Source organism: Kitasatospora sp. NPDC001309 (assembly GCF_042896295.1).
Lineage (GTDB): Bacteria > Actinomycetota > Actinomycetes > Streptomycetales > Streptomycetaceae > Kitasatospora.
Map to the genome: position 1 here is coordinate 1 of NZ_JBIAXC010000018.1, position 114,153 is coordinate 114,153.

Annotated in this window: 95 protein-coding genes, 2 tRNA genes, 1 other RNA gene, 2 pseudogenes and 1 riboswitch (1 of these 101 only partly in view); of the genes and pseudogenes, 68 read left to right on the forward strand and 32 right to left on the reverse strand. The window is 73.2% G+C overall.

Annotation, left to right across the window (positions count from 1 at the left end; all coding sequences use genetic code 11):
* Positions 1–220 precede the first annotated feature (220 nt).
* Together ACFY2K_RS19390 and ACFY2K_RS19395 are read left to right on the forward strand one after the other, a co-directional pair.
* Complete coding sequence (locus ACFY2K_RS19390; protein ID WP_375882940.1) at positions 221–628, forward strand: YciI family protein; 408 nt, start codon at positions 221–223, stop codon at positions 626–628.
* A gap of 20 nt (positions 629–648) precedes the next feature.
* Positions 649–1,794, forward strand: coding sequence for an RNA polymerase sigma factor (locus ACFY2K_RS19395; RefSeq protein WP_380531548.1), 1,146 nt, complete (start codon positions 649–651; stop codon positions 1,792–1,794).
* A gap of 9 nt (positions 1,795–1,803) precedes the next feature.
* Here ACFY2K_RS19395 and ACFY2K_RS19400 read toward each other — a convergent pair whose 3' ends face one another.
* From ACFY2K_RS19400 to ACFY2K_RS19420, 5 genes are all read right to left on the reverse strand, one after another.
* Positions 1,804–3,129: a DUF58 domain-containing protein gene (locus ACFY2K_RS19400; RefSeq protein ID WP_387712746.1), complete on the reverse strand. Its 1,326-nt coding sequence runs from the start codon at positions 3,127–3,129 to the stop codon at positions 1,804–1,806.
* A 62-nt stretch (positions 3,130–3,191) separates the two neighbouring features.
* Positions 3,192–4,172, reverse strand: coding sequence for an AAA family ATPase (locus ACFY2K_RS19405; protein ID WP_380407819.1), 981 nt, complete (start codon positions 4,170–4,172; stop codon positions 3,192–3,194).
* Positions 4,173–4,198: 26 nt separating this feature from the next.
* Positions 4,199–5,437 carry a DUF4350 domain-containing protein gene (locus ACFY2K_RS19410; protein WP_387712748.1) on the reverse strand — a complete coding sequence of 413 codons (1,239 nt, stop codon included), beginning with the start codon at positions 5,435–5,437 and terminating at the stop codon, positions 4,199–4,201.
* Positions 5,434–6,141, reverse strand: coding sequence for a DUF4129 domain-containing protein (locus ACFY2K_RS19415; RefSeq protein ID WP_380531536.1), 708 nt, complete (start codon positions 6,139–6,141; stop codon positions 5,434–5,436). Before ACFY2K_RS19415 ends, ACFY2K_RS19410 begins: the two co-directional genes overlap by 4 nt.
* Positions 6,142–6,146: 5 nt before the next feature.
* On the reverse strand, positions 6,147–7,301 hold the full coding sequence (locus ACFY2K_RS19420) for a hypothetical protein (RefSeq protein ID WP_380531538.1): 1,155 nt from the start codon (positions 7,299–7,301) through the stop codon (positions 6,147–6,149).
* A 287-nt stretch (positions 7,302–7,588) separates the two neighbouring features.
* Here ACFY2K_RS19420 and mtrA point away from each other — a divergent pair, with 287 nt between their 5' ends.
* The 3 genes from mtrA to ACFY2K_RS19435 all read left to right on the forward strand — a co-directional run bounded on the left by mtrA (position 7,589) and on the right by ACFY2K_RS19435 (position 12,327).
* Positions 7,589–8,266 (forward strand): MtrAB system response regulator MtrA, encoded by a 678-nt coding sequence (gene mtrA / locus ACFY2K_RS19425; protein WP_030283937.1) that lies wholly within the window; start codon positions 7,589–7,591, stop codon positions 8,264–8,266.
* A gap of 124 nt (positions 8,267–8,390) precedes the next feature.
* Complete coding sequence (mtrB, locus tag ACFY2K_RS19430; RefSeq protein ID WP_375882951.1) at positions 8,391–10,373, forward strand: MtrAB system histidine kinase MtrB; 1,983 nt, start codon at positions 8,391–8,393, stop codon at positions 10,371–10,373.
* A gap of 76 nt (positions 10,374–10,449) precedes the next feature.
* Positions 10,450–12,327: an LpqB family beta-propeller domain-containing protein gene (locus ACFY2K_RS19435; protein ID WP_380589539.1), complete on the forward strand. Its 1,878-nt coding sequence runs from the start codon at positions 10,450–10,452 to the stop codon at positions 12,325–12,327.
* A 6-nt stretch (positions 12,328–12,333) separates the two neighbouring features.
* On the opposite strand, the gene ACFY2K_RS19440 is transcribed toward ACFY2K_RS19435, so the two are convergent.
* Positions 12,334–13,065, reverse strand: a complete 732-nt coding sequence (locus tag ACFY2K_RS19440) for a ComF family protein (RefSeq protein ID WP_387712753.1) — start codon at positions 13,063–13,065, stop codon at positions 12,334–12,336.
* A gap of 379 nt (positions 13,066–13,444) precedes the next feature.
* Here ACFY2K_RS19440 and hpf point away from each other — a divergent pair, with 379 nt between their 5' ends.
* A complete protein-coding gene (gene hpf / locus ACFY2K_RS19445) occupies positions 13,445–14,140 on the forward strand; it encodes a ribosome hibernation-promoting factor, HPF/YfiA family (RefSeq protein WP_360244504.1) in 696 nt (231 codons plus the stop codon).
* A gap of 240 nt (positions 14,141–14,380) precedes the next feature.
* Positions 14,381–15,139, forward strand: coding sequence for a response regulator (locus ACFY2K_RS19450; protein ID WP_375882957.1), 759 nt, complete (start codon positions 14,381–14,383; stop codon positions 15,137–15,139).
* A gap of 18 nt (positions 15,140–15,157) precedes the next feature.
* Here ACFY2K_RS19450 and ACFY2K_RS19455 read toward each other — a convergent pair whose 3' ends face one another.
* Together ACFY2K_RS19455 and ACFY2K_RS19460 are read right to left on the reverse strand one after the other, a co-directional pair.
* Positions 15,158–16,360 carry a winged helix-turn-helix domain-containing protein gene (locus tag ACFY2K_RS19455; protein ID WP_387712756.1) on the reverse strand — a complete coding sequence of 401 codons (1,203 nt, stop codon included), beginning with the start codon at positions 16,358–16,360 and terminating at the stop codon, positions 15,158–15,160.
* 81 nt (positions 16,361–16,441) lie between these two features.
* Positions 16,442–16,831: a GNAT family N-acetyltransferase gene (locus ACFY2K_RS19460; protein ID WP_387712759.1), complete on the reverse strand. Its 390-nt coding sequence runs from the start codon at positions 16,829–16,831 to the stop codon at positions 16,442–16,444.
* 435 nt (positions 16,832–17,266) lie between these two features.
* Here ACFY2K_RS19460 and secA point away from each other — a divergent pair, with 435 nt between their 5' ends.
* A complete protein-coding gene (gene secA / locus ACFY2K_RS19465; protein WP_380522500.1) occupies positions 17,267–20,029 on the forward strand; it encodes a preprotein translocase subunit SecA in 2,763 nt (920 codons plus the stop codon).
* A gap of 104 nt (positions 20,030–20,133) precedes the next feature.
* Here secA and ACFY2K_RS19470 read toward each other — a convergent pair whose 3' ends face one another.
* A complete protein-coding gene (locus ACFY2K_RS19470; RefSeq protein WP_387712763.1) occupies positions 20,134–20,679 on the reverse strand; it encodes an Rv3235 family protein in 546 nt (181 codons plus the stop codon).
* A 349-nt stretch (positions 20,680–21,028) separates the two neighbouring features.
* Between ACFY2K_RS19470 and ACFY2K_RS19475 the strand changes: the two genes are divergently transcribed.
* From ACFY2K_RS19475 to ACFY2K_RS19500, 6 genes are all read left to right on the forward strand, one after another.
* Positions 21,029–22,162, forward strand: a complete 1,134-nt coding sequence (locus tag ACFY2K_RS19475) for a patatin-like phospholipase family protein (protein WP_387712766.1) — start codon at positions 21,029–21,031, stop codon at positions 22,160–22,162.
* Between the two features lie 101 nt (positions 22,163–22,263).
* Positions 22,264–22,773: a DUF6912 family protein gene (locus ACFY2K_RS19480; RefSeq protein WP_375882972.1), complete on the forward strand. Its 510-nt coding sequence runs from the start codon at positions 22,264–22,266 to the stop codon at positions 22,771–22,773.
* Positions 22,774–22,868: 95 nt separating this feature from the next.
* A complete protein-coding gene (locus ACFY2K_RS19485) occupies positions 22,869–23,525 on the forward strand; it encodes an HAD family hydrolase (protein WP_375882973.1) in 657 nt (218 codons plus the stop codon).
* 156 nt (positions 23,526–23,681) lie between these two features.
* The gene (gene pruA, locus ACFY2K_RS19490) at positions 23,682–25,307 is read left to right on the forward strand and encodes an L-glutamate gamma-semialdehyde dehydrogenase (RefSeq protein WP_380640806.1); all 1,626 of its coding nucleotides are present in this window, start codon (positions 23,682–23,684) and stop codon (positions 25,305–25,307) included.
* Positions 25,308–25,593: 286 nt separating this feature from the next.
* Entirely contained in the window at positions 25,594–30,540 is a 4,947-nt protein-coding gene (locus ACFY2K_RS19495; RefSeq protein WP_387712769.1) for an NAD-glutamate dehydrogenase, read from the forward strand.
* A 137-nt stretch (positions 30,541–30,677) separates the two neighbouring features.
* Positions 30,678–31,508 (forward strand): hypothetical protein, encoded by an 831-nt coding sequence (locus ACFY2K_RS19500; protein WP_387712772.1) that lies wholly within the window; start codon positions 30,678–30,680, stop codon positions 31,506–31,508.
* Positions 31,509–31,694: 186 nt separating this feature from the next.
* Here ACFY2K_RS19500 and ACFY2K_RS19505 read toward each other — a convergent pair whose 3' ends face one another.
* Entirely contained in the window at positions 31,695–34,610 is a 2,916-nt protein-coding gene (locus ACFY2K_RS19505) for an FtsK/SpoIIIE domain-containing protein (protein WP_380522504.1), read from the reverse strand.
* A gap of 352 nt (positions 34,611–34,962) precedes the next feature.
* On the opposite strand from ACFY2K_RS19505, the gene ACFY2K_RS19510 reads away from it, so the two are divergent.
* The 3 genes from ACFY2K_RS19510 (at position 34,963) to prfB (ending at position 39,566) form a co-directional block, all read left to right on the forward strand.
* On the forward strand, positions 34,963–36,870 hold the full coding sequence (locus tag ACFY2K_RS19510; RefSeq protein ID WP_380589510.1) for a serine/threonine-protein kinase: 1,908 nt from the start codon (positions 34,963–34,965) through the stop codon (positions 36,868–36,870).
* Between the two features lie 258 nt (positions 36,871–37,128).
* On the forward strand, positions 37,129–38,382 hold the full coding sequence (locus tag ACFY2K_RS19515) for a serine/threonine-protein kinase (RefSeq protein ID WP_375882985.1): 1,254 nt from the start codon (positions 37,129–37,131) through the stop codon (positions 38,380–38,382).
* Positions 38,383–38,450: 68 nt separating this feature from the next.
* Positions 38,451–39,566 carry a peptide chain release factor 2 gene (gene prfB, locus ACFY2K_RS19520; protein WP_380589507.1) on the forward strand — a complete coding sequence of 372 codons (1,116 nt, stop codon included), beginning with the start codon at positions 38,451–38,453 and terminating at the stop codon, positions 39,564–39,566.
* 147 nt (positions 39,567–39,713) lie between these two features.
* Here prfB and ACFY2K_RS19525 read toward each other — a convergent pair whose 3' ends face one another.
* On the reverse strand, positions 39,714–39,908 hold the full coding sequence (locus tag ACFY2K_RS19525; protein WP_030059729.1) for a hypothetical protein: 195 nt from the start codon (positions 39,906–39,908) through the stop codon (positions 39,714–39,716).
* A gap of 367 nt (positions 39,909–40,275) precedes the next feature.
* Here ACFY2K_RS19525 and ftsE point away from each other — a divergent pair, with 367 nt between their 5' ends.
* From ftsE to ACFY2K_RS19565, 8 genes are all read left to right on the forward strand, one after another.
* Complete coding sequence (gene ftsE / locus ACFY2K_RS19530) at positions 40,276–40,965, forward strand: cell division ATP-binding protein FtsE (protein WP_030059730.1); 690 nt, start codon at positions 40,276–40,278, stop codon at positions 40,963–40,965.
* Positions 40,966–41,043: 78 nt separating this feature from the next.
* A complete protein-coding gene (gene ftsX, locus ACFY2K_RS19535) occupies positions 41,044–41,955 on the forward strand; it encodes a permease-like cell division protein FtsX (protein ID WP_350504738.1) in 912 nt (303 codons plus the stop codon).
* 113 nt (positions 41,956–42,068) lie between these two features.
* Complete coding sequence (locus tag ACFY2K_RS19540; RefSeq protein ID WP_375882990.1) at positions 42,069–43,205, forward strand: S41 family peptidase; 1,137 nt, start codon at positions 42,069–42,071, stop codon at positions 43,203–43,205.
* 63 nt (positions 43,206–43,268) lie between these two features.
* Positions 43,269–43,745: an SsrA-binding protein SmpB gene (gene smpB, locus ACFY2K_RS19545; protein ID WP_350504740.1), complete on the forward strand. Its 477-nt coding sequence runs from the start codon at positions 43,269–43,271 to the stop codon at positions 43,743–43,745.
* 86 nt (positions 43,746–43,831) lie between these two features.
* Positions 43,832–44,213: a transfer-messenger RNA gene (gene ssrA / locus ACFY2K_RS19550) on the forward strand.
* Positions 44,214–44,365: 152 nt separating this feature from the next.
* Complete coding sequence (locus ACFY2K_RS19555; protein WP_375882992.1) at positions 44,366–46,669, forward strand: HelD family protein; 2,304 nt, start codon at positions 44,366–44,368, stop codon at positions 46,667–46,669.
* Positions 46,670–47,017: 348 nt separating this feature from the next.
* On the forward strand, positions 47,018–48,490 hold the full coding sequence (locus ACFY2K_RS19560) for an NAD-dependent malic enzyme (RefSeq protein ID WP_375882994.1): 1,473 nt from the start codon (positions 47,018–47,020) through the stop codon (positions 48,488–48,490).
* 532 nt (positions 48,491–49,022) lie between these two features.
* Positions 49,023–49,304 (forward strand): HU family DNA-binding protein, encoded by a 282-nt coding sequence (locus ACFY2K_RS19565; protein ID WP_030059737.1) that lies wholly within the window; start codon positions 49,023–49,025, stop codon positions 49,302–49,304.
* A gap of 70 nt (positions 49,305–49,374) precedes the next feature.
* Here ACFY2K_RS19565 and murA read toward each other — a convergent pair whose 3' ends face one another.
* Entirely contained in the window at positions 49,375–50,715 is a 1,341-nt protein-coding gene (murA, locus tag ACFY2K_RS19570) for a UDP-N-acetylglucosamine 1-carboxyvinyltransferase (protein WP_375882997.1), read from the reverse strand.
* A gap of 299 nt (positions 50,716–51,014) precedes the next feature.
* On the opposite strand from murA, the gene ACFY2K_RS19575 reads away from it, so the two are divergent.
* The 6 genes from ACFY2K_RS19575 (at position 51,015) to ACFY2K_RS19600 (ending at position 58,421) form a co-directional block, all read left to right on the forward strand.
* A complete protein-coding gene (locus ACFY2K_RS19575) occupies positions 51,015–51,608 on the forward strand; it encodes a YqgE/AlgH family protein (RefSeq protein WP_375883000.1) in 594 nt (197 codons plus the stop codon).
* A gap of 109 nt (positions 51,609–51,717) precedes the next feature.
* Positions 51,718–52,002, forward strand: a complete 285-nt coding sequence (locus ACFY2K_RS19580) for a DUF3039 domain-containing protein (protein ID WP_360239079.1) — start codon at positions 51,718–51,720, stop codon at positions 52,000–52,002.
* Between the two features lie 91 nt (positions 52,003–52,093).
* On the forward strand, positions 52,094–53,704 hold the full coding sequence (locus ACFY2K_RS19585) for a beta-N-acetylhexosaminidase (RefSeq protein WP_387712783.1): 1,611 nt from the start codon (positions 52,094–52,096) through the stop codon (positions 53,702–53,704).
* Positions 53,705–54,028: 324 nt separating this feature from the next.
* The gene (locus tag ACFY2K_RS19590) at positions 54,029–54,895 is read left to right on the forward strand and encodes an FAD binding domain-containing protein (protein WP_375883450.1); all 867 of its coding nucleotides are present in this window, start codon (positions 54,029–54,031) and stop codon (positions 54,893–54,895) included.
* The gene (locus tag ACFY2K_RS19595; RefSeq protein ID WP_387712786.1) at positions 54,892–56,094 is read left to right on the forward strand and encodes a 2Fe-2S iron-sulfur cluster-binding protein; all 1,203 of its coding nucleotides are present in this window, start codon (positions 54,892–54,894) and stop codon (positions 56,092–56,094) included. Before ACFY2K_RS19590 ends, ACFY2K_RS19595 begins: the two co-directional genes overlap by 4 nt.
* Positions 56,091–58,421, forward strand: a complete 2,331-nt coding sequence (locus tag ACFY2K_RS19600; RefSeq protein WP_380522508.1) for a xanthine dehydrogenase family protein molybdopterin-binding subunit — start codon at positions 56,091–56,093, stop codon at positions 58,419–58,421. Before ACFY2K_RS19595 ends, ACFY2K_RS19600 begins: the two co-directional genes overlap by 4 nt.
* Before the next feature lie 156 nt (positions 58,422–58,577).
* Here ACFY2K_RS19600 and ACFY2K_RS19605 read toward each other — a convergent pair.
* Positions 58,578–58,649: transfer RNA gene (locus ACFY2K_RS19605), tRNA-Cys, on the reverse strand.
* 80 nt (positions 58,650–58,729) lie between these two features.
* A riboswitch (guanidine-III (ykkC-III) riboswitch) is annotated at positions 58,730–58,798 on the forward strand.
* Between the two features lie 44 nt (positions 58,799–58,842).
* Between ACFY2K_RS19605 and ACFY2K_RS19610 the strand changes: the two genes are divergently transcribed.
* Complete coding sequence (locus ACFY2K_RS19610) at positions 58,843–59,157, forward strand: DMT family transporter (protein WP_375883009.1); 315 nt, start codon at positions 58,843–58,845, stop codon at positions 59,155–59,157.
* 96 nt (positions 59,158–59,253) lie between these two features.
* A complete protein-coding gene (locus ACFY2K_RS19615) occupies positions 59,254–60,693 on the forward strand; it encodes an MFS transporter (RefSeq protein WP_375883011.1) in 1,440 nt (479 codons plus the stop codon).
* Between the two features lie 7 nt (positions 60,694–60,700).
* Here the strand turns inward: ACFY2K_RS19615 and ACFY2K_RS19620 are convergent, their stop codons facing one another.
* Positions 60,701–62,008, reverse strand: a complete 1,308-nt coding sequence (locus ACFY2K_RS19620; RefSeq protein WP_375883014.1) for a hypothetical protein — start codon at positions 62,006–62,008, stop codon at positions 60,701–60,703.
* Between the two features lie 443 nt (positions 62,009–62,451).
* On the opposite strand from ACFY2K_RS19620, the gene ACFY2K_RS19625 reads away from it, so the two are divergent.
* The 3 genes from ACFY2K_RS19625 to ACFY2K_RS19635 are packed head-to-tail and all read left to right on the forward strand — an operon-like array spanning position 62,452 to position 66,952.
* Positions 62,452–63,093: a class F sortase gene (locus ACFY2K_RS19625; protein WP_380522510.1), complete on the forward strand. Its 642-nt coding sequence runs from the start codon at positions 62,452–62,454 to the stop codon at positions 63,091–63,093.
* The gene (locus tag ACFY2K_RS19630) at positions 63,090–64,406 is read left to right on the forward strand and encodes an alpha/beta hydrolase (protein WP_387712791.1); all 1,317 of its coding nucleotides are present in this window, start codon (positions 63,090–63,092) and stop codon (positions 64,404–64,406) included. Before ACFY2K_RS19625 ends, ACFY2K_RS19630 begins: the two co-directional genes overlap by 4 nt.
* Positions 64,403–66,952, forward strand: a complete 2,550-nt coding sequence (locus tag ACFY2K_RS19635) for a rhomboid family intramembrane serine protease (protein ID WP_387712794.1) — start codon at positions 64,403–64,405, stop codon at positions 66,950–66,952. Before ACFY2K_RS19630 ends, ACFY2K_RS19635 begins: the two co-directional genes overlap by 4 nt.
* An 82-nt stretch (positions 66,953–67,034) precedes the next feature.
* Here the strand turns inward: ACFY2K_RS19635 and ACFY2K_RS19640 are convergent, their stop codons facing one another.
* Positions 67,035–67,463, reverse strand: coding sequence for an SsgA family sporulation/cell division regulator (locus ACFY2K_RS19640; RefSeq protein WP_375883023.1), 429 nt, complete (start codon positions 67,461–67,463; stop codon positions 67,035–67,037).
* A 310-nt stretch (positions 67,464–67,773) separates the two neighbouring features.
* Here ACFY2K_RS19640 and ACFY2K_RS19645 point away from each other — a divergent pair, with 310 nt between their 5' ends.
* From ACFY2K_RS19645 to ACFY2K_RS19655, 3 genes are all read left to right on the forward strand, one after another.
* Entirely contained in the window at positions 67,774–69,606 is a 1,833-nt protein-coding gene (locus ACFY2K_RS19645; RefSeq protein WP_375883453.1) for a DEAD/DEAH box helicase, read from the forward strand.
* 372 nt (positions 69,607–69,978) lie between these two features.
* On the forward strand, positions 69,979–70,629 hold the full coding sequence (locus ACFY2K_RS19650) for a helix-turn-helix domain-containing protein (RefSeq protein ID WP_350564128.1): 651 nt from the start codon (positions 69,979–69,981) through the stop codon (positions 70,627–70,629).
* A 69-nt stretch (positions 70,630–70,698) separates the two neighbouring features.
* Positions 70,699–71,505 (forward strand): S16 family serine protease, encoded by an 807-nt coding sequence (locus ACFY2K_RS19655; RefSeq protein ID WP_380640783.1) that lies wholly within the window; start codon positions 70,699–70,701, stop codon positions 71,503–71,505.
* A gap of 11 nt (positions 71,506–71,516) precedes the next feature.
* Here ACFY2K_RS19655 and ACFY2K_RS19660 read toward each other — a convergent pair whose 3' ends face one another.
* On the reverse strand, positions 71,517–71,978 hold the full coding sequence (locus ACFY2K_RS19660) for an Lrp/AsnC family transcriptional regulator (protein ID WP_375883456.1): 462 nt from the start codon (positions 71,976–71,978) through the stop codon (positions 71,517–71,519).
* A 321-nt stretch (positions 71,979–72,299) separates the two neighbouring features.
* Between ACFY2K_RS19660 and ACFY2K_RS19665 the strand changes: the two genes are divergently transcribed.
* Positions 72,300–72,842 (forward strand): VOC family protein, encoded by a 543-nt coding sequence (locus tag ACFY2K_RS19665; RefSeq protein WP_375883028.1) that lies wholly within the window; start codon positions 72,300–72,302, stop codon positions 72,840–72,842.
* Positions 72,843–72,909: 67 nt separating this feature from the next.
* Here the strand turns inward: ACFY2K_RS19665 and ACFY2K_RS19670 are convergent, their stop codons facing one another.
* Positions 72,910–73,449, reverse strand: a complete 540-nt coding sequence (locus ACFY2K_RS19670) for a hypothetical protein (protein ID WP_387712798.1) — start codon at positions 73,447–73,449, stop codon at positions 72,910–72,912.
* A gap of 145 nt (positions 73,450–73,594) precedes the next feature.
* Between ACFY2K_RS19670 and ACFY2K_RS19675 the strand changes: the two genes are divergently transcribed.
* The 4 genes from ACFY2K_RS19675 to ACFY2K_RS19690 all read left to right on the forward strand — a co-directional run bounded on the left by ACFY2K_RS19675 (position 73,595) and on the right by ACFY2K_RS19690 (position 79,362).
* Positions 73,595–74,317, forward strand: a complete 723-nt coding sequence (locus ACFY2K_RS19675; RefSeq protein WP_375883033.1) for a response regulator transcription factor — start codon at positions 73,595–73,597, stop codon at positions 74,315–74,317.
* A complete protein-coding gene (locus ACFY2K_RS19680) occupies positions 74,314–75,864 on the forward strand; it encodes a sensor histidine kinase (RefSeq protein WP_380522517.1) in 1,551 nt (516 codons plus the stop codon). The genes ACFY2K_RS19675 and ACFY2K_RS19680 overlap by 4 nt, the downstream gene beginning before the upstream one ends.
* Positions 75,865–76,147: 283 nt before the next feature.
* Positions 76,148–77,737 carry a cellulose binding domain-containing protein gene (locus ACFY2K_RS19685; protein WP_387712802.1) on the forward strand — a complete coding sequence of 530 codons (1,590 nt, stop codon included), beginning with the start codon at positions 76,148–76,150 and terminating at the stop codon, positions 77,735–77,737.
* A gap of 221 nt (positions 77,738–77,958) precedes the next feature.
* Entirely contained in the window at positions 77,959–79,362 is a 1,404-nt protein-coding gene (locus ACFY2K_RS19690; RefSeq protein ID WP_387712805.1) for a glycosyltransferase 87 family protein, read from the forward strand.
* A 107-nt stretch (positions 79,363–79,469) separates the two neighbouring features.
* Here ACFY2K_RS19690 and ACFY2K_RS19695 read toward each other — a convergent pair whose 3' ends face one another.
* Positions 79,470–79,886 carry an SsgA family sporulation/cell division regulator gene (locus ACFY2K_RS19695; protein ID WP_188307044.1) on the reverse strand — a complete coding sequence of 139 codons (417 nt, stop codon included), beginning with the start codon at positions 79,884–79,886 and terminating at the stop codon, positions 79,470–79,472.
* A gap of 421 nt (positions 79,887–80,307) precedes the next feature.
* On the opposite strand from ACFY2K_RS19695, the gene ACFY2K_RS19700 reads away from it, so the two are divergent.
* Both ACFY2K_RS19700 and ACFY2K_RS19705 read left to right on the forward strand, forming a co-directional pair.
* Positions 80,308–81,783 (forward strand): RDD family protein, encoded by a 1,476-nt coding sequence (locus tag ACFY2K_RS19700; protein ID WP_387712808.1) that lies wholly within the window; start codon positions 80,308–80,310, stop codon positions 81,781–81,783.
* 144 nt (positions 81,784–81,927) lie between these two features.
* Positions 81,928–82,650 (forward strand): RDD family protein, encoded by a 723-nt coding sequence (locus ACFY2K_RS19705; protein WP_380522521.1) that lies wholly within the window; start codon positions 81,928–81,930, stop codon positions 82,648–82,650.
* A 55-nt stretch (positions 82,651–82,705) separates the two neighbouring features.
* On the opposite strand, the gene ACFY2K_RS19710 is transcribed toward ACFY2K_RS19705, so the two are convergent.
* On the reverse strand, positions 82,706–82,954 hold the full coding sequence (locus tag ACFY2K_RS19710) for a hypothetical protein (RefSeq protein WP_380522522.1): 249 nt from the start codon (positions 82,952–82,954) through the stop codon (positions 82,706–82,708).
* A gap of 203 nt (positions 82,955–83,157) precedes the next feature.
* Here ACFY2K_RS19710 and ACFY2K_RS19715 point away from each other — a divergent pair, with 203 nt between their 5' ends.
* The 4 genes from ACFY2K_RS19715 (at position 83,158) to mycP (ending at position 87,142) form a co-directional block, all read left to right on the forward strand.
* Positions 83,158–83,856: an endonuclease V gene (locus ACFY2K_RS19715; RefSeq protein ID WP_387712811.1), complete on the forward strand. Its 699-nt coding sequence runs from the start codon at positions 83,158–83,160 to the stop codon at positions 83,854–83,856.
* A 96-nt stretch (positions 83,857–83,952) separates the two neighbouring features.
* A complete protein-coding gene (locus tag ACFY2K_RS19720) occupies positions 83,953–84,393 on the forward strand; it encodes a hypothetical protein (protein ID WP_380522524.1) in 441 nt (146 codons plus the stop codon).
* Between the two features lie 29 nt (positions 84,394–84,422).
* Positions 84,423–85,826, forward strand: coding sequence for a WXG100 family type VII secretion target (locus ACFY2K_RS19725; protein ID WP_380589463.1), 1,404 nt, complete (start codon positions 84,423–84,425; stop codon positions 85,824–85,826).
* 89 nt (positions 85,827–85,915) lie between these two features.
* The gene (mycP, locus tag ACFY2K_RS19730; RefSeq protein ID WP_380589460.1) at positions 85,916–87,142 is read left to right on the forward strand and encodes a type VII secretion-associated serine protease mycosin; all 1,227 of its coding nucleotides are present in this window, start codon (positions 85,916–85,918) and stop codon (positions 87,140–87,142) included.
* Here the strand turns inward: mycP and ACFY2K_RS19735 are convergent.
* On the reverse strand, positions 87,136–87,699 hold the full coding sequence (locus tag ACFY2K_RS19735) for a GNAT family N-acetyltransferase (protein ID WP_380522528.1): 564 nt from the start codon (positions 87,697–87,699) through the stop codon (positions 87,136–87,138). The genes mycP and ACFY2K_RS19735 overlap by 7 nt on opposite strands.
* Before the next feature lie 55 nt (positions 87,700–87,754).
* Positions 87,755–88,282 (reverse strand): annotated as a pseudogene (locus ACFY2K_RS19740) (NAD(P)-dependent oxidoreductase); the annotation flags it as partial.
* A 68-nt stretch (positions 88,283–88,350) separates the two neighbouring features.
* Between ACFY2K_RS19740 and ACFY2K_RS19745 the strand changes: the two are divergent.
* Positions 88,351–88,641, forward strand: a pseudogene (locus ACFY2K_RS19745) (winged helix-turn-helix transcriptional regulator); the annotation flags it as partial.
* Between the two features lie 151 nt (positions 88,642–88,792).
* Positions 88,793–89,422, forward strand: a complete 630-nt coding sequence (locus ACFY2K_RS19750) for a DinB family protein (RefSeq protein WP_387712816.1) — start codon at positions 88,793–88,795, stop codon at positions 89,420–89,422.
* Positions 89,423–89,438: 16 nt separating this feature from the next.
* Here ACFY2K_RS19750 and ACFY2K_RS19755 read toward each other — a convergent pair whose 3' ends face one another.
* Together ACFY2K_RS19755 and ACFY2K_RS19760 are read right to left on the reverse strand one after the other, a co-directional pair.
* Positions 89,439–89,879, reverse strand: coding sequence for a hypothetical protein (locus ACFY2K_RS19755; protein ID WP_375883069.1), 441 nt, complete (start codon positions 89,877–89,879; stop codon positions 89,439–89,441).
* A 523-nt stretch (positions 89,880–90,402) separates the two neighbouring features.
* On the reverse strand, positions 90,403–91,191 hold the full coding sequence (locus tag ACFY2K_RS19760; protein ID WP_387712819.1) for a hypothetical protein: 789 nt from the start codon (positions 91,189–91,191) through the stop codon (positions 90,403–90,405).
* Positions 91,192–91,485: 294 nt separating this feature from the next.
* Between ACFY2K_RS19760 and ACFY2K_RS19765 the strand changes: the two genes are divergently transcribed.
* The gene (locus ACFY2K_RS19765; RefSeq protein WP_387712822.1) at positions 91,486–92,499 is read left to right on the forward strand and encodes a hypothetical protein; all 1,014 of its coding nucleotides are present in this window, start codon (positions 91,486–91,488) and stop codon (positions 92,497–92,499) included.
* Positions 92,500–92,605: 106 nt separating this feature from the next.
* On the opposite strand, the gene ACFY2K_RS19770 is transcribed toward ACFY2K_RS19765, so the two are convergent.
* The gene (locus ACFY2K_RS19770) at positions 92,606–93,199 is read right to left on the reverse strand and encodes an isochorismatase family protein (RefSeq protein ID WP_375883075.1); all 594 of its coding nucleotides are present in this window, start codon (positions 93,197–93,199) and stop codon (positions 92,606–92,608) included.
* 301 nt (positions 93,200–93,500) lie between these two features.
* Positions 93,501–94,817, reverse strand: a complete 1,317-nt coding sequence (locus tag ACFY2K_RS19775) for a nicotinate phosphoribosyltransferase (RefSeq protein ID WP_380589448.1) — start codon at positions 94,815–94,817, stop codon at positions 93,501–93,503.
* A gap of 140 nt (positions 94,818–94,957) precedes the next feature.
* Between ACFY2K_RS19775 and clpS the strand changes: the two genes are divergently transcribed.
* From clpS to ACFY2K_RS19810, 7 genes are all read left to right on the forward strand, one after another.
* Positions 94,958–95,251, forward strand: coding sequence for an ATP-dependent Clp protease adapter ClpS (gene clpS / locus ACFY2K_RS19780; RefSeq protein WP_380522531.1), 294 nt, complete (start codon positions 94,958–94,960; stop codon positions 95,249–95,251).
* Between the two features lie 96 nt (positions 95,252–95,347).
* Positions 95,348–95,920, forward strand: coding sequence for a DUF2017 domain-containing protein (locus ACFY2K_RS19785; RefSeq protein ID WP_387712826.1), 573 nt, complete (start codon positions 95,348–95,350; stop codon positions 95,918–95,920).
* A 219-nt stretch (positions 95,921–96,139) separates the two neighbouring features.
* Positions 96,140–97,582: an amino acid permease gene (locus ACFY2K_RS19790; protein WP_375883083.1), complete on the forward strand. Its 1,443-nt coding sequence runs from the start codon at positions 96,140–96,142 to the stop codon at positions 97,580–97,582.
* A gap of 112 nt (positions 97,583–97,694) precedes the next feature.
* A complete protein-coding gene (locus tag ACFY2K_RS19795; RefSeq protein WP_375883086.1) occupies positions 97,695–98,126 on the forward strand; it encodes a Mov34/MPN/PAD-1 family protein in 432 nt (143 codons plus the stop codon).
* 150 nt (positions 98,127–98,276) lie between these two features.
* Complete coding sequence (locus ACFY2K_RS19800; protein WP_317621128.1) at positions 98,277–98,396, forward strand: putative leader peptide; 120 nt, start codon at positions 98,277–98,279, stop codon at positions 98,394–98,396.
* 122 nt (positions 98,397–98,518) lie between these two features.
* On the forward strand, positions 98,519–98,797 hold the full coding sequence (locus tag ACFY2K_RS19805) for a MoaD/ThiS family protein (RefSeq protein WP_097237732.1): 279 nt from the start codon (positions 98,519–98,521) through the stop codon (positions 98,795–98,797).
* A 107-nt stretch (positions 98,798–98,904) separates the two neighbouring features.
* The gene (locus ACFY2K_RS19810; protein WP_375883090.1) at positions 98,905–99,873 is read left to right on the forward strand and encodes a PLP-dependent cysteine synthase family protein; all 969 of its coding nucleotides are present in this window, start codon (positions 98,905–98,907) and stop codon (positions 99,871–99,873) included.
* Between the two features lie 4 nt (positions 99,874–99,877).
* Here ACFY2K_RS19810 and ACFY2K_RS19815 read toward each other — a convergent pair whose 3' ends face one another.
* The gene (locus ACFY2K_RS19815) at positions 99,878–100,339 is read right to left on the reverse strand and encodes a type II toxin-antitoxin system PemK/MazF family toxin (protein ID WP_387712831.1); all 462 of its coding nucleotides are present in this window, start codon (positions 100,337–100,339) and stop codon (positions 99,878–99,880) included.
* Between the two features lie 189 nt (positions 100,340–100,528).
* Here ACFY2K_RS19815 and ACFY2K_RS19820 point away from each other — a divergent pair, with 189 nt between their 5' ends.
* Together ACFY2K_RS19820 and ACFY2K_RS19825 are read left to right on the forward strand one after the other, a co-directional pair.
* Entirely contained in the window at positions 100,529–100,717 is a 189-nt protein-coding gene (locus tag ACFY2K_RS19820; RefSeq protein ID WP_380595355.1) for a MerR family transcriptional regulator, read from the forward strand.
* A 221-nt stretch (positions 100,718–100,938) separates the two neighbouring features.
* Positions 100,939–101,685: an MBL fold metallo-hydrolase gene (locus ACFY2K_RS19825; protein WP_375883099.1), complete on the forward strand. Its 747-nt coding sequence runs from the start codon at positions 100,939–100,941 to the stop codon at positions 101,683–101,685.
* 72 nt (positions 101,686–101,757) lie between these two features.
* Here ACFY2K_RS19825 and ACFY2K_RS19830 read toward each other — a convergent pair whose 3' ends face one another.
* From ACFY2K_RS19830 to ACFY2K_RS19845, 4 genes are all read right to left on the reverse strand, one after another.
* Entirely contained in the window at positions 101,758–103,044 is a 1,287-nt protein-coding gene (locus ACFY2K_RS19830; RefSeq protein ID WP_380522533.1) for an LLM class flavin-dependent oxidoreductase, read from the reverse strand.
* Complete coding sequence (locus ACFY2K_RS19835; protein ID WP_387712836.1) at positions 103,041–104,096, reverse strand: LLM class flavin-dependent oxidoreductase; 1,056 nt, start codon at positions 104,094–104,096, stop codon at positions 103,041–103,043. The genes ACFY2K_RS19830 and ACFY2K_RS19835 overlap by 4 nt, the downstream gene beginning before the upstream one ends.
* A gap of 418 nt (positions 104,097–104,514) precedes the next feature.
* On the reverse strand, positions 104,515–105,774 hold the full coding sequence (locus ACFY2K_RS19840) for a PTS transporter subunit EIIC (RefSeq protein WP_380522535.1): 1,260 nt from the start codon (positions 105,772–105,774) through the stop codon (positions 104,515–104,517).
* Positions 105,775–106,380: 606 nt separating this feature from the next.
* Entirely contained in the window at positions 106,381–107,682 is a 1,302-nt protein-coding gene (locus tag ACFY2K_RS19845; RefSeq protein WP_380522536.1) for a PTS transporter subunit EIIC, read from the reverse strand.
* 403 nt (positions 107,683–108,085) lie between these two features.
* On the opposite strand from ACFY2K_RS19845, the gene ACFY2K_RS19850 reads away from it, so the two are divergent.
* The 4 genes from ACFY2K_RS19850 (at position 108,086) to rdgB (ending at position 110,355) form a co-directional block, all read left to right on the forward strand.
* The gene (locus ACFY2K_RS19850) at positions 108,086–108,319 is read left to right on the forward strand and encodes a glucose PTS transporter subunit EIIB (RefSeq protein WP_030060521.1); all 234 of its coding nucleotides are present in this window, start codon (positions 108,086–108,088) and stop codon (positions 108,317–108,319) included.
* Between the two features lie 121 nt (positions 108,320–108,440).
* Entirely contained in the window at positions 108,441–109,166 is a 726-nt protein-coding gene (rph, locus tag ACFY2K_RS19855) for a ribonuclease PH (protein ID WP_387712841.1), read from the forward strand.
* A 157-nt stretch (positions 109,167–109,323) separates the two neighbouring features.
* Positions 109,324–109,716, forward strand: a complete 393-nt coding sequence (locus ACFY2K_RS19860) for a hypothetical protein (RefSeq protein ID WP_375883113.1) — start codon at positions 109,324–109,326, stop codon at positions 109,714–109,716.
* 33 nt (positions 109,717–109,749) lie between these two features.
* Positions 109,750–110,355 carry an RdgB/HAM1 family non-canonical purine NTP pyrophosphatase gene (gene rdgB, locus ACFY2K_RS19865; protein ID WP_380402746.1) on the forward strand — a complete coding sequence of 202 codons (606 nt, stop codon included), beginning with the start codon at positions 109,750–109,752 and terminating at the stop codon, positions 110,353–110,355.
* A 70-nt stretch (positions 110,356–110,425) separates the two neighbouring features.
* Here the strand turns inward: rdgB and ACFY2K_RS19870 are convergent.
* Positions 110,426–110,509 (reverse strand) — tRNA-Leu (locus tag ACFY2K_RS19870).
* 450 nt (positions 110,510–110,959) lie between these two features.
* Here ACFY2K_RS19870 and ACFY2K_RS19875 point away from each other — a divergent pair.
* Complete coding sequence (locus ACFY2K_RS19875; protein WP_380593158.1) at positions 110,960–113,317, forward strand: chitinase C-terminal domain-containing protein; 2,358 nt, start codon at positions 110,960–110,962, stop codon at positions 113,315–113,317.
* Positions 113,318–113,430: 113 nt separating this feature from the next.
* Here the strand turns inward: ACFY2K_RS19875 and bcp are convergent, their stop codons facing one another.
* On the reverse strand, positions 113,431–113,904 hold the full coding sequence (gene bcp / locus ACFY2K_RS19880; protein WP_375883119.1) for a thioredoxin-dependent thiol peroxidase: 474 nt from the start codon (positions 113,902–113,904) through the stop codon (positions 113,431–113,433).
* Between the two features lie 156 nt (positions 113,905–114,060).
* Here bcp and ACFY2K_RS19885 point away from each other — a divergent pair, with 156 nt between their 5' ends.
* Positions 114,061–114,153, forward strand: partial view of a DUF3618 domain-containing protein gene (locus ACFY2K_RS19885; protein ID WP_387712845.1) — the start only. It continues 249 nt past the right edge of the window; the window shows 93 of its 342 coding nt (coding positions 1–93); its start codon is at positions 114,061–114,063; the stop codon falls past the right edge of the window.

A 114,153-nucleotide genomic window follows, 5' to 3' on the forward strand; every position in this document is an offset into this window, starting at 1 on the left:
GGGGGGACCCTGTGGGAGAGTAGGACGCCGCCGAACAATCATTCAGAGAAGGCCCACCCGGGTGACCGGGTGGGCCTTTTCGCATTTCCGGGACAACCGGCGGACGACAGGACCACGGGCGAAAAAATCTTGGCCAGTCGTGTCGAGAACCCGTGGCCGGCTCCGTCCCAGGGGTGAGCGCGGCCACAATGGGTCGCACGAGCTCCGAAGGAGAAGCACGATGGCCAAGTACCTGCTGCTCAAGCACTACCGAGGCGCCCCGACTCCGGTCAACTGCGCGCCGATGGACCAGTGGACGCCGGAGGAGGTCACGGCGCACATCACGTACATGCAGGACTTCGCGGCCCGGCTGGAGCAGACCGGCGAGTTCGTCGACGCCCAGGCGCTCGCGCCCGAGGGGTCGTGGGTGCGGTACGACGGCGAGGGGCGGCCGCCGGTGACGGACGGTCCGTTCGCGGAGACCAAGGACCTCATCGCCGGCTGGATGGTGATCGACGTGGACAGCCACGAGCGCGCCCTGGAGCTGGCCGGTGAGCTGTCGGCGGCCCCGGGGGCCGGTGGGAAGCCGATCCACGAGTGGCTGGAGCTGCGTCCGTTCCTGGCGATGCCGCCGACCGTCACGGAGTGACCTCTCCCGTGACCTTCCCGATGAACGAGGCCCTGATCCGGGGCCTCACCCCGGGTGTGCTGGGTGTCCTCGTCCGCCGCGGAGCCGACTTCGCGGCGGCCGAGGACGCCGTGCAGGAGGCGCTGGTCGAGGCGGTCCGCGTCTGGGCGGGCGATCCGCCGCGGGATCCGAAGGGCTGGTTGGTCACCGTCGCCTGGCGGAAGTTCCTCGACGCGACCAGGGCGGACACCGCCCGCCGCCGCCGGGAGGACCTGGTCGACCAGGAGCCGGAGCCCGGTCCGGCGGCCTCGGTGGACGACACCCTGCAGCTCTACTTCCTGTGCGCCCACCCGTCGTTGACGCCGTCCTCCGCGGTCGCGCTCACCCTGCGTGCGCTCGGTGGGCTGACCACCCGGCAGATCGCCCAGGCCTATCTGGTGCCCGAGGCGACCATGGCGCAGCGGATCAGCCGGGCCAAGCGCACCGTCTCGGCGGTCCGCCTCGATCGGCCGGGCGACGTCGCGACCGTGCTGCGGGTGCTCTACCTGGTGTTCAACGAGGGCTACTCCGGGGACGTCGACCTCGCTGCCGAGGCGATCCGGCTGACCCGGCAGCTGGCGGCAGCGATCGACCACCCCGAGGTGGCGGGGCTGCTGGCGCTGATGCTGCTGCACCACGCCCGGCGGGCCGGCCGGACCGGTCCCGACGGAAGCCTGGTGCCGCTCGCGGAGCAGGACCGGCGGCTCTGGGACACCGGCGCGATCGCGGAGGGCGTCGGCATCCTGCAGACGGCCCTGGCCCGGGACCGGCTGGGGGAGTTCCAGGCCCAGGCGGCCATCGCGGCGCTGCACGCCGACGCGCCCACCGCCGGGGAGACCGACTGGGTGCAGATCGTCGAGTGGTACGACGAGTTGGTGCGGCTGACGGACAGTCCGGTGGTGCGGCTGAACCGTGCGGTGGCGGTCGGTGAGGCCGACGGGCCGCGGGCCGGCCTGGCGGCGCTCGGTGGACTGGACGAGGCGCTGCCCCGGTACGCGGCCGCCGCGGCGTACCTCCACGAGCGTGCCGGGGAGCCGGTGGTGGCGGCCCGGCTGTACGCCGAGGCGGCCCGCCGGGCGTCCAACCTCGCGGAGCGCGACCACCTCACGCGCCAGGCGGCCCGGCTCAACGCCGGCCGCCGCACCTGATCCGGTGCCTCAGAGCCGCCCGGCCGCCTTGAGCGCCAGGTAGGTGTCCGCCAGCGCCGGGGCGATCTGGGCCGGTGGGGCGTCGAGGACGGTGACCCCGCTGCGGGTGAGGCGGTCGGCGGTGTTCCGGCGGTCGGCGCGGGTCTGTTCGGCGGCGGCGGCGCCGTAGACGGCCTCCACGGTGCCGCGGCCGGCGGCCAGCACGTCCAGGTGCGGGTCGGCGACGGAGGCGAGGACGACCTCGTGGCGCTTGGTGAGCAGCGGCAGCAGTGGGCGCAGGCCGTCCTCGACGGAGGCCGCGTCCAGGCCGGTGAGCAGGACGACGAGCGAGCGGTGCGGCGCCATCGTGAGCGCGGTGGAGACCAGCGCGCGCATGTCGGTCTCGTGCAGCGCGGGTTCCAGCAGGGCCATCGCGTTGGTGAAGGAGGGCAGGATTTCGCTGGGGGAGCTGCCGATGACCGAGGCGCGCTTGCGGGCGTCGTGGGCGAGCAGGTCGACCCGGTCGCCGGCGCGGGTGGCGAGGGCGGTGAGCAGCAGGGCGGCGTCGAGGGCGGCGTCCAGGCGGGGGGCGTCGCCGACGCGGCCGGCCGAGGTGCGGCCGGTGTCGAGGACGATCAGGATGTGGCGGTCGCGTTCGGGGCGCCAGGTGCGGACGGCGACGGTGTTGCGGCGGGCGCTGGCGCGCCAGTCGATGGAGCGGACGTCGTCGCCGGGCAGGTACTCCCGCAGCGAGTCGAACTCGGTGCCCTGGCCCCGGGTCAGCACCGAGGTCCGGCCGTCGAGTTCGCGCAGCCGGGCGAGCCGGGAGGGCAGGTGCTTGCGGCTGTTGAACGGGGGGAGGGCGCGGACCGTCCAGGGGACGTGGTGGGAGCCCTGGCGGCCGGCCAGGCCGAGCGGGCCGAGCGAGCGGACCGTCACGCGGTGGGCGTGGTGGTCGCCGCGGCGGCCCGGGGTGAGCACGGTGACGGCGCGGCGCCGTTCGCCGCCGGGGACGGCGAGGGTGTGCCGGGAGGCGGTCTCGGAGGTGCCGGGGCGCCAGGCGGAGGGGGCCCAGGCGGAGGGGGCCCAGGCGTCGCGGACCAGGGCCCGCAGCGGCCGTCCGGAGGTGTTGCTGACGGTCAGTTCGACCGAGGCGGTGTCGCCGAGCCGGACGGTGGTGTCGCCGCCCCGGGCGATCCGCAGGCTGCGGACGGGGGCGGCGAGCACCAGGTCGACCAGGACGGCGAGCAGGACGGCGCCGGTGACGGCTCCGATCCCGGTCCAGGAGGGCAGCAGGAGGCCCACGAAGAGCGCGCCGAGCGCGGCGATCAGGGCGGTTCGCCCGGTGAGGGCCATGCGGGTGCGCTCCTTCGGAAGCCCGGTGTGTTCGAGGACCCGGTACGCCTACCGGTGGTGGATCAGCGGGGGGCGGGCGTCTGGGCGAGGACGGCCTGGATGACGGAGTCGGCGGTGACGCCCTCCATCTCGGCCTCGGCGCGCAGCGCGACGCGGTGCCGCAGGGTGGGCAGGGCGAGCGCCTTGACGTCGTCCGGGGTGACGTAGTCCCGCCCGGCCAGCCAGGCCCAGGCGCGCGAGGCGGCGAGCAGCGCGGTGGCACCGCGCGGGGAGACGCCGATCGACAGCGACGGGGACTGCCGGGTGGCCCGGCAGAGGTCGACGATGTACGCCAGGATCTCGGGCGAGACGGTGAGCTTCGCGATCTGCTCGCGAGCGGCGGCCAGGTGCTCGGGCCCGGCGACCGGGCGGACGCCGGCGGCGGCGAGGTCCTTGGGGTCGAAGCCGGAGGCGTGCCGGGACAGGACCTGGAACTCCTGGTCGCGGTCGGGCAGCGGGAGGATCAGCTTGAGCAGGAAGCGGTCCAGCTGGGCCTCGGGCAGCGGGTAGGTGCCCTCGTACTCGACCGGGTTCTGGGTCGCGGCGACCAGGAACGGGACGGGCAGCGCGCGCGGTTCGCCGTCGACGGTGACCTGCCGCTCCTCCATGGCCTCCAGCAGGGCGGCCTGGGTCTTGGGCGGGGTGCGGTTGATCTCGTCGGCGAGCAGCAGGTTGGTGAAGACCGGGCCGGGCTGGAAGGAGAACTCGGCGGTGCGGGCGTCGTAGACGAGCGAGCCGGTGACGTCGCCGGGCATCAGGTCGGGGGTGAACTGGATGCGCTTGGTCCCCAGGCTGAGCGCCGTGGACAGGGTGCGCACCAGCAGGGTCTTGGCGACGCCGGGGACGCCCTCCAGCAGCACGTGGCCGCCGCAGAGGAGGGCCACCACCAGGCCGGTGACGGCGGCGTCCTGGCCGACGACGGCCTTGCCGATCTCGGCGCGCAGGGCGGTCAGGGCCGCGCGCGGGTCGGTGACGGGGGTGGCGGGCGCCGTGCCGGGGGTGATGCGGAGCTGGGCGGTTGCCTGTTCGGTCACGGGTTCCGTACCTGCCTTTCGAGGGCGTCGAGGTCGTCGGCGAGCCGCAGCAGTGCGGCGTCGTCGGTCGGGGGCGGGCCGTACAGCAGGGCCCGGACGTCCCCGGCGGGTCGCGCGGGGAGGCGGTCGGCGACGGCCGCGCAGAGCGCCTCCGGCTCCGGTCCGCCGGCCTGGAGCGGGAGGCCCAGGGCGGGGGCGAGGCGGTGGGCGGTGGCGCGGCGCAGCGCCTCGGCGGCGCGGCCGTGGGCCTTGGCCCGCCGGTAGAGGCGGGCGCGGCCCTCGGTGGTCTCGGCGGCGCGGACCACCACGGGCAGGTTCTCGCTGACCACCGGGCCGAGTCGGCGGGCCCGCCAGAGGGCGGCGAGCACGGCGGCGACGGCCAGTTGGTAGAAGGCCCAGTGCCAGCCCTTCGGGATGTAGTCGCCGAAGCTCTTGCGCGGGGTGCCCTCGGCGACCGGCGCGGAGTAGTCGGGCAGGTGCCAGGTGAGGCGGGGCTGTGAGCCGAGCAGGCCGAGGGCGAGCGAGGCGTTGCCGTCGTCGGCGAGCCGGCGGTTCTGCAGGAACTCGCCGCTGCCGAGGACGATGACGTTGCCGCCGCCGTCGTCGGGGGTGCTGACCAGCGGGTAGCCGTGGTGGTACGGGTAGCAGCCGTCGCCTCGGCTGCCGCTGGTGTAGAGCGTGCCGCCCATCGCGGCGGCGCCGGCCCGTACGGCTTCGGGGAGGGCGCAGCCCGGGTGGGTGCTGCGGACGGACGTGAACGGGACGCCGCCGACCTCGTCGGAGGTGCGGATGCCGGGGGCGAGCGTGCTGAGGGCGGCCGGGCCGGGGTTGATCAGGACCAGCCGCCGGTGCCGGGCGGCGGCGACGGCGCGCAGCTCGGCCGGGCTCAGCAGGTCGGGTTCGGGCAGCACCAGGGTGTCGGCGCCGCCGGCGGGGGCCGTGGGGTCGGTGCGCAGTTCGGTCCGGACGCCCTGGCCCTGGAGCAGGGCGACCACGGCGTGGGTGCCGTCGGCGTCGTAGGAGCGGGGGTCGAGCGGCGGGTAGCGGTGGCCGGTGTTGAGGACGGCGAGGCCGACGGCGGCGACCAGCAGGACGGCGAGGGCGACCAGGTACCAGCGGGCGCGGCGGGCCAGGCCGCGCCCGGTGGGGGCGAGGCTGGTCGGTGCGGCGTCGGCGGCGGGTCGTTCGGCGGCGGGTCGTTCGGGGGTGGGGGGAGCCGGGGCGGTGCTGGTCATGCCGCTCCTCCCGGGGTCGGGGTCGGGGCCGGCGCCGGGGCGGTGGCCGCGGCGTGGGCGAGCACCGGGCGGCTGCGCTCCAGGGCCCGGTCGAGGTCCAGCAGCAGTTGGTAGGCGGCCTGGTCGGCGGTGCGCTCGCCGTAGGCGATGTCGTCGAAGGTGCGGGCGGCGGCGGTCAGTGCGGCGGCCTGGTCGGGCAGGGCCCGGCCGGCTTCGGCGGCGGCCTCGTCGGCGGTGCGGCCGGGGCGGGTGTCGAGCAGGGTGCGCTCCTCCAGGGCCCGGACCAGCGCGCGCATCTGCTCGCGGACGGCTTCGGTCCAGCGGCCGGCGGCGGCGTGCCCGGCGGCGTCGGCGCGGTACTGCGCGGCGGTGCGCGGGCCGGCGGCGCCGTACACGCCGTAGTCGGTGCGGGCGGCGCGCTTGGGCGCGCCGAGGCGCCACCAGAGGGCGGCGGCGATCACCGCGGCGACGACCAGGAAGAGCACCAGTCCGGTGGTGCCGTCGGTGCCCCCGCCGGAGATGCTGCCCATGGCGCGGTCGATGTGGTCCCAGATCCAGTCGATGACCCGTTCCAGGACGCTCGGGTCGTTCTTGTGGTACTCGGCCTTGAGCAGCTCGTCGCGGGCGGCGTCGCGGGCCGGGTCCCGTGGAACGGTGACCGGGGCGCCGCCGGCGGCGAGGAGCCTGTCCCCCCAGATAGGCATCCGGTTCAGTGCCTCGCGGTGGTCTGGTCGGCGTGGCCGCTCCAGCCGGTGCCGCCCTGTCCGGGCAGCCCGGCGGCGCGGGCGAGCTCGATGTCCAGGGCCTCGCGGCGGATCCGCTGGTCGATGTAGACCAGCACGCCGACGGCGGCCAGGAACGGGGTGGTCAGGGCGGAGGCGATGATCCCGGCGAGCGCGGTCAGCACCATCATGCCGACGGACTCGTGGGCGGTGTCGCCGAGCCGGTCCATGGAGCCGAGGCCGAGGACCAGGCCGAGGAAGCGGAACGGGATGGCGAGGGTCACTCCGACGATCCCGGCCAGCACCCGGCTCAGCAGGACGATGCCGAGGATCCGCCACCAGGAGCCGCGGGCCAGCCGGCGGGAGCGCGAGAGCGCGGTCACCACGCCCTGCTTCTCCAGCATCAGCGCGGGGGCGGCCATGCTGTAGCGGATCAGCAGCCAGAGGCCGACCGGGACGGTCAGCAGGCCGACCAGGAACAGCAGGGCCGCGGTGCCGGGCGTGTCCGAGCCGCCCGCGGTGTAGCCGATCAGCGGGGTGAAGCCGAGCAGCACCACGCCGACGCTCATCAGGGTGGTGAGCACGGTGAGCCCGAGCAGTTGCAGCAGCCGGGGGCGGGCGTCGCGCCAGGCGTCGCCGGCGGTCACCGGTCGGCCGAGGACGGCGCGGCTGACCACGATGGTGAGCAGGGCGACGGCCAGCGCGTCGAGCAGCAGCGACAGCGGCATGGTGGCGAGCAGGGTGAGCAGCTGGGTGGAGGCGCCGGTACGGCCCTTGACCAGCAGCTTGGCGACGAAGGCGCCGGCCTGGTCGACGACGGCGATGCCGAGCGAGAGGGTGAGCGCGGTGCGCCAGTTCCGGCGGACGGTGGTGACGGCGCCGTCGAGCAGTTCGCCGATGCTGAGCGGGCGCAGCGGGATGACGCCGGGCCGGGGGCTGCGCGCGCTCTCCCAGCCGTACGGGCCCTGGCCGGGGGGCTGGGTGCCGCGGTTCGGCTGTCCGTACTGGGCGCCCCAGGCGGGTGCGGCCTGAGGGGGTGCCGACGGCCCGGGCACGGCGGCGGGCGCGTCGGCCGGGGGCCGGGTGCCGTCGCGGGGTGGCTCGGACGAGCTGGGCGAGGCCCAGCCCGGAGTGTCGGTCATCACTGCTCCTCGGAGGGGCGTCCTGGGCGCGGCTCCGGGCGGATCTTTCGCCCGCGCGCAGCGCCCATCGTGCCATGGGGCCCGGAGACGCCCCAGGGGTATCCGGTTGCTGATCGACAACGGGGGCCGCCGGGGGGTCGGACGGCGGGTTCCGGTCAGTTCGGAGGCGCTCCGAGGAGGGCTATTCGCCCGGTATGGCCGGAATTCGACGGCGGTGGAGTTGGCCGTTGTGGAGCAATGGCACTGCTGTGCGGCAGGTCACAATCCGGTAATGAGAAGATGGACCCATGAAGGGACGCGTCCTCGTCGTTGATGACGACTCCGCACTGGCCGAGATGCTCGGCATCGTGTTGCGTGGTGAGGGTTTTGAGCCGTTTTTCGTCGCGGATGGGGACAAGGCGCTAGCCGCGTTCCGGGAGAGCAAGCCCGATCTGGTCCTGCTCGACCTGATGCTGCCCGGCCGGGACGGCATCGACGTGTGCCGGCAGATCCGGGCCGAGTCCGGCGTCCCGATCGTCATGCTGACCGCGAAGACCGACACGGTCGACGTCGTGGTGGGCCTGGAGTCCGGCGCCGACGACTACGTCACCAAGCCGTTCAAGCCCAAGGAGCTGGTGGCCCGGGTGCGCGCGCGGCTGCGCCGTGCCGAGGAGCCGACGCCCGAGCAGCTGACCATCGGCGACCTGGTGATCGACGTGGCCGGCCACTCGGTGAAGCGGGACGGGCGCAGCATCCCGCTGACCCCGCTGGAGTTCGACCTGCTGGTCGCGCTGGCCCGCAAGCCCTGGCAGGTGTTCACCCGCGAGGTGCTGCTGGAGCAGGTGTGGGGCTACCGCCACGCGGCGGACACCCGCCTGGTCAACGTCCACGTGCAGCGCCTCCGTTCCAAGATCGAGAAGGACCCGGAGCGCCCCGAGATCGTGGTGACCGTCCGCGGCGTCGGCTACAAGGCCGGACCCAGCTGACGTGACGGACCGGGCTGACGACACCCCGTCGGGTTCCGCGACCGACGGGGCGGGGGCCGTGCGCGGGGACGTGCTGAGTTCGACCACCCGCCGCCGTCGCGGCCCGTCCGGAGTGTTCGGTCTGATGAAGCGTCAGCTCAGGCGCCCGGCACGCCGGGTCACCACGCTGTACCGCCGGTCGATCCAGTTGCGCGTGGTTGCGGTGTCCCTGCTGGCCTCCATCGCGGTGGTCCTGGTGCTGGGCGTGGTCGTGGTGGCGCAGGTGCGCACCGGCCTGCTCGACACCAAGATCGACGCGGCCCGGGCGCAGGCCCGGATCGGCTTCCAGGTCGAGCAGAAGAAGATCGACGAGGCCCGGGACCAGGCGCTGCGCGGTGCCGTCGACCCGAGCACCGCGGAGACCGGCACCTGGCTGCTGCGCCAGGTCAACGACCTCGCCGCGAGCGGGCAGACGGTCTACTCGGTGATCGCGATGGCCCCCGGCACCGGGACGGTCGTGCCGGACAGCGCCGGCTTCGCGCCGCGCTACTCGGGCGACATCCAGCCCAGCAGCATCCCGGACAGCCTGCGCGCGAAGCTCTTCGAAGAGCCCGGCCAGATGTTCGACCAGCCGACCCGGATCCACCGCTCGCCCGAGGGCGGCGGCAAGAGCGAGCCCGGACTGGCCCTCGGCATGCAGTTCGTCGGCCCGGCCGACACCAGCTACCAGCTGTTCTACGTGTTCTCCTTCGGCCAGGAGACCGACACCCTCAACCTGATCACCGGCACCCTGGCGACCGCCGGCGTGTTCGTGGTGATCCTGATGGGCGGCATCGCCTGGGTCGTGGTGCGCCAGGTGGTCACCCCGGTCCGGATGGCCGCGGGCATCTCCGAGCGGCTCGCCGACGGACACCTGGAAGAGCGGATGAAGGTGACCGGGACGGACGACATCGCCCGCCTCGGGGAGTCGTTCAACCGGATGGCCAACGCCCTCCAGGCGCAGATCCGCCAGCTGGAGGAGCTCTCCCGGGTGCAGCGGCGCTTCGTCTCGGACGTCTCGCACGAGCTGCGCACCCCGCTGACCACGGTCCGGATGGCCGCCGACCTGATCTACGACAGCCGCGAGGACCTGGACCCGATGGCGGCCCGCTCGGCGGAGCTGCTCCAGGGCCAGCTCGACCGCTTCGAGTCGCTGCTCGCCGACCTGCTGGAGATCAGCCGCTTCGACGCCGGCGCCGCGATCCTGGACGCCGAGCCGGTCGACCTGCGGGAGATCGTCGGCCGGGTGGTCGAGGCCGCCGAACCGCTGGCCGAGGCCAAGGGCAGCGCCGTGGTGATCCGCGGTGACGGCGAGCCGGTGCTCGCCGAGGTGGACTCCCGCCGGATCGAGCGCATCCTGCGCAACCTGGTGGTCAACGCGCTGGAGCACGGCGAGGGCCGCGACGTGGTCGTGCGCCTCGGCTCGGCCGACGGCGCCGTCGCGGTCGGCGTGCGCGACTACGGCATCGGACTCAAGCCGGGCGAGGCCTCCCGGGTGTTCCACCGCTTCTGGCGGGCGGACCCGTCCCGGGTGCGCACCACCGGCGGCACCGGGCTGGGCCTGTCCATCGCGGTCGAGGACGCCCATCTGCACGGCGGCTGGCTCCAGGCCTGGGGCGAGCCCGGTGGCGGCTCGCACTTCCGGCTGACCCTGCCGCGCACCCGCGGCGGCGAGATCAACCGGGCGCCGTTCCGGCTGGAGCCGGAGGACTCCCGCAACAACCGGGGCCTGGGCGCGTACGGCACGCCGTACCGGCGGGCGATCGCCCCGGCGGGCGCCACGGCGATGACCGCCGCCGAGGAGCAGGCCGAGGCGCCGGAGGGGCCCGGCAACGGGCTGGGCAGCGGCCTCGGCGGAGTGCTGAACATCGGCCCCGGACTGGGCCGGAGCCGGCTGCCCGAGGGGCCGCGCGCGGACCCCTCGGACGTGCGGACGGCGGGGGCCGGTTACGGCGTCATCGGCGCCCAGGTCATGGTGGACCCGACGCCCGGACGGCCGTCGGTGGCGCAGCGTACGGCGGAGCCGGACGTGACGGGTGGGACGGACCTGGAGGGGTCGCAGCGTGCGAAGGACGAGCAACACGACTAGGGGCCTGCCCCGGCGTCGGTCCGCGGACGGGCGTCGGTCCGCGGACGGGCGTCGGTCCGTGGGCGGGCGTCGGTCCGTGGGCGGGAGTGCGAGGACCGGCCCCGCGCCGCTGCTCGTGGCGGTGGCCGGCGCGGTGCTCGTCACCCTGGTGGCGAGCGGCTGCGCGGCCATGCCGGACTCCGGCGGCATCACCAAGGTGGAGCTGTCCCAGGGCTCGGCCGACAAGAACCTGCAGGCCAGGGTCTTCCCGGTGGCGCCCGGCAAGGGCGCCAAGCCGCGCGAGCTGCTGACCGGGTTCCTGGACGCGGTGACCGCCGACGAGGGGTACGAGACCGCGCGCAAGTACCTCACCGAGCGCGCCGCGGCGAGCTGGAACCCGGATGCGGGCATCCAGGTGCTCTCCGCCACGAAGATCCCGCTGGACCAGGTCGCCGACGCCGACACCAAGTACTCGTCGACGGTCTCCGGGCAGCTGGTGGCCAAGGTCGACGACAAGCACTCCTACCTGCTGGTGGCGGGGCAGAACAACAACGTCTTCGACTTCACCTTCGTGCGCGAGCACGACGGCGACTGGCGGATCGATTCGCTGCCGCCCGGCGTGATCATGAACGAGACCAACTTCCGGAACAGCTTCCGGCAGGTCGAGCGCTTCTTCTACAGCACCCCCGACCCGTCGGTGCCGGCCCCCGCCAACGGCGGCCAGGAGGTGCTGATAGCCGACCCGATCTACCTGCGCCGCCGGATCGACCCGCTGACCTCGGCCGCCAAGGCGCTGGTCTCCGGGCCGTCGACCTGGCTCTCGCCGGTGGTCCGGACGGCCTTCCCGACCGGCACCACGGTCGACAAGGTGAGCATCGACGACAGCCGGATCGCCCACGTGCAGGTCGGCGGGGCCGACCTGGCCGACCCGCTGGCCTGCCGGCGGATGGCGGCCCAGCTCTTCTACACCTTCGCCGACCAGGGCAAGGGCCAGGTCGAACGGCTGGAACTGCGCGGTCAGCGGGGCTCCTGCACGGCCAGTCGCACCGACGACCCGGCCGTCGGCCCCGGCGCGCTGGCCGGGCGACTGCCCGTGCAGCAGTACTACCAGCGCGCCGACAACGGCGCCCTGATGGCGGCCGACGACGGGCACACCGGCGACCCGGTGCCCGGGGTGCTCGGCAAGCCGCACGCGAGCGGAGCGCCCGTCCTGGGCGCCGTCGCGGTCAGCCGGGACGGCGCCCAGGCCGCCGCGCTCTCGGACGACGGCCACCAGCTCTACGCGGTGCCGCTGCAGGCCGGCACGGCGACGATGCCCGAACCGGTGCTCAGCTCCCCGGCGAAGGCCGGCGCCAAGGACGACGGCCTCGCCTCGCCCAGCTGGGACGGCCGCGGCGACCTCTGGGTGGTGGACCGCAACCCGCAGAACCCGCGGGTGGTCATGGTGCGCGGCGGCAAGACGTACACCGCGCCGGTGGACGGGCTGACCGGGCAGACGGTGCAGGCGTTGAAGCTCTCCTCGGACGGCGCCCGGATCGCCCTGGTGGTCAAATCCCCCGGGGTGAACGGGAGTTCACTGATGTTCGGGCGGGTGGAGCACGGCGGCACGCCGCAGGCGCCGACCGTGCGGATCACCGGCGTCCGCCCGGCGGCCCCCTCGCTCGTCGACGTCGCCTCGGTGTCCTGGTCGGAGACCGACCAGTTGCTGGTGCTCGGCAAGGAGCAGGACCGCCCCCAGCAGCTGTACTACATCAGCACCGACGGCTCGCAGAGCACGGACGGTCAGCTGCAGACCGGCAACGGCCTGCCGTCCTCCCCGCAGTCGATCTCGACGGCGGAGTCCCGCGGCTACATCCTGGCCCAGCCCTCGCCGGTGCTCGCGGTGGCCGCGGGCACCGTCTACCGGCTGGTCAACAACCAGTGGCGGGAAGCCCAGTTGGTGGACAAGGCCCGCTCGTACTTCTACCCGGGCTGACCGGCTCTAGGTGTACTGACCCGGCGGGTGCACCGCGGTGGCCGCGACGGTGGCGGCGGCGCGGGCCGGCAGTCCGGCGTCGGCCAGGGCCCTGGCGGCCTCGGCCAGGCTCGTCCCGGTGGTCACCAGGTCGTCCACCAGCACCGGCTGACGGCCGGCCAGGCCCCGACGGGCGCGCGGCAGGACGGTGAGCGCGCCGTGCAGGTTGCGCCGCCGCTCGGCGGCGTTCAGCCCGGCCTGGTCGGCGACCGGACGGGCGTGCCGCAGCAGCGGCGCGGCCCGGGCGTCCAGGCCGGCCCGGCGCAGCGAGCGGGCGGCGGCCCCGGCCAGCCGCAGCGTCGGGTCGTGCCCCCGGGCGCGCACGGCGGCGCGGGCCGAGGGCATCGGGACCAGCAGCAGCGGCGCGGCCCCGGCGCGCGCCCCCAGGGCGGAGCGCACCGCCCGTCCGAGCGCCTCGCCGAGCGGCCCGGCCAGGCGCAGCGCGCCGCGTTCCTTGTGGGCGAGCAGCAGTTGCCGTACCGGGTCGGCGTACGGCGCGGCCGCGTGCGCCCAGGGCAGCAGGGTGGGGCCGGGCCGGGTGGCGGTCAGCGCGTGCCGGCAGGCCGGGCAGAGCTGGGTGCGCTCGGCGCCGCAGCCCGCGCAGTCGGCGGGGAGCAGGACGTCCAGCAGCCCGGCCAGTGCGTGGCCGAACGGTGTCCGTGCGGACGGCGGACAGGCGGGCGAGGGGGTCGGCGGCACGGCTGCTCCTGGCGGCTTCGGCACGGAGAGTCAGCAAAGGATCCGCCGTATGGGGGGCGTTGTCCAGGTATTTACCCATACTTCACTCGCAGGAGGGTAGACAGGGTGCAACGGTTTGACCGCCCACTCCCAGCACCGCCCGAAGTATCGGGTCATACCCCCCTTCCCGCCCGGGGAGGCGAAAACCCCGCGTGAGGTGTTCGATAAGGCTCCAGGGGGTTTCAACCGTCCCTGATGGGGAGGAAATGAGATGAGGGCCAGTCGTTTCCGCCGCTGGCGGCGGAGCGGGGGGCCGGCAGTGGATGGGCTGGTCCAGCTGGAGCTCAGTCCGGTCCGGTAGCACCCGGATCGGCGTCAGCACGAGGGATCGGAGTTCTGCGTGGACATCGTCGTCAAGGGCCGCAAGACCGAGGTGCCCAAGAGGTTCCGCGAGCACGTGGCCGAGAAGCTGGAGAAGGTCCAGAAGTTCGACGGCAAGGTGATCAGCCTCGACGTCGAGGTGTCCAAGGAGCACAACCCGCGGCAGGCCGACCGGTCCGACCGCGTGGAGATCACTCTCCGTACCCGGGGCCCGGTGATCCGGGCCGAAGCCGCCGCCGGCGACCCGTACGCGGCGCTCGACCTGGCTTCGGCGAAGCTCGACGCGCAGCTGCGCAAGTCCGCGGACCGGCGCCGGGTGCACAAGGGCGGCGCGAACGGCCGCACCCCCATCAGCGTCGCCGAGGCGACCGCGGCCCTGGCCGCGCTGCCCGAGACCACGGCGCACGAGGGCGAGACCAACGGGGCCGTCCGCAAGACCATGATGGGATCCCTGGAAGTGGAGGGCGAAGGCCCGCTGGTGGTCCGGGAGAAGACCCACTCGGCCGCCCCCATGGCGCTGGACCAGGCGCTCTACGAGATGGAGCTGGTCGGCCACGACTTCTACCTGTTCGTGGAGAAGGACAGCGGCCTGCCGAGCGTCGTCTACCGCCGGCACGGCTACCACTACGGCGTCATCCACGTGCAGCCGGACATGGCGGCCGGCGTGGCCAGCGGCGCCGGCGGTGCGATCGGTCGGTCCGTCGACGAGGACTGACCGTCCCGGCAGTTGAACACGGAGGGGTGACCCCGGCGGCAGCGACCGCCGGGGTCACCGGCGTTCCGGGGCGATCCACGCGTTCCGGGCACCGGCCGGTGGGACGGGCTCGAACGGGGCTCGGGTCCGTTGTGTCCAGGGGTCACCCGATGCGGGGCAATCGGCGCCGGAGGGTGACCGCGGCGGTGGCGGGGCGTGGAATGATTGGGCGCACGTCGACCCGCGAAGGGGGAGGAGCGGATGGGGGATCACTTCGGGCTGGGGCCCGCTGGGGGACCGGTCACCGGATTGCCGCCGGGGCCGGAGGAGGAACCCGCGTACGCGCCGCGCCGGGGTGAGCCGATCCGCGTCCTGGTGGTGGACGACCACGCATTGTTCCGCCGCGGGCTGGAGATCGTGCTGGCGGAGGAGCCGGACATCAAGGTCGTCGGCGAGGCCGGGGACGGTGCCGAAGCCGTGCTCAAGGCCGCCGACCTGCTGCCCGACATCATCCTGATGGACGTCCGGATGCCGCGCCGCAGCGGGATCGAGGCCTGCACGGCGATCAAGGACGTGGCGCCCAGCACCAAGATCATCATGCTGACCATAAGCGACGAGGAGGCCGACCTCTACGAGGCGATCAAGGCGGGGGCCACCGGCTACCTGCTCAAGGAGATCTCCACCGACGAGGTCGCCACCGCGATCCGGGCGGTCGCCGACGGGCAGTCGCAGATCAGCCCGTCGATGGCCTCCAAGCTGCTCACCGAGTTCAAGTCGATGATCCAGCGGCGCTCCGACGACCGGGACCTCGTCCCGGCGCCCCGGCTCACCGACCGGGAGCTGGAGGTGCTCAAGCTGGTGGCGACCGGGATGAACAACCGGGAGATCGCCAAGGAGCTCTTCATCAGCGAGAACACGGTGAAGAACCACGTCCGCAACATCCTGGAGAAGCTCCAACTGCATTCCAGGATGGAGGCCGTGGTGTACGCGATGCGGGAGAAGATCCTCGAAATAGGGTGACCGGCGCCCGCCGCCTGGCTACCGGGCGAGCAGCTTCTCCAGGGCCGGGCGCAGCCGTTCGTCGTGCAGCGCCTCGACCCGCACCCCGTCGCAGCCGACCCAGGCGGCCGCCTCGCGCAGGGCGGTGGCGAGCGCCTCGACCTGCCGGGCGCCGCCCCGGTCGTCCGTCAGCGAGACCTGCCGGGCGACCAGCGTGCGGCCCTCCCGGGCCGGGTCGACCCGGCCGACCAGCCGGCCGCCGGTGAGCAGCGGCATCGCGAAGTAGCCGTGCACCCGCTTGTGCTTGGGGGTGTAGGCCTCCAGCCGGTGGGTCATGCCGAAGATCCGCTCGGTGCGGGCGCGGTCCCAGATCAGCGAGTCGAACGGCGAGAGCAGCGTGGTGCGGTGGCGCCCGCGCGGTGCGGTGGCCAGCGCGGCCGGGTCGGCCCAGGCGGCGGCCCGGCCGCCGTCCGGTCCCCAGCCCGCCACCTCGACCGGGACCAGCCCGGTGTCCGCGAGCACCCGGTCCAAGTCCTCGGCGCGCAGCCGGTGGTAGTCCTGGAGGTCGGCCCGGGTGGCCACGCCGAGCGCGGACCCGGCCTGGGCCACCAGGGTGCGCAGGCACTCCTCGTCGGACCGGTCCTGGCCGAACAGGGCGTCGGGGACGGCCTGTTCGGCCAGCGCGTAGACCCGCTTCCAGCTCCGGCGGTCGGTGCAGACCACGTCGCCGAAGGCGAGCGCCCGCTCCACCGCGATCTTGGTGTCGGACCAGTCCCACCACTCGGCCGTCCGCTTGGCCCCGCCCAGCTCGGTGGCGGTCAACGGCCCCTCGGCGCGCAGCTTGTCGAGCACCGCCCGGTACGTCCCGGGCGCGACCTGGTGGCTCCAGAGGCTGCCGCGCTCGCGGTAGCGGCGGCGCCGGAAGGCGAACAGCGGCCACTCCTCGACCGGCAGGACGCAGGCCGCGTGCGACCAGTACTCGAAGGTGGTGCCCGCGCTCCAGTAGGCCGCCTCGACCGCCGGGCGGCCGACCGCGCCCAGCCGGGCGTAGGGCACCAGTTCGTGCGAGCGGGCCAGCACCGAGATGGTGTCCAGCTGGACGGCGCCCAGGTGCCGCAGCACCCCGCGCGCGCCGGCCCGGCGGTCGGGCGCGCCCAGCAGGCCCTGGGCGCGCAGGGCGATCCGGCGGGCGTCGTCGGCGCCCAGGACGGTGACGGGCGCGGGCCCGGCGGCAGCGGTCATGCCGGGGAGCGTAGCCGGGGGTACCGACAGCGGGCCGGGTCAGTCCTGGTCGGGCGCCGGTCCCGTGGCCCGATCCTGCGGTCAGTCCTGGTCGGGCCCGGTCCGTCGGTCCAGGTCGGCGGGGAGCAGCGAGGCGACCCAGGCGTCCCGGAAGACGCCGCGCTGGTCGGCGTACGAGCGCAGGGTGCCCTCGTAGCGGTAGCCGACCCGCTCGGCGACCGCGCGCGAGCCGTCGTTGCCGACGTAGGCGAGCCACTGGAGGCGGCGCAGCCCGAGGTCGGTCAGCGCCCAGCGGGCGACCGCGCGGGCCGCCTCGACGGTGTAGCCGCGACCGCGCTGCTCCTGCACCGTCCACCAGCCGACCGAGGCGGCGGCCGGGTCGTCCGCCTTGCGGGTGACCGCCTGGGCGCCGACCAGCCGGCCCGTCCCGCGCTCGACCACGCACCAGATGAACTCGGAGTCCTTGGCCACGCCCTCGGATGCCAGTTGTGTGGACGAAGAACTCGGCGTCCTTGCGGCGGTAGGGCACCGGGACGACCGTCCAGCGCTGGATCTCGGCGTCCTGGCAGGCCGCGAAGATCGCGTCGATGTCGGACTCCTGCGGGGCCCGCAGGACCAGGCGGTCGGTGGTGAGGGTGACGAGTTCGCTCCGGGGCTGTTCCATGGGCGGATTATTTCTCCGCAGGAGGAATGCGGGCATCCGAATTCCGGGCCAACTCCCCGGCCCGTCGACCCTTTTGTCCCGGTGGACGGTGCTATCGGTCCATGTGCACGGGCGGGTGACACGGGAATACCGTGCTGACGCACCTCCCGGCGCATTGGACTCCTCGCATACGATGGCCCGTGCGGTGGGGTGGACCCCCCGTGCAGTCGTCCAGTGCCAATACAGGCAAGGAGCCCGCTCAAGTGTCCGTCTTCGACAAGATCCTGCGCGCCGGCGAAGGCAAGATCCTTCGCAAGCTGCAGCGGATTGCTGCCCAGGTCAACTCCATCGAAGAGGACTTCGTCAACCTCACCGACGCCGAGCTGCGCGCGCTGACCGACGAGTACAAGCAGCGGATCGTCGACGGCGAGACGCTGGACGACATCCTCCCCGAGGCGTTCGCCACCGTCCGCGAGGCGGCCAAGCGCGTCCTCGGCCAGCGGCACTACGACGTCCAGATCATGGGCGGCGCGGCGCTGCACCTCGGCTACGTCGCCGAGATGCGCACCGGTGAGGGCAAGACCCTCGTCGGCACCCTGCCCACGTACCTGAACGCGCTGACGGGCAAGGGCGTTCACCTGATCACCGTCAACGACTACCTCGCCGAGCGCGACTCGGAGTGGATGGGCCGGGTGCACCGCTTCCTCGGTCTCGAGGTCGGCGTGATCCTGGCGAACATGACGCCCGCCGAGCGCAAGCGCCAGTACGCGATGGACATCACGTACGGCACGAACAACGAGTTCGGCTTCGACTACCTGCGCGACAACATGGCCTGGTCGAAGGACGAACTCGTCCAGCGCGGCCACAACTTCGCGGTGGTCGACGAGGTCGACTCGATCCTCATCGACGAGGCCCGCACCCCGCTGATCATCTCCGGCCCGGCGGACCAGGCGACCAAGTGGTACGCCGACTTCGCCAAGCTGGTGCTGCGCCTCAAGATCGACCGCGACTACGAGGTCGACGAGAAGAAGCGCACCGTCGGCGTCCTGGAGGAGGGCGTCACCCGGGTCGAGGACTACCTGGGCATCGACAACCTCTACGAGTCGGTGAACACCCCTCTGGTCGGCTTCCTGAACAACGCCATCAAGGCCAAGGAGCTGTACAAGAAGGACAAGGACTACGTCGTCATGAACGGCGAAGTCATGATCGTCGACGAGCACACCGGCCGCATCCTGGCCGGGCGCCGCTACAACGAGGGCATGCACCAGGCGATCGAGGCCAAGGAGGGGGTGGAGGTCCAGAACGAGAACCAGACCCTGGCCACCATCACCCTGCAGAACTTCTTCCGCCTGTACGACAAGCTCTCCGGCATGACCGGTACCGGCACCACCGAGGCCGCCGAGTTCCACCAGATCTACAAGCTCGGCGTGGTGCCGATCCCGACCAACAAGACGCCGCTGCGCATCGACCAGCCCGACCTGATCTACAAGTCGGAGCCGGCCAAGTTCGCCGCCGTGGTCGAGGACATCGCCGAGAAGCACGAGAAGGGCCAGCCGGTGCTGGTCGGCACCGTGTCGGTCGAGAAGTCCGAGTACCTGTCGCAGGAGCTGCGCAAGCGCGGCATCCCGCACGAGGTGCTGAACGCCAAGCACCACGAGCGCGAGGCGCAGATCGTCGCCCAGGCCGGCCGCAAGGGCGCCGTCACCGTCGCCACCAACATGGCCGGCCGTGGCACCGACATCATGCTCGGCGGCAACCCGGACCACCTGGCGGCGGCCGAGCTGGCCCAGCGCGGGCTCTCCGCGGGCGACAACCCGGAGGAGTACGAGGCCGAGTTCCCGGCCGCGCTGGAGAAGGCCAAGGCCTCGGTCAAGGCCGAGCAGGAGGAGGTCAAGGAGGCCGGCGGCCTCTACGTCCTCGGCACCGAGCGGCACGAGTCCCGCCGGATCGACAACCAGCTGCGCGGCCGCTCCGGCCGTCAGGGCGACCCGGGCGAGTCCCGCTTCTACCTGTCGCTGGGCGACGACCTGATGCGCCTGTTCAAGGCGGGCATGGTCGAGCGCGTGCTCTCGATGGCCAACGTGCCCGAGGACGTGCCGATCGAGTCCAAGATGGTCACCCGCGCGATCGCCTCCGCGCAGACCCAGGTCGAGCAGCAGAACTTCGAGATCCGCAAGAACGTCCTCAAGTACGACGAGGTGCTCAACCGCCAGCGCGAGGTCATCTACGGCGAGCGCCGCCGCGTCCTGGAGGGCGAGGACCTCCAGGAGCAGGTCGGCCACTTCATGGACGACACCGTCGAGGCCTACGTCAAGGCGGCCACCGGCGAGGGCTTCGAGGACGACTGGGACCTCGACAAGCTCTGGACCGCGTTCAAGCAGCTCTACCCGATCACCCTGGACCTCGCGGAGCTGGAGGAGGAGGTCGGCGGTCCGGCCGGCCTGACCCCGGACTTCCTGACCAAGGTCGTCCAGGAGGACGTCCAGGCGCAGTACGGCGCCCGCGAGGACCAGCTCGGCGAGGAGATCCTGCGCGAGCTGGAGCGCCGCGTCGTGCTGTCGGTGCTGGACCGCCGCTGGCGCGAGCACCTCTACGAGATGGACTACCTCCAGGAGGGCATCGGCCTGCGGGCCATGGCGCAGCGCGACCCGCTGGTCGAGTACCAGCGCGAGGGCTTCGACATGTTCACCGCGATGATGGAGGGCATCAAGGAGGAGTCCGTCGCCTACCTGTTCAACCTGGAGGTCCAGGTCGAGCAGCAGGTCGAGGAGGTGCCGGTGGCGGACGCCGAGGTGCTGCTCGACAAGCTGGAGAAGGACGCCGCCCGCCCGGAGATCAAGGCCAAGGGCCTGGAGGCCCCGAAGCCGCAGCGGCTGCACTACACGGCCCCCTCGGACGAGGTCGGCGGCGGTGTCATCGAGGGCGACTTCGAGGACGGCCTGCCGGAGGACGAGGGCGACGGGCTGACCCGCGCCGAGCGCCGCAAGGCCGCCAAGTCCGCCAAGGGCCGCCGCCGCAAGGCCTGAGCCGCCGGCCGCAGGACGCCGCACAGGGCGCCGCTCCCGTACCGGGGCGGCGCCCTGCGCCGTCCCCTGGGGCATCCCTCGGGGCGTGTTCCGGGCCGTGGTCGTCACCGGGCCTCCACGGCGGTGCACTGCCACTGGCCGGCCGGGCCGCGCTGCTCCAGCCGGAAGGCCACCATGTGGTGCCGCCGGCCGAGGTCGACCCGGACGCAGGCCTCGACGGCGTCCGGGGAAGGCGACCGGTCGTGCACCGGGCCGAGTCGGGGCCGGTCGGCCGGGCCGCCGCGGCGCAGCGCACCGGCCCGGACCAGTGAGGCGAGCTGCCCGTAGCCGTCCAGGCTGGTGTGCCGCATCAGCTGGCCCGAGGGCCGGGCGCCGGTGAGCACCTCGACCAGCTGGTGGGCGAAGCGGGCGGCGAGCGCCCCGGCGTCGTGCCGGGCGGGGCCGGGTGCGGATCCGGGTGCGGATCCGGGGATGGCGCAGGCGGCGCGCGGGTGGCGGGGGCGGCGCCCGGTCGGGTCGCAGCCGCCGTCGGGTGTACGGGCCCGGTGGTGCGGTCGGGCGGTCGGGTGCTCGGTCGGGCGGACGCGCCGGTGGGCGGTCGGCGCGGCGGTGGGCCGGGCGCTCGGGCAGGTGCGGGGGCTGACGGTCACGGTGGCTCCGAACAACGGTGGTGCGGGTACGGACGGGTCCAGGCTGGCGGTGGTGATCACCGGGCGGCAACGGGTTTGCGGCCGCCCCTCGGGTCGGCGCGAAGTTCACCTATCCGGGTGAGTCGACCAGTGCGGCGACGGGCCCGGCGGCCGTGTCGGCGGCACCCGGTTGACGTGCGGGGACGGACCGTACGGCCCGAAAGGGGACGCCCGGGTACGGCGGACCGGGTGGTCCCGCGGCGGGCTCCCGTTGCGCCGCCCGCGCGTCCGCGCGCACCATCGGAGCCTGACCCGAACCCGACGACGACGGGCGGCCGGGATGACGACAGCCGGGACGACCACAAGGGCGGTGACGGGGCCGGACACGCCCGCCGACGCCGGGGGCACCCCCCGGCGCGGCCTGGTGCTGGGCGGCGGCGGGATGCTCGGCGCGGCCTGGACGGTCGGCGCGCTCTGCGCCGTCGAGGAGGCCGTCGGGCACCGGCCGGGCGAGGCGGACGTGCTGCTCGGCACCTCGGCCGGCGCCATCCTGGCCGCGATGCTGGCCGGGGGCGTGCGCCCCGAGCAGCTGCGCGACCACCAGCGCGGCCTGCCGATCACCGAGGGCCCGTTGGCCGGGGTGGCCTTCGACTACGACACCGCGGTGGGCGGTGCGCTGCCGCCCCGGCCGCGGGCCGGGATCGGCTCGCCCGGCCTGCTGCGGGACGCCGTCCGGCACCCGCGCGAGTACCCGCTGCTGACCATGGTCTCGGCGGTGGCGCCGCACGGCCGCGGCTCGCTGGCCCCGGTCGGCGAGCTGGTGCGCGGGCTGCTCGGCCCGGGCGGCTGGCCGCTCCCGGTGGGCGCGACGGGAGAGGCGGGAGCGATGGTGGAGGCCGAGGCCGAGGCCGAGGCCGAGGCCGCGGACGCCGTCCCGCCCAGCGCCGCCGCGGCCCCGCTGCGGGTGGCCGCGGTGGACTACCGCAGCGGCCACCGGGTGGTCTTCGGCGACCCGGACGCCCCCGACGTCCCGGTGGCCGGGGCCGTGATGGCCTCCTGCGCGATCCCCGGCTGGTTCGCGCCGGTGCGCCTGGACGGCTCGGCCTACGTCGACGGCGGCTGCTGGTCGGCCACCAACGCCGACCTGCTGCTCGGCCGCGGCCTGGACGAGGTGTACGTGCTCGCCCCGATGGCCCTGCGGCTCGGCCCGCGGTCGGAGCGCTCCGAGGGCGGCACGGTGGCCGCCCTGCGCGAGTGGCGGGCCCGGGACCGCCCGCGCGGGGTGCTGGCCCAGCTGGTCAGCCGCTACCGCCGCGCGGTGACCCGGCAGCTGCTGCGCGAGGCCGCGCTGCTGCGGGCCGAGGGCGTCCGGGTGCGGCTGCTCGCGCCCACCCCGGCCGACCTGGCGGTGATGGGCCCGAACCTGATGGACCCGGCCCGCCGCGGCGCGGTGCTGGAGAGCGGCCTGCGCAGCGCCCGGGAGGCGCTCGGGGCGGCGCGGTAGTCCCGGGCACCGGTGCGAGGGCTCAGGTGATCACGCCCGGCGCGGCTGAGCTTATTCTTGGGGCGCTGGAGTAGCTTCGCGGAAACCGGAGAGTGCCACCGATGCGCGTGTACGTGCCCACCACCCTGACCGGCCTGGCGGCGGCGCACGAGGGCGGTGCCCTGGACCAGTCCGCGGCGTACGCCGTGACGCCCGCGCTGCGCGAGTGGTACGTCAGCGACGACCTGGAGGAGCTGGAGTACGCGGCGCTCAACCGGGCCGCGCAGTCCTCGCTGCGGCTGCTGGCGGCCGACCCGGACTCCCCGCGCCGGCGCGTCGTGGTGGCGCTGGACGTGGCCGACTCGGCGGTGCGGCCCTTCCCCGGTGACGAGTACCAGGACCAGGCCTCGCTCGGCCGGGTGGTGCTGGCCGGCCCGGTGAAGCTGGCGAAGGCCGCCTCGGTGCACGCGGACGTGGCCGACGACGAGGTGGTCGAGGACGTCGCCGCCGCGGTGGCGGCGGTGGCCGCGGCCGACGCGGGCGACCAGGACGCCCAGTTCACCGTGGACGGCGCCGAGGACCACGACCTGCTCTGGTACGCGACCCAGGAGATCCCCGCCCTGCTGGCGTAGGACCGCCCCGGCGTAGGAGCGCCCGGCCTACGACCGTTGCGGGGGTGATCCCGCTCCTACCGGCGTGTCGGCCGTTCGGGTTACCGTTTGATCCCGTGCGCACTCACATCGTTTGGGACTGGAACGGCACGCTCTTCCATGACATGGACGCCGTCCTCGGCGCGAGCAACGCCGCGTTCGCGACCATCGGCGTCGGGCCGATGACCCTGCAGCAGTACCGCGAGCAGTACGAGATCCCGATCCCCCGGTTCTACGAGCGGCTGCTCGGTCGGATGCCCTCCACGGAGGAGTGGCTGCGACTGGACGACGCCTTCCACGACCGCTACGTCGAGCTCAGCCGGGCCTGCGGCCTGACCGAGGGCGTGCCCGAGCTGCTGGCGGGCTGGCAGGCGGCCGGGCACAGCCAGTCCCTGCTGTCGATGTACGAGCACGAGAAGCTCGTCCCGCTGGTCGACGGCTTCGGCCTGACCGGCAGCTTCCTGCGGGTGGACGGCCGCAGCGGCCCCTCCGGCGGCCAGAAGGCGCAGCAGCTGACCAGGCACCTGGCCGAGCTCGGCGAGCGGGTCGACCCGGCCCGTACGGTGCTGATCGGCGACGCCGCGGACGACGCCCTGGCGGCGCTGCACGCGGGGGCCCGCGCGGTGCTGTACACCGGGGGCTCGCACACCCGGGAGAAGCTGGAGCCGGTCGGCGTCCCGGTGGTGGACAGCCTGGCCGAGGCGGTCGAGCTGGCGGGCCGGCTGACGGGCTGAGCCGAGGCGGTCGGGCCGACGGGCCGAGCGGACCCGCCGGGACGGCGGACGTGGCGGGCGCCACGTCCGCCGTTGGCGTGTCTGGACGGGCGGAACGGTCCCGCCCTGGTCAGGCTGGAGTCGAACCCCAGCCGCCAGGACGGAGCCGCCATGCCCATCGACGCAGTCACCGAGGTGCCGACCCCGGTCAACGAGCCGGTGCGGACGTACGCGCCCGGCAGCCCGGAGCGGGACCGGCTGGTCCGGCGGCTGGACGAGCTGGCGGCCGAGCAGGTCCCGCTGCCGATGACCATCGGCGGTGAGCAGCGGTTCGGCGGCGGCGAGCGGATCGAGGTCGTCCAGCCGCACCACCACGCCGCCAAGCTGGGCGTGCTCGGCAACGCCACCCGGGAGGACGCCCGGGCGGCGGTGGACGCGGCGCTGGCGGCCGGGCGGCAGTGGCGCTCGCTCTCCTTCGACGACCGGGCCGCAGTCTTCCTGCGGGCCGCCGACCTGCTGGCCGGGCCGTGGCGGGACACGCTCAACGCGGCGACCATGCTCGGCCAGTCCAAGACCGTGCAGCAGGCCGAGATCGACTCCGCCTGCGAGCTGATCGACTTCTGGCGGTTCAACGTCGGGTTCGCCCGGCAGGTCCTGGCGGAGCAGCCGGTCTCCTCCCCGGGGGTGTGGAACCGGGTCGACCACCGCCCGCTGGAAGGTTTCGTCTACGCGGTCACCCCGTTCAACTTCACCGCGATCGCCGGGAACCTGCCCACCGCCCCCGCGCTGATGGGCAACACCGTGGTCTGGAAGCCCGCGCCGACCCAGACCCTGGCCGCGTACCACCTGATGCGGCTGCTGGAGGCGGCCGGCCTGCCGCCCGGGGTGATCAACCTGGTCACCGGCGACGGCCTCCAGGTCTCCCCGGTGGTGCTCGCCGACCCGGCGTTCGCCGGGCTGCACTTCACCGGCTCGACCGCCACCTTCCAGTCGCTCTGGCAGAGCATCGGCGCGAACATCGGCGGCTACCGCACGTACCCGAGGATCGTCGGCGAGACCGGCGGCAAGGACTTCCTGCTGGCCCACCGCTCGGCCGACCCGGACATCCTGCGGACCGCGATGGTCCGCGGCGCCTTCGAGTACCAGGGCCAGAAGTGCTCGGCGCTCTCCCGCGCCTACGTGCCGCGCAGCCTCTGGCTCACGATCAAGGACGACTTCCTGGCCGAGGTGGACGCCCTGACGGTGGGCGACGTCACCGACCTGTCGAACTTCATGGGCGCCCTGATCGACAAGCGCGCCTTCGAGCGGAACCGCACCGCGATCGAGCGGGCGAAGGCCGACCCGACCGTCGAACTGGTGGCCGGCGGCCAGTACGACGACGCGATCGGCTGGTTCGTCCGGCCGACCGTGCTGGTCTCCTCGGACCACCGGGGCGAGATCTTCCGCACCGAGTACTTCGGGCCGATCCTGGCGGTCCACGTCTACGAGGACTCCCGCTGGGACGACGTGCTCCGCCGGGTCGACGCGGGTGCCCCGTACGGCCTCACCGGCGCGGTGATCGCCCAGGACCGGTACGCCATCGCCCAGGCCGTGGAGGAGCTGCGCTTCACCGCCGGGAACTTCTACATCAACGACAAGCCCACCGGCGCCGTGGTCGGCCAGCAGCCCTTCGGCGGCTCCCGGGCCTCCGGGACCAACGACAAGGCGGGCGCCGCGCAGAACCTGCTGCGCTGGACCTCGGCGCGGGCGATCAAGGAGACCTTCGTGCCGCCCACCCGGCACGGTTACCCGCATATGGGCTGAAAGCGAACACGACGCTCCGGTTTGGACATGGTGTCCAGGACGGACCCGACATCCTGTGGGTTTGCGCCTCCCTGTCCCTGTGCACCTTCGATTGATCCGGTTAGGCTGGCTGGCGTCGTCGGGTGGCTTGCAGGACGAACGTGTCGTCCTACCCGCTGGGAGGGCGTTTCATGCGTGCCATGAGCCCCTTTCAGTCGGACGGTGCGGCAGGATTGCGAGCGACCCGTCGGTGTACACCCACACACCACCGAGTCACGCAACGGCGCGCGACAGGAGCCAAGAAGTCATGCAGACCAAGCTGGACGCAGCCAAGGCCGAACTGCTCAAGAAGGCAGCCGCAGCCGCTGAGAACAGCCAGGTGGGGGGAGCGGCGCCGGGGGAGGGTCTGAGCAACGGTGCTCTGACCGCGTACCTGCACCACTACTACCTCCACACCGCGCCCGAGGACCTGGTCGACCTCGACCCGGTCGACGTGTACGGCGCGGCCGCCTCCCACTACCGCCTGGGGCTCAAGCGCCCCCAGGGCACCGCCGAGGTGCGGGTCCACACCCCCTCGGTCGAGGAGAACGGCTGGTCCTGCGGCCACACCGTGGTCGAGGTCGTCACCGACGACATGCCCTTCCTGGTCGACTCGGTCACCAACGAGCTCTCCCGCCAGGACCGCGCGATCCACCTCGTCGTCCACCCCCAGCTGCTCGTCCGCCGTGACATCACCGGCAAGCTGCTGGAGATCCTGGACGTCGACGCCTGCTCCCGCAGCCAGGCCGCCGGCACCGAGTGGCCCGCCGACGCGACCGTCGAGTCGTGGATGCACATCGAGATCGACCGCGAGACCGACCGCGACGACCTGCGCACCATCGAGACCAACCTGCGCCGCGTGCTCGGCGACGTCCGCGAGGTCGTCGAGGACTGGGGCAAGATGCGCGACAGCGCGCTGCGCCTGGCCGACGAGCTGGCCGAGGAGCCCCCGGCCGAGCTGCCCGAGCAGGAGGTCGGCGAGGCCTGGGAGCTGATGCGCTGGCTCGCCGACGACCACTTCACCTTCCTCGGCTACCGCGAGTACGACCTGGTCGAGCACGAGGGCGAGGAGGTCCTCAAGGCCGTCGCCGGGACGGGCCTGGGCATCCTGCGCTCCGACCCGCACAGCCACGACGACCGCCACCACTCGGTCTCCGAGGCCTTCGGCCGGCTCTCCGCCCCGGTCCGCGCCAAGGCCCACGAGAAGAAGCTGCTCGTCCTGACCAAGGCCAACAGCCGATCCACCGTGCACCGCCCGGCCTACCTCGACTACGTCGGCGTGAAGAAGTTCAACGCCGCCGGCGAGCCCACCGGCGAGCGCCGCTTCCTCGGCCTGTTCTCCTCCGCCGCCTACACCGAGTCGGTCACCCGCATCCCGGTCGTGCGCCGCAAGGTCCAGGAGGTGCTGGACGGCTCCGGCTTCTCCAGCGAGAGCCACGACGGCCGCGACCTGCTCCAGATCATGGAGACCTTCCCGCGCGACGAGATCTTCCAGACCTCGGCCGCCGAGCTGCTCTCCATCGCCACCAGCGTGCTCTACCTCCAGGAGCGCCGTAAGCTGCGGCTCTTCCTGCGCCAGGACGAGTACGGGCGCTACTTCTCCGCCTTCATCTACCTCCCGCGCGACCGCTACACCACGCGCATCCGGCTGCTGCTCACCGACATCCTCAAGGAAGAGCTGAACGGCGCCACCATCGACTACACGGTGTACGCCACCGAGTCGGTGCTGACCCGCCTGCACTTCGTCGTCCGGGTCGCCCCGGGCACCGAGCTGCCCCGGCTCACCGACTCCGACATCGAGCGGATCGAGAACCGCCTGGCCGAGGCCGCCCGGTTCTGGATGGACGGCTTCCACGACCAGCTGCACACCGAGCTGGGTGAGGAGAAGGCCGCCGAGCTCGGCCACAAGTACGCCAACGCGTTCCCCGACGGCTACCGCGCCGACTTCCCGCCGCGCACCGCCGTCTCGGACATCAAGCAGATCGAGGCGCTGCACGGCGAGGGCGACTTCCGCCTCAACCTGTACCAGCCGGTCGGCGCGGGCGACGACGAGCGCCGCTTCAAGATCTACCGGGTCGGCGGCCCGATCTCGCTCAGCGAGGTCCTGCCCGTGCTCCAGCGCCTGGGCGTCGAGGTCCTGGACGAGCACCCGTACGCGCTGCGCCGCTCCAACGGCACCACCGCGTGGGTGTACGACTTCGGCCTCAAGCTGCGCGAGGCCACCGAGCTCACCGACGAGGCCCGCGAGCGCTTCCAGGACACCTTCGCCGCGACCTGGACCGGCAAGGCCGAGAACGACGGCTTCAACGAGCTGGTCCTCACCGCCGGGCTGAACTGGCGCCAGGCGATGGTGCTGCGCGCCTACGCCAAGTACCTGCGCCAGGCGGGCTCCACGTTCTCCCAGGACTACATGGAGGACGCGCTCCGCAACAACACCCACACCACCCGCCTGCTGGTCAACCTCTTCGAGGCCCGGCTCAGCCCCAGCCACCGCTCCGGCGCCCTGGAGCTGACCGAGGGCATCCTGGAGGAGCTGTCCGGCGCGCTCGACGAGGTCGTGTCGCTGGACGAGGACCGCATCCTGCGCTCCTTCCTGCACCTCATCAAGGCCACCCTGCGGACCAACTTCTTCCAGCACGACGGCTCCGGCGCGTGGCACTCCTACGTGTCGATGAAGTTCGACCCGCAGGCCATCCCGGACCTCCCGGCCCCGCGCCCGGCGTTCGAGATCTGGGTGTACTCGCCGCAGGTCGAGGGCGTGCACCTGCGCTTCGGCAAGGTCGCCCGCGGCGGTCTGCGCTGGTCCGACCGGCGCGAGGACTTCCGCACCGAGATCCTCGGCCTGGTCAAGGCCCAGATGGTCAAGAACACCGTCATCGTCCCGGTCGGCGCCAAGGGCGGCTTCGTCGCCAAGCAGCTGCCGGACCCCTCGGTGGACCGCGACGCCTGGCTGGCCGAGGGCGTCTCCTCGTACAAGACCTTCATCTCGGCGCTGCTCGACATCACCGACAACCTGGTGGCCGGCGAGGTCGTCCACCCGGCCGACGTGGTCCGCCACGACGAGGACGACACCTACCTGGTCGTCGCCGCCGACAAGGGCACCGCGACCTTCTCCGACATCGCCAACGGCGTCGCGGAGTCGTACGGCTTCTGGCTGGGCGACGCCTTCGCCTCCGGTGGCTCGGCCGGCTACGACCACAAGGGCATGGGCATCACCGCCCGCGGCGCCTGGGAGTCGGTCAAGCGCAACTTCCGCGAGCTGGGCCACGACACCCAGTCCGAGGACTTCACGGTCGTCGGCATCGGCGACATGTCCGGCGACGTCTTCGGCAACGGCATGCTGCTCAGCGAGCACATCCGGCTGATGGCGGCCTTCGACCACCGCCACATCTTCCTGGACCCGAACCCGGACGCGGCCGTCTCGTACGCCGAGCGCCGCCGCCTGTTCGACCTGCCGCGCAGCTCCTGGGACGACTACGACAAGTCGCTGATCTCGACCGGCGGCGGCGTGTTCCCGCGCAGCGCCAAGTCGATCCAGGTCAGCGCGCAGGTCCGGGCCGCGCTGGGCATCCAGGAGACCCGCCTCACCCCGGCCGAGCTGATGAAGGCCATCCTCCAGGCGCCGGTCGACCTGTTCTGGAACGGCGGCATCGGCACCTACGTCAAGGCCTCCACCGAGACCAACGCCGAGGTCGGGGACAAGGCCAACGACGCCATCCGGGTCAACGGCGAGCAGGTCCGGGCCCGGGTCATCGGCGAGGGCGGCAACCTCGGCTGCACCCAGCTCGGCCGCATCGAGTACGCGGCCACCGGCGGCCCCGAGGCGGCCGGCGGCTGGATCAACACCGACGCCATCGACAACTCGGCCGGTGTGGACACCTCGGACCACGAGGTCAACATCAAGATCCTGCTCAACCAGGTCGTCGCCGAGGGCGACATGACGGTCAAGCAGCGCAACGTCCTGCTCGCCGAGATGACCGACGAGGTCGGCCACCTGGTGCTGCGCAACAACTACGCGCAGAACGTCGTGCTGGCCAACGCCGTCGCCCAGGCGCACAGCATGGTCAACGTCCACGCCCGGATGATCAACCGCTTCGAGGCGGCCGGCCGGCTCGACCGCGGGCTGGAGTTCCTGCCCGTCGAGCGCCAGATCCGCGAGCGCCAGCAGAACGGCCGCGGGCTCTCCCAGCCCGAGATGTCGGTGCTGCTCGCCTACACCAAGATCATCCTGGCCGACGAGCTGCTCGCCACCGACCTGCCGGACGACCCGTACTTCCGCACCGCGCTGCACGAGTACTTCCCGAGCGCGCTGCGCGCGAAGTTCGCCGACGCGATCGACAACCACGCGCTGCGCCGCGAGATCATCACCACGCTGATCGTCAACGACACGATCAACCGCGGTGGCTGCACCTTCGCCTTCCGCCTGAAGGAGGAGACCGGCGCGACCTACGAGGAGATCGCCCGGACGCACACCGCCGCGCGGGCCGTCTTCGGCCTGGAGGAGATCTGGGCCGAGATCGAGGGCCTGGACAACAAGGTCCCGGCCCGGATCCAGACCAAGATGCGGCTGCACTCGCGGCGCCTGGTCGAGCGCGCCACCCGGTGGATGCTCAACAACCGCCGCCAGCCGCTCGACATCGCCGGCACCATCGAGTTCTTCCACGACCGGATCAACCAGGTCTGGGGCTCGCTGCCCAAGCCGCTCCGCGGCGAGGACCTGACCTGGTTCGAGAAGATCCAGGGCGAGCTCGCCGCTGCGGGCGTGCCGGACGCGCTGGCCACCCGGATCGCCGGGCTGTCCTCGGTCTTCCCGACCCTGGACATCACCGAGGTCGCGGACCGCTCCGGCAAGGACGTCGCCGAGGTCGCCGAGCTGTACTACGACCTGGGCGACCGCCTGCAGATCTCGCACCTGCTCGACCGCATCATCGACCTGCCCCGCACCGACCGCTGGTCGTCGATGGCCCGGGCCGCGATCCGCGAGGACCTCTTCGCGGCGCACGCGGCGCTGACCGCCGACATCCTGGCCTGCGGCCCCGAGGGCGCCACCCCCGAGGAGCGCTACACCGCCTGGGCGGACCTCAACTCCACCCTGCTGAACCGCGCCAAGGCCACCCTCGACGACATAAGGGGTTCGGACAACTACGAGCTGTCCAGCCTCTCGGTCGCGATGCGCGTCATCCGCACCCTGCTGCGCACCGGTTCGATGCGCTGACGGACGGCTGTACGGAAGGGCCCGCGTCCTCTTGGGCGCGGGCCCTTCCGCGTTCCCGCCACCGCCCCGAAAACCGGTTACGGATCGTGGACGCACGTTCGATACGGTGCTCCCGAACGAACTTTGGGGGAATCGACATGGGGAAGAACCGGGGACCGATCCGCGCAGTGGGCGCGGCCGTCTCGGTGGTGCTGCTGGTCGCCGGAGCGGCGGCCTGCGGCAACGACGACAAGAAGGACACGGCGAAGGCCGACTCCACCGCCACGGCCTCGGCGGCGCCGACGTCCAAGGCGCCGGAGGCCTTCTCGGCGGCCGGCTACCGCGGCCTCAAGCCGGGGACGGCGAAGGACGCCGGGCTGGCCACCGGTGTGCTGGAGGCGGCGCCGGTCTCGCTGCTCGACGGCTGCACCGACTTCGTCTACAAGGGCGGCCCGGCACCGGACAAGACCCGGATGGACGCCGAGGCGGCCACCGAGGCCCGCTACAAGGACCTCAATGCCCAGGCGGACGCGGCCCGGGGCACGGCCCCCGCCCCGGCGGGCACGCTGCCGCCAGGGGCCTCCGCGAAGGATGCCGCCGCGGCCGCCGCCGGTTCGGCCGCCGCGGCCAAGGACTCGGCCGCCACCGCCAAGCTGATGGCCGACGCCACCAAGTCCATCGCGGACATGTGGGTGGCCCGCGAGGCCAAGGACAAGGCCTTCCTGGCCACCGGCCGGGTCTCCTTCGCCGCCACCGGCCTGCGCGAACTGGTCGCCCCGGCCGAGGCCAGGACCGCCGAGGGCATCGGTGCCGGCGCCACCCTGGACGCCCTCCAGCAGGCGTACGGCGCCAAGGGCCTCCAGCTGGCCAAGAGCGGCAAGTACGAGCTGCCGGTCGAGGGACAGCAGGGCTGGAAGTACGAGTTCACCGTGGACGGCGGCAAGGTCGTCGGCATGGCCGTGGCCAACCGCGACATCAAGTGCGTCTGACCGCCTGACCGCCTGACCGCGACGGTTCCGGTGCTGGGGCCCGCCTTCGAGATCATCTCGAAGGCGGGCTTCGTGTTCTCCGTGCTCGCATTCCCACAGCGGAGCGAAACGCCTCTTGTTCTCTGCACAGGAAGTCGGTCCGGTCGACTTCCTGCGCGGGTGGCGCCGAAGCCCCGCGTGCGGGGCCTAGCGGGAGGCGGCGCGCTGGAGGGCGCTGGCGAGGAGGGCGAGGTCGGTGGGGCCGTTGCCGAGTTCGCGGACCGGGCGGCGGGCGGGCGGGGCGCCCAGCTGGAGGGGGTCTATCGCGACCACGGTGGGGCGCAGGGTGGCGGTGCGCGGGATGCGGCCGCTGATGCGGGCGGTCTGGAAGGCGGTGACGCCGCCGTCCGGGCGGCGCAGGTAGCCGCGGCCGGGGGTGTCCTCGGGGAGGGCGGCCGCGTCGCCGAGGTGGATCAGCAGGTCGGAGTCGGCCGGGTCCTCGGTGCGCAGGGCGATCCGCAGCAGGGCGGCCTCGTCGACCTCGGTGCCGGCGCTCTCCTCGGGGCGGCCGGTGGCGACGGCGAGGTGGATGCCGAGCGGGCCGCCGCGCCGGGCGACGGCGGCGAGCGCGCGGGCCAGCGGGCGGCCGACCGGGGAGGTGGGGGAGAGCAGGGCGTCGTAGTCGTCGACGACGACGACCAGCCGGGCCGGGACGGGGCCCGTGGGGGCGGCGGACGGCCGGGAGTCCTCGGCGCTGCGCGGCTGGATGATCCGCGCCGCGGTGGAGGTGGTGCCGGCGCCGACGGTGGCGGGGACCGGTACGGAGGTCGCGCCGTGGTCGTCCAGCCGCTGTCCGTCCAGGCCGTGTCCGTCCAGGATGTGCCCGTCCAAGATCCGTGCGGCGTGCCAGGAGGCGAAGTCCAGCCCGTCGAACAGCCGCTCCCGCAGGGCGAGTTCGTCCTCCAGCGCCTCGGCGGCGAGGAGTGCGGCGCGCGGGTCGGCGACGGCGTTCACCCGGCCGGTGACGTGCGGCAGCTCGGTGCAGCCGTCCAGTCCGTCCTGGCCGTCGCCGGTGGCCCGGCCCTCGATGAGGGTGACGGCGAGGCGCTCGGGCCGCTCGGAGACGGCGAGCGAGGCGACCAGGGTGCGCAGCAGCTCCGTCTTGCCGGAGCCGCGGGCGCCGCCGATCAGCAGGTGGGGGCCGCCCGGGTCGGGGGAGGGCAGGGTGAGTTCGGGGTCGGCCAGGTCGAGGGTGCACAGCTCGTCCCGGGTGGTGCCGAGCAGGGCGGTGGCGGCGCCGATGCCGCCGGCGTGGGCGGCCCAGCGGGCGGAGAGCTTGGCCGGGGTGACGGTGTCGAGCTGGAGCAGGTCGAGCAGCCGCAGCGCGTCCGGCAGCGGGCCGCGGGAGACCGGGGCGGCTTCGCGCAGCGGGGCGAGGAGGCGGGCCAGCCGTTCGGCCCAGGCGTCGGAGACGGCGTCCAGCGAGACCTCGTGCAGGGTTTCCCGGCCGCGGGCGACCGGGCGGTCCAGGGAGAGCTGGGTGCCGACCTCGCCGGTGATCAGGGCGGTGGCGCCGAGGCCGCGGGGGAGCAGTTCGGGCTGTTCGGCGAGGCAGACCGGGAAGATGCCGACCGCCGGGCCCTGGCGCAGCAGCAGGTCGAGCGCGTGCCGGGCGGCCTCGGTGGCCGGGCGGCCGTCCACCACGACCACGGTGGCGGGGTGGCCGCCGGGGCCGGTCGGGCCGCTGAGCCGGGCGGTGAGCTCGGTGAGCCGGGCGGTGGCCTGGTCGTCGTCGAAGCCGGTCAGCAGGCGGCAGTCCTGGCCGTCGACGGGGCGCAGGTGGGGCAGCCACAGCGCCCAGGCCCAGGTGTCGACGCGGTCCTCGGGGCTGCGGGCCGGGTCGGCGTCGACCACGACGAGGCTCAGTCCGGTCGGCGGGTGCAGTGCGGCGAGCTGGGCGACGACGGCGCGGGTGAGCGCGTCCAGGCGTTCGCGCGGGCCGCTGAGGCCGAGGCTGCCGGCGGTCTGGAGGTCGAGGGTGACGGGGACGGCGGGCAGCATGGTGCCGGGGGTGGTGCCGGCGCCGCCGGGGCGGTCGGCGGTGCCCAGCCGCAGGGTGAGCGCGTCGGGGTGGCCGGGGCCGCGCTCCCACAGTCGGGGGCCGGGGCCGACGGCGTTGAGCAGCACGGTGGCGAGGTCGGGCCAGCGCTCCCGCTGGGCGGCGGCCTGGCGCAGCCGTACGGCGGTGTGGTGGCGTTCGGCGCTCTCCTGGCCGGGCGGCTCGGCGGCGCGGCCGGGCAGCAGGGCGAAGAGGCCGCGGCCGCGGCCCGGGGCGGGCTCGGGGGCGGTGGGCGGTTCGAGGACGGGCGGCGCGGGCCGGACGGGGCCGGGGGCGGCGAGCTGGAGGTGGCCGTTGCCGTCGGGCAGGGCGGCGCGGGCCGGCTCGCCGAGCGGTTCGAGGACCTGGAGGGTGGACTCGCCGATCCGCAGCAGCGCGCCGTGTTCCAGGGGGACGGCGGCCTCGGGCGGCAGGGGCGGGACGATCCGGCCGTCCAGGGTGGTGCCGTTGGTGGAGCCGAGGTCGCGGACGGTGGCCCGGCCGTCCTCGCCGAGGTGCAGGGCGAGGTGCAGCCGGGAGACGTCCGGGTCGTCGAGCGGGACGTCGGCCTCGCCGGAGCGGCCGATCCGGATCTCCCGGCCGTGCAGCCGGTGCACTCCGCCGGCGTCCGGGCCGCCGACCACGCGAAGTTCGGCCGCGGCGCGGGTGTCGTCGGGGTCGTCGGCGGTGGGGTCGGGCTCGTTGAGGCTGAGCACGGCGCCGTCGAGCAGCGGGGGGTGGCCGAGGAGGGTGTGCTCGTCCACCCGGTGCGCCCCAGCGTACAGGTGCACATGGGTGGCGGCCCGTGGCCCGCGCACGCCGACGGCGCCCGCGAGTGCGCCCGCGATGGCGCCGAGCGCGGTGCCGACGGGTGCGGTGACCAGCACGTCCACGTAGGGGATGGCGGAGCCGGCGGCGGTCGGGCCGCTGCGCGGTCGGAGGACGGTCAGCCGGATCTGCATCTCGCCCGCGGGTCCCTTCTGCTGGTGTGATGCCTGGTACCGCTGCCCGGTGTCGTCGCGCACGCGCGGGGCGATCGCGGCGACCCTTGGGCCACACGAGTGGCGAGTGTCCATCCTGCCATCCGGCGCGGACGGTCCGCGCACCGTACCGGATTTGACGATCTTGCGATCATCGCCATGGTGGAGGCGACGGAGGGTCAGGTCAACCGTCGCTCCGCCCGTCCGGCCGAGGGGCCCGGCGGCCGCCTCCGGGTGGTTCCCTAGGGGATGTCCCCCAACCCTGCTCCGACCGCCAGCCGGTCACCTCAAAAACCCGTACGGACACCGTTAGAGTGGCCGCAAACACGGGCCCGGCAGGCTCACCGCACACCGGCGGGGGAGCGCCCCGCGGGCGGCACGGCGAGGAGTGCGACAGGTGCGGCCAGTCGGCAGCAAGTATCTGCTTGAGGAGACCCTGGGGCGGGGTGCCACCGGGACGGTCTGGCGCGGTCTGGTGCGCCAGGACGTCCAGGTGCCGGGCAGCGAGCCCGGGCAGCAGGTGGCCATCAAGGTGCTGCGCGAGGAACTGGCGGCCGACCCGGACGTGGTGATGCGCTTCCTGCGCGAGCGTTCGCTGCTGCTGCGGCTGAGCCACCCGAACATCGTCCGGGTCCGCGACCTGGTCGTCGAGGGCGAGCTGCTGGCGCTGGTGATGGACCTGGTGGAGGGCCCCGACCTGGCCCGCTACCTGCGCGCCAACGGCCCGTTCAGCCCGATCGCCGGCTCCCTGCTGATGGCCCAGGTCGCGGACGCGCTGGCGGCCAGCCACGCGGACGGCATCGTCCACCGCGACCTCAAGCCGGCCAACGTGCTGCTCGCCTCCACCGGGGTGCAGGGCACCGAGCAGATGCACCCGCTGCTCACCGACTTCGGCATCGCCCGGCTGGCCGACTCCCCGGGCGTCACCCGCACCCACGAGTTCGTCGGCACCCCCGCGTACGTCGCGCCGGAGTCCGCCGAGGGCCGCCCGCAGACCTCCGCGGTGGACGTCTACGGCGCCGGGATCATGCTGTACGAGCTGGTCACCGGCCGCCAGCCGTTCCAGGGCGACAGCGCCCTGGCGGTGCTCCAGGCCCACCTGGCGCAGGAGCCGCAGCGGCCCAGCACCATGCCCGAGCCGCTCTGGACGGTGATCGAGCGCTGCCTGCGCAAGGACCCGGCACAGCGGCCGAGCGCCACCGTGCTGGCCCGCGCCCTGCGGGTGGTCGCGGCCGGGGTCGGCGTGCACGCCTCGCCGGCGGCGGTGGACGAGGCCCTGGCGGTCGGCGCCCTGCTGCTGCCGGACCCGCGGCCGACCGCCGTGCCCGGCACCGTGCCGGTGGCCCCCGGCGGGCCCGGACCGTTCGGGGCCGACGACCGCACCCAGGTGCTGCCCCCGCCCCCGGGCGTCCCGCCGTACGACCCGGCCGGGCAGTACGACCCGGCCGCGGCGACCCGGGTGATGGGCACCCAGCCGCCGCCCGCGCCCCCGTACGGCACCCAGGACCGCACCCAGGTGATGCCGCCCACCGCCGTGCCGCCGCCCCCGCCGGTCGCCCCGGCCGGGCCGCCGCCGGAGGAGGCGCCGCACCCCTGGCAGACCCAGCTGAGGGCGGCGCGCGACCGCAACCAGCAGACCCAGGTCGGCTACTTCGGGCCGGAGGACTTCGAGGACCCGCAGGTCGCCCCGCCGCCCTACCAGGCGCACCAGGGGGGCCAGGCCCAGCAGGGCGGCCAGGGCGGTCACGCCGGCCAGGGCGCGCCCGGCTACCAGCCGCAGCCCCCGGCCGGCTACCGCCCGGACCAGCGCCGCCAGGCGCCGCCGCCCGGCTACGCCCAGCGCCCGCCGGTCGCCCCGCCGCCCTACCAGGTCAACCAGGGCGGGCAGGGCGGCCAGGGCGGCGGCCGTCCGCAGCCGCCCGGCGGCTACCGGCAGGCCCCGTCCGGCCAGGGCGGGCCGCAGGGCGGCTACCCGCCGCCGCCCGCGCCCACCCCGGTGCCGCGCCGGGCCGAGCCGCCCGCGCCGCAGCACCGGGAGTCCCGGCCGCCGCGGGAGGAGCCGCGGGAGCCGTCCCGCCGGGAGAGCGCCCCGCCGCGCGAGCGGCGTCCGCGCAGCCGCAACCGGATGTACATCCCGGGGCTGGGCTGTCTCAAGGGCTGCCTGATGGTGCTGCTGGTGCTGGCGGTGGCCGCGCTGGCGCTGTGGAACTTCACGCCGCTGCCGCACTACTGGGACAACGTCGTGGGCTGGTTCGACTCCGCCCGGGACTGGGTGAACAGCGTCATCGGCAGTTCCAACGGCTGACGCGGGCCCGGGCGGCCGACGGGGTGCGGGCCGGGGCGACCGGCCGCCCCGGCGGCTGACCGGGCGTCCGGTCCCGCCCCGGAAGCCATGATTGACGCTTTGTCGACAATTCCCGAGATTTCTCGCCCCCGAGTGCCGCTCCACGGCCCCCAGGCGGCCCGCACGGGGGGTCCGGGCGCGTAGGTTGGTCGCTGTTGTCCCGCCCCACCGAGCGCGCCCGGACCCCCGGAGCGCTCCCGCGCCGCCCACGGAGCAGCATTGGCACGCAAGATCGGCAGCCGGTACACCGTCCACCAGGTGATCGGCCGGGGTTCGGCCGGGACGGTCTGGCTCGGTGAGGGGCCCGACGGTCCGGTGGCGGTCAAGCTGCTGCGCGAGGACCTCGCCGCCGACCAGGTGCTGGTCGGCCGCTTCGTCCAGGAGCGCACCGCGCTGACCAGCCTCGACCACCCCCGGGTGGTCGGCGTGCGCGACATGGTCGTGGACGGCAGCGACCTCGCCCTGGTGATGGAACTCGTCCAGGGCACCGACCTGCGCTCCCGGCTGGAGCGGGACGGCGCCCTCCCGCCGCAGGCCGCCGCCTCGATCATCGCCGACGTCGCCGACGGCCTGGCGGCCGCGCACGCGGCCGGGATCGTCCACCGCGACGTCAAGCCGGAGAACGTCCTGCTCGACCTCGCCGCCGCGCCCGGCCCGGGCGGCGCCCCGCGCGCCAAGCTCACCGACTTCGGGGTGGCCCGCCTGGTCGACGCCCCGCGCCGCACCCGGGCCACCCGGATCATCGGCACCCCCGACTACCTCGCCCCCGAGATCATCGAGGGCCTGGAGCCGCGCGCCGCCGTCGACATCTACGCCCTCGCCACCGTGCTGTACGAGCTGCTGGCCGGCTCCACCCCGTTCGGCGGCGGCCACACCGGCGCGGTGCTGCGCCGGCACGTCACCGAGCAGGTGCCGCCGATCCCCGGCCTGCCGGACGGGCTGTGGCGGGTCATCTCCGAGTGCCTGGCCAAGGCCCCCGCCTCCCGGCTGCGCGCCGCCGAGCTGGCCGCCCGGCTGCGTGAGCAGCTGCCCTCGCTGGCCGGTCTGCCGGTGCTGGCGGTGCCCTCCCAGGGCCGCGCCCCGGCCGAGGAGCAGCTGACCCCGGGCGAGGCGGTCTACGCCGAGGTGGACGCCGGCCCGGGCACCCACAAGCGCCGCCGCGGCCCGGCCGTCCCGCTGGTGCCGGGCGTCGCCCCGGACTCCACCCGGGACACCCACACCAGCCTTCGCCGCCCCTCGGCCGACGAGCTGGCCGCGTACGCCGCCGAGTCCCGCGCCCAGCGCACCGCGCCGGGCCACCGCCGGGACCGCGCGGCGCTGCTGCGCCGACGCCGGCTGCTGGCCGTCCTGCTGGCCACCGTGCTGCTGCTGGCGGGCGCCGCCGCGGCCTGGACGGCCTTCGCGGCCACCGAACCGGGCGGCGGCCACCCGGCCCGCCCGGCCGTGCACGGCACCGCTCCGCGGGCTCCGTAGCCCGCGGGGAACGGCGCTGGAACCGGGGGTGTCGTCATGAGCACCCCCGGAACCATTACGCTGGGGGCGTGGCAGCCGTCGATCCTTCCGAAGAGCTCAAGAACCTCGATACGACCATGGGGTCGATCGAGGCCGTCCTCGACCTGGACAAGATCCGGGCCGACATCGCGGTCCTGGAGGAGGAGGCAGCCGCCCCCACCCTGTGGGACGACGTCGCGAACGCACAGAAGGTGACCAGTCGGCTCTCCTTCCTCCAGGGCGAACTGCGCCGCGTCGAGGGCCTCCGCAGCCGCATCGACGACCTGGGCGTGCTGTTCGAACTCGCCGAGGCCGAGGACGACGCGGACACCCGCACCGAGGCCGAGGCCGAGCTGGTCTCGCTCCAGAAGGCCGTCGAGGAGCTGGAGGTCCGCACCCTCCTCTCCGGTGAGTACGACGCCCGCGAGGCGCTGATCAACATCCGTGCCGAGGCCGGTGGCGTGGACGCCGCCGACTTCGCCGAGCAGCTGATGCGCATGTACCTGCGCTGGGCCGAGCGGCACGGCTACCCGACCGAGGTGTACGACACCTCGTACGCCGAAGAGGCCGGCATCAAGTCCGCGACCTTCACCGTGAAGGCGCCCTACGCGTACGGCACCCTCTCGGTCGAGCAGGGCACCCACCGCCTGGTCCGCATCTCGCCCTTCGACAACCAGGGCCGCCGGCAGACCTCCTTCGCCGGCGTCGAGGTGCTCCCGGTCGTCGAACAGTCCGACCACGTCGACATCGACGAGGGCGAGCTGCGCATCGACGTCTACCGCGCCTCCGGCCCCGGCGGCCAGGGCGTCAACACCACCGACTCGGCGGTGCGCATCACGCACATCCCGACCGGCGTGGTGGTCTCCTGCCAGAACGAGCGCTCGCAGATCCAGAACAAGGCCTCGGCGATGAACGTCCTCCAGGCCAAGCTGCTGGAGCGGCGCCGCCAGGAGGAGCGCGCGGCGATGGACGCGCTCAAGGACAGCGGCAGCTCCTGGGGCAACCAGATGCGCTCCTACGTGCTGCACCCGTACCAGATGGTCAAGGACGTCCGCACCGCGTACGAGGCGGGCAACCCGCAGGCGGTCCTGGACGGCGACATCGACGGCTTCATCGAGGCCGGGATCCGCTGGCGGAAGCAGCGCGAGACCTCGAACGAGGCGTAAGGAGTCCGGCCTCGATGAAAATCAAGCACAGCATCGAGGCCGGGATCCGCTGGCGCAAGCAGCGCGAGACCAGCGCCGAGTAACAGCAGGCACACGCGAAGGGCCCCGACCGCAGCGGTCGGGGCCCTTCGTCGTACCGCAGGTTCGTCAGGCCAGCGCCTGCCGCGCGATCAGCGCCACCGCGAGCAGTCCGGCCAGCAGGGCCAGCAGCATCGCGGGGGAGAGTGCGGCGAACGGCCCCTGCTGCTCCTGCAGCCGGGCCCGGTTGGCGCGGCACACCGGGCAACGCCCGTCGCTGACGCGGCCGTTGCAGTTGGCGCACACCAGATGGTCGCAGGTCATGCGATCTCCTCCTCGCTGCTACAGCAACGCACCGGACGGGGCTTTGGTTCCCTCTTCCTACCTGTACGGGGGAGTCTGCCCTGTACGGGGGAGCGGCCGGACACGGTCGCCACCTCCACTCTGCCAGGTTCTGGCCGTTCCGGCTCCCGGGCTGTGAGATGGCTCGCAATTATCGGGGCACAACCGGACATTCTCCCCCAGATTCCGGAATCCGTCCTGGGCTGTCCCTGCGGGCCCACCGCAGGTTCGCGTATGGTCCCAGACCGGGAGCGGCCCTCCGCGCTCCCATCGCCCGCCCCCGGGCCGGGCCTCCGGGGCGGATCGACCGAGGACTGGCGCCGCCTAGGATGGCCTCCGTGATGCAGCCGTGATCAGATTCGACAACGTCTCCAAGACCTATCCCAAGCAGAACCGTCCCGCCCTGGACAACGTCTCGCTGGAGATCGAGAAGGGCGAGTTCGTCTTCCTGGTCGGCTCGTCCGGCTCGGGAAAGTCCACCTTCCTGCGACTGTGCCTGCGGGAGGAACGTCCCTCCACGGGCGCGGTGCACGTGCTGGGCAAGGACCTCGGCAAGCTGTCCAACTGGAAGGTGCCGCACATGCGCCGCCAGCTGGGCACCGTCTTCCAGGACTTCCGCCTGCTGCCGAACAAGACCGTCGCGCAGAACGTCGCCTTCGCGCTGGAGGTGATCGGCAAGCCCAAGAGCGCCATCAACAAGGTGGTGCCCGAGGTGCTGGAGCTGGTCGGCCTCGGCGGCAAGGAGGACCGGATGCCCGGCGAGCTGTCCGGTGGTGAGCAGCAGCGCGTCGCGATCGCCCGTGCCTTCGTGAACCGCCCGATGCTGCTCATCGCGGACGAGCCCACCGGAAACCTGGACCCGCAGAACTCGGTCGGCATCATGAAGCTGCTCGACCGGATCAACCGCACCGGCACCACGGTGCTGATGGCCACCCACGACCAGGCCATCGTCGACCAGATGCGCAAGCGCGTCATCGAGCTCGACAAGGGGCTGCTCGTCCGCGACCAGGCCCGCGGCGTCTACGGATACCAGCACTGACCGACCAGCGCTGACCCGTAGGGCCCGCCGGCCCGGACCGCCAGACCGCGCAGTACCGACCCTGGAGTTGTTTCCCGCATGCGTGCCCAGTTCGTCCTGTCGGAGATCGGTGTGGGTCTCCGACGCAATCTGACCATGACCATCGCGGTCGTGGTCAGCGTCGCGCTCTCCCTCGCCCTCGCCGGTTCCTCGCTCCTGGTCCGCGACCAGGTGAACTCCATGAAGGGGTACTGGTACGACAAGGTCGAGGTGAGCATCTACTTCTGTACCAAGGCGGATGCCCGCAACTCGCCCCAGTGCGACAAGGGTGCGGCCACCGACCAGCAGGTCCAGGACATCAAGGACCAGTTGGACAAGATGAGTTCGGTGGTCCAGTCGTCCACGTACGAGAGCTCCGCGGAGGCGTACAAGCACTGGAAGGACATGAACCCGGACAATCCGCTCATCTCCGTCCTGGGCCCGGACGCCATGCCGCAGTCCTGGCGGGTCAAGCTCAACGACCCGACCAAGTACGACGTCATCCAGAGCGCCTTCGCGGGCAAGCCCGGCGTCAAGTCGGTCGAGGACCAGCGGAAGATCCTGGAGAACCTGTTCGGTCTGCTCAACGGCCTGCAGACGGCGGCGTTCGTGATCATGGTGCTGATGCTGTTCGTCGCGTTGCTGCTGATCGTCAACACCGTCCGGGTGTCGGCGTACAGCAGGCGGCGCGAGACCGGCATCATGCGCCTGGTCGGTGCCTCGAACTTCTACGTCCAGATGCCGTTCATCGCCGAGGCCGCGTTCTCCGCGCTGCTCGGCGCGGCGCTGGCCTCCGGCCTGCTGGTCGGCGGGCACTTCTTCGTCCAGGGCTGGCTGGCCGACCGGGTGCAGTTCATCCACTTCATCGGCCTCGGCTCGGTGCTGGCGGTGATCCCGCTGCTGGTCGTGGTCGGTATGGGCATGGCCGGCATCGCGGCGTTCTTCACGCTGCGCAAGTACCTCAAGGTCTGACCCCCGGAAGTCGCTTCGGCCCCGTACGGCACTGCGCCGTACGGGGCCGTCGCCGTTCCGCGCTCCGCCGTTCCGGCCCGTCGCGCGCGGAGCGGTGTCTACACTCCGTTGCCATGCTGCAAACTCCGCGCAGGGCACGTCAGGTGGCCGCGCTCAGCCTGGTGTTCGGTGCCGTGCTGCTGGGCGGCGCCGCGACCGGCGCCTGGGACGGCCCGGGCGACCCGCCGCGCCGGGCCTCCGCCGACCTCGCCCCGGCCGCCGCCGGGCTCCCGGCGGACCCGGCGGGCGCCGCGCTGTCCGAGCAGCAGGCCGAGCACCTGCTGGCGGCCGGCGGCGACCGCTGGGGCGCGTACTACAGCGCCCAGGAGTACGCCGAGTTCAGCCAGGGCCTGGACGGCCGCTACCCCGGGGTCGGGCTGTCGGTCGGCCGCGGCGAGGACGGCGTCACCTCGGTCTCCCAGGTCACCCCGGCCGGACCGGCCGCCGAGGCCGGGATCGCCCCCGGCGACCGGCTGCTGCGGATCGACCGGGACCAGGCCGACCGGCTGCCGGTCACCGAGGTGGTCGCCCGGCTGCGCGGGCAGGGCGACGAGCGCCGGGCCGGCTCCGAGGTCACCCTGGCCGTCCAGCGCGACGGCGGCGAGGTGCGCGAACTGCGGCTGCGGCGGGTGCTGCTGGACAGCCGGCAGGTCACCGCGGAGCACCTGGACAAGGGCGTGCTGCGGATCACCGTCCGGGGCTTCACCAGCGGCGTGGCCGACCAGGTGCGCGCCGCGCTGCGCGCCCCGCACGCCGGGGTGGTGCTCGACCTGCGCGGCAACTCCGGCGGGCTGCTGGACGAGGCCGTCGGCACCGCCGGGAGCTTCCTGGACGGCGGCGCCGTCGGCTCCTACCAGGAGCGCGGCGAGAAGCGGGAGTTGACCGCCCCACCCGGCGGCGACCGGCGCAGCCCGCTGGTGGTGCTGGTGGACGGCGGCACGATGAGCGCCGCCGAACTGCTCGCCGGGGCCCTCCAGGACCGCAGCCGCGCCGTGGTGGTGGGCTCCCGGACCTTCGGCAAGGGCACCGTCCAGCAGCCCAGCCGGCTCGCCGACGGCGCGGTGCTGGAGCTGACCGTCGGCCGCTACTACACCCCGGCCGGACGCTCCCTGGACGGCACCGGCCTGACCCCGGACGTCCCGGCCGCCGCGGGCGAGGACGCCGACGCGCTCGCCCTGCGCGTCCTGGCCGGGCTCGGCACCCGGTCCTGACCCGGCCGCCCGGCGGTAAAGCGGCTGCCCGATCCGGCGTCGAAGTGCGAGAATGGCCGCGCTATGGCAAAGGAAACCGGACACAAGCTGATCGCGCAGAACAAGAAGGCGCGACACGAGTACACGATCCTCGACACCTACGAGTGCGGCCTCGTGCTCACCGGCACCGAGGTCAAGTCGCTGCGCGAGGGGCGGGCCAACCTGGTCGACGGCTACGCCTACATCCAGAACCGCGAGGCCTGGATCGACAACGTCTTCATCCCCGAGTACACCCAGGGGACGTGGACCAACCACGCGGCCCGGCGCAAGCGCAAGCTGCTGCTGCACAGGATGGAGATCCAGAAGATCGAGACCAAGGTCCGCGACGCGGGCCACACCCTGGTCCCGCTGTCCCTGTACTTCAAGGACGGCCGGGTCAAGCTCGAACTCGCGCTGGCGGTCGGCAAGAAGCTGTACGACAAGCGCCAGACGCTGCGGGAGAAGCAGGACACCCGCGAGACGGCCCGCGCGGTGGCGGCGGCCCGGCGGCGCCAGGGTTAATCCGCTGGACCCTCGCCCGTCGCCTCGCGTACTATGGCGTCAGCAACACGGACGGTCACCGTCCGAGCTGTTTCTCAACAAAACATGGGGATGATCGGTTTCGACAGGGGATGTTGAAACAGGGGAAGCGAGCCGAGGAACGCGGCAATGATCTCGTTAACCACGTGTCGCAAAAAAATAATCGCCAACTCTAAGCGCGATTCCCAGCAGTTCGCTCTCGCTGCCTAATAAGCACCGATAGCGCTTGGGTGTCAGACCGGGGAGTTCCCGACCCGGACCCTGGCATAATCTAGGGAACTCAACCGTCCGCCCGGGCTGCGAGGGTGGATGGGAAATCAAACAGCAGCTGGGCCTGTTGGCGGCTTGTCCGTGTGACCGCCAGGGCCGAGAAAATCACAGCGGACTGCGCTCGGAGAAGCCCTGAATTAACTCCACTGGACCCGGGTTCGATTCCCGGCATCTCCACCACCCCATGTTCACACCGAAGGCCGTCCACCGCTGATGCGGAGGGCGGCCTTCGATTTTTGTACGTTCCGGAGCAGCGCGTGCGGGGGGTCGCGGCGTAGGATCATCCGTCCGCTCGTTTTCCGGAGCCGGATTCCGTCGCAACCCCCGAGGCCATGCAGAGCAACACGGACACCACCCCCACCACCGATCACGAGACCGTCCGCGAGCGTGAGATCGCCGGTGAACAGCAGCACCTCGACACCGTCTACCACCGGCTGGAGGAGAAGCTCGCCGAGGCGGAGTACATCCTGGAGGACGCCGCCAAGCGGGTCCAGGTCGGTACTCCCGGCGCCCTCGCCGAGCGCGACGCCCAGGTCTACCGGGCCGGCGCGCACCTCCAACGGCTCAACAACGAGTTCGAGGACTTCCTCTTCGGCCGGATCGACCTCCAGCAGGCCGACGCGCCGGAGGAACACGGCATCCCCTCGAACACCCCGCTCGACCCGGCCGACCCGGCCGTCGCCGAGACCCTGCACATCGGCCGCCTGGGCGTGCTGGACGCCGAGTTCGGCCCGCTGGTGATCGACTGGCGGGCCCCGGCCGCCGCGCCGTTCTACCGCGCCACCCCGGTGGAGCCCGGCCGGGTGATCCGCCGCCGGGTGATCCGCTCCAAGGGCCGCAAGGTGATCGGCGTCGAGGACGACCTGCTGCGCCCCGACCTCACCCCGACCCTGGGCGGCCGGGAGCTGGCCGTGGTCGGCGACGGCGCGCTGATGGCCTCGCTGGGCCGCGCCCGCAGCCACTCGATGCGCGACATCGTCTCCTCGATCCAGAAGGAGCAGGACGAGGTGATCCGGGCCGCCGCGGCCGGGGCCACCCTCGTCACCGGCGGCCCCGGCACCGGCAAGACCGCCGTCGCCCTGCACCGCGCCGCGTACCTGCTCTACCAGGACCGCCGCCGCTACGCCGGGGGCATCCTGGTGGTCTCGCCCACCGCGCTGCTGGTCTCCTACACCGAGGGCGTGCTGCCCTCGCTCGGCGAGGAGGGCCAGGTCGCGATCCGCGCGGTCGGCTCGCTGGTGGACGGCATCGAGGCCGACACCTACGACGCCCCGGAGGCGGCCCGGGTCAAGGGCTCGGCCCGGATGGTGCACCTGCTGCGGCGGGCGGCCCGGGCGGCGCTGGAGCTGGGCGCCCCGCAGGAGCTCAAGGTGGTCGCCCGCGGCGAGGTGCTGAAGCTGGACGCGGGCCGGCTGAGGTCCGTCCGCGGCAACGTGGTGGGCTCCGGCGGCACCCCGCTGAACCTGCTGCGCCCGCGCGCCCGCCGGCTGCTGCTGGACGCCCTGTGGCAGGAGGCGATCAGGCACCTGCCCAAGCCCACCGACCACTACGCCCGGGAGCAGCGCCAGGAGGAGAAGGAGTCCTTCGACGACTACGTCTCCGACGAGTCGTCGTTCCTGGACTTCCTGGACGCCTGGTGGCCCGCGCTGACCCCGCGCCGGGTGCTCGGCACGCTCAAGCAGACCCGGCACACCAACCGGATCGCCCGCCGTGCCGTGACCCCGGACGAGGCCAGGCTGCTGGCCGCCTCCTGGCGCCACCTGTCGCCGCAGGGCGAGGGCGGGCTGTCCGCGCACGACGTGGCACTGGTGGACGAGCTGCAGGTGCTGCTCGGCGAGCCGGCCCGTCCGAAGGTCCGCGAGGTGGACGCGGTGGACCTGCTGAGCGGCCTGGAGGAGGTCACCACCTTCGCCGACCGCAACTCCCGCCAGCGCGAGCGCCAGCCGGTGGAGCGCAAGGAGTACGCCCACGTGATCGTGGACGAGGCCCAGGACCTCACCCCGATGCAGTGGCGGATGATCGGCCGGCGCTCCCGGATGGCCACCTGGACCATCGTCGGCGACCCGGCGCAGTCCTCCTGGCCGTTCCCCCAGGAGGCCCAGGCCGCGCTGGACGAGGTGCTGGCGGGCAAGCCGCGCCGCCGCTTCACGCTGACCGTCAACTACCGCAACCCGGCCGAGATCGCCGAGGTCGCGGCGAAGGTGCTGGCGCTGGCCGCGCCGGGCACGCCCTCGCCGAGCGCGGTGCGCCACGTCGGCGTGGAGCCGCGCTTCGCGGCCGTCACCGACCCCGCGCCGGAGGCCTTCGGCCGGGCCGCCCGGAGCGAGCTGGAGCGGCTGCTGGGCGAGGTGGACGGCACCGTGGCGATCGTGGTGCCGATGGACCGCCGGGCCGAGGCGGCCGGCTGGGCCGAGGGCCTGGGCGGGCGCGCGGTGGTGCTGGGCAGCCTGGAGGCCAAGGGCCTGGAGTACGACGCGACGGTGGTCGCCGACCCGACCGGCATCGCCGGCGAGTCGGAGGCGGGCCTGCGGGTGCTCTACGTGGCGCTCACCCGGGCGACCCAGCGGCTGACGGTGCTGTCCGGCCCTGACGACCTGCCGGACGCGGCCGGCGTGCCCGCGCTGCTGCACGGCTGACGCACCCACGACGAAGGCCCCTCACCGCTGGTGAGGGGCCTTCGGACGTTGACGACACCGACCCGCCATGCTCGCCTCGCGGCAAGTGGTCCCTCTGAGGGACGAAGGTTGGGCCCGGGGGCTTGGATCGAGCCGGTGTCCCGTCCAATGTAACGCATCGGCCGGGAGAGGCAAGGAGTGTGCGCCCGGAGACTGTGGGCGACGCGGCCCGCTTGTCGGATCCGCACACTCAATGAACGTTATTTCTGGCAACCCCTTGGAAGGTGCGACGATCGAGGTCTAGCATGCGCAGGCGATGCCTTCAACAAAATGTTGAGCCTGCGGGACAGACGGAAGAAGGAAGCGTCGATGGCGACGGTGCCCAGTGTCTCCAACTCGATCACGGTGCGACTGGAGGTCCCGGCCCGCGGCAACGCGGTCAGCGCGATCACCACGGCAGTGGAGTCCTCCGGCGGATCGGTGACCGGTCTCGACGTCACCGCCTCCGGCCTGGAGGCGCTGCGGATCGACGTGACGGTCGCGGCCTCCTCGGTGGCGCACGGCGAGGAGATCGTCGAGAAGCTCCGGGCGATCGACGGCGTGTCGATCGGCAAGGTCTCGGACCGCACCTTCCTGATGCACCTCGGCGGCAAGATCGAGATGTCCTCGAAGCTGCCGATCCGCAACCGTGACGACCTCAGCATGATCTACACCCCGGGCGTGGCCCGGGTCTGCATGGCGATCGCCGAGAACCCCGAGGACGCCCGCCGCCTGACCATCAAGCGCAACAGCGTCGCCGTGGTCACCGACGGCTCGGCGGTGCTGGGCCTGGGCAACATCGGCCCGGCGGCCGCGCTGCCCGTCATGGAGGGCAAGGCGGCCCTGTTCAAGCGCTTCGCCGGGATCGACGCCTGGCCGATCTGCCTGGACACCCAGGACAGCGACGAGATCGTCGCCATCGTCAAGGCGATCGCCCCGGGCTTCGCCGGGATCAACCTGGAGGACATCTCCGCGCCGCGCTGCTTCGAGATCGAGGCCCGGCTGCGCGAGGCCCTGGACATCCCGGTCTTCCACGACGACCAGCACGGCACCGCGATCGTGGTGCTGGCCGCCCTCACCAACGCGCTGAAGGTGGTCGGCAAGGAGATCGGCGACATCCGCGTGGTGATGTCGGGCGCCGGCGCGGCCGGCACCGCCATCCTCAAGCTGCTGCTGGCCGCCGGTGTCGAGCACGCCACCGTCGCCGACGTGCACGGCGTGGTCCACCAGGGCCGTGAGGACCTCAACGACAGCCTGCGCTGGATCGCCGAGCACACCAACCGCTCGGGCCGCACCGGCAGCCTCAAGGAGGCCGTGGCGGGCGCGGACGTGTTCATCGGCGTCTCGGCCCCGAACGTCCTGGACGGCGACGACCTGGCCACCATGGCGGAGCGGTCGATCGTCTTCGCGCTGGCCAACCCGGACCCGGAGGTCGACCCCGGGGTGGCCCGGCAGACCGCCGCCGTGGTCGCCACCGGCCGCAGCGACTTCCCGAACCAGATCAACAACGTGCTGGTCTTCCCGGGTGTCTTCCGCGGCCTGCTGGACGCCCAGAGCCGCACGGTCAACACCGAGATGATGATCGCCGCGGCCCGCGCGCTGGCCACCACCGTCGCCGACGACGAGCTGAACGCGAACTACATCATCCCCAGCGTCTTCCACAAGGACGTCGCCAAGACCGTCGCCGCGGCGGTGCGCGAGGCGGCCCTGGCGGACGCCCAGGAGCCCGCCGTACCGGCCCGTCCGACCCCCGGCATCGTCGGCACGCTGGACACCTCGGCCTTCCCCACCGTCAAGCTCTGACGGCCCCGGCCGGGCGCCGGACGGCCCGGCTCGCGGGCCGGTCGCCGATCGGTCAAATGTCCGATTAGCGGCCATACCCGCCCAAGCGCGCCCCGAACCCTTGCGACACAAGGGCGAGGGGCGTGTTTGGGCTTGTCGTGCCTAGGGCGTACGGTAGCCCTGGCCGGGGCAGGCGTGTCCGACAAGTACGGAACGTCCCCCTGGTCTTCCGGCGTGTCATCCTGACCGCCGTCCGCGCCCGGTCCGCCGGAGCCGACGGAGCGTCACACCTCCAACGGGCGGGCGATGTTCGGGTGGCTCGGCCGGGGCCCGATTGGCTTTCTCGGGGCCGGTCGGGGCAGGATTCGTTCCCAGGCAGGCGGCGGGCCTCTTCGACGGCTCCGGCGCGCGGCATACGGGTACGGACCCGGCCTGCGACCACGCAATGCCTGCATGAGCACAGTGTGCGGACCTGCGGCCCATCCGGGTGCCCCCCGGTGGGAGCACCGATGGGCCCCCGCACACCGCAAGCGAACAGACCACAGGAGTACACATGAACCGCAGTGAGCTGGTGGCCGCGCTGTCCGAGCGCGCCGAGGTGACCCGCAAGGACGCCGACGCCGTTCTGGCCGCCTTCGCCGAGATCGTCGGCGAGGTCGTCGCCAAGGGCGACGAGAAGGTCACCATCCCCGGTTTCCTGACCTTCGAGCGCACCCACCGCGCTGCCCGCACCGCCCGCAACCCGCAGACCGGCGAGCCGATCCAGATCGCGGCCGGCTACAGCGCCAAGGTGAGCGCCGGCTCCAAGCTGAAGGAAGCCGCCAAGGGCGCCTGAACCACCCCTTGAACGCCCGAGAGGCCGGGCTCCCCGCGGGGAGCCCGGCCTCTCGTCGTGCGTGCGGTCGTTACGCGTCGACCAGCTGCTCGCTGGGCAGCTCGACGTGGGCGCCGAGGTCCCGCAGCTTCTCCATGAAGTTCTCGTAGCCGCGGTTGATCAGGTCGATGCCGTGCACGGTCGAGGTGCCCTCGGCCGCCAGCGCCGCGATCAGGTACGAGAAGCCGCCGCGCAGGTCCGGGATGACCAGCTCGGCGCCCATCAGCTTGGACGGGCCGGACACCACCGCGGAGTGCAGGAAGTTGCGCGCGCCGAAGCGGCACGGGGTGCCGCCCAGGCACTCGCGGTAGAGCTGGATGTGCGCGCCCATCTGGTTGAGCGCGCCGGTGAAGCCCAGCCGCGACTCGTACACCGTCTCGTGGACGATGGACAGGCCGGTGGCCTGGGTCAGCGCGACCACCAGCGGCTGCTGCCAGTCGGTCTGGAAGCCCGGGTGCACGTCGGTCTCCAGGGCGATCGCCTTGAGCTCGCCGCCCGGGTGCCAGAAGCGGATGCCCTCGTCGTCCACCTCGAAGGCGCCGCCGACCTTCCGGAAGGTGTTGAGGAAGGTCATCATCTCCAGCTGGCGGGCGCCGCGGACGTAGATGTCGCCCTTGGTCGCCAGCGCCGCGCAGGCCCAGGAGGCGGCCTCCAGCCGGTCCGGCAGGGCCCGGTGGTTGTAGCCGTTCAGCTCGTCCACACCGGTGATCAGGATGGTGCGGTCGGTGCCCAGGGTGATGATCGAGCCCATCTTCTGCAGCACGCAGATCAGGTCGACGATCTCCGGCTCGATGGCCGCGTTGCGCAGCTCGGTGACGCCCTCGGCGAGGACGGCGGTGAGCAGCACCTGCTCGGTCGCGCCGACCGAGGGATAGGGCAGCTCGATCTTGGTGCCGCGCAGCCGCTGCGGGGCCACCAGGTAGGTGCCCTGCGGGTGCTTCTCGATGGTGGCGCCGAACTGGCGCAGCACCTCGAAGTGGAAGTCGACCGGCCGGCCGCCGATGTCGCAGCCGCCCAGGCCCGGGATGAAGGCGTGGCCGAGGCGGTGCAGCAGCGGGCCGCAGAACAGGATCGGGATCCGCGAGGAGCCCGCGTGGGCGTCGATGTCGGCGACGTTGGCGCTCTCGACGTGCGAGGGGTCGAGGATCAGCTCGCCGTCCTCGTCGCCGGTGCGCACGGTCACGCCGTGCAGCTGCAACAGGCCGCGGACCACCTTGACGTCGCGGATGTCCGGGACGTTGCGCAGTCTGCTGGGGCCCTGGCCGAGGAGGGCGGCGACCATGGCCTTGGGGACCAGGTTCTTCGCACCGCGGACGCGGATCTCGCCTTCGAGCGGGTTTCCGCCGTGGACCAGCAGGACGTCGTCGGTCATCGTTCTCGCAATCCGGGGTGCCAGAGGAGTGGGAACGGTTCCGTCACGGAACCGCTGGTGGACCGGTGGTACAGGCGTACGGGCGCGTTCGGGCCCCCGGAGAATCCGAGTCGGCACCGTAGAGGGGCGTCCACCATCCGTAGATGGTAGTGGGCGTCCCGATGGTTCCCGTTTGCCTCTCCCGTGATGGTGCTCTCTCCGGCCCGGCTCCCGCCCGCCGGTTCGGCCGTACGGGTGCTCGTCCGGCGTGGCGGGGTTTCGGGTGTTGCGGTGTCCGGCCGGTGCCGTTCTGCGGGATCATGTGTGGCATGACGGCGGCCCATTCGCACGGAGGCCGGTCCCACACCGGCCGTCTGCTCGTCGCGACGCCCATGCTCACCGACCCGAACTTCGCCCGGGCGGTGGTGCTGCTCCTCGACCACGACGCCGAGGGGGCGCTCGGCGTGGTGCTCAACCGGCCGACGCCGGTCGAGGTGGGCAGTGTGCTGGACGGCTGGGGCAGACTCGTCGGGCAGCCCGCGGTGGTGTTCCAGGGCGGGCCGGTGGCGCTGGACTCGGCGCTCGGCCTGGCCGTCGCGCCGGGGGAGCCGGGCACCGGGGAGCCGCTCGGCTGGCGCCGGGTGCACGGCGCGATCGGCCTGGTCGACCTGGAGGCGCCGCCGGAGGTGCTGGCCGGGGAGCTGGGCAGCCTGCGGATCTTCGCCGGGTACGCGGGCTGGTCGCCGGGCCAGCTGGAGTCGGAGCTGGGGAGCGGCGCCTGGTACCTGGTGGACTGCGAGCCGGGGGACGTCTCCAGCCCGGAGCCGGAACGGCTGTGGCGCTCGGTGCTGCGCCGCCAGCGCAGCCCGCTGGCCCTGCTGGCGACCTACCCGGACGACCCGACGATGAACTAGGGCGTGTCCGGCCCGTCCGGCCCGTCCGGCCCCGTGTCGAGGCCCGGGGAACCCGGGCCGCCGCGTGACACTGGCCCGGTTTCCCGGGGCGCCCATAGACTTGGCACCCATGAGCACTCTTGAGCCCGAGCGCGGCCTCGGCACCGGCACCCTGGTCGAGCCCGTCCCCCAGGTGTCCCACGGGGACGGCGACCACGAGCGCTTCGCGCACTACGTCCAGAAGGACAAGATCATGGAGAGCGCGCTCTCCGGGTCCCCGGTGGTGGCGTTGTGCGGCAAGGTGTGGGTGCCCGGGCGCGACCCGAAGAAGTACCCGGTCTGCCCGATGTGCAAGGAGATCTACGACGGCATCGGCAAGCCGCAGGGCGGCGACGGGGACAACGGCGGCAAGTAGTCCGCCGCCGTCTGCAGGACGCCGTTTTGCATAGCACCGCGTTTCCCAGGTGGTCTATGCCAATCGTTCGGGGCCTGGGCAGGATGTCGGAATGGACCTCATTCCCGCACCTTCGAGTGCCGTCCGGCGCCCGGACGGGGACTTCCCGCTCGACGCCGCCACCACGCTGACCGCACCGCCCGTACTGGCCGACGCCGAGCGCTGGCTGCGCGGCACGCTGTCCGCCGCCACCGGGCTGCCGCTCGGTCCGGGCCGGCCGGGCACGGGCATCGAGCTGGTCCTGGACGACACCCTGGCCGCCGAGGCGTACCGGATCGCGGTGCGCCCCGGCCACGCCCTGCTCACCGCCGGCGGGCCGGCCGGCGCCCTGTGGGCGGCCCAGACCCTGCGGCAGCTGCTCGGGCCGGACGCCTACCGCCGCTCGCCGCTGCGCGCCGAGGGCTGGGTGCTGCCCGGCGCGGACATCGCGGACGAACCCCGGTTCGGCTGGCGCGGCGCGCTGCTGGACGTCGCCCGGCACTTCCTGCCCAAGTCCGACCTGCTGCGCTTCGTCGACCTGCTGGCCGCGCACAAGCTCAACGTGCTGCACCTGCACCTCACCGACGACCAGGGCTGGCGGGTGGAGATCAAGCGCTACCCGCGGCTGACGGAGCGCGGCGCCTGGCGGGAGCGCTCGATGGTCGGCTACCGGTCCGCGCAGCGCCGGGACGACCGCCCGCACGGCGGCTACTACACCCAGGACGACCTGCGCGAGATCGTCGCCTACGCGGCCGCGCGCGGGGTCACCGTCGTCCCGGAGATCGACCTGCCCGGCCACACCCAGGCCGCCGTCGCCGCCTACCCCGAGCTGGGCAACACCGACGTGGTGGACACCGCCGCGCTCGGCGTCTGGACCGACTGGGGGGTGAGCCACCACGTGCTCAACGCCTCCGAGGAGACCCTGCGCTTCTTCGAGGGGGTGCTGGAGGAGGTCCTGGAACTGTTCCCGTCCGAGTTCGTCCACCTCGGCGGCGACGAGTGCCCCAAGGAGCAGTGGAAGGACAGCGCCGCCGCCCAGGCCCGGATCCGCGAGCTGGGCCTGGCCAACGAGGACGAGCTGCAGAGCCACCTCATCCGGCACTTCGACCGCTGGCTGGCCGAGCGCGGCCGCCGGCTGATCGGCTGGGACGAGATCCTGGAGGGGGGCCTCGCCCCGGGCGCGGCGGTCTCCTCCTGGCGCGGCTTCGGCGGCGGGATCGCGGCCGCGAAGGCCGGGCACGACGTGGTGATGTGCCCCGAGCAGCACGTCTACTTCGACCACCGGCAGGCGGACGGGCCGGACGAGCCGGTCCCGGTCGGCTTCGTGCGCACGCTGGAGGACGTCTACCGCTTCGAGCCCGTCCCCGAGCAGCTGGACGGGGAGGCCGCCCGGCACGTCATCGGCACCCAGGCCAACCTGTGGAGCGAGTTCATGGACAGCGCCCGGGACATCGACTACCGGGCCTTCCCCCGACTGGTCGCCTTCGCCGAGGTCGCCTGGTCCGCGCTGCCCGCCGTGCCCGCCGAGCGCGACTACGCCGGCTTCGAGCGGCGGCTGCGGGGCCACCTGGCGGTGCTGGACGCGCTGGGCGTCGAGTACCGCCCGGCCGACGGGCCGCACCCCTGGCAGCGCCGGCCCGGGGTGGCGGGGCGGCCGATCGAGGGGCCGCCGCCGGTGCGCTGAGGCGGTGCGGGCGGTGCGCCGATGTGTTCGTCGGGAACTTATGGACGGTCATCTGACGTCAAGAAGAGATGAACATCTGCCCCGGTCCCGTTCGGGTCGGGGCAGATACCGCCCGGTATCCGTCCCAATCGGGCAGTCCCGTTCACCGGTCCCGAAATGATCATCGAGCATTGTGTGCCAGAGTTGCCCAACCCGGCCCGATCGCCCGTACCCTACGGCCAGGCCGGGCTGCTGACGCGGACAGTGCAGTGCGGCCACGGCCGCGGGCGGCAGACGATCGATGAGCAAGTGGAGCACGGTGGGACCCAGGTGAACCGGACGATCATGCTGCCGGCCTCGCTCGACGAGGCCGTCGACGCGTTGGCCGCCGCCCCGGCCGCGGTACCGGTGGCCGGAGCCACCGACCTCATGGAAGCCGTCAACGCCGGACGGCTGCGCCCCGCCGCCCTGGTCGGCCTCGGCCGGATCACCGAACTGCGCGGCTGGCGCTACGAGGACGGCGGCACCGCGGTGCTCGGCGCCGGACTCACCCACGCCCGGATGGACCGCCCCGACTTCGCCGCGCTCATCCCCGCCCTCGCCGACGCCGCCCGCACCGCCGGCCCGCCGCAGGTCCGCAACGTCGGCACCCTCGGCGGCAACATCGTCACCGCCGCCCCGGCCGGCGACACCCTCCCGGTGCTCGCCGCCCTGGAGGCCAGCGTCACCCTCGCCCGGGCCGGCGGCAGCCGCGAGGTGCCGGTCAGTCACCTGCTCACCGGACTCGACCCGGTGCGCCCCGGCGAACTGCTCACCTGGGTGCGGGTCCCGCTGCTGCACGCGCCGCAGGTCTTCCTCAAGGCCACCGGCCGCAGCGGCCCGGCCCGTGCCACCGCCTCCGTCGCACTCGTCCTCGACCCGGCCCGGCGCGCCGTGCGCTGCGCCGTCGGGGCCGTCGCCCCGGTGCCGCTGCGCCCGCTGGAGGCCGAGGCCTGGGTGGCCGGCTGCATCGACTGGGACGGCAGCCGGGAGATCGACCCGGCCGCGGGCGCCGCCTTCGGCGAGTACGTCGCCGCCGCCTGCGTCCCCGACAACTACGGTGCCGAAGGGGCCTGGGAGGCCGCGACCGAGGGGCCGACCGCGGCCGCCGTCCGGCTGCGGCGTACCGTATCGGTGCTGGCCCGACGGGCACTGGGAAGGGCGCTGAAGTGACCACAGACCCCATGGAGACCCTCGACGCCGACCCGCTCGGCCTCACCCCGCAGGTCAGCCGGGAGCTGCGCCCGTGCGCCTCCTACACGCTGCGGGTCAACGGTTTCGAACGGCCCGTCACCGACGCCTGGATCGGCGAGAGCCTGCTCTACGTGCTGCGCGAGCGGCTCGGCCTGGCCGGCGCCAAGGACGGCTGCGAGCAGGGCGAGTGCGGGGCCTGCTCGGTGCAGGTGGACGGCCAGCTGGTGGCCGGCTGCCTGGTGCCCGCCGCGCTGGCCGCCGACAGCGAGATCAACACCGTCGAGGGCCTGTCGGCCGGCGGCGGCGCGAGCGACGTCCAGCGGGCGCTGGCCGCCTCCGGCGCCGTGCAGTGCGGCTACTGCACCCCCGGCATGGCGATGGCCGTGCACGACCTGCTCCAGCGCAACCACCGGCCCACCGAGGTCGAGGCCCGGCAGGCGCTGTGCGGCAACCTGTGCCGCTGCACCGGCTACCGCGGAGTGCTGGCCGCCGTCCAGACCGTCGCGGACGCCCGCGCGCTGGAGGTCGAGGAGGCCGAGGAGGCCGCCGCCGCGGCCGCCGAGGGGAGCACCGCGGCCCCGGCCGCCGGGACCGGCGCCCCGGCCGCCGCCGTCGAGCCGGAGCCGGCCGTCGAACCGCCGGTCTACGCCGACTCCGAGGCCTGGATCGAGCACGTCCCGCAGCCGCCCGTCGAACCGGCCCCCGCCCCGGTGCCCGCCCAGGCCCAGGCCCCGCAGCCGGCCCAGGCCCCCGCCGAGCAGCCGTACGGCGACGGCGGCTACGACACCGGCGTGTACGACACCTCCGCGCTGACCGGGATGCAGCCCGGCATCCCCGCCCAGGCCGTCGGCGACCAGGTGTACTACCCGCAGGGCTACCCCGAGCAGCCCTACCAGGCCACCCCCGCGCACGGCACCTACGTGCCGGCCGGCTACCCGGACGGCCACCAGCAGCACACCGGCTACGACACCGGCTACGACGCCCCGGTCTACGAGCCCACCCCCGCGCACGGCACCCCGCTGCCGGGCGCCGTCCACGACGGCACGCCCCCGCACGGCACCCCGTACGCGGACCCGCACGGGACCCCGGCCGAGGCCGGCGTCCCGACCACCGGCGTCCCCTACGGCGCCACCCCCGCCCACGGCATCCGGCTCCCCGAGGACGACCACGCATCATGACGTCGCCTACCGACATCGGCGCAGCACTCCAGCAGGACGGCGGCGAGGGCGGCGCCGGACCGGAGCCCTTCGGCCTGGGCAGCTCCCCGCTGCGCAGCGACGCGCTGCCCAAGGCGCTCGGCATCTACCCGTACGCGGCCGACCTCTGGGCCGAGGGGCTGCTGTGGGGCGCGGTGCTGCGCTCGCCGCACCCGCACGCCCGGATCCGCGGCATCGACACCTCGGCCGCGCTCGCCCTGCCCGGGGTGCACGCCGTGGTCACCGCCGCCGACCTGCCGCCCGGCCCGGACGGCCTGCCGGACGGCGCCCCGGCCGGCCCGATCGTCTCCGACCGCCCGGTGCTGGCCGCCGGCGTGGTGCGCCACCACGGCGAGCCGATCGCCGCGGTCGCCGCCGACCACCCCGACACCGCCCGGCTGGCCGTCGGCCTGATCGCGGTCGACTACGAGCCGCTGGAGGCGGTCACCGACCCCGAGCAGGCCTTCACCGCTCCGGCGCTGCACCCGGACGGCAACCTGTTCCGCCACCTGCCGCTGCGCACCGGGGACCCGGACGCGGCCGGCGAGATCATCGTCGAGGGCCTCTACCAGGTCGGCCGGCAGGACCCGGCCCCGCTCGGCGCCGAGGCCGGGCTGGCCGTGCCGCGCCCGGACGGCGGCGTCGAGCTGCACCTGTCCTCCACCGACCCGCACGGCGACCGCGACCGCACCGCCGCCTGCCTCGGCCTGGAGCCGGACCGGGTCCGCCTGGTGGTCACCGGCGTGCCCGGCGCCACCACCGACCGCGAGGACCTCTCCTTCCAGGTCACCCTGGCGCTGCTGGCGCTGCGCACCGGCCGCCCGGTGAAGATGACCCTCACCCGCGAGGAGTCCTTCCACACCCACACCTCGCGCCACCCCGCGCTGCTGCGCTACCGCCACCACGCCGACGCCGACGGCACCCTGGTGAAGGTGGAGGCGCAGATCCTGCTGGACGGCGGCGCCTACGCCGACGTCTCCGCCGAGGCGCTGGCCGCCGCGACGGCCTTCTCGGTCGGCCCGTACGTCTGCCCCAACGTGTTCGTGGACGCCTGGGCGGTGCGCACCAACAACCCGCCGGCCGGGCGGATGCGCGGCGAGGGCGCGCTCCAGGCCTGCTTCGCGTACGAGTCGCAGCTGGACCAGCTGGCCGCCCGGGTGGGCGTGGACCCGGTGGAGATCCGCCGCCGCAACGCGATGTCCACCGGCGACCCGCTGCCCACCGGACAGGCCGTCACCTGCCCCGCCCCGGTGAAGGCGCTGCTGGACGCGGTGGCCGCCGAGCCGCTGCCGGCCCTGCCGGTGGACGACCCGGACGCCGAGTGGCTGCTGCCCGGCGGTCCCGGCGGGGCCGGGGACCCGGCCGCGGTGCGGCGCGGGATCGGCTACGCCGTCGGCATGGTGCACATGCTGGGCGCCGAGGGCGAGGACGAGGTCTCCACCGCCACCGTGCGGGTCAGCGGTGACCACGCCACGGTGATCTGCGCGGCCGTCGACGCCGGGCAGGGCTTCGCCACGCTGGCCCGGCAGATCGTGCAGACGGTGCTGGGCGTCAGCGAGGTCTACATCGCGCCGGCCGACAGCGACCAGTCGATCGCCGGGCCCTCCGCCCGGGGCCGGCACACCTGGGTCTCCGGCGGGGCGGTCGAGCGGGCCGCGCTGATGGTCCGCCACCAGCTGCTGCAGCCGATCGCGGCCGACTTCGGGATGTCGGTGGAGCTGCTGCAGATCGCCGACGGCAAGATCACCTCCTACGACGGGGTGCTCGGCATGCCGGTCGCGGAGGCGCTGGAGGGCAAGGAGCTCTGGGCCACCGCGCAGTGCCGCCCGCACCCGACCGAGCCGCTGGACGAGTCCGGACACGGCGACGCCTTCGTCTCCATCTCCTTCTGCGCGATGCGCGCGGTGGTGGACGTGGACATCGAGCTGGGGGCCGTCCGGGTGGTCGAGATGACCGTCGCCCAGGACGTCGGCCGGGCGCTGAACCCGCGCCAGATCGAGGACCGGATCGAGGCGGGCGTGGCCCACGGCGTGGGACTGGCGCTGATGGAGGACCTCCAGACCTCGGGCGGGGTGATGACCAACCCCTCGCTCACCGGCTACCGGCTGCCGACCTCGCTGGACACTCCCGAGGTGCGGATCGCCGCGCTGCTGGAGGAGCGGGACGTGGTCGCCACCTTCGGGGCCAAGGCGGTCAGCGCGGTGCCCGCGGTGGTCGCCCCCTCGGCGGTCGCCGCCGCCGTCCGGGCCGCCACCGGGCTGCCGGTGGGCCGGCTGCCGATCCGCCCGGAGGACGCCGTCACGGCCTGAGCCGGCGCCCGCGGCCGTCGGGCCCCGCCGCCGCGGGTGCCCGTCGGGTCGGGGCGTCGGGTCGGGTCGTCGGGCCGGGCCGTCGGGTCGGCCGGAAACGGAACGGGAAATGCGGAATTGCCGGTCGACTTCGGTCGACCGGCAATTCCCCTTTCGAGGCCGTGGCGGGAATTGAACCCGCGTACATCGCTTTGCAGACGATTCCCTGAGCCACTCGGGCACACGGCCAGTGAATTCAGGATGGCGGACCGGCCGAATGGGGTCAATGATGTTGTGTAAATTCTGTGTGGCAATGTGTGCTACGGTCGGAGCAGGTGGTTGATTCCCCGCCACCCCGGACGAGCGCGTCGTACCCGGTGACGACAAGACGGCGCAGTTCAGCGGCAATCCGGCCGCTGTGGACTGCGGAGGTACGGCCGTCATGGCTTGGCTCGTTCTGATCGTCTCGGGTCTCCTGGAGACCGTCTGGGCAGTGGCCCTGGAATCGTCCAAGGGCTTCTCCCGCCTCGTTCCCAGCCTCGTCTTCGGCGTCGCGCTGCTGTTCAGCATGGGCGGGCTGGCGTACGCGATGCGCACCATCCCGATCGGCACCGGCTACGCGGTCTGGGTCGGCATCGGCGCGGTCGGCACCGCGGTCTACGGCATGGCCGTCCTGGGCGACGCGGTGACCATGGCCCGGATCGGCTGCCTGCTGCTGATCGTCTGCGGCGTGGTGGGGCTCAAGGTGCTGCACTGACGCCTGCCCCCGGGGCCGGTCCTAGGCCCTGCGACGGACCCGGTCAGGGACTCCGGTCAGGAGTCAAGGACGCGGACGGCTCTTACGATGTTACGTATGACCACTGCCTCCCCCACCTCGGTCGACTCCCCCTCGATACCCTCCGGAGCTGACCCCGGGGGCGGGGTCATGAGCGGCCGCTTCCGGGCCCTGACGCTCGGGATCGTGTCGGTCGTGCTGGTGATCGCCTTCGAGGCGACCGCCGTCAACACCGCGATGCCGACCGCGGCCCGGCAGCTGGACGGCCTGGGGCTGTACGCCTTCGCCTTCTCCGGTTACTTCACCACCACGCTGTTCGCCCTGGTCGTCTCCGGCCAGTGGTGCGACCGGCGCGGCCCGCTCCAGCCGCTGTTCACCGGCATCGCGGTGTTCGGCGCGGGCCTGGTGGTGGCCGGGACGGCGCCGGGCATGTGGGTGTTCGTGGCCGGGCGGGCGATCCAGGGGCTGGGCGGCGGGCTGGTGATCGTCGCGCTGTACGTGGTGGTCGGCCGGGCCTACCCGGAGCGCCTGCGGCCGGCGGTGTTCGCCGCCTTCTCCTCGGCCTGGGTGCTGCCCTCGATCGTCGGGCCGCTGGTCTCCGGGGCCGTCACCCAGCACCTCGGCTGGCGCTGGGTCTTCCTGGCGGTGCCGGTGCTGATCCTGCTGCCGCTGGCGGTGATGGGCCCGGCGCTGGCCCGCTCCGAGCGGGACCACCCGGTGCTCAAGGGCGCCGACTTCGACCGCCGCCGCACCCTGCTGGCCGCGATGGCGGCGGTCGGCGCCGGCCTGCTGCAGTACGCCGGCCAGCGCCGGGACCTGGTCGGGCTGCTCCCCGGCGTCGCCGGTGCGGCGCTGCTGGCCCCGGCCGTGCTGGGACTGCTGCCGAAGCGGACCCTGCGGGCCGGGCGCGGGCTGCCGACGGTGATCCTGCTGCGCGGGCTGGCGGCGGGGGCGTTCCTCGGCGCCGAGGCCTTCGTCCCGCTGATGATGACCACCGAGCGCGGCCTCTCGCCGACCCTGTCCGGGCTCACCCTGACCAGCGGCGGGCTGACCTGGGCGCTGGGCTCCTGGCTGCAGGGCCGCCCGGGGGCCGAGCGGTACCGCGAGGCGATGATCCGGGGCGGCTTCGTGCTGACGGCGGTGGCGATCGCGGCCGCCGCGCTGGTGCTGGTCCCGGCGGTCCCGGCCTGGGTGGCCTCGGTGGCCTGGGGCGTCGGCGGCATCGGGATGGGGCTGACGGTCGCGAGCGTCAGCGTGCTGATGATGAAGCTCTCCGCGCCCGAGGACGCCGGGGCCAACTCGGCCGCGCTGCAGATGAGCGACGCCCTGGGCAACGTGCTGCTGACCGGTCTGGCCGGGGTGCTGTTCGCGGCGCTGGGCGGCGGGTCACTGGCCGCGGCGCACGAGGGCGCCGGGGCCGACGGCTCGCCCGGCGCCTTCGCGGTGATCCTGCTGGTGATGGCCGCGGTGGCGGCGCTGGGGGCGCTGCTCGCCGGGCGGGTGCGGGTCCGGGCCTGACCCGGGGTCAGGACGCGGCGGCGGTGGGGGAGGGGGAGGCGGCCGGCGGCGCGGCCGGGGTGCCGAGGAAGGCCTCCCAGCCGCCGGCCGGGGACTGGCCCGGGCCGAGGCCCTGGAGCTTGCGCAGCACCGCCGGGTCCTGGGCGTCCAGCCAGTCGACCAGTTGGCGGAAGGAGACCAGCCGCACCTCGGGCTTGCCCGCGATCGACTTGAGCACGTCCTCGACGGCGTTCATGTAGATGCCGCCGTTCCACTCCTCGAAGTGGTTGCCGATGATGTACGGCGCACGGTTGCTGTTGTAGGTGCGGTCGAAGCCCATCAGGTAGGAGTCCCGGGCCTGGGCCTGGAAGCCCGGGTAGAGCGCCGGGTCGGCCTTGGTGTTGGGGCCGCACTGGTTGAACATGATGTTGTAGTCCATCGACAGCACCTGGAAGGTGTGCCCGGGGAAGGGGATGGACTGCAGCGGGAGGTCCCAGAGCGCGCCGCCCTGGATCTTCTGCGGCCAGACCTGGGTGCCGTTGCCGCTGCTGTCGTAGCGCCAGCCGCGCTTGACGGCGGTGGGCAGCAGGTTGCGCTGGCCCTCCAGGCAGGGGGTGCGGCTGCCGATCAGCTCCTTGCGGTAGTCGAAGGGCAGGGCCGGCAGGTCGGTGAAGCCGGTGTTGGTGCGCCAGCTCGTCACGAACTCCATCGCCTGCTGGATCTCGCTCTCCCACTCCTCCGGGGACCACGCGCTGACGCCGGTGGGGCCGCAGAAGTGGCCGTTGAAGTGGGTGCCGATCTCGTGGCCCTCCAGCCAGGCGGCGTGCACGTTCTCCAGGGTGTCGTGGATGTGCTGGTCGCTCAGGTAGCCGATCTCGGAGGCGCCGACCTTGTGCTGCGGCGGGCGGTACAGGTCCTTCTTGGACTCCGGCAGCAGGTAGAGCCCGCTGAGGAAGAAGGTCATCGAGGCGTTGTGCTCCTGGGCCAGCCGGCGGAAGCGCGCGAACAGCCCGTTGTCGAGCTCGCCGGCGCCGTCCCAGGAGAAGACCACGAACTGCGGGGGCCGCTGGCCGGGCTGGAGCCGGTCCGGGACGGGCTGGTGGGGCTGGGGGCCGGTGTCCGAGGTGGAACCGTCGCCGAGCAGGACGGCCTGCGGCTTCTGCGGGACCGCGGCGGGGGTGGCGCTCTGCCCCTCGGACGCCGGGGTGGCCGGGGCCGCGCCGCCGGCCGCGTGCTCCCCGCCCCCGCCGGCCCGGTCGCTGCCGCAGCCCGCCGCCAGGGTGGCGGCGCCGGCCGCTCCGGCGGCCAGCAGGGTTCGGCGGGAGAGCGCGTCCATGGTCACTCCGTTCGTGAGGTGTTCGACGGGCGGGCGGAGTCCGGCAGGCGCGCGGGGTGCGTTCGGGGTGCGTGCGGCGCGCGGAGGTCCGGTCGGCCCGGAGGGGGTGGAGCCCGTGACCGGGTCAGGATGGCATGTGGGCCGGAACGGTCGTAGAGGCGCAGCGAACGGTCGTGATCGATCGCCCGATTGACGCAACCGAAACGGCGGGCCGAAACGTCGAAGGTGTTCGTACGGGTGGGAGCGCCGCCCCCGGACGCGGAAGCGGAACGTCACGTACCGTGGCCGCCCACCCACTCCGTGCAGGTCCGGAGCCGTCATCCCTGCCGATCGGCGGGTGCGGATACGACCGTCGTGGGGACGTGCCTTAGGGTCCGATCCGATTGAATGAGTTCCCAGCAAACTCTCAGGAATGGGATCCGGGCCGGCAGAAGGGAGCACCCGTGGGCGTCCAGCAGAGCACGAGCCCCTGGCCGGGCACCCTGGCGGCCGGCGCCGCCCTGGTGCTCGGGGCCTGGCTGCTGCACGGGGGCGGCGCGCCCGTGCTGCCGCCGCTGCCGAGCGGACAGGCGCTGTCGGGCTTCGCCCCGGTCTCCGTCGTCCCCCCGCTCGGCCCGTCCGCCCCGACCCGGATCCGCATCCCGGCCGTCCGCCTGGACGCCCCCGTCACCGAGCTGGGACTGGACCCCGACGGCCACCTCCAGGCCCCGCCCGCGGCCGACCGCAACCTCGCGGGCTGGTACCGCGGCGGCGCCACCCCCGGCCAGCGCGGCACCGCCATCCTGGCGGGCCACGTCGACAACAAGGCCGGACCGGCCGTCTTCTACCACCTGGGAGCACTCCACCGGGGCGACCGGATCGAGATCGCCCGCGCCGACGGCGCCACCGCCGTCTACCAGCTGTACGCCATCGAAGTGCACGACCGAAAGGACTTCCCGGACGACCGGGTCTACCGCCAGGCCGCCGACGCTCAGCTGCGGGTGATCACCTGCGGCGGCGCGTACAGCGAGGAACACGGCTACGAGGGAAACGTCGTCGCCTACGGATTCCTGGCCGACACCACACCGCCGGGCAAAGCCGCATGACCACGCTCACCCTCGCCACCCGCTGGAACCCGATCGACTGGCCGCTCACCCACGGCCCCGTCCCGCAAGCCGTCCTGCTGGCCGGCTGGGCGGCGCTGGCCCTGCTGGCGTTCTCCAGGCACCGGCGGTGGCGCGCCCCGCGCATGCTCGGCGCCCTGGCGCTCGGCGCCGTGCTGACCGTCCTGGTGAAGATCGTCGTCGACGACTGGTGGCACCCGTTCCCCGAGGGCACCCCGGACTTCGTGCTGCGCTGGACAGCCGTCGGCCTGTTCGGCACGGCCCTGCTCTGCTTCCGCGCGTCGCTGTTGACCGTGCGCGGCCGGTGCTTCGCGGTCGGCGGCGTGGTCCTGGTGGTGCTGATGGCCGCGTCACAGATCAACCGGGGCTTCGACCAGTACCCGACCGCCCGGGCCATGCTGGCCCCGCACACCGACGAACTGGCCACCGGCAAGGTGGCCGCCACCGTGCAGGGCGGGTCCGACCGCCCGCTCGCCGAGGTCTGGCACGCGCCGCCCGGCCTGCCGGCCAAGGGCACCCTCTCCACCGTGACCGTCCCCGGCACCGCGTCGGGCTTCTCCGCACGCCCCGGGTACGTCTACCTACCGCCCGCCTACCGGGCCACTCCCCGGCCGCTGCTGCCCGTGGTCGTCCTGCTGGCCGGCCAGCCCGGCGGGCCCGAGGACTGGGTGAACTCCGGAGCCGTCCGGCAGACCCTGGACGACTTCGCGGCCCGGCACCAGGGCCTCGCGCCGATCGTGCTGGTCGCCGACCAGACCGGCGGCAACTTCGCCAATCCGCTCTGCATGGACTCCCAGATCGCCAAGTCGCAGACCTACCTGGCCGTCGACGTCCCGAACTGGATCCACCACAACCTGCAGACCGCCACCGGCCGCGGCGCCCTCGCCATCGGCGGGCTCTCGCTCGGCGGGACGTGCGCGCTGCAACTGGCCGTCAACGCGCCCGAGGTGTACGGGACCTTCCTGGACATCTCCGGACAGGAGGAGCCGACCTTGGGCACCCACCAGGAGACCGTGGACAAGGCCTTCGACGGCGACGAAGCGGCCTTCGCCGCCGTCGACCCGGTGCACGTGATGGCCCGCAAGAAGTTCCCCGACACCGCCGGCATGATCGTGGTCGGCGCCGACGACCCGTGGTTCCGGCCGGGCCAGGAGAAGATCCACGCGGCCGCGCAGGAGGCCGGGATGAAGGTCGGTTTCCAGACCATCCCGGGCTGGCACAGCTGGGTGGTGTTCCGAAAGGCCCTGGAGCAGAACCTGCCCTGGCTCGCCCAACAGACGGGACTGATCCGGTGACCCGATTGCTCGCGCGGCCGACCGCACCGCCGTCGGCCACGGCGGCCGAACCGGACGCCCACCTGGCCCCGGTCACCCCGACGCGGGAGGTCGGGCCGCAGCGGATCCGCCGGGCCGTCCGGATGCTCGGCGACCGGCTGCGCTCGGCGCCGCTGACCCTGGCGCTGCTGGCCGGGTTCTGGGCCCTCGGCGCGGCGACCGGCAGTCTGTCCGGCGGTCCGTCCGGGCGGCTGCTCGCCCGGGTCGGCGTCGGCCTGCCCACCCTCGGCGAGGGCCGCTGGTGGACGCCGGTCAGCTCGCTGTCCTTCTCCACGGGCATCGGCTCGTACGTCTTCACCAGCCTGCTGCTGCTCCTGGTCGGCCCGGCCGCCGAGCGCCGGTTCGGCCGGCTGCGCACCCTCACGCTGCTGGTCGGCGGGCAGGTGGCCGGCACCCTGCTGGGCACCGGGCTGGTCGCGTTCGGCTCCTCGGCGGGGGAGCAGTGGACCGCCTCGGTGGCCGACCAGACCTCGGTCGGGCCCGCCGTCGGCCTGTTCGCCCTGGCCGGGGTGCTCGGCTACCGGCTCACCGTGCTCTGGCGCCGCCGGCTGCACCTGCTGGTGCTGCTCGTCCCGCTGGTCATGACCCTGTACGTGGGGCACCTGCAGAGCGTCCAGCGCTGCGCCGGCGCGCTGTTCGGCCTCGGCCTGGGCGCCCTGCTCAGCCGCGGCCGGCCGTACCTGCGCACCCACCGCTCCTCGCACGGCGAGACCCGGGTGCTGGTCGCGCTCTGCCTGGTCGCCGCCGCCTGCGGGCCGCTGATCGCCTCGCTGTACGACAACGCCAGCGGTCCGTTCAACACCTTCTCCGAGCTGTACCTCTCGCACCGGCTCAGCCCCGAGGAGGTGGCCGACTTCTGCGCCGCCTCGGCGCACGACTGCGCCCGGGCGCACGCCGTCGAGCGGATATTCGACACCCCCGCCCGGCTGATGGCCGCGCTCTTCCCGGCCCTGCTGCTGGTGCTCGCCGAGGGGCTGCGCCGGGGCCTGCGGTTCGCCTGGCGGATCAGCGTCGTCACCGAGGTGCTCTGGGCCGCGCTGCTGGCCTGGCTGTACTTCGAGGCCGGGCCGGTCAGCGGGGACGCGGTGCAGTACTTCGTCGAGGCGATGCTGCTGCCGCTGCTGACCACCGTGCTGCTGCTGGCCACCCGGCAGCGGTTCCGGCTGCGGCTGACCGGCCGGGCGGTGCGCCGGCTGGCCGTCGTGGTCGGCGGGGCCGCGCTGGTCGCCGCGGCCACCTACGTGGGCGTCGGGCGACTGGTGGCCGGGCAGTTCGAGCCGGGCGCGGGCGTGCGCGGACTGGTGAACGGGCTGCCCGCCCAGTTCCTGCCGCCCGCCTACAACGACCTGCTGCCGGACTACCCGATAGCCGTCGGCCCGATGGCGCTGTTCCTGGAGACGTACTGCGGGCCGGCGTTCTGGGTCGTCGCGCTGCTCGCGCTGCTGTCGGCGTTCCGCCGTCCGGTGCTGCGCACCGACACGGCGGCGGCCGCCCGGGCCCGGGCGCTGCTCGCCGAGCACGGCGGCGGGACGCTGTCCTTCATCACCACCTGGGAGGGCAACCACTACTGGTTCGACGAGCAGGGCCGCGCGGCCGTCGCCTACCGGGTGGTCGGCACCGTGGCGCTGACCACCGGCGACCCGTTCGGCGCCCCGGAGGCGCGGGCCCGGGCGGTGGCCGGATTCGCCCGCTACTGCGACGCCCGCGGCTGGACGCCGTGCTTCTACAGCGTCTGCGCCGAGACCAGGGCGGCGGCCGCGCAGCTGGGCTGGCGCTCGGTGCAGGTCGCCGAGGACACCGTGGTGCCGCTGCCCGAACTGGCCTTCACCGGCCGCAAGTGGCAGGACATCCGCACCGCCCTGAACAAGGCCGGGAAGCAGGGCATCACCGCGGAGTGGTGGACCTACCAGGAGGCGCCGCTCGCGCTGCGCGACCAGATCCGGGCCATCTCCGAGGAGTGGGTCTCCGAGAAGGGCCTGCCCGAGATGGGCTTCACGCTCGGCGGGCTGGAGGAGCTGGACGACCCGGACGTGCGGGTGCTGATCGCGGTGGACCAGGACCGGGTGGTGCACGGGCTCACCAGCTGGATGCCGGTGCACGAGGACGGCGTGCCGGTCGGCTGGACGCTCGACTTCATGCGGCGGCGCTCGGACGGCTTCCGCGGCGTGAACGAGTTCCTGATCGCCTCGGCCGCGCTCGGCTTCAAGGGCGAGGGCGCCCGCTTCCTCTCGCTGTCGGGGGCACCGCTGGCCCGCGCCCGGCAGGACGAGGAGCCCGCCGGCCTGCAGCGGATGCTGGACTGGATGGGCCGGGTGCTGGAGCCGGTGTACGGGTTCCGCTCGCTGCTGGCGTTCAAGGCGAAGTTCCAGCCGGAGTACCGGCCGATGTACATGGCGTACCCCGACCCGGCCGCGCTGCCCGGCATCACGAGGGCGATCGGCAAGGCCTATCTGCCGCACCTCACGGCGGCGCAGGGGGTCCGGCTGATGCGCAAGCTGTCCGGCTGAACCGGCCGGACCGGTGCTCGGGCGTGCGGCGGCCCCGGCCCCGGCCCCGGCCCCGGCCCCGGGCCCGGGAGCCGCGCCCACGTCAGCCGAGCAGCTGGGCGAGGGCGCGGTCGGCGTCCAGGTGCAGGTGCTCCTCGCCCTCCGGGACGAGCAGGCGGCTGCGCCACAGGAACCGGCGCAGGTCCCCGGTGTCGAACCGGAGCAGCGCGGTGCCCTCCGGGGCCCGCAGCTCGACCATGGTGTGCCGGGCGGGGGCCGGGCGGACGTGGACGTCGCCGACGCCGGCCGGCAGCTCCAGGCCGGCCGAGAGCAGCTGCCGGGCGAACACCCAGACGATGTCCTCGCCGGCCCGCTCGTCCGCGGGCCCGTCCAGCGAGAACTCGGCCGGGAAGGCCATCCGGACCGCGTACGGGTCCTCCGGCAGGTACGACAGGACCACGCGCAGCCGGGCGGAACGCTGGGGGGAGAGGATCAGGCGGGCCTGGACGGTCTCTTCGACGGCGGAGTACAAGGGGTGGGTCCCTTCGTTCGGTGCGGGCCGCCCGACGGCAGGTGGGGTTGGGGCGGCCTCACCCTGGTGAGAGTCCCGGGGACAGTGGGGATTACCCGGTTCCACGGAGGAATCGACGTGACCTGCGTCACAGCGATTTCCGGCCGCCCGGGCCCGGCACGGAGCCCGGCCTGGAGGCCCGAACGGCGCCGGCCCGGTACGCTGGGCGGGTTGTCCGATCGCCGCCCGACCGCGGGACGGGGCCGCCAAACCGCCCCTGACCTGCGATGATCCCCCCTCGGAGACCGTGAGTACTGCCGCCGCCTCCTCGATGCCGCTGTTTTCCGACGCACCGGAGCAGCAGGAGCCCGCCCGGGCCGTCGGCCACGCCGCGCCCGCCGCCTCGCACCACCTCTCCCCGGCCTTCCCCGGTCGTGCCCCCTGGGGCACCGCGGGCAAGCTGCGGGCCTGGCAGCAGGGTGCGCTGGACAAGTACATCGAGACCCAGCCGCGGGACTTCCTCGCGGTCGCCACCCCGGGCGCCGGCAAGACCACCTTCGCCCTCACCCTGGCCTCGTACCTGCTGCACAACCACCTGGTGCAGCAGGTGACCGTCGTCGCCCCGACCGAGCACCTCAAGAAGCAGTGGGCCGAGGCCGCCGCACGGATAGGCATCCGGCTGGACCCGGCGTACTCCTCCGGCCCGCTCTCCCGGGACTACCACGGCATCGTGGTCACCTACGCGGGCGTCGGGGTCAACCCGATGCTGCACCGGAACCGGACCGAGGCCCGCAAGACCCTCGTGATCATGGACGAGATCCACCACGCCGGTGACTCCAAGTCCTGGGGCGAGGCCTGCTTCGAGGCCTTCGAGCCGGCCACCCGCCGGCTGGCGCTGACCGGGACGCCGTTCCGCTCGGACACCAACCCGATCCCCTTCGTGGCCTACGACGCGGGCAGCGACGGCATCCGCAAGTCCATCGCCGACTACACCTACGGCTACGGGCACGCGCTCGCCGACCACGTCGTCCGCCCGGTGATCTTCCTCAGCTACAGCGGCAACATGCGCTGGCGCACCAAGTCCGGCGACGAGCTGGAGGCCCGGCTCGGCGAGCCGATGACCAAGGACCTGATCGCCCAGGCCTGGCGCACCGCGCTCTCCCCGCAGGGCGAGTGGATCCCCTCCGTCCTCCAGGCCGCCGACCGCCGGCTCACCGAGGTCCGCAAGGCGATCCCGGACGCCGGCGGACTGGTGATCGCCACCGACCAGAACGTGGCCCGCGCCTACGCCAAGATGCTGCGCGAGATCAGCGGCGAGAAGGTCACCCTGGTGCTCTCCGACGAGACCGAGGCCTCGAAGCGGATCTCCGACTACGCGGAGGGGACCTCGCGCTGGATGGTCGCCGTCCGCATGGTGTCCGAGGGCGTCGACGTGCCCCGGCTGTGCGTCGGGGTGTACGCCACCTCGATCTCCACCCCGTTGTTCTTCGCCCAGGCCGTCGGCCGCTTCGTGCGCGCCCGCAAGCGCGGCGAGACCGCCTCGGTGTTCCTGCCGACCATCCCGATGCTGCTGGGCTTCGCCAACGAGATGGAGCTCCAGCGCGACCACGTGCTGGACCGGCCGAAGAAGGAGGGCGACGGCCTCTTCGACGAGGAGGACCGGCTGCTCGCCGAGGCCGAGCGGGCCAACGACGGGCCGGACGGCGCGGGCGGCGAGGAGTTCTCCTACGAGGCGCTGGGCTCCGAGGCGGTCTTCGACCGGGTGCTGTACAACGCCATGGAGTTCGGCATGCAGGCCCACCCGGGGAGCGAGGAGGAGGAGGACTACCTCGGCATCCCGGGCCTGCTGGAGCCGGACCAGGTGCAGATGCTGCTGCAGAAGCGCCAGCACCGGCAGATCCAGCGCAGCAAGACCAAGCCCGCCGAGGAGGCCGACCTGCTGGAGCTCCCGGCCGAGCAGCGGCCGGTGGTCACCCACCAGGAGCTGCGCGAGCTGCGCAAGGAGCTGAACGCGCTGGTCGCCGCCTGGCACCACCGCACCAACCAGCCGCACGGAACCGTCCACAACGAGCTGCGCCGCCAGTGCGGCGGGCCGCTGACCGCGCAGGCCACCGCCAACCAGTTGACGGCGCGGATCGCCAAGATCCGGGAGTGGGCGAAGTAACGGTCCGGCAGGCGGATCCGGGCCGCCGCGGCCCGGACCGCCTCCCCCCGGAGTGTCCGGACATCGGACCGGGGTCGAACTGACGCCCTGGTCGGGCCGGTGGATCGGCAGGGTTTGTCCGGAATTCCCGGCGGCGGTGATGCCGATCACGACCGAATTTTGGACAACCACTTCCGCCGCGGGAATTCCTTCACTACCTTTCCCCCACGCTCTTCCGCCGGGCAACCCCCGCGGGACGGGCTCCGCAGGACCGTGCGGTCGTCAAGGACGACGCCGCACGGCCCGAGCGCGGCCACCCCCACCTGCGCGCGACACCGACCTTCTGGCCCGGCGCCGCACGCCCCGCGAGCGCCGCGGAAAGGACTGCCCGTCGTGACAGCAGAGACCTCCCAGACACTGGATCGCGGCGTCCGCGTCCTCAAGCTCCTCGCCGACTCCGAGCGCGGGCTCACCGTCACCGAGCTGGCCGCCCGCCTCGCCGTCAACCGCACCGTGGTCTACCGGCTCCTCGCCACCCTGGAGCAGCACGGCCTGGTCCGCCGCGACATCGGCGGCCGGGCCCGGGTCGGCCTCGGCGTGCTGCGCCTGGCCCACCGGGTCCACCCGCTGCTGCGCGAGGCCGCACTCCCCGCCCTGCGCAGCCTCGCCGAGGACCTCGGCGCCACCGCCCACCTGACCCTGGTGGACGGCAACGAGGCGCTGGCCGTCGCCGTCGTCGAGCCCAGCTGGACCGACTTCCACGTCGCCTACCGCACCGGCCTGCGCCACCCGCTCGGCGAGAGCGCGGCCGGCCGGGCGATCCTGGAGGCCCGCGGCTTCCCCAGCCAGCGCCGGCCCGAACAGGGATTCGTCATCACCCGTGCGGAGGAGCAGTCCGGGGCCAGCGGGGCCGCCGCCGCGCTGCTCGGGCTGAGCGGCATCGAGGGCAGCGTCGGCGTGGTGATGCTCAACGGGCTGGTGCCCGAACGGGTCGGCCCCCGGGTGGTGGAGGCGGCCACCGAGGTGGCCGACGCCCTGAGGTAGCGCCCGCCGTCCGGCGCGGGGCGAGCGGGCGAACCACGCGGGAGTGTCGGGTGTGTTTGGATTCCCCTTGTGTCCGACACCAAGCTGCCCAAGGCCCTCCCGTCCCCGCGGACCCGCTCGCTCGCGCTCTGCGGGGTCCTGGTCGCCGCGCTGTTCGGCGTGGCGGCCTTCGTCCCGCTGCCGTACACGATCACCTGGCCGGGCCTGACCGCGGACACCCTCGGCAGCTACCAGGACCGGCCGGTGCTCACCATCACCGGGGCGCCGCTGCGCAGCACCGAGGGCGAGCTGCGGATGGTCACCATCTCGGCCACCAACCCGGGGCAGAAGACCACGTTCTGGCGGGGCCTGCGCGCCTGGTTCGACCCGAAGGAGGCCGTCCGGCCGACCGAGACGGTGTACCCGCAGGGCAACCCGGCCAAGGCGGAGCAGGTGACGGCCCAGCAGATGGCCGAGTCCCAGGACAGCGCCACCGCGGCCGCGCTCGGCTACCTCCACCTCTCGCCGGCCCAGGTGAAGGTCAAGGTCGACCTGGGGGACGTGGGCGGCCCCAGCGCCGGACAGATGCTGGCGCTGGGCATCGTCGACAAGCTGGCCGGTGACGGCAAGGGCGGCGACCTCACCGGCGGGCTCAGGATCGCGGGCACCGGCACCATCGACGACGACGGCACCGTCGGCCCGGTCGGCGGCGTCCCGTTGAAGACCCAGGCGGCGGCCCGGGACGGCGCCACGGTGTTCCTGCTGCCCAAGGACGAGTGCACGGACGCCAAGGTGAACACCCCCAGGACGCTGCGGCTGGTGCCGGTGGGCACGCTCGCCGAGTCGGTGCAGGCGCTCGAGGCGTTGAAGAGCGGCGGCAGCGTTCCCAGCTGCTGAGCCGCCCCGTCCTATTCGGCGGCCGCCTGGTCCACCAGCGGCAGGATCCGGTACGGCACCGGGTTCTCCAGCACGATCGCGGTGGAGGAGCGGACGATCCCGTCGAAGCCCAGCACCCGGTCGATCACCCGCTGGAGGTCGGCGTTGGAGCGGGCCACGATCCGCACCAGCATGTCCCCGATCCCGGTGATCGTGTGCAGCTCCAGCACCTCCGGCACCCGCGCCAGGTGCGCCCGCACGTCCGCGCCCTGGCCCTGGGAGATCTCCAGGGTGGCGAAGGCCGTCACCGGGTAGCCGATCGCGGCCGGGTCCACCTCCGGGCCGAACCCGCTGATCACCCCCTTGGCCTGCAGCCGGTCCAGCCGGGCCTGCACGGTGCCCCGGGCGACCTGGAGCCGGCGCGAGCACTCCAGCACGCCGATCCGGGGCTCCTCGGCGAGCAGCCGGATCAGCCGGCCGTCCAGGGCGTCGATGGTGTCGTTGCCGCCGCCGCCGCCGCCGGTGCCGGTGCCGGTACCGGCGGCGGCCGGGGCCGCGGGGGCGCCCTGGGGGGCGGACGGGTCGGGGGAGCCCGGGGCGCTCGGGGAGTGGGCGGGGGGCATCGCGGCTCGGTCCTCCGGTGGGCATTCTGTACAGCGGTGCCGCCGATTCTCCCGCTCCGGGGCGCAGCTTGACCAGGAGGAAACGGAACAGTTGCGCGTTGGTCGGCCCGGCGCCACCCTCCAGCCACGATCCCGTGCTCCGGGCCCCACCCCGGGCGCCGGGTGGTCCGTACGCCTACCGGGAGGGCCGTCATGACCGACACCGCCGCCGAATCCGTCCTGCTCGCCGCGGGCCCGGCCGGGGGACCGGAGGACCCGGGGCCGCTGCCGCCCGGCCGCGCCGACGCGCTGGTGTTCGTGGTCGGCGACGCCGAGCGGGCGGCCCGCCGCTACCTGGCGGCGCTCGGGCTGCGCTGTACGGCGTACGCCGGGCCGGGGACCGGTGACCCGGAGGCGGTCTCCTACGTGCTGGCCGGGCCCGGGACGCGGATCGTGCTCACCTCGCCGGTGCAGGTGATCGGCCCGCGCGGCCGGGAGCTGGCGGCGCACCTGGAGCGCTACGGGGACGGGGTGCTGGACCTCGCGGTCGGTGTGCCGGACGTCCCCTACGCGTACGACTACGCGGTGGACCGGGGCGCGCTGTCGCTGGCCGAACCGTACGAGGTGCGGGACCGGTACGGCTCGGTGGTGCTGGCCACCATCGCGGTGCCGGGCGGCTCCCGGCACACCCTGGTCGACCGGTCGGGGTACGCGGGGCCGTACCTGCCGGGGTACGAGGCCTTCGCGGGGTGGTGACGGGGGCGCCCGCGCGGGCGGTGACCGGTACGGCGGGTGCGGTGCCGGGGTCGCGGGCGGCGGCGGGTCAGCGGACCGCCGTCTCCACGACCGGCGGGTGGCCGTTCCAGTAGACGAAGACCGAGTTGGCCTGGTTGTCCTTGGTGAAGTCCACCCGCATCCACTGGTCGCCGTTCCAGACCTGCATCTGCCAGCCCGGGTCCGGGGTGGCGGAGACCAGCGAGGCCCGGTCGGCGCGGATGTCCAGGGCGACCCGGCCGCCGGGGACGGGATAGCTCTTCACCGTCGACGTCGGGGTGGTGGCGGCGGGCACGGGCTTCCTGGTCGGCGGGGCGGCCGCGGTGGTGACCGGGGCGTGCGCGGCGGTGGCGGCCGCGCTGGTGGCCGGGGAGGCCGGCGGGGAGGGTGCGTCGCCGGTCGGCGTCCGGCCGGGGGTGGCGCTCGCTCCGTACGGGGTGCTCCCGACCTTGGGGGAGGGCAGCGGCAGCGCGGTGGGCCGCTCGAACGCGGCTCCGCTGAGCACGGCGTGCACGCCGAGCCAGGACAGCGCCACCGCCGCCCCGGTGGCCGCCGCCCAGGCGCAGAGCTGTACCAGTCCGTTCCGCATCGTCCGCACATCCTGCCGCATTTCCGGGCAGGTCGTGACGGGTACCCCCGGTGTTCGGCAGGGGAGTTGCACCATGTCCGGAGGCCGTGCGCAGCCACCCCCGAGGTACAGACCACTGCCCGCCGATGGCGTACCGTGCAGGGCCATGGCAACAGTGCTCGTGGTCGAGGACGACCCCTTCGTACGTTCCGCGCTCATCCGCCACCTGACCGACACCGGTCACGCGGTCCGCAGTGTGGGCACGGCCCTGGAGGCGCTGCGGGAGGTCGCCCAGGTCGGCTGCGACCTGGTGATCCTGGACCTGGGCCTGCCGGACCTGGACGGCAGCGAGGCGCTCAAGATGATCCGGGGACTGACCAACGTCCCGGTGATCATCTCGACCGCGCGGGACGACGAGGCCGAGATCGTCCGACTGCTCAACGACGGTGCCGACGACTACCTGGTGAAACCTTTCTCCGGGGAACACCTGAGCGCCCGGATGGCCGCCGTGCTGCGCCGGCTCGGCGGCGGCACCGCGCCCGTCGCCCAGGTGCTGCGGGTCGGCGGACTGGCCATCGACCTCCAGCGGCGCGAGGCCGTCCTGGACGGGCGGCTGCTCGACCTGACCCGGCGGGAGTTCGACCTGCTGGCCTTCCTGGCCGCCCGGCCCGGAGTGGTGGTGCCGCGCAAGGAGATCCTCGCCGAGGTCTGGCAGCAGACCTACGGCGGCGACCAGACCATCGACGTCCACCTCTCCTGGCTGCGCCGCAAGCTCGGCGAGACCGCCTCCAACCCCCGCTACCTGCACACCGTCCGGGGCGTCGGGGTCCGGCTGGAGGCCGCCACCGCGGGCCCCGCGACCGGGGGCCCCGCGGAGCACCGGACATGAAGCGGTTCACCCACTCGCTGCGCTGGGCCCTGATCAAGGCCGCCGTGGCCGGGACCACCATGGTCGCGCTGGCCTTCCTCATCCCGCTCGGCCTGATGGTCCAGCAGACCGCCCGGGACCGGGCGTTCACCGCCGCCGAGCGGCAGGCCGCGGCGCTCGGGCCGGCCCTGGCGATCACCACCGACCAGGACGCCGTCAACCGTGCGCTGGCCAGCACCGACGCGGGGGGCCAGGGCCGGATGGCGGTACACCTTCCGGTGCCCGCGGGGGAGTCCTGGGCCTCGGGCGGGGCCGGGGCGGCTGCGGGGTCGGGCGGTTCCGGCGGGGCCGGCCGGGCCGGGGGGGCCGAAGGGGCCGGGGCGGCTGCGGGGGCCGGTGCGACCCGGGCGCCCGCGGGGTCCGGCGGGCCCGACGGGCCGACCCTCGGGGAGGGGCGCGCCGCCGCGGCGGACGTGGCCACGGCCGGCGACCAGGGCCGGGCCTTCACCGTCGCGGTGCCCGGCGGCTACGCGCTGCTCCAGCCGGTCGCGGTGGACACCGGGCGGACCGCCGTGGTCGAGGTGTTCGTCGCCGAGAGCGACCTCACCCGGGGCGTCGCCACCGCCTGGCTGGTGCTCTCCGCCGTCGCGCTCGGCCTGGTCGCCCTCTCGGTGCTGGTCGCCGACCGGATGGGCGGCCGGATCGTGGCCTCCGCCCGCCGGCTGGCCGCCGCCGCCCGCTCGCTGGGCGCCGGGGACCTCGCGGTGCGCGTCCCGGTGACGGGCAAGCAGGTCGACGGCAGCCCCGAGGAACTCCGCGAGGCCGCCAACGCGTTCAACGCCATGGCCGACCGGGTGGTCCAACTCCTCGCGGCAGAACGCGAGTTGGCAGCCGACCTGTCGCACCGACTGCGCACCCCGCTGACCGTGCTGCGGCTCAACGCCGCCTCCCTCGGCGACGGCGACGCGGCCGACGCCACCCGGCACGCGGTGGCCCAACTGGAGCGCGAGGTCGACCAGATCATCCGCTCCGCCCGCCGCGCCCCCGAGGACGCGCCCGCCGTCGCGGTCGGCTGCGACGCCGCCGAGGTGATCCGCGAACGGGTCGGCTTCTGGTCCGCGCTGGCCGAGGACGAGGGCCGCCGCTGGCAACTGGCCGGCGCCGAACGCGCCGCGCCCGTCCCCGTCCAGCGCGGCGACCTGGCCGCCGCCGTCGACGCCCTGCTCGGCAACGTCTTCCGGCACACCGCCGTCGGCACCGCCTTCTCGGTGGACGTCCTGGCCACCGAGAACGCGGTGATCGTGCTGGTCGGCGACGCCGGGCCCGGCTACAGCGACCCGGCCGCCGCCCTCAAACGCGGCGAGGGCCACGGCGGCGAGGGCTCCACCGGCCTCGGACTGGACATCGTGCGCAAGCTCGCCGAGTCCACCGGCGGCGACCTGGCACTCGGCCGCTCCGCCGTGCTCGGCGGCGCGGAGACCAGGCTGCGGCTGCGCACCCGCCCGAAGGAGGCCCCGCCCGCGCGGGCCGGACGGCGGCGGACCCGGGGTGCGCTGTTCCCGAAGTGACGGCGGGTCGGGAGGGTGGCCTCTTCCTCCGGGGCCTTCTCCTCCGGCGCCTTCTCCTCCGGGGCCTCTTCCTTAACTGCGGCCTAAGGGAGCTTCACCCCTCGCTCAGCCCGCGGTTTCCGGCCCCCGGGCGCGGCTAGCGTCGGTCGCGCCGGTCACCCGACCGAGCCGGGCCGGCCGCCCGGGACGTCCCCGCGCACCCGTGCGCGGCCCGTCCGGACGGCGGCCGACCGCAGGCACCCGCGAACGGTGCCGACCGCAGGCTCCCGCGGAGGTAACGCGCATGACCACCCGACCCACCCGCCGTTCCGGCCGCCGCAGGCGCAGCCGCAAGGGGACGATCATCGGGGCCTCGGCGGTCGCCGCCGCCCTGGTCGCGGGCGGGACGGTGGTGCTCGCCTCCTCGGCCAGCGCCGCCCCGCTCGGCGCCGTCTACAGCCGGACCAGCAGCTGGGACACCGGCTACACCGGCCAGTACCTGGTCACCAACCCGGCCGCCGATCCGATCGAGGACTGGACGCTCAGCTTCGACCTGCCGGCCGGCGCGAAGATCGACTCGCTCTGGAACGCCACCTTCACCGTCGCCGGGCAGCACGTCACCGTCAGGCCGGAGGCCTGGAGCAAGCGGCTGGACCCGGGGAAGGGCGTGGTGGTCGGCTTCGTCGCCCAGGGCGCCGGCCCGGCGCAGGCCGAGCCCGGGAACTGCCTGATCAACAACGCCTCCTGCACGGCCGGCGAGGGCCCCGCGCCCACCCCCTCCGGACGCCCGACCACCACCCCCACGGTGGCGCCCACCGGCTCGGCCTCGCCCACCGCGACCGCGACGGCCGGTCCGACCGCCACTGCCACTGCCACGGCCACCGGGAAGCCGACCCCGACCGCCACCGCGAAGCCGACCGCCACCCCGACCGCCACCCCCACGGCGACCGGTGTGCCCGTCCCCCCGGTCGGCACCGGGGGCGGCTTCGCCCCGTACGTCGACACCTCGCTCTACCCGCCCTACGACCTGGTCGCCACCGCCAAGGCCACCGGGGTGAAGCGGTTCACCCTCGCCTTCGTGGTCTCCGGCGGCGGCTGCGTACCCAAGTGGGGCGGGGTCAGCGACCTGTCCGCCGACGCGGTGGCCGCCCAGATCGGCGCCCTGCGCGCGATCGGCGGCGACGTCCGGGTCTCCTTCGGCGGCGCCAACGGCAGCGAGCTGGCCCTGGCCTGCGGCTCCACCGCGGACCTGGCCGCCGCGTACCGCACGGTGATCGACGCGTACGGCGTGACCCGGCTCGACTTCGACGTCGAGGGCGGCGCGATCGCCGACACCGCCGCCAACACCCGGCGGGCCCAGGCCGTCGCCCAGCTCCAGCGTGAGGCCGCCGCGAAGGGCAGTCCGCTCGACGTCTCCTTCACCCTGCCCGCGCTGCCCTCCGGCCTGACCCAGGACGGCGTCGACCTGGTCGCCGGTGCCAAGGCCGCCGGCGTCGCGATCGGTGCCGTCAACATCATGGCCATGGACTTCGGCGACGGCGTCGCCCCCAACCCGCAGGGGCGGATGGGCACGTACGCGATCGCCGCGGCCACCGCCACCCAGGCCCAGGTCAAGAGCGTGCTGGGGCTGGACGACGCCGCCGCCTGGCGCAAGGTCGCGGTCACCCCGATGATCGGCGTCAACGACGTCGCCAGCGAGGTCTTCACGGTGGCCGACGCCGAGCAGCTGGCCGACTTCGCGGCCGGCAAGCACCTCGCCTGGCTGGCCATGTGGTCCGGGACCCGGGACAAGGCCTGCGCCGGTGGCGCCAGGCCCACCGCGGACGCCAGTTGCAGCAGCATCGTCCAGCAGCCGCTGGACTTCACCCGGGCCTTCGGCCGCTACACCGGCTGAGGCCCCCGCGCCGGGCTCCGGCCCCTCGGACCGCCCCGGCCGCCCGTGCTCAGCCCGCAGCCGGGCACGGTCGGTCGGGGCATTGTCGGTCGGGGCACTGTCGGTCAGGGCACGGTCGGTCGGGGCACTGTCGTCACTGCGAGTAGTCGATCGCGCCCAGGACGGGATGGGTCGCATCCGGTATCGTCGCTGGTTGGCCGAGCGGTGGACGGAGTGGACAGGTGACAGCGGTACAAGACGAGCGCAGCCCGGTGCGGACCGTATCCGCCCCGTCGCCCGCTCCCCTGTCCGACCGGCTGCGCGTCGCGCTCGGTGCCCCCGTGCGCGCAGTGCGTGAGGCCCCCCGCCGCCCGATGCTGATCGCCTCGTCCGTGGCGCTGCTGTCGCTGGTCGTGTACGCAGTGGTCCGCCACTTCGTCCACACCTCGATGGTCGACATGATCGTCTACCGGGCCGAGGGCGCCGCCGTCGCCAACGGCACCGACCTCTACGCGCTGCGCGTCACCGAGTGGAACCTCCCCGCGACCTACCCCCCGTTCGCGGCCATGCTGTTCGTCCCGACCACCTGGCTGCCGATCCCCGTCCTCCGCGTGGTGATCACTCTCGGCAACCTCGGGCTGCTCGCGTTGATGTCCCACCTGTCCTTCAAGCTGGTCGGCTGGCCGCGCCGCGAACTCCGGCCGATCGGTGTGGTCCTGATCACCGGCCTCGGCGTCTGGCTCGAACCCGTCTTCACCACGCTCCGGTACGGCCAGATCAACCTCGCGCTCGGCTGCCTGATCCTCTGGGACCTCACCCGGTCCGACGCCCACCGCAGCAAGGGCATCGCGATCGGCATCGCCGCCGGGATCAAGCTCACCCCCGGCCTGTTCGCCGTCTACCTGCTGATCACCGGCCGGGTCCGGGCCGCCTTCACCGCCGGCCTCACCTTCCTCGGCACCTTCCTGATCGGCGCGCTCTTCCTCCCCGACGCCACCTGGGGCTTCTGGACCAAGTACCTCTACGACTCCTCCCGGGTCGGCAAGACCGAGATCGTCGACAACCAGTCGCTGCGCGGCGCCTTCGCCCGGCTGCTGCACAGCGCCGACCCCGGCTTCCTCGCCACCCTCGGGGCGGGCCTGGCCGCGGTGGCCGGCCTCGCCGTCGCCGCCTGGGCCGTCCGCAGCGGCCGCTGGCTGCCCCGGGCCGAGGCCTGGGGCTTCTGCGTCACCGCCGTCACGGCCGTGCTCATCTCGCCGATCAGCTGGACCCACCACTGGGTCTGGTGCGTGCCGGTCCTCGTGCTACTCGCCGCCGAGGCCTCCGTCGAGCGCGCCCGCCCGGCCGGCGTCCGCCGACTGCGCTGGCGGGCCGCGTTCTGGGCCACCCTGCTGGCCTTCCTGTCCTTCGCGATGTGGGCCGCCAAGCCGGTCGGCGCGGCCGTGCTCCACATGTCACCGCTGAACCAGCTGCCGACCTCGGTCTATCCGTGGGTCGGCCTCTGCTTCCTGCTCGCCGCCGCCATCCGGATAAGGGCACGTCGGCGCTCCGCCGGTGCCCCGCTGGTCCGGCTGCCCGGACAGCGCGACGGCGACGGCGGCCCGGACGCCGCCCGCGGTCGTCAGCAGGCCCCCGCGGCCCGCTGAGCCGGCGGGGGCTCTCCGTACGCTCCGCAGCCTCCGTACGCTCCGTACGCTCCGTACGTTGCGGCGTGCGACCGGCACGACCGGCACGACCCGCATGGCCCGCACGTCTACGCGAGCAGCTCGGCGAGCGAGCCGTCCATGTCGAGGGCGGCCAGCTCGCTGCCCGGCGGGACCAGCCGGTGCGCCCGCTCCAGCCAGGCCGCGACGACCGGCAGCGGCGCCTCCAGCAGCGCGTCCCCGGCCGGGGAGCTCAGCGCCATGCACAGCACGCTGCGCCGGCCCGAACGGGTCGGCCAGATCCGCACGTCGCCCTGGCCGCACGGGCGGAAGGTGCCCTCGACCAGCAGCTCGCGGGCGAACACCCAGGTCACCGGGGAGCCGGTGTCCAGGTGGAAGGTGATGTACACGGCGTACGGGTCGTGGCTGCCGTAGGTCAGCCGGGCCGGGACGGGGACGCTGTGCTCCGGGGAGAGCACCAGGTTCAGCTCCAGCTCGTGCTCCACGACGCTGACGGGGCGGTCCATGATCGTCTTCCTCTCTGCCTTCGGTTCGTGCCCGCTTCCGGGCCCTGTGACCTTTGAGAGGGCGGTTCGCGCCGGTTCTTACACACGTTTCCGGGATTTCTCCGGGAAGTTTCGGGCGGCGGGGTGTGGCGGTCCCGCCGCGCGTGGGCCCCTACCCCGGGCGGGCCTCCGCTGTCCGGGGAATCGTCAACTTTCCTTGGGGGCTCCGGCGAGGTACTACCCTTTGTAACTGTCCGGCGACTGTCCGCCTTCGGTGGCGCCCCCACGTGCCCCGAGCGCCCCGTACGCCCCGGGGTGTGCGCGGGCGCGGCGTGGCCCTGTGCTCGGACCGACCCGGTTCCGACCACGTTTCGATCTTTGGATCTGCCGAGGCCCGCCCCTCAACGGCCCTCGTCAAGGCCCGACAGGAGAGAAGACCCCCATGACGGACCGCTCCTTCGCCGCCGGCGGCGACCCGGCCGTCGCACCCGAGCCCGGCTACTACGCCGACCCGTCCATCCCCGGGTTCGTCCGCTACTGGGGCGGCTCGGCCTGGGTGCCGGGCACCAGCCGGCCCGCCCCCGTCGAGGGCGAGGTGCTGCAGCCGCCCCGGTACGCCACCCGGCGGCCCGCCCCCGCCCCCGCCCCCGCCCCCGACGTCGCGGCGGCGCGGGTGGTGCCGCCACCGGTGGTGCCGGTGCCGCCGGCGCGGTCGGAGTCGCCGGTGCCGCTGGTCGTGCCGGTGCCTTTGTCCGTGCCGGTGCCTTTGTCCGTGCCTGTTTCTGCGCCGGTGTCCGTGCCTGGTTCTGCGCCGGGGCCGGTGCCGATGGTGCCCGTGCTGGACGGGCGGGAGGCTCCGGGGGCGGGGGACACCGGGCCGGTGTACCTGGACCAGACCACGGGCGGGGCGTCCTTCGTGGTCGGGCCGCGGGTCGCCGAGGTGATCGGCGGGCCGGTGTTCCGGATCGTCGAGCCCGCGCTGGAGGAGGCTCCTGGGGTGGGCGGTGCTGCCGAGGCCGGTGCCGGTGCCGACGCCGGAGCCTCGGGGTGGCAGGCGGATCCGCGGGCGCAGCGGGGCCTGATGGAGACCGGTGGGGCCCCGCGCTGGGTGTCCTGGGGGGTGCTTCCGGGGGCGCTCGAGGAGGAAGAGGGGCGTGCGGAGGGGGAGCGCGCTGCGGTTGCCGTGGAGGTGGCGGCGGCTGTCGCGCCCGCCATGACGGGCGCGGTCCGCGAGGTGGCGGCGCCGACCGCCGGGGCAGCCGTCGAACCGGCGGCCCAGGTGGTGGCCGAAGTGGCGCCCGGGCCCGGAGCGGGGGCCGGTCCCGGGTCGGCGCCGGTCCCGGCCGTCGTCGCCGCGTTGCCGGTGGTGCGGCCGGCCCGGGAGTCCGCCGTCCGTCGCCGACCGGCATCCCCGGCGCCCCTGGTGCCCGCCGGGCTGGGGCGGCGGCTGGCGGCCCGGGCGGTGGACACCGCGGTGCTGCTGGTGGTCGCCGTCGCGGCCGGGATCCCGCTCGGCAGCTCGGTCTCCGACCACCTCCAGCAGAAGGTCGACCAGGCCAGGATGGCCAGCTCCCTCGCCCGCCGCCACGTGCAGGTCTGGCTGGTCGACGACGTGGTGCTGGCCAAGGTCGCCGCCCTGCTCGGCATCCTGGTGTTCGTCAGCCTCGTCTACGAGGTGCTGCCGATCGCCCGGACCGGCCAGACCTTCGGCAAACGCCTGGCCCGGATCCGGGTGGTGGACGCCGGTGCCCCCGGCGGACGGACCACCCGGCTGAGCCTCGGCCGCTCGCTGCTGCGGTGGGTCGTCCGGCAGCTCGGCACGGTGCTGCTGCTCGGCCTGGTCTGGCCGGTGTTCGACCGGTCGGCCCGGCGCGGCTGGCAGGACCGGGCGGCCCGGACCAGGGTGGTCCGCAGCTGAGCCGGCCGTTGCGGTCCTGGGTGCCTGGGTGCCTGGGTGCCTGGGTGCCCGGGTGGCGTTCGCCGGGTCGCCGATCGAGCTGCGTGACAGCAAAACGGACAAAATGTCCCAAAGGCTGAGAATCCTCGATGTTCTACTCGGGGGATGAGCACCCACGACCCCTCAGGCCCCCAGCCGGAGGGGGGCGGTCCGCCCTCCTTCGACAAGCAGCCCCCCACCCCGGGCGGCGGCACGCCGGACGGCGAACCGCCACGACCCGCCCCGTCCGGCGCCCCCGGGGAGGGCCCCGGCGCCTACCAGGGCAGCTACGGCGGACCGACCCCCGGTCAGAACCCCTACGGCCAAACGCCCTACGGCGGACAGCCCTACGACCAGCCCCCACCCGGCCACGGCCCCGACTCCGCCCCGTACGGCACCCCCAGCGGCGGACCCGTCCCCGGCATGCCGCCGATCGGCACCTGGCCCAAGCGGATCGTCGCCCGCCTCATCGACTACGTCCTGATGCAGGCCATTGGCGTCATCGTCATCGGCCCCTTCGTCGACCTCAGCACCCGCGAGGGCACCACCGAGGCCTTCTGGCTCGGCTGCGCCGTCTACCTCGTCTACGAGGCCCTGATGCTCAGCCGGGACGGCCAGACCCTCGGCAAGAAGGCCATGAAGATCCGCGTCGCCATGCTGATCGACGGCAACTCGCCGACGCAGTCCGCCGCGTGGACCCGGGCCGCCGTCTACATCCTCCCGGCCGTGCTCTGCTGCGCCGCCGTGTGGTGGGTCATCGACGGCCTCTTCGGCGTCTTCGACAAGCCCTACCGGCAGTGTCTCCACGACAAGGCCGCGAAGACCGTCGTGGTCACCACCGAGATCTGACCGCGACAGCGCTGATCCGTCGCCCCGTCGACCCGTCGATCAGCTGATCGGCGGATCAGCGCTGCCGGGCGTACTCGCGCCCGGCAGCGGCCGCGGAGGCCCCGGAGCGGTCGCCGACCGCCGCCGAGCGGGCGGACACCGCCATCGAGAGCACCGTCACCACGGTGCCGAGCGCCAGCGCGAACCCCACCAGCACCGCGACCTCCAGGACGCCCGAGGCGCCCGAGACGGCCAGCAGCGCCACTGTGGTGGCGACGACGGTGAACGAGCCGAGGCAGAACTGGGCAGCGGACGGACGTGGCATGGCGGGGGGTCCTTCGCACGTCGGGGGAAACGGGCGGGAATGATGCCGGTGCCAGAAGTCCTACCCGGCAAGGGAGTTCGGCACGACCAGGCTAGCCCGCGAGGCCGGGGGCACAGGGGGCGCACGGGCTCACCCCGGGGTCGTCCGCACCCCTCGGTACGGTGGAACCCGTCCGACACCACGCAGACCCGGGGGAACCGACCGTGCCCATCCCCACCGACTGGCCCACCATCGAGGCCCAGGCGCTCGCCGAACAGGAACGACTGCGGCCGCTCGTCCGCGCCCAGGACGACGGCGCCCCCGGCCCGCTCATCGCCGGAGTCGACGTCGCCTACGACGACGACCACGACCTCGTCGTCGCCGCCGCCGTCCTCCTCGACCGGGACACCCTGGACGTCGTCGAGGAAGCCACCGCCGTCGGCCGGATCGCCTTCCCCTACGTCCCCGGACTGCTCGCCTTCCGCGAACTCCCCGCCGTCCTCGACGCGCTGGCCGCCCTCACCCGCACCCCCGACACCGTCGTCTGCGACGGCTATGGCCTCGCCCACCCCCGCCGCCTCGGCCTCGCCAGCCACCTCGGCGTCCTCACCGGACTGCGCACCCTCGGCGTCGCCAAGACCCCCTTCACCTTCGACCACCACGACCCCGAGGCCGCACGCGGCTCCTGGACCCCGCTCACCGACCCCGTCACCGGCGAAGAGGTCGGCCGCGCGGTGCGCACCCAGCCCGGCGTCAAACCCGTCTACGTCTCCGTCGGCCACCGCATCGGCCTCGACACCGCCGTCCGCACCACCCTCGACCTCGCCCGCCGCTACCGCCAACCCGAGACCACCCGGCACGCCGACTCCCTCTGCCGCCGCGCCCTCGCCGAAGCCCTGCAGACCAGGACGCCCTCGAACTGACCGTGCACCGGGCGGGGTTCCGACCCGGTGTGTTAGACATGGGACACCGGGGCCCGGGCCCCGAAGGCCAGGAACGGACGCACGGGGGGCGCCGCAATGGGAACAGGGACCGGTTCGACCGGCGGGGCCAACCAGGGCTACCGGGTCGAGATCGAGCAACTGCGCACGTTCGCCGGGCAGGTACGGCTGCTGTTGAAGGAATTCGAGAAGGACGCCAACGGCAGCACCACCCACGGACGCAGCGGCATCGGCAAGACCGCCTTCGGCACCTTCGCGGAGGCGACGGAGATCCACGGCCGCTACAGCACCATGCGGGACGCCCTGCGGGACGTGCTGAACCAGCTCCAGCAGGCGATCGATCAGGCCCAGAAGAAGGCAGAACTCACCGCGACCAACTACGAGGAGCAGGACCAGCACGTGGGCACGAAGCTCAAGCTGGCCGGCGACGGTTGGTCCGTGTCCGATCCCTCGGCCACCAGCCAGGTCGCGTACCAGGCCAACCAGGTCCCGTCCCGGCGTGGCAACGCCACCATCTGACCGATCGCCCGACCGGAGGTGAACCACCCGTGACCTACACCGATTTCACCAAGTACAGCCATGCCGATCTCCGCACGATGGCACAGGCCCTCGACCCCGGCGCGGTGATGGCCGCCGGCGACCCCTGGCGCAAGGCGGCGACCACGCTCAAGGAGATCCGCAAGACCCTCACCAACGTGAGCACCGAGGCGGCCACCTCCTGGGAGGGCACCACCAGCGACTCCTTCCACACCTCGATGCTGACCCTCGCCACCAACATCAACGAGGCCGCCGCGTACGCCAACGACGCGGCCAACACGCTGCACAACATGTCCGAGGCGATGGCGACGGCCAAGCGCACCATGCCCGAGGAACCGGGCAGCTGGGACCAGTTCAAGGACAAGGTCGGGGACTTCTTCAGCAGCGAGGACGACCACATCCAGCTCACGGACCAGAAGAAGGCCGAAGCGGCAGCCGTCATGCAGACCCTCGCGATGCACTACCGCATCGCGACACCTGCCTTGAAGGCTCCGCCGTCCCTTCAACGACCGCCGGTGGACGACAGTCGAGACGCCAGCCCGCAGGCCGACCCGACGGGGGCGGCGGCTGCAGTGGCCGCAGTCGTCTCAGGTGCTTCGTTCGGGACCGGAGGGGCGTCGGCGCGGTCGGCAGCCGGCGCCACGTCAACGCGGCCGAAGTCGCAGCCTCCGATGGTGGCCCGCCCCGCGGTCAAGGGGACAGCGGCCCCGACCGACTCCGGGATCAGGGGAGGAGTGGCACAGGCGCTCCCGAAATCGCCGCCAACCACGGGGCGTACTTCCAGCGCGGGCATCTCGGGTACGCCGATGCCCGGACAGGGCGGAAGTGTGCCGAGTCCGGTCACCTCCGGGACCCAGACGTCCGGCTTGAATGTTCCGCCGACCGTGGCTCCCGGCAGCGGACCGATCGGGGGCGGCGGTGAGCGGACGACTGCTGTCCATCCAGGACCGTCGGTGCAGGGCTCTCCTGCTGGTTCTGGCCTTGGCGCCAAGGAATTTTCGAGTGGCGCGGCTCCGGTGGAGGGGCCGGGTCTTCGAGGTGGCCGAACTACCGGGATCGGTGGTGAGGTCCATCCAGGTATCGGAGCCGGAGGAAGAGGAGCGGCCGGGGCCAGACAGCTCGCTGGACCGCTGGCCCGGCCCGGGGGAGCCGTCGGCGAGACGATTCCGCCCATTTCCGGAGTACGGGGCAAGCAGGCCTTCACGGAAGGAGGGTCCGGTTTGGGCGCGCGCAGCCGCCTGGGTGGGGAGGTCGGAGCCCGGAGTACAGGTGTCATGTCGCCAGGCATCCCGCTGAGCGAGGCACAGCGCGGTAGGAAGAACCGAGGGAAGGACGGTAAGCGGCCGGACTACCTCGTCGAGGACGAGGAGACCTGGGCGTCGGACAAGCCGGCCAATCCGAACGTGGTGGAATGAGGGCCGGTCCGTGAACGGCCGGGTGATCTGATCGCATCCCCGCAGGTCGGTGATCTGCGGGGATGCCTCGTTGAGTGGGGTGAACGGGGTTGACGAGCCGCTCGTTGGCACGTGGTACGGCGGTCCTTGCGGCTGGGGCGCTGGTCTGGGCCGTCGCCGCGCCGGCGGCTCTGGCCGATGAGGTCAGGGACAAGCAATGGGCTCTCAAGACCTTCGAGGCCGAGACGAAGGTCTGGCCGGTGAGTCAGGGCGAGGGCGTCGTCGTTGCGGTGATCGACAGCGGGGTGAACTCGGAGCACCAGGACCTGACGGGGCAGGTGCTTCCCGGGGCCGATTTCTCCGGTGCCAAGTCGGACGGGCGTACTGACACGGACGGTCACGGTACCGGGATGGCGAGTCTCATCGCGGGGCACGGGCACGGTACCCAGGCCGGAGTGATGGGGCTGGCCCCCAAGGCGAAGATCCTGCCGGTGAAGGTGAGAACGAGCGACGGCGGTCCTGTGCCGGAGCAGAACGATCTGGCGGCGGCGATTCGTTTCGCGGTGGACCACGGTGCGACGGTCATCAATATGTCCGTCGGGGGACCGTTCCACTTCGACTCTCAGGCCCGGAAAGCGGTGGAGTACGCGGTGTCGAAGGACGCCGTACTGGTCGGGGGAGCCGGCAACAGCGTCGCGGACCTGAGCGTCAACTATCCGGCCGCCTTTCCCGGTGTGGTGGCCGTCGGGGCGGCGGACGCCAAGGGGGTGGTGTGGGGCAGCTCCAAGCCCGGTCCCGAACTCACGCTCCTCGCACCCGGTGTGGAGATCTACCGTGCTTCGGCGAAATCCCTGACGAGCTATGCGATCGGGAACGGTACGTCCGACTCCACTGCCTACGTCTCCGCTACCGCGGCTCTCATTCGGTCCAAGTACCCGAACCTGTCCGCCGGGCAGGTGATCAACAGGATGATCAAGTCGGCTACTCCCCCGCCGGATGGGACAGTGGTGCCCAATGTCCACTACGGCTACGGGGTCGTCGCCCCGGAGAAGGCGCTGGAGCCGAATCCGGCGGTGGACAACGGGCCGAAGGAGAACCCGCTCGCGAACCGGCCCGAGTCGTTGGGCGCGCCACCCGGCGATGACGAGAGCGACGCGACGGGCCAACCATCGGCCGTACCCGAGGCCACGTCAGGCGGCAGCAGCGGCAGTGGGCTGGTGATCGGCGCCGGTGCGGTTGGTGTTGTGGTGGTGGGGGCGGTGGTCGCCGCGGTGGTGCTGCGGCGGCGGGGGCGGCGGGGGGTTGAGGGGGCGCCGTACGGTGGGGGCGGTCAGTGAGTGCTGAGCCAGTCGTCGCGTAGGGCGGCCATGTGGAGGACGTCCCAGTAGCGGTCGTCCCAGTGGTGGGCCTGGCGGGCGCGGCCTTCGAGGACGAAGCCGGCCTTGGTGTAGGCGCGGGCGGCGCGTTCGTTGTACTCGAAGACGTCGAGGTGGACGCGGTGGAGGCCGACGGTGGCGAAGGCGTGGCGGAGGACCAGGACGGTGGTCTCGGTGCCGATGCCGCGGCCGACGCTGTCGGGGGTGAGGGCGATCCGGTAGTCGGCGGAGTTGTTGTCCGGGTCGACGTTGGTGAGGGCGGTGTCGCCGAGGAAGCGGCCGGTGGTCGGGTCCTCGACGGCGAGGTCGAGCCGGTCGGGGTGGTCGGCGCGGGTGGCGCACCACTGGGCGATCTGGTCGCGGGTGAAGGCGGTGCGGGTGCCGGTGAGGCGGTTGGTCTCCTGGTCGGTGCAGTGCGCCCACAGCGGGTCGGTGTGCCGGGCCGCCAGGGGGACGAGGCGGATGGTGGGGCCGTGCAGGGTGGGTTTCACCGCGAGGGCTGAGAGGTCCGTGGCCATGGTGCCCAGGATGCCCGGGTGGGGCCGGTTCGTGCCGGGATTTTCGGTGCGGGGCCTATGCGGCGACGGCGATCTGCTGCCGGTGGTGGGTGGGGGTGGTGAGTTGGTCGACGATGGCGAGGGCGAGGTCGGCCTGGGCGATCCGGGGGCCGAGGACGTGGGGGCCGCCGATCCGGTAGCGGCCGGTGCCGGGGGCGGTGCGGTCGAGGTCCATGGGCGGGGTGACGACGACCCAGTCGAGGGTGGCGGGGGAGTCGTGGAGCAGGTCGAGGGCGGCGGAGTGGCCGAGGGAGAAGGTGCGGTAGGCGTCGGGGAAGGCGGGGTCGTCGTGGACGGCGACGCCGGGGGCGGTCTGCAGGGTGGTGGCGATGCCGACGCTGAGCAGCCGGGGGACGCCGGCGCGGCCGAGGCCGTCGACGAGGGCGCTGGTGGCGGCGCGGTAGAACTCGGTGGACGGGGTGTCGGGGGTGTAGACGGAGCTGACGGCGGCGGGGTGTCCGGTGGCGGTGGCGGTGGCGGTGGCGGTGGCGGTGGCGGCGACGGCGGCCGGGTCGGTGACGTCGCAGCGCACCAGGGTGACGCCCCCGCCGGCGAGGTCGGCGTGGCGCTCGGGGTCGCGGACGGCGGCGGTGACGGTGAGGCCGCAAGTGGGCCTGGCGGATCATCCGTTGCCTGGAGGGCGGGCCGCGCCGGTTCTCGGAGCTGCGGGTCCCGTTGGCGGGCATCACGGCGAAGGTGCTGGCGGAGTCGCTGCGTTCGATGGAGCAGGACGGCGCGGTGGTCCGGACCGAGTACGCGGAGAATCCGCCGCGGGTCGAGTACGCGCTGACGCCGTTGGGGCGGACCCTGCTGGGGCCGATGGACGCGGTGTGCGAGTGGAGCCGGGAGAACCTGGGCGGCCTGCTGGCGGCCCGGCTGGAGTACGAGCGGGCCGGGGGCTGATCGCGCCGGGGCTGATCGTGCCGCGCACCGCTCGGACGGGCGCTGCTCGGACGGGTGCCGCTCGGACGGGCGCCCGGCCTGGCAGCATTTCGGCGGTCGCTGGCGGCCTTGGCGCTGGTGGGGCCGGGTGCGGGGCGGCCATGCTGGGCCCATGAGCACTCCTGACCAGCACCTCGCGAACCCCGTCGACGCCGGCACCCCCGCCCCGGGCACCCCCGCCCCGGGCACCCCCGCCCCCAGCGCCCCGGACGCGATCGTCCCCGACGCCAAGGACTGGACCTGGGTGCTCGAACGCGCCTGCCCCGACTGCGGGTTGGACACTCCGGCGGTGGCCCCGGCGGAGGTCGCCGCGATGGTCCGGGCGAACGCCGAGGCCTGGCTGGCGGTGCTGGCGGGGGACGAGGACGGGCTGCGTCGTCGGCCGGCTCCGGGGGTGTGGTCGGACCTGGAGTACGCCTGCCACGTCCGGGACGTCTTCCGGCTGTTCCTGGTCCGGCTGGACCTGATGCTCGACCAGGACGGCCCGCTCTTCCCGAACTGGGACCAGGACGAGACCGCGGTCGCCGAGCGCTACCGGGAGCAGCGGCCGCAGGTGGTGGCCGGGGAGCTGGCGGAGGCCGCGGCGGCGTTGGCGGCGGCGTTCGGGGCGGTGTCGGGGGAGCAGTGGGAGCGGACCGGGAGCCGCGGCGACGGGGCGCGCTTCACCGTCGGGTCCTTCGCCCGCTACCTGATCCACGACCCGGTGCACCACCTGTTCGACGTGACGGGCGAGCGGGTCTGACCCCGGTCGCCGCGGTTCACCAGCCGGAGGCCTCGCGGAGCATGGTGCGCCGGAGCCGGCCCGCGACGCTGGCGGTGTCGGTGCCGATGACGTCGGCGATCTCGGGGGCGGCGAGGCCGACGACGTAGTGCAGGATCGCCAGGTCGTCGTCGGCGGGGTGGCGGTCGGGGACGGGGATCTCCTGCGGGGTGTGTTCGGCGACGGTGCCGCGCAGGATCTGCCAGGCGAGCGCGGTCGGGTTGGGGCTGGTGAGCAATTCCCGCCACTGGACGGCGATTTCGGCGAACGCCTGTTGGACGGCGGTGGCCGCTTCGGCGTGCTCGGTCAGCCACACCCGGGCGTAGCTGAGGTACCGGGGGCGGTGGAGTTCGCAGAAGGCCGCGAACTCCAGCGGTACGTCCTCCGGTTCGCCGGGCCCCGGGGGTGGCTCGGCGGCGCTCGTGTGACGGTTGGTCATCTCGTCTTCTCGGAAGGGGAGATGGGTTTCTGACGGTCGATCATCTGTGCTCACTCTACGGTAGGCCCTCGGTGCGCTGGGTGACCAATCCGATGGAATGCCTGGAACCCGCTGCGGCGCGTCCGGTTCCGGTGACGGGCGGTGCGGCGCGGCGGCGGTACTGCCGGTGGAGGCCGGTGAAGGGCCGGTCGAGGGCCGGTCGAGGGCTGGTGGTGGGTCGACCGGGGCCGCCGGGGCCCGGCCGGGGAGTGCTGCACAGTGGTGCGGTGGCGCGGGTGCGAGCGTGTCGCAGCTGGTCAGGGGGTGTGGGACGGCAGGGGTCGCACGGCAGTTGAGGTGCCACCGTAGGGCCTGCCGGGTCCGGCGTCCACGCCCAGGGCGCGAAGCCGGGGCCGCGCAACCGTCTGCGCAACCGCGCTCACGACGGGGGTTGCGCCGGGCCGGGTGGCGGGGGGTGCGTCGAAAGCGCCCCGGCGGCCTGCGGCGACCGGGGCGCGGATCGGGGCGGGGAGGTGCCGCCCGGTCAGGGGGTCGGCCGGGCCTCCGTGGGGGCGATCAGGTCGTCGGCGGTGTTGCCGCGTTCGACCTGGGCGGGGAAGGACTCGACGGCCCGGCGCCGGGCCAGCTGGGCGGCCGTCGCGGCCGCTGCCGCGGCAGCCGCGGCGGCTCCGGCGGCGGCCTCCTCGCGCTCGCACCGGTGGGTGCCGGGCGCTGCGGTGGCCTGTGCGGCCGAGGGGTGGCCGGCTGTGGCGTGTGCGCCCGCCGGAAACCCGTTGGCCGGATGCCCGTTGGTCGGGTGTCCGTTGGTCGGGTGTCCGCTGGTCTGGTGTCCGTTCGCCGGGTGGCTGTTGGCGAGGTGGCCGTTCGCCTGGTGTCCGCCCGCCGGATACCCGTTCGCCGCATGGCCGACGGCGTGCTGTCCGGTGGCGTGCGCCCCTCCGGCGTGCGTCGCGCCCGTGCGCGCCCCCGCCGCGCGTCGTCGGCGCCCGAGTTCCGCCCGTTCGGCGTGTTCCTCGGCCGCCTGTCTAGCGGCCAGGTAGGCCTGGACGGCGGCCATGCCGTAGACCGGCTGGATGAGCTGGTGGCCCTTGAAGAAGGGTCTGGCCGGGGCGAACCCGGCGGCGACCACGAGGTCGCGGATCTCTGCTATCTCGGCCTCGCTCCGGGCGGTGAAGCGGACCTCCCAGCCCTTCTTGTACGTATGGCCCTTCTCGCCGCTGCGGCGGGCCGGATCCGGGCGGCGGACGTACCCGGGCAGACGGCCGAGGCGGAGCTGGGCCGCGCGGAGGCCGGCGGTCTCGTCACGTGACATGACGTAAGCCTAGGCAATCCCGGAAGCGCGTTTGACGCCCCGGGGGTCCCTCGCCGTATGCCCTTGATCACTCTGGGTCAGACGACCAGGTCGGCGATCGTTTCCGATCAAACACGATAGCCATATGAACGTCATTTACTCCAAATGAGTGAGGGTATGAGGACTTTAGTGCAGGCTGATCCCGGTTTCGCGACGGTTGAGTAACAGTGCGTCAGGCAGTGGCACGGGGGGCGTGGCGGTTGGGGATGGTGGGCGCATGAACGAACGTAGTGAGCGATTCGTCGAGGGGCGCGCATGAGCTACCGGATCCCCTCGCCGCCGCCGTCCCTGGAGGAGCTGGCGAAGCGTCAGCAGAACGTCGTCACCGCGAGCCAGCTGCGCGCCCGGGGCGTGCCGGCCCGGGTCATCACCGAGCACTGCCGCCACGGCGGCCCCTGGCAGCGGCTGCTGCCCAGGGTCTACCTGCTCCAGTCCGGCGAGCCCACCCCGGAGCAGCGGATGTGGGCCGCGCTGCTGTACGCGGCGCAGAACGGCCGGGAGGAGGGCCGCCGGGAGGGTGCGGTGATCACCGGGGCGGCCGCGCTGGCGCTGTACGGCTTCGCCGCCGTGCCCCGGCTGCCCGCGGTGACCGGGGTGGACGTCCTGGTGCCCCGCCAGCGTCGGCTCAAGGACGCCGGCGAGGTGCGGATCCGGCGCACCGAACGGGAGTTGGTGGCCCGCTCGGTCCACGGGCTGGCCTGCGCGCCGGTGGCCCGGGCGGTCGCCGACGCGCTGGCCGAGTGGACGGCGGACGGGCTCCCGGTGGACGCTCCGGTGCCGGTGCGCGAGGTGTTCCGGGAGGCCGTCGCCCGCCCGGAGAACCGCTGCACGGTGCGGGAGTTGGCCGCCGAGCTGGTCGAGTCGGGGCTGACCGGGGAGCCCCGGGTGCGGGCCGCGCTGGACGAACTCCTGGCCGCCGAGCGGGAGTTCGTGCTGGAGCGGGTCGACCGGCTGGTGGACGAGTGGCTGCTGCCCGCCCCGCTGGTCGCCCCGGAGCTGCGGATGCGCGGCGGCACCTACATCGGTGTCCCGGACCTCTACTGGCCGGAGCAGGGCGTCGCGGTGGAGGTGGACTCCGACCTGCGCTGCGTCAGCGAGGGCGAGGCCGCCTGGGTGCGCGGCGGCCAGCACCGGATGGAGTACCTGGGGATCCGGGTGGTGTACGTCTCCGGCGCCCGGCTGGCCGCGGACCCGGAGGCGGTCGGCGGCGAGCTGCGCGAGGCCTACCGGGCGGGCGGGACGGACGTGGTGGAGCTGATGGTGGTCTGAGCACCGACCGCACCGACCGCACCGACCGCGCCGACCGCGCCGACCGCACCGACCGCACCGCTCGTGCGCGGGCCGGGTCCAGCGGGCCGGGCCCAGCAGGTCCGGCTCAGGCCGGCCGGACCACCGGCGCGCCGACCAGCTCGACCCCGGCCGCCCGCAGTTCCTCCAGCGCGGCGGCGGTGGTCTCCGGCGCCACCCCGGCGGTGAGGTCGAGCAGCACCCGGGTGGTGAAGCCGGCCCGGGCGGCGTCCAGGGCGGTGGCCCGGACGCAGTGGTCGGTGGCGATGCCGACCACGTCGATCTCGTCGACCTGCCGTTCGCGCAGCCACTCCACCGGGCCGCGGTTGTTCTCGTCCAGCCCCTCGAAGCCGCTGTAGGCCGCCGAGTAGGCGCCCTTGTCGAAGACCGCCTCGACCGCGCCGGAGATCACCGAGGGGGCGAAGTTGGGGTGGAAGCCCACGCCTTCGGTCCCGGCCACGCAGTGCACCGGCCAGCTGGAGACGTAGTCCGGCTCGGCGGAGAAGTGCCCGCCCGGGTCGATGTGGTGGTCCCGGGTGGCGAGGATGTGCTGGTAGCCGGCGGGGGACTCGGCGATCAGGTCGGTGATGGCGGCGGCCACCTCGGCGCCGCCCGGGACGGCCAGGCTGCCGCCCTCGCAGAAGTCGTTCTGCACGTCGACGACGATCAGTGCCCGGTGCATGGCTCGCATCCTCGGATGTGGGGGGCGGGTGCGCCCCGGTGGCGGGTCCCTCGCGAACGCCGGACGGCCGGGGAGGAACTCCAGGGGAACTCTACGGCTGACTCTAGGGAGTGGCGCGCGGCGGCGGAAGGCTTGGGGCCCGTCTTCGGGCCCGGCGGCCCACCGCCGGTCCGCGCGGCCGTCCGCGACGCTCCGCAGGAGTCGGCAGGTCTGTCGGCAGGTCGGCCAACCGGTCGTCTGCCGGCCAGCCGGCCGACCGGACCGCCGGTCAGTCGATCCAGCCGGCCGACCGGACCGCCGGTCAGTCGATCAGCTCGGTGGGGATGACCGGGTCCCCCTTGGACAGCTGGGTGGCCGACAGCGGCAGCGCGGCCCGGGCCCGGACGTGGCGGTCGCGGGCGGCGGTCAGCGGTTCGCGGCCGACGGTCTCGCCGGCCAGGACCAGCGGCACCTGGACGAGGTGGGGCCGCAGGTCCTCGGGGATCGGCCCGGTGCCGACCACCTCGGCCTCGGCGACGCCCTCGGCGTCGGGTCGGCGGGCGGCCCACTTGCGGCCGCCGACGCTGGTCTTGCCGCCGGCCGCGCGCTTGGCGACCGGGACGAGCGGGCCGTCCGGGGTCTCGGCGCGGGCGACCAGCTTGTAGACCATGGCGCAGGTCGGGTGGCCGCTGCCGGTGACCAGGCTGGTGCCGACGCCGTAGCCGTCCACCGGGGCGGCGGCGAGGGCGGCGATGGCGTACTCGTCCAGGTCCGAGGTGACGATGATCCGGGTCTTCTCGGCGCCGAGTTCGTCGAGCTGACGGCGGACCCGGTGGGCGGCCAGGATGAGGTCGCCGGAGTCGATCCGGACGGCGCCGAGTTCGGGCCCGGCCACCTCGACGGCGGTGCGGACGGCCTCGTGCAGGTCGAAGGTGTCGATCAGCAGGGTGGTGCCCCGGCCCATCGACTCGATCTGGGCCCGGAAGGCGTCCCGTTCGCTGTCGTGCACCAGGGTGAAGGCGTGCGCGGAGGTGCCGGTGGTGGGGATGCCGTACCGGTAGCCGGCCTCCAGGTCGGAGGTGGCGGCGAAGCCGGCCACGTAGGCGGCCCGGGCGGCGGCGACGGCGGCCTGCTCGTGGGCCCGGCGGGCGCCCAGTTCGATCACCGGCCGGCCGCCGGCCGCGGCGGTCATCCGGGAGGCGGCGGCCGCGACGGCGGAGTCGAAGTTGAGGATCGAGAGGATCACCGTCTCCAGGATCACCGTCTCGGCGAAGCTGCCCTCGACGGTGAGCACGGGGGAGCCGGGGAAGTAGACCTCGCCCTCGGGGTAGCCGTGGATGTCGCCGCGGAAGCGGTAGTCGGCCAGGAACCGCAGGGTGTCCTCGTCCACCACGCCCTGCTCGGACAGCCAGTCCAGCTGGGCGGTGTCGAAGCGGAAGTTCTCGACGGCGTCCAGCACCCGGCCGGTGCCGGCCATCACGCCGTAGCGGCGGCCGCTGGGGAGGCGTCGGGTGAACGCCTCGAAGACGGAGCGGCGGTGCGCGGCCCCGCTGCGCAGGGCGGCCTGCAGCATGGTGAGCTCGTAGCGGTCGGTGAGCAGCGCGGTCGAACCGGCCGCGCGCACTGATGTGGCGTCCATGAGGATGATGCTACTACCACTTAGCGTCAGAGTGACGATTTCTCTCGACGCGACCCGGGGCGGAATCGCCCGGGTGTCCCCCGGATGGCAGCATGGGGCGTGAGAAGTCACGGACGAGTGTGCAACGAGGAGGCCTGCCGGTGAGTGTCGCGCCCGTGGAGATCGAGCGCCCGGAGGTCGAAGGACTGCCGGTGGCGGAGCCGGACACGCCCTGGGTGACCATCGTGCACAACGACCCGGTCAACCTCATGAGCTACGTCCAGTACGTCTTCCAGGCCTACTTCGGCTATCCGAAGGACAAGGCCCGGAAGCTGATGATGGACGTGCACAGCAAGGGTCGGGCGGTGGTCTCCAGCGGCTCCCGCGAGGAGATGGAGCGGGACGTCCAGGCGATGCACGGCTACGGCCTGTGGGCGACGCTGCAGCACGACTGACCTCCCCTCCGGCGCACGACCGACCGGGCGACCGACTGACCGCCCGCCTCCCCGGCGGTGCGGGCGAAGACGACGAAGACGGGCTGACCGATACAGATGGCTGGGTTGTTCGAGAGCACCGGCGATGGTGGCGCGGCGATCGCGCTGGACGAGGTGGAGGCCTCCATCCTGCGCTCGCTGGAAGTGCAGATGCTGGAGCTGATCGGCCCCGGCCCGGGCGGGGAGAGCGACGACCCGCTGGCGGCGCTGTTCGCCGAGGGGCCGAGCGAGGCGCCCGCGGACCCGGCGCTGGCCCGGCTGTTCCCGGACGCCTACGGCGACCCGGCCGCGCCGGCCGACGCCGAGGCGCAGGCAGCCTCGGCCGAGTTCCGCCGCTACACCGAGCTCGACCTGCGGGCCCGCAAGCGGGACGACGCGCTGCAGGTGGTCCGGTCGCTGGACGGCCTGGGCGGCGGCGGGGTGCTCAAGCTGCCGGCCCCCGACTGCCTGCGCTGGCTGGGCGCGCTCAACGACCTGCGGCTGACCCTCGGGGCGCGGCTGGAGATCACCGAGGAGGACGAGCAGGGCCTCTACGGGCTGCCGGACGGCGACGAGCGCAAGCCGCTGGTGATGGCCTACCTGTGGCTCGGGGCGCTCCAGGAGTCGCTGCTGGAGGCGATCGCCGACTGACGGTGGAGCGGTTTCCTCCGCTTCGTCCGGCGATCCCGCCCGCTTTCGGGCAAGCCCCGGCCGTTCCGTCCAGCATGCGGACGATCGGCCGGGGCATTTTCTCATAAATCGGGCAAAACCTAGCAGGACATGCTCAAATATCGCTCAGATGAACACCGGTATCCGGATCGGGCGTGGTACGACTTCTCCCCACAAACGAGACCCACCAGGACGGTGACCATGGCCGAGCAGACCTACGACCAGGTGGTCGACGGGAAACCGGACGAAGAGGGCTACGAGCGGGGGCTCGGCAGCCGCCAGATCCAGATGATCGCGATCGGCGGCGCGATCGGCACCGGCCTCTTCCTCGGCGCCGGCACCGCGATCTCCAAGTCCGGGCCGAGCCTGATCCTCTCCTACGCGGTCGCCGGCCTGGTGATCTTCGCGATCATGCGCGCCCTCGGCGAACTCCTCACCTACCGCCCGGTCTCCGGCAGTTTCGCCGAGTACGCCCGGGAGTTCCTCGGCCCCTTCGCCGGCTACGTCACCGGCTGGACGTACTGGCTGTTCTGGGTCGTCACCGGCATGGCCGAGACCACCGCGGCCGCCGTGTACGTCAAGTTCTGGGCGCCCGGCATCCCGCAGTGGGCCAGCGCGTTGACCTTCCTGGTCATCCTCTACGCGGCCAACCTGATCTCGGTGAAGCTGTTCGGCGAGATCGAGTTCTGGTTCTCCATGGTCAAGGTCACCGCCATCATCGGCATGATCCTGATCGGCATCGGCGTGCTCACCCTCGGGTTCAGCAAGGCCGGTGACACCGCGTCGATCACCCACCTGTGGCAGGACGGCGGCTTCTTCCCCAAGGGCATCGGCGCCACCGTGATGACCCTGCAGATCGTCATGTTCGCCTACCTGGGCGTCGAACTCGTCGGCGTCACCGCGGGCGAGAGCGAGAACCCCGAGAAGACCCTGCCGCGCGCCATCAACACCCTGCCCTGGCGCATCGCGCTGTTCTACATCGGCGCCCTGGTGGTCATCCTCTCGCTGGTGCCGTGGCGGGAGTTCCAGCCCGGCGTCAGCCCGTTCGTCGCCGCCTTCGGCAAGATCGGCATCCCGGCCGCGGCCGGCATCATCAACTTCGTGGTGCTCACCGCGGCGCTCTCCTCCTGCAACTCCGGGATGTACTCCACCGGCCGGATGCTGCGCGACCTCGCCCTGCGCGGCCAGGCCCCCGGGCAGCTCACCAAGCTCAACAGCCGCCGCACCCCGGCCTTCGCGATCACCATCTCCTGTGTGCTGATGGGCGCCGGCGTGGTCCTCAACTACCTCGTCCCGGCACGGGCGTTCGAGTACATCACCTCGGTCGCCACGGTCTGCGGGCTGTGGACCTGGGCGATGATCCTGATCTCCCAGATCCGCTACCGCAAGGCCTGGCAGGCCGGCCACCTGCCGCCGCCCACCTTCAAGGCCCCCGGCGGCGCCTGGGTCAGCTGGGCCGCCCTCGCCTTCCTGGCCATGGTCGTGGTGCTGATCGCCCTGGACGCCGACAACCGGATCTCGCTGTACGTCTTCCCCGGCTGGGCGCTGGTGCTGGTGATCGGCTACCAGGTGCTCAAGCGCCGCAACCCGGAGTCCGTCCACGGCACCGCCCACGACCACCTGCACGCCCGCAACGGCGGCTGACACCCCCGGCGCGGCCGGGCGTCCGCAGGCCCGCGACCGTGTGGCGGACACCCGGCGACCGGGCCTCGGACGCCCCGGCGGACATCCGGTAGGGCGTGGCATCCTGGCCGACATGCTGACCATCACCCGAGAGATCCGCGACCGGATCGTGGCCCACGCCCGCGCCGACCACCCGGACGAGGCCTGCGGCGTGGTCGCCGGCCCGGCCGGCAGCGGCCGGCCCGAGCGGTTCGTCCCGATGCTCAACGCGGCCCGCTCGCCCACCTTCTACGAGTTCGACTCGGGCGACCTGCTCAAGCTCTACCGCGAGATGGACGACCTGGACGAGGAGCCGGTGATCGTCTACCACTCGCACACCGCCACCGAGGCCTACCCCTCCCGCACCGACGTGAGCTACGCCTCCGAGCCGTTCGCCCACTACGTCCTCGTCTCCACCGCCGAGGGAGCCGCCGAGGACGACCCCTACGAGTTCCGCTCGTTCCGCATCGTGGACGGCGAGATCACGGAGGAAGACGTCCAGGTCGTCGAGGCCCACCCGGCCTGACCGGCACCCACCCGGACCCGGCCCGCCGACCCGCCCCGAGCGGTCGGCGGGCCCCCGGCGTCCCGGAGGAATCTCAGCATCGGAAACGAAAGCATCCGGATCGCGGGACAGGCATGTCGGAGCGGGCCCGGGAATCTATACGATGAGCCCATGCGTTCCGTCGATGTGAGCAACCAGGCCCCGGGCACCCGCCTCGTGGCGCGCCTGCACATCGACCTGTGCCGGCACGCCGGCGCGATCTGTCCCGGCACGCCCGCGCGCTCGCGCTGAGAGCCGCCCCGCCCCACCCGGGCCCCGCCGCCTCCCCGGCGGCGTCGAGCCCCGGGCACCCTCCGCCCCGCCGCGCCCGTTGCGGCCCACCCACCCCACACGACTCGCACAGGAGCGCACCCATGGCCATCGAGGTCCGCATCCCGACCATCCTCCGCACCTACACCGACGGCGCCAAGGCCGTCGAGGGCAACGGCAGCAACCTCGCGGAACTCTTCACCGACCTCGACGCCCGCCACCCGGGCATCGCCGCCCGCCTGGTCGACGGCGGCGAGCTGCGCCGCTTCGTCAACGTCTACCTGAACGACGAGGACGTCCGGTTCCTGGAGGGCATCTCCACCGCCCTCGCCGACGGCGACAGCGTCACCATCCTGCCCGCCGTGGCCGGCGGCGCCCGCTGACCTCCCGGTTCCCCCGGCACCGTCCCCGCCCGTGACGCAACGGGGCCGGCGCCGGGGTCGGGGGAACCGCCCCTCTTCACCCTCACCGCCGTGGCCGGAGGCCTCCCTTGCGATACGACAGTCCGCTCGAAGCCGTCGGCAACACCCCCCTGGTCCGCCTGCCCCGGCTGTCCGCCGCCGTCCCCGGCAACGACGACGGCCTGGTGACCCTCTGGGCCAAGCTGGAGGACCGCAACCCCACCGGCTCCATCAAGGACCGCCCGGCGCTGCACATGATCGAGCGCGCCGAGGCCGACGGCCGGCTCACCCCCGGCTGCACGATCCTGGAGCCCACCAGCGGCAACACCGGCATCTCGCTCGCCATGGCCGCCAAGCTCAAGGGCTACCGGATGGTCTGCGTGATGCCCGAGAACACCAGCGAGGAACGGCGCGAACTGCTCCGGATGTGGGGCGCCGAGATCATCCCCTCCCCGGCCGCCGGCGGCTCCAACACCGCCGTCCGGATCGCCAAGGAGATCGCCGCCGAGCACCCCGACTGGGTCATGCTCTACCAGTACGGCAACCCCGACAACGCGGGCGCCCACTACGCCACCACCGGCCCCGAGATCCTCGCCGACCTCCCCACCGTCACCCACTTCGTGGCCGGCCTCGGCACCACCGGCACCCTGATGGGCGTCGGCCGCTACCTGCGCGAGAAGGTCCCCGGCGTACGGATCGTCGCCGCCGAACCGCGCTACGACGACCTGGTGTACGGGCTGCGCAACCTCGACGAGGGCTTCGTCCCCGAGCTGTACGACGCCGAGGTGCTCACCACCCGCTTCTCGGTCGGCTCCGCCGACGCCGTCCGCCGTACCCGCGAACTCCTCCAGCAGGAGGGCATCTTCGCGGGCGTGTCCACCGGCGCCATCCTGCACGCCGCGATCGGCGTCGGCCGCAAGGCGGCGGCCGCCGGGGAGCGCGCGGACGTCGTGTTCGTGGTCGCGGACGGCGGCTGGAAGTACCTCTCCACCGGCATCTACACCGCCGAGTCCACCGAGGCGGCGGTCGAGGCCTTGCAGGGCCAGCTCTGGGCCTGATGCCCTAGCGTCCCTGGTTCGACACCGCCCGCTGGGCCCGGGACCAGACCTGGCGGTCCACGGTGCCGGTCCGGCGGCGGAAGGCCGACAGCGGCACCTCGCGCAGCTCGTCGGTCTCCAGCCAGCTGGCCCGGCCCTGCCGGTCGCCCACCGAACCCGGCGGCAGCGGCAGCACGCCCGGGCGCTCGGCGTGGTGCTTGCTGGTGATCTTCGCGACGGTGGCGGTCCGGCCGTGCACCCGCAGCACCAGGCAGGGGCGGTCCTTGGCGCCCGGGCCGTCCTCGAACGGCACCTCGGCCCACCAGATCTCCTGCGGCTCCGGCCCGGCCCCGGTGCGCGGGCGCGGCCGCGGGCGGGTCGGGGCGGCCGGGCGGGACGCGGGGCGGGTGCGCCTGACCAGCGCCGCCGCGACGGCGGCCAGCACGGCGACGCCCGCCAGCAGGAGAACGATCCAGATGCCAGTCATGCCGCGAACCGTACCGGGCCGCCGGTGGACGCCACCACCGTGGCGGCCGTGACAGTTGAGCATTTGTCCGTACGTTGCTCCCGGTTCGTCACGGATCCGCCACGACGCCCGTTCTGCGGCCTGCGTCCCGGTGCCGTCCGGAAAGGCTGCCCCACGAACGTCCGCCCCCGTCCCCCCGGAGGTGCCTTCGTGAACAGCGACGCACTGTGGTCGTACGCCGAGATCGCCCGGCACATCAACGTCCAGCCCGAGACCGTCCGCAACTACCGGCGGCACGGACTGCTGCCCGACCCCGACGTGATCGACGGCAGCGGACACCCCCGCTGGTACCCCGCGACCATCCGCACCTGGGCCCGCAACCGCCCCCGGCGCCGCTGATCCGGCGCCGCGGCCCCCGCCCCGGCGGTCTGGGTGATTCCAGCCACAGCCCGGCACGGGGACGGGGGCAAAGTGCTGCTCCGCCCTTACCCTCGACACACCAACGCAGTGCTACCGGCCGGTCCACCGGCCCGGCCTGCCGTTTTCCATGCTTGTTTTCCATGCTGTTTCCATGTCGTGCGCCAACAGCAGCCAGGACGTGTCGGGGCGGAGGGGCTCGGATGAAACTGACCGTGGTGGGGTGCTCGGGGAGCTTCCCGTCCGCCGACTCGCCGTGCTCCAGCTACCTGGTCGAGGCCGACGGCTACCGCGTGGTGCTGGACCTCGGCAACGGCGCGCTCGGCGCGCTGCAGAAGTACACCGGCCTCTACGAGGTCGACGCCGTCCTGCTCAGCCACCTGCACGCGGACCACTGCGTCGACCTGTGCGCCTACTGGGTCGCCCGCAACTACCGCGCGGAGGGCTGCCCCGACCTGCTCCCGGTGTACGGTCCGGCCGGCACCGCCGAGCGGCTCGCCCGGGCGTACGACATGCCGGAGAACCCCGGGATGAAGGAGGTGTTCGAGTTCCGCACGCTCACTCCGGGCAGCTTCGGGCTCGGCCCGTTCCGGGTCTCCGTCGCGCAGGTCAACCACCCGGTGGACGCCTTCGCCTTCCGGCTGGAGCACGACGGCCGCGCGCTGGTCTACTCCGGTGACACCGGGGAGAGCCCCGAGCTGGTCGAACTCGCCCGGGACGCCGACCTGTTCCTCTGCGAGGCCGCCTACCTGGACGGCCGCGACACCTACCGGGCCGTCCACCTCAACGGCCGGGAGGCCGGTGAGCACGCGGCCGCCGCCGGGGCGCACCGGCTCGTGCTCACCCACATCCCGCCGTGGACCGACGCCGAGCGCAACCGTCGCGACGCCGCCGCCGCGTACGCCGGCCCGGTGGAGCTGGCCCGGGCCGGCGCGGTGTACGAGATCTGATCCCTGCTCCGGACCCGATCCGCTGTTCCTGGTCCGGGCCCCTGCTCTGGATCTGGTCTTCGAAGACGGACCCTAGCGTCGGCCGGGTACCGGCAGGCCGAGGTGGTCGCGCAGGGTCGGGCCGGTGTAGTCGGTGCGGAACACCCCGCGTTCCTGGAGCAGCGGGACGACCCGGTCGACGAACTCGTCCAGGCCGCCCGGGGTGAGGTGCGGGACGAGGATGTATCCGTCGGCCGCGTCGTTCTGCACGAAGTGGTCGATCTGCCCGGCGACGGTGGCGGGGGAGCCGATGAAGGACTGCCGGCCGGTCACCTCGATGACCAGTTCACGGCTGGTCAGGTTCTTCTCCGCGGCCAGCGCCCGCCAGCGTGCGGCGGTGCCCACCGGGTCCGGGATCCGGACCCGGCCCTGGACCAGCGCGCTGTCCGGGTCGGGGTCGACGTCCGGCAGCGGCCCGTCCGGGTCGTGGTCGGACAGGTCGACGCCCCAGACCTGCTCCAGGTAGTTGATCGTGGTCTGCGGCCCGACCTGGGCCCGGCGGACCTCGGCGGCGCGCTCGGCCGCGTCGGCGTCGGTGTCGCCGAGGACGAAGGTGGCCGCGGGCAGGATCTTCAACTCGTCCGGCTTGCGGCCGTAGGCGGCCAGTCGCCGTTTGACGTCCTGGTGGAAGGCCTGGCCGTCGGCGAGGGTGGAGTGGCGGCTGAAGATGACGTCGGCGGCGGACGCGGCGAACTCGCGGCCCTCGTCGGAGTCCCCGGCCTGGATGACCACCGGGTGGCCCTGCGGCGGGCGGGGCAGGGAGAGTCGGCCCTCGACCTCGAACTGCGGCCCGGAGTGCCGCACCCCGGCGGCCCCGGTGTCCCAGAACTCCCTTGCCAGTTCGACGGATTCGGCGGCCCGGGTGTAGCGGTCGGCCCGGTCCAGGTAGCCGCCGCGGCGGAAGTTCTCCCCGGTGAAGGCGTCCGAGGAGGTGACCACGTTCCAGGCCGCCCGGCCGCCGGAGAGGTGGTCCAGGGAGGCGAAGCGGCGGGCGAGTTCGTACGGCTCGTTGAAGGTGGCGTTCACCGTGGCGGCCAGGCCGATCCGTTCGGTGACGGCGGCCAGGGCGTTCAGCACGGTGATCGACTCGGGGCGGCCGACCACGTCCAGGTCGTGGATGCGGCCGTTGGTCTCGCGCAGCCGCAGGCCCTCGGCGAGGAAGAAGAAGTCGAACTTGCCGCGTTCGGCGGTCTGCGCGAGGTGGCGGAAGGAGTCGAACTCGATGTGGCTGCCGGAGGCCGGGTCGCTCCACACCGTGGTGTTGTTGACGCCGGGGAAGTGGGCGGCGAGGTGGATCTGCTTGAGCGGACGGTCCGTCATCGGGTCACCTCGGCGAGGGCGGGGGAGTCGGTGGTGGGGACGCTCGCCGCGGCCGCGGCGGCGGCGTAGCGGCTGGCCGGGCGGGGCAGTCCGAGGTGGTCGCGCAGGGTGCGGCCGGAGTGGCCGGCGCGCAGCAGCCCGGTGGCGCGCAGGGCCGGGGCGGTCCGCTCGGCGAGGGCGGCCAGGTCGCGCGCGGGCTCGGCGGGGACGAGGTGGAAGCCGTCCACGCCGGTGCCGGTGGCGCTGAGTTCGGCGAGCAGCCGCTGCTCGGCGGCCCGGTCGGGCAGGGCGGCGTCGAGCCGGGCGAGGATGCGCAGCTGTTCGCCGGAGCGCAGCCGCAGTTCGGTGGCGGCGGTCAGCCGGGCGGCCCGGTCGGGGGCGTCCAGGACGACGACGTCGGCGTACCGGATCGCGGTGGCGACCCGGGCCCGCCCGCCGGGGGTGGCGTCCGGGACGAGGTCGGCGGCGGACACCGGCACCACGACCACCGGGCGGCCCTGCGGCGGGCGCGGGGTGATGGAGGGGCCGCGGACCGAGAAGTGGCGGCCCTCGAAGTCGATGTAGTGCAGCTTGTCGCGGTCGACGAACCGGCCGGTGGCGGTGTCGCGGATCTCCGCGTCGTCCTCCCAGCTGTCCCAGAGCCGGGCGGCGACCTCTGCGGCGTCGGCCGCCTCGGCCCAGAGTTCGTCCTCGGGGGCGACCGGGCGGCGGCCGAAGGCCCTGGTCTCGGCCTCGGTGCCGGAGACGCCGACCAGCCAGCCGGCCCGGCCCGCGCTCACCCAGTCCAGGGTGTTGAGCGAGATGGAGGTGTGGAAGGGCTCGGTGTGGGTGGTGGTGACGGTCGGGACCAGGCCGATCCGCGAGGTCAGCGGGGCGATCCGGGCGAGGGTGGCGAGCGCGTCGGGGCGGCGCGGCTCGGGGGCGAAGGAGTCGTCGAGGGTGACGAAGTCCAGGCCGGCGCGCTCGGCGAGGAGGGCGAGGCCGGCGTAGTGGGCGGCGTCGAAGTGGCCGGGACTGTCGATGGCGGCGGAGAGGTGCAACTGGCGGGGCATGGCGAGCCTGGCTTTCCTCGTGCGGAGGTGCGCGGCCGTGCATGGACAGCGGCCCCGTACTGGTGCGGGGGTGCGGTCACGCGCGGCGCGGTTGCGCGGTGACGGCCCGTGGGCAGGCGGAGGCCCGCGACGGGCGGGGGAGGAGGGCGGCCGGCGCCGGGCGGGGACTCAGCCGGGCGGCGGCGGGGCGAAGGATCGGCTCAGCCGCGACACGCCGCCGACCACACGCGACCGAAGTCGATGTGGCTGCGGGTCACCAGCGGGCACGAGGCGTTCACCGGTTCAGTTGACCAGGGCCTCCGGCGGTTCGTCAACCGCCGTTTCCGCACGGTGGAACCTCCCGGGAACGCCGAAGGCCCCGCCCGGCCGCCGGGGGAGCGGCGGTGGGGCGGGGCCTTCGGAACGGGCGGGACCGGCGTCAGGCCTTGGTCACGTCCTCGATCTCGCTGTCGTCCTCGCGACCGGGGGTCTTGAGGTTGAACTTGGTGATCGCGAAGCGGAACGTGAAGTAGTAGATCGCCGCGAAGACCAGGCCGATCGGGATGATCAGCAGCGGGTTCTTGGCCAGGCTGAAGTTGATCGTGTAGTCGATCAGACCGGCCGAGAAGCTGAATCCGTGGTGGACGCCGAGGCCCCAGGTGACGGCCATCGAGACGGCGGTCAGCACCGCGTGGATCGCGTACAGGACCGGGGCGATGAAGAGGAAGGTGAACTCGATCGGCTCGGTCACGCCGGTGACGAAGCTGGTCAGCGCGATCGAGATCATCATGCCCATGACGGCCTTGCGGCGCTCGGGGCGGGCGCAGTGGGCGATCGCGAGGGCGGCGGCGGGCAGCGCGAACATCATGATCGGGAAGAAGCCCGCCTGGAACTGGCCGGCCGTCGGGTCGCCCGCCAGGAAGCGGTTGATGTCGCCGTGCACGACGGTGCCGTCCGGCTTGGTGAAGTCACCGGTCTGGAACCAGGCGTAGGTGTTGACGAACTGGTGCATGCCGATCGGGATCAGCGCGCGGTTGACCAGGCCGAAGATGCCGGCGCCGACCGCGCCCGCACCCACCAGGCTGTTGTTGACGTGCGAGATCGCGTCGCCGACGGGCTGCCAGCCGAGGCCGAACAGGACGCCCAGGCCAGTGCCGACGAAGGCCATGATGATCGGGACGAGGCGGCGGCCGTTGAAGAAGCCCAGCCAGTCGACCAGCTTGGTGCGGTGGAACCGCTGCCACAGGATGGCCGCGAGCAGACCGACCACGATGCCGCCGAGGACGCCCGGGTCCTGCGGCTTGCCCGCGGGGAGGGCGGCGGTGACGGTGCCGTCCGCCGGGAAGGCGGTCAGCACGTTCTTGAACACGAGGTAACCGACCAGCGCCGCCAGCGCCGTGGAGCCGTCCGCCTTCTTGGCGTAGCCGATCGCGATGCCGACGCAGAACAGCAGCGGCAGCGCACCGGTGATGGCGGTACCCGCAGCGCCGAAGACCTCGACGAGCTTCGCGGGGAAGTGCCACTTCTCATGGACGTCGGGCTGGCCCAGACGCGCCAGCAGACCGGCCGCCGGCAGCACGGCGATCGGCAGCTGGAGGCTGCGACCGACCTTCTGGAGACCGGGGAGGACGGCATTGCCGAACTTCTTGATCGGCGCCGGAGCCTTGGCGGGCGCCGGTGCCTGCGCAGACTGACTCATGGGGGTGGGTTCCTAACGGCATGGCGGGTCGGTCGGGGGGAAGGCACGGGGGCCGAACCGCGAACTGGTCTACACCACACGTGGTGTAGACCAGTTTTGTAGCACGGGTGGAGAACTCGGGGAAGCCCGGATAGCGGGGTTGTCGAGAAGCGCTATGAAATCGAAACCTGGATCCGGAGCGTTGATCATGATTTCAGTCGCGATTGTGATTTTGGCTATTTGCGCAACAAAAAGCGCCGGGCCCTTGCGGCGCCCGGGTCGTGGCGGGTCCGGCGGCCACCGTCGGGGCCGGGTCCGGGCGATCCGGCCGCTCCCGGGCGTGCGCGACGGCTGCCGAGAGTGACCGGAGGGTCGCGGACGTGCCCGGTGGGGCGCCCTCCGACGGCGGTCGGCACCCGTCCCGACCGCCGCCGGCACCCGTTCTGACCGCTGTCGGCACCCGTCCCGACGGCCGTCCGGCCGGCCGGATCGCGACCGAATTACCCTTTCGGTGACTCCCGGGTAGGGAATTCCGTCCTTCGGTGAAATGCCGAAGGCCCCCGGGCCGGTGGGTCCGAGGGCCTTTGCCGGAGGTTCTCCGGGAATTCGTTCCGTACGGTCGGGGAATCAGGCCTTGGTGACGTCCTCGACCTCGTCCTCGTCCTCGCGCCCCGGTGTTTTCAGATCGAATCTGACGATGATGAACCGGAAGAGCGCGTAGTACACCGCGGCGAAGCAGAGCCCGATGACGATGATCAGCCACGGTTTGGTGGCGAGCCCCCAGTTGATCACGTAGTCGATCAGGCCGGCCGAGAAGCTGAAGCCGTCGTGCACCCCCAGTCCCCAGGTGACCGCCATCGAGGCGCCGGTCAGCAGCGCGTGCAGGCCGTACAGGGCCGGGGCGATGTAGGCGAAGGAGTACTCGATCGGCTCGGTGACGCCGGTGACGAAGGAGGTCAGGCCGACCGAGAGCATCAGGCCGTAGATCTCCTTGCGGCGGTGCGGCTTGGCCGAGTGCGCGATCGCGAGTGCCGCGGCGGGCAGCGCGAACATCATGATCGGGAAGAATCCGGACTGGAACTGCCCCGCCGTCGGGTCCCCCGCGAGGAAACGCGGGATGTCGCCGTGCACGATGCTGCCGTCGGCCTTCGTGAACTCGCCGAACTGGAACCAGACGAAGGTGTTCAGCAGCTGGTGCATACCGATCAGCAGCAGCGCGCGGTTGAACAGGCCGAAGATGCCCGCGCCGCCCGCGCCGAGATCGGCGAGGTTCTGCGAGAAGTCGTTGAGGCCGCGGCCGATCGGGGGCCAGACCCACAGGGCGACGCAGGCGGTGGCCAGGCCGACCACGGCGGTGATCATCGGAACGAGGCGGCGGCCGTTGAAGAAGCCCAGCCAGTCGACCAGTCTGACGCGGTGGAACCGGACCCACAGCCAGGCCGACATCAGGCCGATCAGGATGCCGCCCAGCACCCCCGGGTTCTGGTACGTCGCGGCCGCCACCTTGGCCGAGCCGTAGTCGACGCACTGGGCGGTCCACGCGTCGGGGATCTGGACCGTCCCGGCCTTGCAGTGCTCCGGGAACGCGTGCAGCACCTTGTAGTAGACGAGGAAGCCGACCACGGCCGCCAGCGCCGTCGAACCGTCCGCCTTCTTGGCCATGCCGATCGCCACGCCGATGCAGAACAGCAGCGGCAGGCCGAGCGAGGAGTCGAGCAGTGCGCCGCCGGCCGCCGCGAAGACCTTGGCGACGTTGTTCCAGCCCAGTCCGTCCTTGCCGAACACGTCCGGCTGGCCGAGCCGGTTGAGGATGCCCGCCGCGGGCAGCACCGCGACCGGGAGCTGGAGGGAGCGGCCCATCTTCTGGAGGCCGCCGTAGAAGGTGTGCCACCACAGGTTCTGCGGGGCCGTGGCGCCTGCCGAACTCATCCTTCGCCCTCCGAGCGCGGTTGCCGACCGGTGGGCCCCTGCGGGACCCTCGGGCGGGGGTCAGGAACACCCGGGGTCCTTCCTGCGTTCATCGGAGTACACATATATTGGTGTAGACCACTTTGGGACGCAGGCCGGACGCCGGGACGCGAGCCCCGCTGATCGTCATCCTCGGGTGGCGGCCCGGAGCCTGCGCGCCGGAATGGGCCAAAAGTGGACTAACGTGGCAGACCGGACCTGCTCGGGTCATGCTGGTCGCGCTGCCCGGCAGCGCGACCCCAGCTGAACCCGCGTCAGCCACCGGCACGGACCTCACCACCCGACGGTCGAGGACCGAACCCCAGCACAGCGCAGGACGGCACCCGGCAGAGCCGCCGAAGGCCGAGACAGAGGGAGAAACCACATGGCCAGCAAGGCTGAGAAGATCGTCGCCGGTCTCGGCGGCATCGACAACATCGAAGAGGTCGAAGGCTGCATCACCCGCCTGCGCACCGAGGTCAAGGACGCCTCCCTCGTCGACGAGGCCGCCCTCAAGGCCGCCGGCGCCCACGGCGTCGTCAAGATGGGCACCGCGATCCAGGTCGTCATCGGCACCGACGCCGACCCGATCGCCGCCGACATCGAGGACATGATGTGAGCTGAGCCACCCGGGCTCGCACACCACCGCTCCACCACCCACGGCCCGCCGACCCGCTCAGGGGGACGGCGGGCCGAGGCACATCCGGAACCGGCGATCGGAACGGCTACGCTCAGTGGCTATGTCACGTATCGACGGCCGCACCCCCGACCAGCTCCGCCCCATCACCATCGAACGAGGCTGGAGCAAGCACGCCGAAGGCTCCGTCCTCGTCTCCTACGGCGACACCAAGGTGCTGTGCACCGCCAGCGTCACCGAAGGCGTCCCGCGCTGGCGCAAGGGCAGCGGCGAAGGCTGGGTCACCGCCGAGTACTCCATGCTCCCGCGCGCCACCAACACCCGCGGCGACCGCGAATCCGTCAAGGGCCGCATCGGCGGCCGCACCCACGAGATCAGCCGGCTCATCGGCCGCTCGCTGCGCGCCGTCATCGACCACCGCGCCCTCGCCGAGAACACCATCGTCCTCGACTGCGACGTCCTCCAGGCCGACGGCGGCACCCGCACCGCCGCCATCACCGGCGCCTACGTCGCCCTCGTCGACGCCGTCTCCTGGGCCCGCGACCGCAAGCTCCTGCGCGCCAAGGGACAGCCCATCACCGGCGGCGTCAGCGCCGTCAGCGTCGGCATCATCGACGGCGTCCCCATGCTCGACCTCCAGTACGAGGAGGACGTCCGCGCCGAGACCGACATGAACATCGTCTGCACCTCCGACGGCTGCTTCGTCGAGGTCCAGGGCACCGCCGAAGGCGCCCCCTTCGACCGCGCCCTGCTCGACCGGCTGCTCGACCTCGGCACCCTCGGCTGCGCCGAACTCGACCAGATCCAGCGCAAGGCCCTCGAAGGCTGAACCGCCCCCCGGGGCAGAACCCTTCAGGCTGAACCGGGCCCGGCCCGCTGTACACGCGCGGCCCGCAGCCCGTACGGTTCCCGCAGCACCCCGCTGCGGGAACCGCGCCCCGTCCGCGCGCGTCCTCCCCACGGAACCCGCGCCCCAGGAGGACCGGATGGCCTCGTCGAGCATCGCCCGCCCCGCCGCCCTCGCCGTGGCCGCACTGATCGCGATCCTCCCGCTCAGCATGGTGAGTTGCTCCGCCGCCCAGAAGGCCATCGACTGCGGCAACACCGCCGTCAAGGTCACCGGCGACCTCGCCGACCTCACCAAGGCCTACGACAACTCCAGCAACGACTCCGCCGCCGCCGGCAAGGCGCTCCAGAAGCTCAAGGGCGACCTCGACCAGATCGGCAAGAACTCCAAGAACACCGACGTCGCCAAGGCCGTCACCGACCTCAAGACGCAGGCCGACAAGGTCCAGCAGGCCGTCGACCGGAACCAGGCCCCCGACCTCAAGCCGCTCGGCGACGCGGCCGGCAACCTCACCTCGGTCTGCACCGGCTGACCCCCCCCGCCGGATCTCGATAGGGTGGGCGATATGTCCACCCGCCTGATCCTCGCCACCCGCAACCAGCACAAGGTCGCCGAGCTGCGCGCCATCCTCGCCGACGCCGGCCTGGACGTCGAACTCGTCGGCGCCGACGCCTACCCCGAGATCCCGGACGTCCCCGAGACCGGCGTCACCTTCGCCGAGAACGCCCTCCTCAAGGCCCACGCCCTCGCCCGCGCCACCGGACTGCCCGCCGTCGCCGACGACTCCGGCCTCTGCGTGGACGTCCTCAACGGCGCGCCCGGCATCTTCTCCGCCCGCTGGGCCGGCAAGCACGGCGACGACCTCGCCAACCTGAACCTGCTGCTCGCCCAGCTCTCCGACATCGCCGAACCCCACCGCGGCGCCCACTTCTTCTGCGCCGCCGCCCTCGCCCTGCCCGACGGCACCGAGCGCGTCGTCGAGGGCCGCCTCCTCGGCACCCTGCGCACCACCCCGGCGGGCGACGGCGGCTTCGGCTACGACCCGATCCTCCAGCCCCTCGGCGAGACCCGCACCTGCGCGGAACTGACGGCGGACGAGAAGAACGCCATCAGCCACCGCGGGAAGGCCTTCCGCGGCCTCGCCCCGGTGGTCAAGGACCTCATCGGCTGACGCACCGTCCGCTGAACACCGAAGGCCCGCCCCGGGATGATCCGGGGCGGGCCTTCGATTCTTAGGCTAGTGCGGCCTGAGGGACTCGAACCCTCACGAGATTTCTCCCACGGGCACCTAAAACCCGCGCGGCTGCCGGTTACGCCAAGGCCGCAAGGCTCTCAGTCTAGAGCTTCGGCTCCGGTGGCAACACCGCGATTCGCGGTGGCGCCGCGGGCTCGTGGCGCCGCCGCGGACGGTCGCCGCTGCCGATGGGGTGGCAGTTCGGGCGGGATGGGTGGCGGGTGGTGGGCCGGACTCCCGACCGGGCGGGTTTCGGCCAGGGGTGACCGGTTTGTCGAGGGGTTCCGACCTGTGATGTTTGGTTGTTGATTACCAATTGGTACAGACCTATTGACCTATGTGGTTCAGACCACATAGCTTCTGCGCCAATTGGAATCCCCCACGTGCGTGCTCCCCCACAGGTACGCGCCGACACTCTCTCCTGGAGGACCGAGTGTTGATCCGTAGTACGGCGGAGCGGCGTCCCACCGCTGTGATCCGCCGCAAGAGTGCCCGGGCGGGCGTGGCGTCGTTGGCGGCGGTGTCGCTGGCGGGGCTGTTGATGGCGACGCTGGGTGCGGCGCCCTCGCAGGCGTCGGCGGCCGTCGACAACGCGGCCTGTCGGCCGGACGGGCTGTACCAGACGCCCGGAGTGGACGTCCCGTACTGCTCGGTCTACGACACGAGCGGGCGCGAGAAGATGGGCGCGGACCACCAGCGCCGCATCATCGGGTACTTCACCGGCTGGCGCACCGGCAAGAACGGCGACCAGCCCTACCTGGTGAGCGACATCCCCTGGGACAAGGTCACCCACCTCAACTACGCCTTCGGGCACGTCGGCGGCGACAACAAGCTGTCGGTCGGCACGGACGGCCCGACCAACGAGGCCACCGGGATCTCCTTCCCGGGGGTGCCGGGGGCGGAGCTGGACCCGACGCTGCCGTACAAGGGCCACTTCAACCTGCTGACGAAGTTCAAGAAGCAGTACCCGAACGTCAAGACCCTGATCTCGGTCGGCGGTTGGACCGAGACCGGCGGCTACTTCGGGGACGACGGCAAGCGGGTGAACTCCGGCGGCTTCTACTCGATGACGGTCAACCCGGACGGCAGCGTCAACCAGGCCGGGATCGACACCTTCGCCGCCTCCTCCGTCGACTTCATCCGCAAGTACGGCTTCAACGGCGTCGACATCGACTACGAGTACCCGACCTCGATGAAGGACGCCGGCAACCCGCTGGACTGGCAGCTCGCCAACGCCAAGCGCGGTTCGCTGGCCAAGGGCTACGCGGCGCTGATGAAGTCCCTGCGGGAGAACCTGGACAAGGCGGGTGCCGCCGACGGCAAGCACTACCTGCTGTCGGTCGCGGCGCCGTCCTCCGGGTACCTGCTGCGCGGCATGGAGACCTTCCAGGTCGCCCAGTACCTGGACTACGTCAACATCATGTCGTACGACCTGCACGGCGCCTGGAACAAGTACGTCGGCCCGAACGCCTCGCTCTACGACGACGGCAAGGACGGCGAGTTGGCCGCCGCCAACGTGTACGGCACCGGCCAGTACGGCGGCATCGGCTACCTGAACGCGGACTGGTCGTACCACTACTTCCGCGGCGCGATGCCGGCCGGCCGGATCAACGTCGGCCTGCCGTACTACACCCGCGGCTTCAAGAACGTCCAGGGCGGCACCAACGGCCTCTGGGGCACCGCCTCCGCGACCAGTTGCCCGGCCGGTTCGGGCCTGACCTCCTGCGGTGACGGCGCGGTCGGCATCGACAACATCTGGAACGACAAGGACGACGCGGGCAAGGAGTCCCCGGCCGGGTCGAACCCGATGTGGCACGCGAAGAACCTGGAGAAGGGCATCCTGCCCGACTACCTGGCCAAGTACGGCGTGACCGACACCGCCCTCCAGGGCAGCTACACCCGCAACTACAGCTCCTCGCTGGTGGCGCCGTGGCTGTGGAACGACACCAAGAAGGTGTTCCTGTCCACCGAGGACGAGCAGTCGGTGGGCGCCAAGGCGGACTACATCGTCAACCAGGGCGCCGGCGGCACGATGATCTGGGAGCTCGCGGGCGACTACCGCTGGGACGCCACCGCCAACGGCGGCAAGGGCGAGTACGTGCCCGGTTCGACGCTGACCTCGCTGATGTACGACAAGTTCAAGGCGGCGAGCCCGTACGGTGCGCTCCGCTCGACGGTGGCGCTGCCGCAGCAGACCCTGCCGATCGACGTGTCGTTCACCAACTTCGCGCTGGGCGACTCCAACTACCCGATCAACCCGAAGCTGCACATCGTCAACAACTCGACGGTGACCCTGCCGGGCGGCACCGAGTTCCAGTTCGACTACAGCAACTCGGCGCCGGGCAACGCCAAGGACCAGTCCGGCTTCGGGCTCCAGGTGATCAGGCAGGACAACCCGGGCCCGGGCAACGTCGGCGGGTTGAAGGGCACCTACAACCGGGTGTCGGTCAAGCTGCCGGGCTGGCAGTCGCTGGCGCCGGGCGCCTCGGTGGACATCGACTTCGTCTACTACCTGCCGGTGTCCACGCCGTCGAACTGGACGGTCAACGTGGGCGGCACGCTGTACGGGATCAAGGGCGACCTGACCCGGGGCGCGGTGGACGGCGGCACGCCGACCCCGACCCCGACCCCGACGCCGACCGGGACGGCCACGCCGACTCCGACGCCGACCCCGACCGGGACCCCGACGGGCACGCCCACCGGTACGCCGACCCCGACCGCGACCCCGACCTCCGGCGCCTGCACGGCCGCCCCGGGCTGGGACGCGGGCACCACCTACGCGACGCCGACCAAGGTGTCCTGGAAGGGCCACTACTACCAGAACAAGTGGTGGACCAAGGGCGACGACCCCTCCGCCAGTGGCGCCTGGGGCGTCTGGAACGACCTCGGGGCCTGCTGAGCCCGACGGCTCACGGCTGACGGTTGACGGCAGTCACCCGAGGTGAGGAACGGCGGTGGCGGCACACCCGGTCGGGGGGTGGGCCGCCACCGCTTCGTTCTCGTTCGGGAGGCTCAGGCCTCGACCTTGAGGTCGCGCAGCAGCTTGGCGACGTGGCCGGTGGCCTTGACGTTGTAGAGGGCGCGCTCGACCTTGCCCTGCTCGTCCACGACGATCGTGGAGCGGATCACGCCCTGGTAGGTGCGGCCGTAGTTCTGCTTCTCGCCGTAGGCGGCGTAGGCCTCCAGGACCTTGTTGTCCGGGTCGGAGAGCAGGGTGACCTTGAGGTCCTCCTTCTCGCGGAACTGGCCGAGCTTCTCCGGCTGGTCCGGGGAGATGCCGATGACGTCATAGCCGGCGCCCGAGAGGACCGCCAGGTTGTCGGTGAAGTCGCAGGCCTGCTTGGTGCAGCCGGGGGTGAGCGCCTTCGGGTAGAAGTAGACGATGACCTTGCGGCCCAGGTGGTCGGCGAGCGAGACCTGGTTGCCGTCGGCGTCGGACAGGCTGAATGCGGGTGCGGTGTCGCCGGGCTGGAGACGCTCAGTCACGGTCGTACTCTCCTGGAGGCTGGGACGGACGGTCGTACCACGGCAAACTTACCTCCGTTGGTGGGTGGGGCCGCGCGCCCGTGCGTGGCAGCTGACAAACTGGGTTGGTCGCAGAGGACGACAGGACTACATCGGCAAGTGAATGGGGTGGCCCGAGTGGGCGACGCGAGCACGCAGGACAAGCCGGCGCGGACGGCTGCGCAGATCGAGGCGGACATCGAGCGCACCCGTGACCGGCTGGCGTCGAAC

Coding starts and splice junctions, on each gene's coding strand:
- ACFY2K_RS19390 (WP_375882940.1), top strand. CDS start 221: ATGGCCAAGTACCTGCTGCTCAAGCACTACCGAGGCGCCCCGACTCCG.
- ACFY2K_RS19395 (WP_380531548.1), top strand. CDS start 649: ATGAACGAGGCCCTGATCCGGGGCCTCACCCCGGGTGTGCTGGGTGTC.
- ACFY2K_RS19400 (WP_387712746.1), bottom strand. CDS start 3,129: ATGGCCCTCACCGGGCGAACCGCCCTGATCGCCGCGCTCGGCGCGCTC.
- ACFY2K_RS19410 (WP_387712748.1), bottom strand. CDS start 5,437: ATGACCAGCACCGCCCCGGCTCCCCCCACCCCCGAACGACCCGCCGCC.
- ACFY2K_RS19415 (WP_380531536.1), bottom strand. CDS start 6,141: ATGCCTATCTGGGGGGACAGGCTCCTCGCCGCCGGCGGCGCCCCGGTC.
- ACFY2K_RS19420 (WP_380531538.1), bottom strand. CDS start 7,301: ATGACCGACACTCCGGGCTGGGCCTCGCCCAGCTCGTCCGAGCCACCC.
- mtrA (WP_030283937.1), top strand. CDS start 7,589: ATGAAGGGACGCGTCCTCGTCGTTGATGACGACTCCGCACTGGCCGAG.
- mtrB (WP_375882951.1), top strand. CDS start 8,391: ATGAAGCGTCAGCTCAGGCGCCCGGCACGCCGGGTCACCACGCTGTAC.
- ACFY2K_RS19450 (WP_375882957.1), top strand. CDS start 14,381: ATGGGGGATCACTTCGGGCTGGGGCCCGCTGGGGGACCGGTCACCGGA.
- ACFY2K_RS19455 (WP_387712756.1), bottom strand. CDS start 16,360: ATGACCGCTGCCGCCGGGCCCGCGCCCGTCACCGTCCTGGGCGCCGAC.
- ACFY2K_RS19480 (WP_375882972.1), top strand. CDS start 22,264: ATGCGCGTGTACGTGCCCACCACCCTGACCGGCCTGGCGGCGGCGCAC.
- ACFY2K_RS19495 (WP_387712769.1), top strand. CDS start 25,594: ATGCAGACCAAGCTGGACGCAGCCAAGGCCGAACTGCTCAAGAAGGCA.
- ACFY2K_RS19500 (WP_387712772.1), top strand. CDS start 30,678: ATGGGGAAGAACCGGGGACCGATCCGCGCAGTGGGCGCGGCCGTCTCG.
- ACFY2K_RS19525 (WP_030059729.1), bottom strand. CDS start 39,908: ATGACCTGCGACCATCTGGTGTGCGCCAACTGCAACGGCCGCGTCAGC.
- ftsX (WP_350504738.1), top strand. CDS start 41,044: ATGCGTGCCCAGTTCGTCCTGTCGGAGATCGGTGTGGGTCTCCGACGC.
- ACFY2K_RS19540 (WP_375882990.1), top strand. CDS start 42,069: ATGCTGCAAACTCCGCGCAGGGCACGTCAGGTGGCCGCGCTCAGCCTG.
- smpB (WP_350504740.1), top strand. CDS start 43,269: ATGGCAAAGGAAACCGGACACAAGCTGATCGCGCAGAACAAGAAGGCG.
- ACFY2K_RS19555 (WP_375882992.1), top strand. CDS start 44,366: ATGCAGAGCAACACGGACACCACCCCCACCACCGATCACGAGACCGTC.
- ACFY2K_RS19560 (WP_375882994.1), top strand. CDS start 47,018: ATGGCGACGGTGCCCAGTGTCTCCAACTCGATCACGGTGCGACTGGAG.
- ACFY2K_RS19565 (WP_030059737.1), top strand. CDS start 49,023: ATGAACCGCAGTGAGCTGGTGGCCGCGCTGTCCGAGCGCGCCGAGGTG.
- murA (WP_375882997.1), bottom strand. CDS start 50,715: ATGACCGACGACGTCCTGCTGGTCCACGGCGGAAACCCGCTCGAAGGC.
- ACFY2K_RS19575 (WP_375883000.1), top strand. CDS start 51,015: ATGTGTGGCATGACGGCGGCCCATTCGCACGGAGGCCGGTCCCACACC.
- ACFY2K_RS19580 (WP_360239079.1), top strand. CDS start 51,718: ATGAGCACTCTTGAGCCCGAGCGCGGCCTCGGCACCGGCACCCTGGTC.
- ACFY2K_RS19585 (WP_387712783.1), top strand. CDS start 52,094: ATGGACCTCATTCCCGCACCTTCGAGTGCCGTCCGGCGCCCGGACGGG.
- ACFY2K_RS19590 (WP_375883450.1), top strand. CDS start 54,029: ATGCTGCCGGCCTCGCTCGACGAGGCCGTCGACGCGTTGGCCGCCGCC.
- ACFY2K_RS19600 (WP_380522508.1), top strand. CDS start 56,091: ATGACGTCGCCTACCGACATCGGCGCAGCACTCCAGCAGGACGGCGGC.
- ACFY2K_RS19610 (WP_375883009.1), top strand. CDS start 58,843: ATGGCTTGGCTCGTTCTGATCGTCTCGGGTCTCCTGGAGACCGTCTGG.
- ACFY2K_RS19615 (WP_375883011.1), top strand. CDS start 59,254: ATGACCACTGCCTCCCCCACCTCGGTCGACTCCCCCTCGATACCCTCC.
- ACFY2K_RS19620 (WP_375883014.1), bottom strand. CDS start 62,008: ATGGACGCGCTCTCCCGCCGAACCCTGCTGGCCGCCGGAGCGGCCGGC.
- ACFY2K_RS19630 (WP_387712791.1), top strand. CDS start 63,090: ATGACCACGCTCACCCTCGCCACCCGCTGGAACCCGATCGACTGGCCG.
- ACFY2K_RS19645 (WP_375883453.1), top strand. CDS start 67,774: ATGCCGCTGTTTTCCGACGCACCGGAGCAGCAGGAGCCCGCCCGGGCC.
- ACFY2K_RS19665 (WP_375883028.1), top strand. CDS start 72,300: ATGACCGACACCGCCGCCGAATCCGTCCTGCTCGCCGCGGGCCCGGCC.
- ACFY2K_RS19670 (WP_387712798.1), bottom strand. CDS start 73,449: ATGCGGAACGGACTGGTACAGCTCTGCGCCTGGGCGGCGGCCACCGGG.
- ACFY2K_RS19675 (WP_375883033.1), top strand. CDS start 73,595: ATGGCAACAGTGCTCGTGGTCGAGGACGACCCCTTCGTACGTTCCGCG.
- ACFY2K_RS19680 (WP_380522517.1), top strand. CDS start 74,314: ATGAAGCGGTTCACCCACTCGCTGCGCTGGGCCCTGATCAAGGCCGCC.
- ACFY2K_RS19685 (WP_387712802.1), top strand. CDS start 76,148: ATGACCACCCGACCCACCCGCCGTTCCGGCCGCCGCAGGCGCAGCCGC.
- ACFY2K_RS19695 (WP_188307044.1), bottom strand. CDS start 79,886: ATGGACCGCCCCGTCAGCGTCGTGGAGCACGAGCTGGAGCTGAACCTG.
- ACFY2K_RS19700 (WP_387712808.1), top strand. CDS start 80,308: ATGACGGACCGCTCCTTCGCCGCCGGCGGCGACCCGGCCGTCGCACCC.
- ACFY2K_RS19705 (WP_380522521.1), top strand. CDS start 81,928: ATGAGCACCCACGACCCCTCAGGCCCCCAGCCGGAGGGGGGCGGTCCG.
- ACFY2K_RS19710 (WP_380522522.1), bottom strand. CDS start 82,954: ATGCCACGTCCGTCCGCTGCCCAGTTCTGCCTCGGCTCGTTCACCGTC.
- ACFY2K_RS19720 (WP_380522524.1), top strand. CDS start 83,953: ATGGGAACAGGGACCGGTTCGACCGGCGGGGCCAACCAGGGCTACCGG.
- ACFY2K_RS19735 (WP_380522528.1), bottom strand. CDS start 87,699: ATGGCCACGGACCTCTCAGCCCTCGCGGTGAAACCCACCCTGCACGGC.
- ACFY2K_RS19750 (WP_387712816.1), top strand. CDS start 88,793: ATGAGCACTCCTGACCAGCACCTCGCGAACCCCGTCGACGCCGGCACC.
- ACFY2K_RS19755 (WP_375883069.1), bottom strand. CDS start 89,879: ATGACCAACCGTCACACGAGCGCCGCCGAGCCACCCCCGGGGCCCGGC.
- ACFY2K_RS19760 (WP_387712819.1), bottom strand. CDS start 91,191: ATGTCACGTGACGAGACCGCCGGCCTCCGCGCGGCCCAGCTCCGCCTC.
- ACFY2K_RS19765 (WP_387712822.1), top strand. CDS start 91,486: ATGAGCTACCGGATCCCCTCGCCGCCGCCGTCCCTGGAGGAGCTGGCG.
- ACFY2K_RS19770 (WP_375883075.1), bottom strand. CDS start 93,199: ATGCACCGGGCACTGATCGTCGTCGACGTGCAGAACGACTTCTGCGAG.
- ACFY2K_RS19775 (WP_380589448.1), bottom strand. CDS start 94,817: ATGGACGCCACATCAGTGCGCGCGGCCGGTTCGACCGCGCTGCTCACC.
- ACFY2K_RS19785 (WP_387712826.1), top strand. CDS start 95,348: ATGGCTGGGTTGTTCGAGAGCACCGGCGATGGTGGCGCGGCGATCGCG.
- ACFY2K_RS19790 (WP_375883083.1), top strand. CDS start 96,140: ATGGCCGAGCAGACCTACGACCAGGTGGTCGACGGGAAACCGGACGAA.
- ACFY2K_RS19795 (WP_375883086.1), top strand. CDS start 97,695: ATGCTGACCATCACCCGAGAGATCCGCGACCGGATCGTGGCCCACGCC.
- ACFY2K_RS19800 (WP_317621128.1), top strand. CDS start 98,277: ATGCGTTCCGTCGATGTGAGCAACCAGGCCCCGGGCACCCGCCTCGTG.
- ACFY2K_RS19805 (WP_097237732.1), top strand. CDS start 98,519: ATGGCCATCGAGGTCCGCATCCCGACCATCCTCCGCACCTACACCGAC.
- ACFY2K_RS19815 (WP_387712831.1), bottom strand. CDS start 100,339: ATGACTGGCATCTGGATCGTTCTCCTGCTGGCGGGCGTCGCCGTGCTG.
- ACFY2K_RS19825 (WP_375883099.1), top strand. CDS start 100,939: ATGAAACTGACCGTGGTGGGGTGCTCGGGGAGCTTCCCGTCCGCCGAC.
- ACFY2K_RS19830 (WP_380522533.1), bottom strand. CDS start 103,044: ATGACGGACCGTCCGCTCAAGCAGATCCACCTCGCCGCCCACTTCCCC.
- ACFY2K_RS19835 (WP_387712836.1), bottom strand. CDS start 104,096: ATGCCCCGCCAGTTGCACCTCTCCGCCGCCATCGACAGTCCCGGCCAC.
- ACFY2K_RS19840 (WP_380522535.1), bottom strand. CDS start 105,774: ATGAGTCAGTCTGCGCAGGCACCGGCGCCCGCCAAGGCTCCGGCGCCG.
- ACFY2K_RS19845 (WP_380522536.1), bottom strand. CDS start 107,682: ATGAGTTCGGCAGGCGCCACGGCCCCGCAGAACCTGTGGTGGCACACC.
- ACFY2K_RS19850 (WP_030060521.1), top strand. CDS start 108,086: ATGGCCAGCAAGGCTGAGAAGATCGTCGCCGGTCTCGGCGGCATCGAC.
- rph (WP_387712841.1), top strand. CDS start 108,441: ATGTCACGTATCGACGGCCGCACCCCCGACCAGCTCCGCCCCATCACC.
- ACFY2K_RS19860 (WP_375883113.1), top strand. CDS start 109,324: ATGGCCTCGTCGAGCATCGCCCGCCCCGCCGCCCTCGCCGTGGCCGCA.
- rdgB (WP_380402746.1), top strand. CDS start 109,750: ATGTCCACCCGCCTGATCCTCGCCACCCGCAACCAGCACAAGGTCGCC.
- ACFY2K_RS19875 (WP_380593158.1), top strand. CDS start 110,960: ATGGCGACGCTGGGTGCGGCGCCCTCGCAGGCGTCGGCGGCCGTCGAC.